We start from the raw sequence: 115,343 nt of genomic DNA on the forward strand, positions 1-115,343 counted from the left end.
TAATTTCAGTATCCTAAGAAAGTCGAGCAACGACATATTACTAACTAGTAGTAAGTTCAAGACACATCAATACGCTTCTGTATGTAGAAATGTAATTCGTCACTGAACCCACTTCGGCGCTGGCGGATGGCTCCCGCAATAAGCCAGAAAGGAAAGTGCACCTTTCTGTCTCATCGCTCCGCCTACCGCTTTTAAGGCGCCTTCGTTTTTTGTGTAGTTATTAGTTAGCCTTGTACATTGAAGGCGAAAAGTGAAATTCGCTAAGTTCCCAAGACTACAAAATTACACTGTACTCAAAAGCGAAGGCACAACTGCGGGGTCGGCCGAAGCAAAGAGACGACTAGTGTGAACTTTCGCTAGCCGGCTCTTTGTGGGAGGCAATTCCCCACGTGCCGAAGCGTTGATAGAATGCTACCTTTACGAACTTCAGTACTGAAAAAAGGTCGCGCAACGATCCAACACAAACTGTTTTTCCCCTGTACCAGAGCCTACTATAACTATCTTGTACCCAAAAAGCGTAGGCACAACTGCGGGGTCGGCCTCTCACGTGCCGAAGCGGCGACAGAAAGCTGATCTTTACGAACTTCAGTAACGTAAAAAGGTCGAGCAACGACTCTACACACTCTAGTTTCAGTATTGTACCAATGCACAAAAAGGCTGTCACGGAAAGTCGTAAGTTACGACTTTCTGGACAAGCCTAGATTTAAAGAATTATTTTTCGTCAGGAATTAATAGCAATTCTTCTAACTCATCTTCGTCATCATGGGCACCAATCACGTAGTTCGTATTATCATCCATACCATATGATTCACGAATCTTAGCCGCTATTTCATTACGCATATTTTTGTTTTCCTTAAGGAACTGCTTTGCGTTTTCACGACCTTGTCCTAAACGCTCACCTTCGTAAGAGTACCAAGCACCACTCTTTTGCACAACTTCTAATTCTGAACCTAGATCAAGAATTTCTCCTTCTTTTGAAATTCCTTCTCCGTACATAATATCGACTTCAGCTGTTCTGAAAGGTGGAGCTACTTTGTTTTTCACTACACGAATTCTAGTTTTATTCCCCATAATGTCGTTTCCTTGCTTTATTGCTTCTCCACGACGCACTTCAAGGCGGACAGAAGAATAAAACTTCAATGCTCTTCCCCCCGGTGTAACTTCAGGATTACCGAACATCACTCCAACTTTTTCACGAATTTGGTTGATGAAGACTGCAATGGTATTAGACTTATTAATCGCACCCGAAAGTTTTCGTAGCGCTTGGGACATTAAACGTGCTTGTAAACCAACATGTGCGTCTCCCATTTCCCCTTCAATCTCTGCTTTTGGTACTAATGCAGCTACTGAGTCGACTACAATGATGTCTACTGCGCCACTTCGTACGAGTGCTTCCGCAATTTCTAAGGCTTGCTCTCCCGTGTCAGGCTGTGATAGCAATAGCTCATCGATATTTACGCCAAGCTTTTGTGCATAGACAGGATCAAGCGCGTGCTCCGCATCGATAAATGCTGCCGTTCCACCATTTGCTTGAACTTCAGCAATTGCATGTAAAGCTACTGTCGTTTTACCAGAACTCTCAGGACCGTATACTTCGATTACTCGGCCGCGCGGATAGCCACCGATACCAAGCGCTGAATCCAATGCTAGAGAACCTGATGAAGATGTAGCGATTTGTAGATCTGTTTTCTCCCCAAGTTTCATAACAGATCCTTTACCAAATTGCTTTTCTATTTGTTTTAATGCCATATCTAGTGCCGCTTTTCGGTTGCTCAATTAAAATTCCTCCTCAACTCTTTTTCTATTTCTATTGTACCTTTTCTTATTGTATTACACAAGAAATAAACGAACGGGTATTCGTTTTTAAATAGATAGAAAATGAAAAAGTGTCCGATAATCGAAGAAGAATTCATTTTCATAGTCGATTTCGAGGGTAAAATTCAATACTTCACTTCTTTTTTCTCTTTCATTTTCTGAATCAAGTAATGCAATGCGAATTGTACAGAGCGCTTACGATTAGAATTGCGGGTACCAGATAGTTGAAGTTTATAAGAAACTGTTTCTAACCCCTCAGCTGCTATACCAATCCATACTGTTCCAGGTGGCTGTCCATCGTGCGGCTCAGGTCCAGCAGCACCGGTCAAACCGACACCAAATGTTGTATCAAATTTCCGTTGCACATTTTCTGCTAACGCTTCTGCACATTCTGCACTAACAATGCCATGGAAATCGAGTAAGGAAGGGGAAATATTCAGTTGCTCAACCTTCGCTTGTGCATTGTAAACTACGACCCCACCTTTAAGCGCATTACCGATACCAGATTCCGATCCAAGTTCAGCCATGAACATTCCAGAAGTTAAGCTTTCTGCTGCAGAAATTGACCAATCATTTTGCAGTAATAATTCCGTTGCTTTGGATGATAATGTATCATCATCCACTCCGTAAATAAAATCACCTACAATAGCACGAATTTGTTGCTCCACGGGAAGAATGAGTTTTTCCGCTTCTTCTTCAGACTTTGCCTTCGCAGTAATCCGTAGCTTCACCATGCCCGGAGAAGCTAGAGGCGCAATTGTCGGGTTTGTTTGGTTTTCCAATATAGACTGAATTCTAACTTCTAACTCCGATTCCCCGATGCCTTGAAGCTTTAATACTTTAGATACAATGATATCTTGTCTACCATAGACACTTAATAAGTAAGGAATCGCTTCATTTTCAAACATTGGCTCAAGTTCGCTAGGCGGTCCTGGGAGTAGAATATACTGTTTATCCTCTTTGCCAATCGCTATACCAGGCGCCATACCGTGTCTGTTAGGCAATACAGTTGCACCTTCTAGCACAAGTGCTTGTTGTTTATTATTTTCAGTCATAACTTTTCCTACATGTTTAAAATACTGTTGAATGGTTTCCATCGCTTCGGGATCTGATACTAACTCTCGTCCTAGTTCTTTTGCGATTGTTTGTTTCGTCAGATCATCTTTTGTCGGCCCAAGTCCACCGCTAAATATGAGAATATCTGCGCGTTGCTGTGCTAGCTGAATCGTTTGTGCCAGTCGTTCGGGATTGTCACCCACTACAGTATGGTAGTACACGTCAATTCCAACATCCGCTAATCTACCGGAGATGAATTTCGCATTCGTATTTGTAATTTGACCTAATAATAATTCTGACCCTACCGCAATGACTTCTGCTCTCATGAATGCAAACACTCCTCACATGGACTCTATTAACACTTTTCGATTCTTCATGAAATAGTCGACACCTGACCAAATAGTAAATACTAACGCGATATAGAGCATAATTGTGCCGAACGGAATTCCAATTGCTTCAAAGAAAATATTGTGTAACAAAAGGAATGAAATAGCTAATAATTGTGCGACGGTTTTTATTTTACCGAGTTGATTGGCAGCAACTACTTCACCACCACCCGCTAAGATTAAACGAAGTCCAGTTACAGCAAACTCTCTGCTAATAATAATGATCACTACCCAGGCAGGTGCGTTTCCCATCTCTACTAATAAAATGAACGCAGCAGAGACTAATAACTTATCAGCTAACGGGTCTAAAAACTTCCCCATATTCGTCACTAAATTATTCTTTCTTGCTAAATATCCATCAAGCCAATCTGTCGTTGATGCGATGATAAATATAATGGCACCTACTAAATGTTCAACCGGCATCTCTACTCCGCCGATCGCTATCATGCCCCAGCCAAAATCCACTGCCAAGAATACGATGAAAAATGGTATCATCATTACTCTTGAAAGCGTAATTTTATTAGGTAAATTCATAAAATTTCCACCTTCCTAGCTTTTCAATAGTCTATCCTTCTTCATAACAAAATAGTCATCCCTAGAGATGACTATTATTCTACGGTTTCTGTGCAATAATAATATTTTGCGGAACGAGGTCCGTCGGATAATCAATACGCTTTCCATTTATCGTAAGTTCCGTTACATTTGGTCGACCGACACGAATTCGAACTCTCTCTGCATCCGATGTGTCAATTTCAACGATTTCTCCAGCTTTCAACACCCTACCTCCTGGTGCAGGCATTCTTTCTACTCCTTGCTAATCGGTTACCGAAATCCATGAATCACCTGAAGTTTTAATAACTAAATTCACTTTTTCAGCATGTTTAAGTGTATAAGTAGTAGTCTCTCCAGACGTAGATGCATGTTCCAATTTTTGAACTACTTCTTTATTTGAATCCGTTGTTGGTTGTTCTGCCGGTTGTTCAATCACTGTATCGCCAGAATTTAGCGGATCACTTTCCAATCCTGTCTCCGTAGCTTTATCTCGTAATAAAATGTAAATAATCGCCAAAATGATTACTATAAATAAGGCAACAATAACTTTGGGCAACATTTCTTGTAATCTCGCATTGCGTTGTAGTCCTGCAGTGCTACGTTGAAGAACAGGAGGAACTGCTTTCTGCCGTTCTTCTTGGATGATATCTCCATGCTCCTCTTGATATAAAGCGAGCATTTCTTCCGAATCTAAACCAACCGCTTCTGAATATTGTTTGATAAATACACGGACATAAAACGCTCCAGGCATCATCGAAAAATTCTCATCTTCAATGCCTGCTAAAAAACGCTTCTGAATCTTCGTTTCATATTGCAAATCATCTAACGTTAAACCTTTTGCGATTCTCGCTTCTTTTAAACGCATACCTAAACTAGTCAATTTTTTCACCTACCTCATTCAGCAATTGCTACTTGTCCATCAATTAAACATGCCAAATCCGCCCATTTGATTGCGAGTAGACATTTGATCATTTTTCTCCAAAATATCATATGTGATTTCCTGATCTATCTCTGTTCGTAATTCAACAATAATATCGAAGTCGTCTATCGTATACTCCGAATGTTTGACGAACATATCGGGATGCTCCACGACTTTAATCGTTGGCATACTCATTATTTCACGAACTAATTGCATATGTCGCTCATCAGAAGATTTACGTGTGACAATGCCATCTAAGATAAAGATATTATCATTAGAGAACTCATCCCCCATCATACTCGTTCTGACTGTCTGTTTAATCATTGTTGAAGATAAGAATACCCACTTTTTATTAGCGCAAACACTAGCTGCGACGACTGATTCTGTTTTCCCTACACGTGGCATACCGCGTACACCAATTAGTTTATGGCCATCTTGTTTGAATACTTCTGCTAAAAAGTCTACTAAAATACCAAGTTCGCTTCGAATAAATTGAAACGTTCTTCGATCATCCGTCCCTCGTTGGATATAATGTCCATGACGAACCGCCAAAACGTCACGCAATTTTGGTTCTCTAATTTTATGAATGACAATCGTATCCATAGTAGATGCAATAAGTTCAAAACGCTTTATTTGTTGATCATGATCTGTTTGGACAAGCATACCACGATATCTGCCGTCTACCCCATTAATGGTCACAATATCCACTCGTAACATACCGAGTAAGGAAGCAATATCTCCCAGCAATCCAGGACGATTTACTTCTATCTCATATTCGACATACCATTCTCCCATTCGACACACTCTCCTACGTAATTTTTTACAGGATATCCGTCTGCATGTAGTTCTATAATAGCGGATAGCTAGAGTGAATAAAAGAAAAAAAGAAAAGGACTTAACGAACTGTCCTTTTCCTGAGGCTTCACATATACCAGCCACCATTAATCTGAATGATTTCACCAGTCATATAATCCGCTTTACCACTAAGCATAAATTCGGCCATATTCGCTATTTCTTGCGGTGTACCGACAGATAGAAGAGGGATTTGATCCATGACCATCTGTCGTTCCTCTAAAGAAAATTCCTGATTCATTCGAGTGTCAATCCAGCCGGGCGCAATCGCATTGACTCGAACGCCCGAGTAAGCAGCCTCTTTAGCATACGCTTTAACGAACGCATGCTGCGCTCCCTTTACTGCAGAATACATAACTTCCCCAGCCGCACCAGCACTTCCCCAAATTGAACCAATAAATAATACATACGATACGTTATTCTTACGCAGTTTAGCTGATAGTAACGCAATGAGTCGCGCAGGATTTTGCACATGAACTTTCCATAACTCCGCCATTTCTACAGCAGTCGTTTCAGACAATAACTTCACAACGGCTTGACCATTCGCTACAACAATCGCTTGTACTCCCTGTACCTTTGAAGCTAAATCATCCGCGGCATGCTCCGCTCTAAAGTCTGCCTGTACACTGCGAAATTCCTGATTTGGATACTGTGTTGCAAGCTCACTCTGCAATAAAGCTAGCTGATGACTATTTGAATTATAATGCAAATACAGTGACCATCCAGCTTCTGCGAGTTGTTTAGAAATGACTTCACCTATTCCACCAGATGCACCTAAAACAAGAGCAAAACGTGAATTGATCATGCTACTGGTGGTAGTACTTTAAAGATCGTGTAGCTACTATCATCGGAAAACGTTGCAAATGCCGCTCGTAATTTATCCATTGATAATTTTTCTAACGTCGGTACAACGTCAAACAAATTCATTTCATTAAATTCGTAACGTGTATATTGATTGGCGATAAATTCGATGGAGTTTAATGAACGCATAAATTGTCCGATTTTCTTTTTACGCATTCTTTCTAAATCTTCATCTTTCACAGGCCAGTTTTCTTTTGCTTCTTTGATCGTTTGACGAATCAACGCTTCTAATTTATCTGGTTCATCGGTATCTGATCCGACCATCGCAAAGCCATAGCCGTCTTCCATTGAAAATTCATAGGAAAACGATTCATCTACTAAACCTTCTCTATTGGCTTTTTCATAAAAGGAAGAAGTACGGCCAAATAAATGATCGAGCACTAAATTAGCGGAAAGTTCAGTCTCAAGCATTTCTTGCCCTTGCTGATTTGCTGCAGTGCACTTCATACCAATATTTAATTTTGGTTTCGAAACATCCATAGTTAAGACACGCTCTGGTATGTCAGCAGCTTTTATTTCTGAAGGAAATTGACGTTTAATCGGTTCTGGCTGATCAAATGACTTCTGTGCTTGATCTTCTTTAATAAACGCCATCATTTCTTCAGGATTCACAGCACCGACTACGAACAATAGCATATTGGATGGGTGATAGAACGTTTCATAGCAAGTATACAAATGCTCAGCTGTAATGTCTTGAATCGACTCAACCGTACCTGCGATGTCAATTTTTACTGGATGCTCTTTGTATAAATTTTCTATCGTACCAAAATATAACCGCCAATCCGGCTGGTCATCATACATCGTAATTTCCTGGGCAATAATCCCTTTTTCTTTATCCACAGTTTGCTCTGTAAAATACGGTTGCTGAACAAAATCGAGCAATACTTTTGTATTTTCCATCACTTTATTAGTAGCAGAGAAGAGATAAGCTGTTCTACCGAATGTCGTGTAGGCGTTCGCAGAAGCACCGTTAAGGCTAAACTTCTGAAACACATCACCATCTTCTTTTTCAAACATCTTATGTTCTAAGAAATGCGCTATACCATCAGGGACTGTAATGAATTCGTCTTTACCATGCGGTTTGAACGTCCTATCGATTGAGCCATATTTCGTAGTGAATGTAACAAATGTTTTAGAATAGCCACGTTTTGGCAAAATGACGACTTTCAGACCATTATCTAATGTTTCTGTATAAATTTTTTCTTGAAGTTGATCGAAAATTACTTCTTTCATTTGGAAGTCCCCTCCTTGCCAGATAATAGATAAACGACTTCTAGCTGTATTGTATTAGCCATTTCCTTCACATCTTCTAGTGTAACGGATTGCCATTTCTCGATTAACTTTTCTGCAGTAAAGTGTTCATCTAATTCTTTGTATTGATCATAAATTTCGATTTGACTGCGCGCGGAATCATTGGCGCTACGGATACTATTTTCTAGCAACGCCACTGTTTGATTCAACTCTATTTCTGTAATGTCACCTTGTTGCAAAGCAGTTAGTTGTTCACCGATTAATTGAACAGCTTTTTCTTCTAAATCTGCATCAATTCCTGCTGTAACATAAACAATGCCATAATGAGAAGCAAATGCACTATTTGCATAATAGGCCATACTTTCTTTTTCACGCACGTTCATAAACAATTTACTATGCGCAAAGCCACCGAAAATCCCGTTCGTGATTTGCATTTTATTGTAATCGGGATGATTGAACGTTACAGGTGTTGTAAATCCTAAATGCAATTTTCCTTGCTTCATATCCTGCTGTTCCCTAACTGTTTTTACTGATTCGACAGAATATGTATCTGTTTTTGCTGATAACTTTTGAACATCACGAGCTGCAAATGGTAAGTACTTTTTAATTTGTTCGATGATTTCTGATTCATCTATGTCGCCTACAACGTAAATATCGATTAAATCATTGGTAATCATCTGTTCATATGTTTGATATAAGCTTTCTTTCGTAATAGACGATACAGCTTCCTCTGTACCATAAGCAGAAACGGATGCAGGTTGATCAGGTCTCATAATTTCTAGCATACGTTTTTGGGCAAACCTTGTCTTATCATCATAAATTGAACGAATCCGATCACGCACATTTCGTTTTTCTCTGTCCGTAACGGCCTGATCAAACGCACCGTCTTTCACGTTCGGTTCGAAGACAACTGCTTGAATCAATTGCCACAGCTGTTTAAAAATATCTTCTCCTTCAAAGTACTCATCATTGACACATTCCGCAAATAACGAAACTGTATGCTCTGCGCTACGTTTGGAGACGTCTGTATACAAAACCGTGCCGTATAACTCATCTAACGCTTTACGCATTTCACTTTGCGTTCGATACTTAGCGTTCGAATCTTCCAGTACATTCGCAAGCACTGTACGCTCTGAAGCAGCCTTCTGCTCAAGTGGCGCTTTCCACTTAATCGTTACATTTACTGTCTTAAATTGTTCAGTCTTGCGTATATACAAATGAACGCCTTTTTGCAATTTTGTTTTGTTGAACATACAAACACCTCTCGTTTACCTTATTATATGTAATCCTACTCTTACTATACATTTTACTCACTGAAATAGAAAATAAATGGCACTAGTGCTAAAGATCGTCGTTATCTGCAACTTGATTAATTTGCTAATAGTATTACGATTGTAGACGATGTAATAAGGATAGTATAAGTATATCGTTTCGCTGCGTTTTGTTTTGGACGGACGCGTGTCTTAAGGGCCTGAGGTAAGCCAACCTTAACACTGTTGCTCCTCATATTATCCATGTACACAGTCTGAAAGCTACCTGAATACAATTCAGATAGCTTTCTAAGTTACTTATCGATTTCCTTTGATGTAAGGCTTTCCGATCGCTTTTGGTGCATTCGCTTTTCCAAGGAATCCAGCCAAAGCTAAAATCGTCAAGACGTACGGGAAGATGTGGAAATAAACTGACGGTATATCTGCTAAGAACTTAATACTTGATGAACTAATAGCTAAGGCTTGTGCGAATCCGAAGAATAACGCAGCGCCCATTGCACCTATAGGATGCCATTTACCGAAAATCATCGCAGCAAGAGCCATAAACCCTTGACCATTAATCGTCGCATGTCCGAAGTCATTCGTGATTGTCTGCGAATAGACTGCACCACCGATTCCAGCAAGTCCACCAGAAATAATAACAGCGATATAACGAATTTTCGTAACTTTAATTCCCATTGTATCTGCAGCCATTGGATGTTCACCAACTGAACGTAAACGCAAGCCGAATGGCGTCTTATAAATAACGAACCACGCAATAAACGCTACTGCAATAGCGATAATCGAAGAGCCGTACACTAGTTTAAAAAACATTGGCCCTATAATTGGAATGTCCTCCAAATATGGAATATTGAAACGTGGAATCTTCTGCTGAATGAAATCTGTCTGTCCTTTACCAAAAATCATCTTTACAGAGAATAATGCAATCGCTAAACCTAACATGTTGATTGCAACACCAGAAACTACTTGGTCCGCTCGGAATGAAATCGACGCGACCGCATGTAATGTAGCGAACAACGCGGATACAAGCATCGCCACTAGTAACGAAACCCAAGGCGTCCATGCACCTAATACATCTGCAAAAAACAGATTGAAAAGAATACCGATGAACGCTCCCATAATCATAAGACCTTCCAAACCAATGTTAATAACACCGGATCGTTCAGAAAACACACCACCAATTGCTGTAAAAATAAGAGGGGCAGCGGAAGCAATCGTTATAGGAATGATGAAATATAAAATATCTAACAACTTACTTCGCCTCCTTCTTATTCTTACGTAAACGTACAAGTCCTATACGGATGATGTATCCGCAAGCTACGAAGAAAATCACTAATGCGATGATGATTGATACAATTTCTATTGGAATTCCTGCAGCGTTTGGCATATTGTTTGCTCCGTATTTTAAAGAACCAAATAATGTAGCACCGAAAACAACGCCGAGTGGTGTATTGGCACCTAATAACGCTACAGCGATTCCATCAAAACCAATACCCGTAAAGCCACCCATTAAAGAAATAGTACCAAATGTACCTAATGCCTCCATTGCACCGCCAAGACCAGCAAACGCACCAGAAATAACCATTGCCATCACAATATTTTTATTTACACTCATTCCAGCGTATTGCGAAGCATTTTGGTTAAAACCAACAGACTTTAATTCAAATCCAGACTTTGTTTTCTCTAAAATAAACCACATGACGACTACCATCGCTAACGCAACGAATATTCCATAATGCAATGTGGAGAAGTCAGTCAAATTGGATAAAAAGTCAGATCTCAAAGATGCTGTTGGCTGGATACGGTCCAACTTGAATCCGCCACCCGAGATCGTCTTAATCAGTGCGTTGACCACATGAAAAGCAATATAGTTCATCATGATTGTCACAATAACTTCATGCACATGTAATTTTGCTTTTAAAATACCCGGAATAAGTCCCCACAAAGCACCTGCTACCGCAGCTGCTATTAATGCAAGTGGTAAGTGAATGATTTTAGGAAGTTCAAACGCCATACCTACATAAGCAGCTGCAAACCAACCAACGATCAATTGTCCTTCTACCCCAATATTAAAGAGTCCTGTGCGAAATGCGAACGCAACCGCTAGACCGGCTAAAATATATGGACTGATTTGACGAATCGTTTCTCCTATTACATACGAATCACCGAATATACCATTCCAAAGCGCGGTATATCCTGCCACCGGATCATAGCCACTAATCAGCATGACAACCGCGCCTACAAGCAGCCCTAAAATAATAGAAATAACGGGCACGAGGATGTTTATCATTTTATTCGACATGATGTTCATCACCATCTTTCCCCGTATCTACCATCTCTTTATCAACTTCACGCTTTGAATGACCGGCCATCATTAAACCGAGTGCCTGCTCCGTTGTTTCTTGTGGTACAACTGTCCCGACAATCGCTCCATCATAAATAACAGCTATACGATCCGATACGTTCATTACTTCGTCGAGCTCAAAGGTAATAAGTAGAACTGCTTTTCCACTGTCACGCTGTTCGATTAAGCGTTTATGAATAAATTCAATCGCACCAACATCCAATCCTCGAGTTGGCAAAGCGGCAATCAGTAAATCAGGATTCCGCAGAACTTCACGTCCGATAATCAATTTCTGCTGATTACCTCCAGATAAAGCTCTAGCCAATTCATGTACTCCTTGCGTACGTACGTCGAATTCTTTAATTAACTCAGTAGCTTTGTCATTCACTACTTTATAATTCATGATTCCACCTTTAGAATATGGCTCATGATAATACGATTGTAGCGCCGCATTGTATCCAACAGTGAAGTCTAATACGATTCCATGTTTATGACGGTCTTGTGGTATATGCCCAAGGCCAGCTTCGGTAATTTTTCTAGGCTTTTTATTCGTAACGTCTACTGAGTTAATATAGATTTTTCCACTTTTCACTTTTGTTAGTCCCGTGATTGCTTCGATTAACTCAGATTGCCCGTTACCATCAATTCCTGCAATCCCAACGATTTCTCCACGACGCACAGAAAGGTTTAACTCTTTTAACTTAGCTACCCCACGATAATCATTGACAACAAGATTTTCAATTTTCAACACTTCTTCTGTTGGATGGGAAGGACCTTTTTCAGTTTTAAATGTTACTTGACGTCCAACCATTAGTGTCGCAAGTTCTTCGGGATTGGTTTCTTTTGTAATGACGGTTCCAATTCCCTTCCCTTTACGAATAACTGTAACTTTGTCAGACACACTCATAATCTCCTGTAGTTTATGAGTGATTAAAATGATAGACTTTCCTTCCGCAACTAGCTTACGCATTATATTCATCAACTCTTCAATTTCCTGTGGAGTTAGTGAAGCTGTCGGCTCATCAAATATTAAAATGTCTGCACCACGATAGAGTGTTTTAAGTATTTCAACACGTTGTTGCATACCGACCGAAATATCTTCAACTTTTGCATAAGGATCGACATCCAAACCATACATTTTTGAAATCTCCGCTACTTTCTTAGCAGAGTCCTTAATATTAATCATGCCCGATTTCGTGGGCTCACTACCTAAGATAATGTTTTCTGTCACGGTTAAGTTTTCGACTAACATAAAATGTTGGTGAACCATCCCGATCCCTAAATCATTTGCTATGTTCGGATTCGTAATCGCCACTTTTTCTCCATTAACACGAATTTCACCACCGTCTGGCTGGTACAAGCCGAATAACACGTTCATCAATGTCGACTTCCCAGCACCATTTTCACCTAACAATGCATGAATTTCCCCTTTTTCAAGTTGCAATGTAATATGATCATTCGCATAGAAGGTTCCGAATTTTTTCGAGACATCCAACATTTCAATTACATATTCCAATTCAATCACTTCCTTGCCAGTAATAGATTTCAAAAGAATCTAGCGAGAATATTTTGTAAGCTTCGCCACTTTCTACGAACGCTCACATGGTATGACCCCATTTATCATTAAGTACTAAAATTAATAAAATAAAAGTTCCAGAACATGCGTCAGGGAACCTTTAGTTTACAAATTTTAATGAAATAAAGACCGGTTTATACGCCGGCCTTTATCTTATTTCATCATTACTTTTTCTTTTCAACGAACTCTGGCACTTCAATTTCGCCATTCGCAATTTTTTGTGCGAAGTCGTCAATTTGATCTAGCACATCTTGCGGAATTGCACCACGTGAATCAGCAAGAGATATACCTTCATCTTTCAGACCATATACTTTTGTCTCGCCACCAACTAATTCGCCATCCATAGCTAATGCAGAGACATCCTTAACTGCAACATCTACACGCTTCAACATAGAAGTAAGTGTAACGTTTGCATCGCCAACTTTACCTTCTTCATACTGGTCGGAGTCAACTCCAATTACCCATACGTATGCATCTTTATCTGCTTGTTTACGTTCTTTTGCTTCAGAGAATACACCGTTACCTGTACCACCAGCTGCGTGGAAAATGATATCTACGCCTGAAGAATACATACGGCCTGCTTCAGCTTTTCCAAGTTCGGCTTTGTCAAATGCACCTACATATTTACTATCTACTTTGACTTCTGGATTAACCGCTTTAATACCTTCAATGAATCCAGCTTCAAAACGCTCGATTACGGGATTATCCATACCACCGATAAATCCAATTTTGTTTGATTTCGTCATCAACCCAGCTGCAACACCTGCAAGGTATCCACCTTCTTGCTCCTTGAACAAGATGCTAGTTACATTTGGCGCATCTACTACACCATCAATAATTGCGAATCCTGTATCTTTCTGCTGTGCTGCGATATCACTAATTGCATCTTCCATTAAGAAACCTACACCATAGATCAGTTTAAAATCACGACGAGCTAAGTTATTCAAGTTCGTAGTGTAATCAGCTGGGCCAGTTGACTGTAGGTATTCATAACCGCCAGTTCCTTTTTCCCATCCTTGTTCTTCACCGAATTCTTTAACGCCTTTCCATGCTGATTGGTTGAAAGATTTATCGTCTATTCCACCAACGTCAGTTACCATGGCAATTGAGAATTCACTTTTTTCTCCGTCTTTTCCCGCTGCCGGCTTGTCTGCAGCATTATCCTTGCCCTTATCAGTAGAACCACATGCTGCCAACATTGTACCTGCAGCAAGCACTATAGACATTGCTAAACCAAATTTTCTTTTCGTCATTTAAATGACCTCCTTTATGTTAGTCTTGGTATGAAATCATGACGCTATACGTCTTATACCCGTTTCCTTACAACTTGGAACCTAAACTTATCAGCACGAAAGAAATTTTCTGAATACAAGATCATTTTCCCTTCTTCGCTAAAATGCTCTTGAAAGAGCGCTAACAATGCTTGCGTTGAATCACACGATAATGCTTTAAACGCTTCAGGATGATGACTAATAGGCTCTATTTCAGCCACTGCTTGTCCAATTTGTATCAATCCAGATTTCTCGATTAGGTCAAATAATGAAGTGTGTAACTCACTTTCCAATCCTTCTGGTAAGTATTTTTGAAGCAAATGGTCTATACAATAGACAACTGGTTCACCATTTGCTGTTCGAATTCGCTTGATTTGGATAATCATCTTTTCTTCTGTTTTAAAGCGCGCGGCTAACTCTTTGGGAATTGGAATGAGAGATATTCCTTGAACGATTGTGCCAGGCTCCATATTTGCTTGGCGGATCATTGTAGTAATACTTGAAAGCTGCTCAATTCCCGAACGAACGATAGGCTGCGAACTGACAAATGTACCGACTCCATGTTTTCTGAAGATTACTTTCTCCTCTTCCAATACACGTAGCGCTTCGCGCAATGTCGCTCGGCTTACTCCTAGCATCTGTGATAGCTTTGCCTCAGATGGAAGACGTTCATGTTGTTGAAATTGTCCAGATTCTATATCTTGCTTTAGCCGTTCAATCACTTGAACATACAAAAGCCGTGGATCTTTCTTCACAAACATTTTACCATCCCTCCAAGACGTCAGACCTCTGATCACTTATAGCTTCACTATATCACCTTCTTTTGAAGAAATAAATATCAAGTTGACGTACAAATAAAATTGTAAAGTTCGGTCGATTTTAATTACTATTAATTAAGAATCGAGATCGGACTTACCGATCATCACTTGTCTTGGCTTACTTCCTTCAGGAGGGCCGACAACACCACGTGCTTCTAGTTGATCGACAATACGTGCAGCTCTTGCGTAACCCACTCGGAAACGTCGTTGAATCATCGATACTGAAGCTGTCTGCATTTCAACTACCATTTGCACTACTTCGTCATATAGATCATCTGTTTCTTCGTGTAAAGGCACATTTTCTACTTCTGTTGGAATCATTTCTTCTTGATACTGCGCTTTTTGTTGTTCAATAATGAAATCAACAACTGCTTCTACTTCTTCATCCGAAACGAAGGCACCTTGAACGCGTGTTGGCTTCGATGCGCCTGCAGGAAGGAATAGCATATCCCCGCGTCCTAGTAACTTCTCCGCTCCGCCACTATCCAAAATCGTGCGTGAATCAATAGCAGATGATACAGCGAACGCAATTCTTGAAGGTATATTTGCTTTAATAATCCCTGTGATGACATCTACACTTGGTCGCTGCGTAGCAATAATCAAGTGAATCCCTGCGGCTCTCGCCATTTGTGCCAAACGTGTTATGGAATCTTCCACATCACTAGAAGCAACCATCATTAAGTCTGCTAACTCATCTACAATGACTACGATATATGGCATTCGTGGATGCTTTTCATCATTGTCTTCATTCCACTGTTCAATGTGGTTATTATAGCCTTCAATATTCCGAGTACCTGTATGAGAAAATAATTCATATCGACGTTCCATCTCAGAAACTACTCGTTGCAATGCTTGTGCCGCTTTTCTAGGATCCGTAACAACTGGTGCCAATAAGTGCGGTATACCATTGAATACATTTAATTCAACCATTTTCGGATCAATCATCATCATTTTCACTTCATGCGGTTTCGCACGCATAATGATACTCATGATAATGCCGTTTACACAGACACTTTTACCACTACCCGTAGCTCCTGCTATTAAAACGTGTGGCATTTTATTGAGTTCTGTTAACATCGCTTGTCCCGTCACATCACGCCCTAGACAGACGAGCAACTTAGACTGCGCGCGATTATTTTCTTTGGATTCTAGAACTTCACGTAAACTAACCATCGCAACTGCATTATTTGGCACTTCGATTCCGACAGCGGACTTGCCAGGGATCGGTGCTTCAATCCGAATACCACTCGCGGCTAAAGCGAGCGCAATATCATCTGACAAGCTGACGATTCGGCTCACCTTTACACCTGTATCTGGAAGAATTTCATACTTCGTAACAGCAGGTCCTAAGTGGACTTGTGTTACGCGTGCTTTCACACCGAAGCTTAGAAAAGTTTGTTCCAATTTCTTAGCATTCGCTTGAATCAAGTCATACTCACCTGATTGATCACTGGCAACAGGGGGTTCTAGTAAACTAGTTGGCGGAAGGATATAGGCTTCGTTTTCTTGCTCCCCAGCCATGACTGGATAATCAGATGCACCATCTACATCTGCTTCTTCATTTGCTTTTGTTTTCGGTTGGACTTTCGAATTCACTTCATCTGGAAAAATGCTTAGTTGTTCTGCATCTGTCCAAGTTTCCGGAGAGGACTGTTCAATTTTCGATGTGAAACTTGAAATGATAGGTTCACTCATTGACTCCTGCGTCTCGACTACAGGTTCTACAAGTACCTTCTCTTCCTTAGGCTTCTGCTTACGAGCAGTGCGTGATAACGCTTTGCGTCGTTCTTCTGGCGACTTCACCGGCTTCTTTTCTCGTGCCGACCACTTTTTCTTCATACTCTCTATCACTACTGGCGTTTGCTCCGCTAAATATGGAATCAACGCTTTGCCAGTCAATAAAATAATACCAATCAGCAATAACAAAATACCCGCCACTGTCGCACCTGACGAATCGACCAACGAATAAAACATCGCGAACAATACCGCTCCGATCATACCGCCGCCAAGCGTTCCCGTTTGTTCAAACATACCTCCACTCGTCACAAGAACTTTCCAAGTCTCTTTTAATGCTGAGTTTGACATTAGGACTTTGCTTTCATAAAGCGTCTGAAATAGATGCACATGACTGAATAACAACAAACTACTCAAAACGAATAAGCAACCGAGTACGATACGATGCTTATAACCGCCTACTTGTCGTTTAATCATGAACACTAAAGCTTGTACGATAATGATAAACGGTAATGCAACATGCCAGTTGCCTAGGAGAAATCGGGAAATAGAAGCTAATCCTCTACCTATGACACCATATTCAAATATCATGATGATGGCTAAACCTATTAATACGACACCAATAATTTCAAACCAGAGCGGTTGTAATGGACTTTGTTTTTTCTGCTGTTGTTTTTTTTTCGCTGGTGCTTTCTTCTTCGCTCTTTTTTTCGCTGCCATCTGCTTACACCCTTTCTTAAAAAAAGATTTCCAGCCAATGAAGGCGTGGAAATCCCTTTTTTATTGCAAGCGTCTAATCAGTACTCCATGATGATTGGAATAATCATCGGGCGTCTTTTCGTTTGCTGATATAAATAAGAACTTAACGTCTCACGGATCTCTTGTTTAATGTTTGTCCATTCAAACGTCTCTTTATTCACATACTTTTCTACGATCTTACGGATTAGCTTTGTCGCTTCTTCGAAAAGCTCTTCCGATTCACGAACATAGACGAAACCTCTTGACACGACTTCTGGTCCCGCTGCAATTCTCTTTTGCTTTCTGTTCAATGTCACAACGACTGTGAAAATTCCATCTTGAGACAATAATTTACGATCGCGTAGCACGATATTACCTACATCGCCTACACCAATTCCGTCAATTAAGACGTTACCAGCTTGCACTCTACCACTCATGCGCAGCTTATCATTCTTATACTCAACGATATCGCCTTTATCCGCGATGAAAATACGGTTTTTAGGTATGCCAACCTCTTGCGCAACTTTCGAATGAGCAATCAGCATACGATATTCGCCTTGAATCGGAATGAAATATTTTGGTTGCATTAAATTCAACATCATTTTCAAATCTTCTTGTGAACCGTGACTAGAGACGTGAACATTTCTTGAAGACGTTAGCACCTTTGCTCCTGCCTTCGCTAATTCATTCATCATCTGAAACATAGAAATTTCCATTACAGGTGACGGAGTGAATGTAATCAATACGGTATCTGTATCTTTAATATTAATCTCTCTATGATGCTTGCGTACGATTTTTTCTAATGCTTCAAGTGGTTCCCCTTGGTTACCCGTGATGATGATTACAATATCTTGATCATCATACTTATCCATATCTTTCACTGAAATGACGATATCTTCTTCTACCTGCAAATAGCCTAGACGTAGACCTACTTCAAAATAACTTTCCAAACTCTTACCGATAACAGCTATTTTCTTCTGTTTTGCTGCCGCTTGATCAAGCACTTGCTGAATCCGAATAAAGTTAGATGCATATAGCGCAACTAAAATTCTTCCCTGTGCTTCGTGGAATGTCTTAGACAAACGCTTCTCAATCACCGATTCAGACGTTGTGTGACCTGGGCGCTCTGCTTCAGTAGAATCAGACATCAAAATAAAGACGCCTTCTTCACCTAATGCAGCCATTTTACCTATGTCTGGACGGTATTTCCCTTTTGCAGCTTGGTCAAATTTGAACTCGCCCGTATTAACAATCGCACCTTCACTCGTGTGGAAAACGATTCCTAATGAATCAGGAATACTATGCGTTGTATTAAAGAATGTCACATGCGTTCGCTTAAAGTTCATGCGGCTACGGTTTGTTACTTCAAAGAAGCGGACATTCGATGGAGCAGGCATCTTTTTCAAATGTTCCTTTGCAAGTGCAAGTGTCAATTTCGTACCGTAAACTGGTGCTTGTACTTTTTGTAGTAAATAAGCAATTGAACCGATTGCATCTTCGTGTCCATGTGTCAAGAAGATTCCTTTGATACGATCTTTGTTCTCTTCTAAATAAGTCATATCTGGAATAACGAAATCTATTCCTAGCATTTCAGTTTCTGGGAACATTAATCCCGAGTCCATGACGAACATTTCATCATCAATTTCTACGATGTACATCGCCTTACCAACTTCTCCAACTCCACCTAGTGGAATTACTCTTATTAGTTCATTTTGTATTTTAGTCAATTTGTTTCCTCCTATATTCTATTCCCGTTCACAACGACTAAAACCCATTATACGAGATAGTAGGTGCTCTGTACAAACAAAAAAAGCCGGATTGTTCATCCGGCTTCACTTTCTTACACAATAAACGTTGAATTTTTGAATTTTTCTAGTGCAACATCAACCATTGCTGCTTCACTTGCATCCATTGCAACTAACGGCAAACGTACGCCACCTGTTGGTACGCCTGCCTTTTCCAGTGCATATTTCACGGGCACTGGATTCGGTGTGGAGAACAGCGCCTTAAATACAGGCAATAGCGCCCGGTGTAGCTGAGCTGCTTTTTTTGTTTGTCCGTTTTGAAACGCTTTGACCATTTGTTGCATTTCATTTCCTACTACGTGAGCTGAAACAGAAATAATTCCTCTGCCGCCAATCGAAAGTAGTGGCAATGTTAAACCATCATCACCACTGTACACTTCAAAATCGTCCGCGGTATTTTCGATGATTTTAGCCATTTGTTCAAGACTTCCACTTGCTTCTTTAACAGCCTTTATATTCGGAATTTTAGATAACGCAATGATTGTTTCTGGAAGTAAATTCACTACAGATCTACTAGGAATATTGTAAAGCAATACAGGTAATGACGTTTCTTTGGCAATTGTCGAGAAGTGTGCGTACAACCCTTGTTGATTGGGTTTATTGTAATAAGGGGTGACGAGCATAATCCCATCTGCTCCGGATAGCTCAGCCGCCTTAGTCAACTCAATCGATTCGGCTGTATCGTTTGTACCTGTTCCCGCAATGACTGGGATACGCTTATTTACAACCTTAATAACAAAATCCAATAGCTCTTTTTTCTCCGACATGGTAAGCGTAGGTGATTCGCCTGTTGTACCACTGACGATAACAGAATCTGTCCCATTTGCGATTAAGTGTTCAAGCAAGCCCGAGGTTTTTTCATAATCAATCGCACCATCTGGAGAAAAAGGAGTGACCATTGCTGTCCCTATATTTCCAAGCTTCACGTTGATCATCCCTTTTCTTAGTCATACTTTCTTTTTGTAATCAGTCGACAAGCGCTTCAGCGATCTGCACTGAATTCAGGGCAGCGCCTTTTAACAAGTTGTCTGACACAATCCATAGATGAAAACCGTTTGGATGATTTAGATCTTTACGAATTCGACCAACAAATACTTCATCTTTGCCTTCAGCGTAAAGCGGCATTGGATACACTTGCGCTGTTGGATCATCTTGTAAAACAACCCCAGGAGCATTTTGTAACAATGCCTGAATATCTTTTGTCGAAACGTTTTCTTGATCAATTTCAATATAAACAGATTCAGAGTGACCAGACACAACAGGTAGTCTGACACAAGTAGCTGCTACTGACATGTCGTAGTCATTAAAGATTTTCTTCGTTTCGTTGATCATTTTCAACTCTTCTAACGTGTAACCTGATTCATCAAATGAATCGATTTGTGGAATTGCATTGAACGCGATAGGATAATGACGTTTTGCAGCTGCTGATGGTAATACTTCCGCTTCGATTTCACTGCGGTCAGCAAATTGCTTACTTTGATTTTCTAATTCATCAATAGCTTCTACACCTGCACCTGAAACGGCTTGGTAAGTAGAAACGATTAATCTGCTTAGGCCATACTTATCTTTAATAGGTTTCAGTGCCGCCACCATTTGAATTGTTGAGCAATTCGGGTTCGCAATAATTCCAGAATGGTTTTTTAAGTCCCCTGGATTTACTTCAGGAACGACAAGTGGTGTGTTCGGATCCATACGGAATGCACTTGTATTATCAATAACAACTGCTCCACGTTTCACTGCTTCATGTGCAAACATTTCTGAAATACTCCCGCCCGCACTAAAGAATGCAATGTCGATTCCTTCAAAAGCTTCAGGTGTTGTTTCTTGTACGATGTATGTTTCTCCACCCGCTTTGATCTCATTGCCAGCAGAGCGTTTGGACGCCAGTAACTTGATAGATTGAGCAGGAAATTTACGCTCCACCAATTTTTCAAGTATTTTAGTTCCTACCGCTCCAGTAGCTCCGACAATTGCAACATTTACATTCTTCATCTCGATCTTCCTTTCAATTATTAACAAGGTAATTTAGGGTTTAAACGAACAACCACAGCTCGTTAATTGTTATTGAACGAATTATAACATATTTTGTGTAATTTAAAAATCTATTTTTATGCATCTTTATGCATTATCAATAATGGTTGTAGTTGTTTACCGTTTATGGCGGACACTGTAGTAGCTGTTAGTAGCGAAAAATCTGAAATTAATGAGTTCGGTTTTTTTATGCAGTCGTCCTGTCCGAACGGTATAAAATAAACATCCTTCATATTCAATAATTTCACGAGATTCATTGCGTTCAGCCCTAATGCATCGTTTGTCGATACACCTAGTACAACTGGTTTGCCGTTACGCAATGTCGCTTTGGCTGCCATTAAGACCGGTGAATCAGTAGCCGCATTTGCGAGTCTACTCATGGAATTACCCGTAAGCGGTGAAATGATCATACAATCTAGCGGGTTCGTCGGCCCAAATGGCTCAGCTTCTACAATTCTCGATACGACCTTTTCTCCTGTCGCTTTTTCAATACGTTTAATCCACTCTTCTCCTGTGCCAAAACGCGTGGCTGCGTGAAGTACAGAATGCGTGATGATTGGAACGACTGACGCCCCCGCTTTTCGTAGCGAATCAATCATCGGAAGCAATTGATCATATGTGCAATGCGAAGCTGTAATTCCTAATCCGATTCGTTTTCCTTCAAGCATTTAGCTCCCCTTTCTTCTGAATCCATTCTCAAAACAGCGTCAACTACTACAGTCGCCGCGTCCACAGGAAAATGTATCCCCGGCAATTTGAGGTGTATCGTATAGTATTCAGAAGTTGTAGAAGGCTTTAGGCAACCGGGCGCTGAAGCTACATCGAAAATACGTCCTGCATGTTTCGGATCTAGCCATTGAGAAGGTATAGTATTTACTAAATAACCATCTGTAAATACTGTATCTTCCGTTAAGCGTATAGAACCATAACCTACTATACCTGCTTCAGCCAGCTGTTCATCAGACCTTGCCACGACGGTTATAGAAGCTTGTAAGCTATGCAATGTTTGCGCGATAAACCAGCAACATAAAAATGTTTACCGGCAATCGTTCGCTTCGTTTGCGCATAAAACACATGTACAAACGCTTCTGCTGTCAACTGCGCATTTTGCCAAATAAATTGTTCGTTTAGTAAATAACTTCTATGATGTATACCAATTTCATCTAGCTGATCTACCCATTGCTGAGCTATCTGCCCCGTATAAAGCACAGAAGAGCGTTGGAGGAGGGTAGGAGGAATAGGTTGTGCCATGGATAGAAGTGGAAGGATAATACGATCCGGCTGCCACGCAAGCAACGTTTGTTGAAGTTCTTCAGCAAATGAATCAATCGCAACATAACGACAACTATGTCCTGCTTGATTTAGTAGGTCTGCGGCTAAAAGTAATCGCTGATCGGTTCCAACAACAAGCCATTTATTCATACTCGGTCACATCCTTACGATCCAGTTCATGCGTTTTTCCAAATAGAATTCGATCTTCTCCTACTAAGACAATTTCATGCCAAGGAATGTATTCAATGACATCTGAATCTTTTTGACGAAAAAGATTTTTTCCAAGTTTTTTTCTAATTTCAAAACCTATAATCTCACCTGTTTTGTGATTAAAAAGGAGATCGGTATCTGCCAAAAACCCATACCGCATTCCCTCTTCGACTTGGATCAACTCTTTTTGTGCTAACTCAGATAACAGCATAAATAGTCCTCCCTTTCTTATGATCTCTTTCATCATATGTATAGAAAGGGAGAACTCGACTAGTTCTGCATTTTTTTATATTGTTGAATATTCTCTTTGGGGGCGATGATTGATGTCGCTCGATCACTCGTTAGAATTTGTTGGGCCAACCGATAAACACTACGTTTTTCAACTTTTTCAATTTGCTCTACTACATGTTCAATCGTTAAGTGTTTCCCTAGCACTAATTCATTGCGTCCATTGCGATACATTCGTGATTCAGTACTTTCTAATCCAAGAACAAAGCTTCCTTTTAGCTGTTCTTTTGCATTTCGCAATTCCTTATCCATTATCCCGTCGTGCAATAGCTCTGCGATGACTTGTTCGATCGTTTCATATGTCTCTTTAAAGTTTTCGGGCGATGTTCCACAATAAATTACGAAGCCTCCAGCGTTCTCATACGCCGCATAATACGTATAGACAGAATATGCTAACCCTTTATTCTCCCGCACTTCCTGAAATAGTCTTGAAGACATCGTGCCGCCAAGAATACTGTCGAATAAACTTAATTCGTAAATTTTATCATGCGTGGATGGTAACGATGGATAACCGAAGCATATGTGTGCTTGTTCTATATCTTTCGTTTTTATAATTTGTTTCGCCGCAAAGTCCGGTAGCACGATTTCATCTTTTAAGGCTGTCGTTAATTTACTTTGATAATATCCGAAATGTGCTTCGATTAACTTAATGAGCCGATCATCATAATTTCCAGCAATCGAGATTACTAGGTTTTCGGGACCATAGTGATGTAACATGAATTCGTCTACCATTTCTTTTGTAAAACGTTTAATTGTTTCCACACGTCCACCGACTGGCTTTCCAATTGGATCATTTGGGAACATAGCTGTCCAAAGCTTTTCATCTACATCTTCATCAGGCATATCTTCCACTGAAGATATTTCATCTAAAATTACGGACTTCTCTTTCTCCATTTCTTCATCCTTAAATTGTGAATGGAAGAACATATCAGATAAAATTGTCAGCGCGTACGATGCATGATTACTCAACACCGTTGTATAGTAACAAGTCATTTCTTTTGATGTGAAGGCATTTAAATCGCCGCCGATTTGATCGAACTGCTCAGCGATCATTCTAGCCGTTCTCGTAGCTGTCCCTTTAAATAGCATATGTTCGATGAAGTGAGCAATCCCTTCTTGCTCCGCTGTTTCGTCAGAAGAACCTGCATGCACCCATAAACCAACAGCTACAGACTTTACGTGTGGCATTTTCTCATGAATGATACGTACCCCATTCGGGCAAATATGTGTTTCAATCATCGACTTCTCTCCCTTTTTAAAAAGTACAAAAAGCCTTCTTCGCCGCAACTTGTGCAGGAAGAGGCTTTTTAACCTGTTGATTATTCTTTATTTGCTTTTTCTTTTGCTTCTTTTTCTTCTAAGATCACGACTTTTCTAGAAAGATTTACTCGTCCTTGTCTATCAATTTCGATAACCTTTACCAATAATTCGTCTCCAATTTTCAGCACGTCTTCAACTTCTTTTGTACGCGCTTCTTGAATTTCAGAAATATGAAGCAAACCATCTTTACCTGGGAAGATTTCTAAGAACGCACCGAACTTCTCAATACGCTTTACTTTCGCAAGGTAGTATTCGCCAGCTTTCGCTTCACGAACGATGTTTTCAATCATTTGCTTCGCTTTCTCATTCATCTCAGAATTTGGAGAAGCAATATAGATTGTACCATCTTGTTCTGTATCAATCTTCACTTGAGTTTCTTCAATAATTTTATTGATCACTTTTCCACCAGGTCCGATTACATCGCGGATTTTATCTGGATTAATATGAATGACAATAATTTTCGGTGCGTATTCAGACAACTCTTCACGTGTTTCAGAAATCGTAGTCAACATATGATTAAGAATTTTAATACGACCGACTTTCGCTTGTGCAAGTGATTCTTCTAAAATTTGACGAGAAAGTCCATCAATTTTGATATCCATTTGAAGTGCTGTAATACCTTTATCAGTTCCTGCTACTTTAAAGTCCATATCACCTAAATAATCTTCCATTCCTTGGATATCTGAAAGGATAGAGTAATCTTCGTCTTTTTTGATCAAGCCCATTGCGATTCCTGCCACTGGAGACTTAAGTGGTACACCTGCGTCCATCATAGCCATTGTTGAAGCACAAATTGATGCTTGTGAGGAAGAACCATTGGACTCTAATACTTCTGCTACAAGACGCATTGTGTATGGAAATTCAACTTCATTTGGAAGTACTGGAAGCAACGCACGCTCTCCTAATGCACCATGACCGATTTCACGACGGCCTGGTCCACGTATAGGTCCAGTTTCACCAACACTGAAGTTCGGGAAGTTATAATGATGCATGAAGCGCTTGGAATCATCTGAGCCTAATCCATCAATCATTTGGCCTTCACCGAGTGCGCCTAACGTACAAACACTCAATACTTGCGTTTGTCCACGTGTAAATAAAGAAGAACCGTGTGCGCGTGGTAAAAGACCTGTTTCAGAAGATAATGGACGAATCTCATCAAGCCCACGGCCGTCTGGACGGACTTTATCTACCGTGATCAAGCGACGCACCTCGTCTTTGACCATTTGTTCTAGGACAGCTTTTACTTGTTTCATGGTCTCTTCATCGGACTCTTTCTCGATATAACGATCAAGGACTGCTGTTTTTACTTCATTTATCGCGTCTTCACGCGCATGTTTTTCTTCTGTCTGAATCGCTGCAATCAAATCACCCTCGCAGAAATCTTTTACTTCTTTGTTGATATCTGCATCTAATTCGAATAGTTCGATCTCGAATTTTTCTTTACCGATTTCTTGAGCGATTTGCTCTTGGAATTCAACCAATTTTTTAATTTCATCATGACCGAACATAATCGCTTCTAGCATGATATCTTCAGAAATTTCTTTCGCCCCTGCTTCTACCATATTAATCGCGTCTTTTGTACCCGCAACGACTAAATCGAGATCAGATACCTCTAGCTGACTTGGGGTTGGATTGACGATAAATTCACCATCAATACGACCGACTTGAACGCCTGCGATTGGTCCATCAAACGGAATATCTGAAATAGACAATGCTAAAGATGAACCGATCATCGCAGCGATTTCAGAAGAACAATCTTGATCTACTGACATCACAAGTGAAATGACTTGAACATCATTACGGAAGCCTTCAGGGAACAAAGGCCTAATTGGTCGGTCAATTAAACGACTAGTCAAAACGGCATTTTCTGAAGGACGACCTTCACGCTTAATGAATCCACCTGGAATTTTACCAGCTGCGTATAATCGTTCTTCATAGTTTACTGTTAACGGGAAAAAATCTAGAGGTTTTGGTTTCTTGGAAGAAGTCACTGTGGAAAGTACTGTTGTTTCGCCATAACGAACGAGCACAGCACCATTTGCTTGCTTTGCAAGTTGTCCAGCTTCGATTGTCAGTGTACGTCCTGCCCAATCGAGTGTATAAACTTTTTTCTGTTCTGACATTGTAGATCCCCTCTCTATTTGTGAAGCTTATTCAATTGACAGTATGTAATTAGTAGTAGTGTATCAAAAATGACATATTTATGCGATGTTTAAATTCTTGATCCCATAGAAAAAAGCGGGCAAAGCCCGCTTTTTAGTCTTATTAACGGCGTAAGCCTAGTGTTGCAATAAGATCACGGTAACGTTGAACGTTAGTTTCACGTAAATATCTTAAAAGACGACGACGTGTACCAACCATTTTGTACAGACCGCGACGTGAGTGGTGGTCTTTCTTGTGTGTACGCAAGTGGCTGTTCAAGTTATTGATCTCTTCAGTAAGGATAGCAATCTGAATATCAGCAGATCCAGTATCATTTTCATGAGTTTTGAATTGATTGATAAGCTCAGTTTTGCGCTCTTGTGTAATAGCCATCCTTTTCACCTCCTAAATAAAAGTATCCCCATCTCCCGAGCAAACGTTGGTGAGTCGTGTTGCCAAGAAGTGGTTCGTGTTTATGACACTGCTTTATCATATCACGGCATTCTTTCAGTTGCAACAACCAACTCTAGTCGTTTAATAAGTCAATCGCTATTTGTTTATCTTTAGCGATTTGCTCCTTTAATGCATCAAATGAATCAAACTTCCGCTCTGACCGTATTCGATGTAGCCAATCAATCGAAACTTTCTGTCCGTATAAATCCAGTGTAGCATCAAGCAAGTGAACTTCTGCAATCGCACGACGATGTTCTGGATCATGAAACGTTGGTTTGACACCCATATTGCAAACGCCTTTGTACCATGTATCGTTAATTAAACATTGTACTGCATAGACGCCGTTAGCCGGGACAATATGTTCTTCTGAAGTTTGAATATTTGCAGTCGGGAAGCCTAACAAGCGACCTCGCTTTTCTCCATGTACCACTTCCCCGAACGTTCGAAATGGACGTCCTAGTAACGTAGCAGCTGCTTCTACATTACCTTGCGAGAGTAATTCGCGAATCTTTGTAGAAGAAGTTTTCCCTGTTTCATCAAATGTAACTTTCGAAACTGTCGTCGTTCCATACAATCCGCTAGCAAGTTTGCTCATGTCTTCCATTGTACCTGAACCTTTTACGCCAAACGTAAAATCAAAGCCTGCCGTAACATGCTTAACACCTAATCCTTTAATAAATACATCAATAAACTGTTCAGGTGACAAGCTAGCTAGATTCCAATCAAAACTAACGATGAACAGTACATCCACTTCTAAATTTTGAAGCAGTCTTACCTTCTCCTCAATAGGAGTGATGTAGCCAACATTTTTATCAGAAAAGAGCTGGGAAGGATGTGGATCAAACGTCATAACAGCTGTCTGTATCGCTAAGTCATCCGCTGTTTTTTTCGCGGAACGAATGACTGCTTGATGTCCTTTATGTACACCATCAAAAAATCCGATCGCTAAAGAATAGGCGTGATTCTGACCGATATCTACTTGATCGGGGTAACGTAATCTGTAGATTTCCATTTCTATCTCTCCTTACTCATTGGGCAATAACATTTTTTCTGGCTTCATCAATCCAGGTTTCGTCGGATGATTTTGATAGATAGCCCATATTTTTTTTTCATACGTCATAATAATAGACGGATAATCATTCAATAACGGATGCGCTGGTAACACTTGTCCATTTTTAATATGCTCTATATCCGAAGTGTCTATTTCCACTTTTGGAAAGTCGGTCAATACGTTTTCAATTGGCAACAAAATAGAGTCTACTATTTCCGCTTCCATGAACTCCGCTACTTCCGCTAACGTTTTACACTCTGCCTGACGAAAATTACCTGAAGCCGTTCGTACTAATTTTTCCATATGTGCTGGATAGCCAAGAAGTTCACCTATTTGCACAGCAAGCGTTCGAATATATGTACCTTTTCCACAGCTCACACGAATGGAAAATGTGACTTGTTCCCCCGCAAAATTTTCTTCTTCATCTAAAAGTTCTATTTGATGGATCTGTACTTTACGTTCAGGTCGTTCTACTTCTATACCTTTTCTTGCATACTCATAGAGTCGCTTGCCCTTTACTTTTACAGCTGAATACATTGGTGGAATCTGTGTAATTTCACCTGTTAACTTATGTAATGCTTCCATAATTTGTGCTCGTGTAAATTCTTTATACGAGTTATCACTAGTAACAGTTTCACCTTGTGCATCTTCCGTTTCCGTAGATCGGCCGATTGAAACTTTCGCAATGTATTCTTTGCCCGCATCTGTCACATACGATGCGACTTTCGTTGCTTTCCCTATACAAATGGGTAGTACACCTTCTACTTCAGGATCCAGTGTTCCTGTATGTCCTACCTTTTTTGTACGTAAAATCTTTCGAAGCTTAAAGACGCAATCATGTGATGTCATCCCTTTTTCTTTCCACAAAGGTAATATTCCGTTCATCTTGCCCCTTCTTTCTGTGGGTTCATTGAAAAACCTCTTAGATAAGAATAGAGGAAGTCATTACGCTTAAGCGATAATGAACTTCCTCCACATTTTTACTGCTTGTCTTCATCATTCACTTGACGAATTAAGCTCTCAATACGATTACCGTACGCAACCGATTCATCTAGCTCAAATTCGATTTCAGGTGTTTTACGCAAACGAATTCTCTGACCAATTTCAGTCCGGATGAATCCTTTGGCTTTAGAGAGACCGATCAACGTGTCTTCGCGCTCTTTATCTGTCCCAAGAACAGAAATAAACACTTTTGCCTGTTGCAAGTCGCCTGTTACGTCTACGCCTGTAATCGTAACGAAACCGATGCGCGGGTCTTTCAACTTTTGGCCGATAATTTCGCCCAATTCTTTTTTCATTTGTTCAGCAACTCGATTTGCACGCACTGACACGAACATTCACCTCGTTCTATACTCATAAGTATTCAACTGCACACGCGGTCATTTCCCACTCTGGATTTGATTCGAATAGGCGAATGGCTCTTCTCACTTCGCGTTCAGCCGCATCTTTAGACGATGCGACAGCAACTATAGCGAAAGTCGTCCTTTGCCAAAGATCTTGATGATCTATTTCTGCGACAGAAACATTATAGGAATTTTTCACTCGATCTCTCATTCGATTTAAGACAGCTCGCTTATCTTTAAGCGATGCCGCAGTCGGAATGAAGAACGAGCATTCCGCGTACACAATCATACTCGTTTAATTTCTTCCATTACGTAAGCTTCGATGATATCGCCTTCCTTGATATCATTAAACTTTTTGATCATGATTCCACATTCATAGCCTTTTGCCACTTCTTTTGCATCGTCTTTGAATCGCTTCAATGTATCAAGTTCTCCTTCAAAGATGACAATGTTATCACGAAGGACACGAACACTAGAGTCACGTGTGATTTTACCATCAATTACATAACTACCTGCAATTGTACCAACTTTTGTAACTTTAAATGTTTCACGAACTTCAGCTTGACCGATTACTTTTTCCTCGTATTCAGGATCTAGTAAACCTTTCATTGCTGATTCGATTTCTTCAATTACTTTATAGATTATGCGATGTAGACGAATATCAACGCCTTCTTCTTCCGCAGCACGTTTCGCATTCGTATCTGGACGTACGTTGAATCCAATAACGATCGCATTCGAAGCAGCCGCTAATGAAATATCAGATTCGTTGATCGCACCTGCACCGGTGTGGATGATCTTGACATTAACACCCTCTACTTCAATTTTCATAAGAGAAGACGCCATTGCTTCAACCGCACCTTGAACATCTGCTTTGACGATCAAGTTCAATTCTTTCATTTCACCTTGTTTCATTTGATCGAATAAGTTGTCTAGCGTTACACGTGTCTTTTCCACACGTTGTTCTTGAAGCGCTTCTCCAGCCCGTGTTTCACCAATTTGGCGTGCAGTTTTTTCATCTTTAAAGACAACAAAACGATCGCCCGCTTGTGGCACGTCACTTAATCCAGTGATTTCTACTGGCGTAGATGGACCTGCTTCTTTTACCCGACGGCCTAAGTCACTGACCATCGCACGAACCCGTCCGTACGTATTACCGACAACGATCGGATCTCCTACATGCAATGTACCGTTTTGTACTAGCAATGTAGCAACAGAACCTTTTCCTTTGTCAAGTTGCGCTTCAATTACAGTACCACGTGCTCTAATCGATTGATCCGCAGTAAATTCGCCTACTTCTGCAACCAATAGAACCATTTCAAGAAGTTGCTCGATTCCTTCACCCTTTAGTGCGGAAATGGGTACGAAGATCGTATCTCCACCCCAGTCTTCTGAAACTAAGCCGTGTTCAGTCAATTCTTGCATAACACGATCTGGGTTAGCAGACGGTTTATCCATCTTATTTACTGCAACAATGATTGGAACTTCTGCTGCTTTTGCATGATTGATCGCTTCAATTGTTTGCGGCATAACGCCATCATCTGCAGCCACGACTAAAATCGTCAAGTCAGTTACTTTCGCTCCACGCGCTCTCATCGTTGTGAAAGCTTCGTGACCCGGTGTATCTAAGAATGTGATTTTCTTATCGTTTACTTTGATTTGGTACGCTCCGATATGCTGCGTAATTCCGCCAGCCTCTCCTTGCGTTACTTTCGTATTACGAATCGAATCGAGTAAAGTTGTTTTACCGTGGTCAACATGACCCATGATCGTAACAACGGGTGGTCTTTCTTCCAGAATACCTGGAGTTTCTTCTTCTTCCTCTTCAGGATCTTCAAAGTAAATCTCCAAATCGGTAACATCGATTCTGACTTCTTCCTCAACTTCTACACCATAATCCGCACAGATTAGTTCAATCGCATCTTTATCCAACTCTTGATTAATCGTCGCCATGACACCAAGCATGAATAATTTTTTGATGATTTCAGAAGGTTCCTTACCTAATTTTTGAGCTAATTCGCCCACTGATAATGATTCATAGAACGTAATTTTTTCTGGTAGAGGCTTTTCAATCTTTTGTGCTGGAACTGCTGGACGATATCGACGACGTCCTTGGTTGATTCCACGTGCTGCGGGTCTTCCACCACGACCGCCACCTGGACGACCTCCGCCACCTGCTGGACGTGCACCAGGACCAGCACTTTGACCTTGTCTTGGCTGTTGATTACTGCCTTGTGCTGGTCTAGATTGCTGTGTAGAACCTTGCCCTTGTGGACGATTTGCTGAAGTTGAAGCAGAACGGTTAGCTCCTTGAGTGCTTTGACTACCTTTGTTCGCACTCTGATTAGTACGACTATTGGTGCCTCTTGGAGAAGATGTCCCAGAAGTAGAAGCTGGTTTAGCGTTTCCACCTTGGCGATTGCCAGAAGGACGCTGAGCTGGTCTATCTGTCCTTTGATTATTAGTTGGCTTATTTCCTGATGCTGGTGTTGCACTAGTTGCTGATCTAGGGAATTTCTTATCTAGTTTCGCTATAGTTTCTGGTTCAAGATACGCCATATGTGTAGTTATTTCAATGTTCATCTTTCCTAATTCATCTATAATATCTCTACTCGTCTTATTCACTGTTCTGGCATATTCATGTACTCGTATTTTCGTCATTAGCCCACCCCCGGTTATATTCGTTGAGGAGCTCGGATAATTTTTTAGCGAATCCTTTATCCGTTAGCGCCAAGACCACTCGTGCTTCTTTACCAATCGCATGCCCAAGGTCTTCACGACTCCCAAATACATGCTTCTCAACGTTGTAAGTATTACATTTATTAGTTAACTTTTTCATCGTATTTGCAGATGCGTCAGCTGATAGTATGACTAGCGCTGCATTACCTGAACGCACTTCTGTTACGACTAGATCTTCACCCGTTACAATTTTCCGCGCACGGGCTGCTAGACCAAGCAGTTGATAAATTTTTGTTGGATCTTTCATTTGATCGCCTCTCGACGTATCGCATGCAAAAGATCCTCATACACTTGCTCAGGAATCTTCACACCCAACTGATTTTCAATTGAGCGTTGCTTACGTGCTTTTTCTACAGCACCTTCCGTCTTTGAAACGTATGTACCGCGACCTGATTTTTTGCCTGTCAAGTCTACAGATACTTCTCCTTCTTTCGTACGGACGATTCGAATCATTTCTTTTTTAGGAAGCATATCACCTGTAGCTGCACATTTACGCAAAGGGATTTTCCGATTGTTCGACATCAGCATGCAATCCTTTCCAAATCAATATTCTTCGTCTAGATCTGCGTATAAATCAATATCTTCCACCTGTTCAACTGGCGCTTCTTCTTCATACTCGTAAGCTTCCAAGTAGTCTTCTTCAGCGCGAGGATAGATCCCTAACTCTCTAGCATCGGTTTCACTCTTGATATCGATTTTCCAACCAGTCAATTTAGCAGCCAATCGTGCATTTTGACCTCTTTTACCGATAGCTAGTGATAATTGATAATCTGGTACGACAACTGTTGTAGAGCGTTCCTCTTCATCCACTTGGACATCAATAACTTTTGATGGACTCAATGCATTTGCCACAAATACGACTGGATCTTCAGACCATTCTACAATATCGACTTTCTCACCGTTTAATTCATTGGAGATGGATTGAACGCGAGCACCTCGTGAACCTACGCATGAACCGACTGGATCGACTTCTTCGTTCGTTGTATGAACAGAGATTTTCGAGCGATCTCCAGCTTCTCTAGCAATCGATTTAATCTCAACTGTTCCATCATAAATTTCAGGAACCTCTAATTCGAATAAGCGACGCAGCAAACCTGGGTGTGTTCTAGAAACAAACACTTGCGGTCCTCTTGCTGTTCTTTCCACTTTTGTAATATATACTTTAATACGATCATGTGGTGCATACGTTTCCGTTTGAATCTGTTCGCTAGAAGGCAAAACTGCTTCTACCTTGCCTAATCCAACAAATAAATTTTTAGCATCCATACGCTCGACGATTCCGTTGACGATGTCTTCTTCACGATCGATATATTCTTCGTAAATTAGACCACGTTCAGCTTCACGTACCCGTTGTGTAACGACTTGTTTCGCTGTTTGTGCAGCAATTCGTCCAAAGTCGCGTGGTGTGACTTCTTCTTCGACAATATCAGCAAGTTCGTATACAGGGTTAATGACTTGTGCATCTTCGAGTGAGATTTGTAAGCGCTCATCTTCTACTTCTTCTACAACATCTTTTCGTGAATAAACTTTCATCGTGCCTTTATCTAAATTCAAATCAACTCGAACGTTTTGTGCTTGGTTAAAGTTTCTTTTATATGCAGTTACTAGCGCTGCTTCAATCGCGTCCACTAACACTTCTCTTGAAATACCTTTTTGTTGTTCAAGAGCTGTCAGTGCTTCGAGTAGATCACTACTCATGTTCATCACTCCCACATTCTATTATCATTGCGCTTACCTACTTTGCTAATTACAGTCAATTACGACTCGGCATAATTTCGTCTAGTTTTTTCGAGCTACGTGAAAAAACTGTGACATTAGCCGAACACTTAACTCATTCAACAGTACTTTAAGTCTCCCACCAAATGAAGTTAAAAATCTATCGCTAGACGAGCAAACGCAATTTTCGTTTTATCAATTTCTACTAATACTTTTCTAGTCTTCATGCGTATTTCCACTTTTGCGAAGACCGGACCATATCCGAGTAAATATCCCTCAAACTCTTTCAGTCCATCTATCGGTTCATAAGTCTTGATGAACACGTATTGGCCTACTGCTTTTTCAAAATCTTCATCTTTTTTCAATGGTCTTTCCGCTCCGGGAGAAGACACTTCAAGGAAGTAATTTTGTGTGATTGGATCTACTCGATCCAGTTCCTCACTTAGCTTCTCACTAACCGCCGCACATTGATCGATATCAATTGCTCCTTCAGGCGTGTCGATATAAATACGTAAAAACCAATCACGGCCCTCTTTCAAGAACTCCACGTCAACCAGTTCAAGCCCTAATTCTTCAACAATCGGACTCGCTAACTGTTCAACTACCTCTGTAATTTTACTCAATGATATCCCTCCCGAAATTCAAAATAACAACAGAAAAGAGCGGGAAGCCCCACTCTTTTCCGCAAGACGTATAGCAAAAGTTGTTTCAATCGTATCATAAGGGCATTTACAATGCAAATGATGCAGCTGTAAGTCTCAATCAAAACAATGATAATTGATTGGCATCTGGCATTCCCTCTAAACAACCAAAGTTGTCTAAATACTCGACGATTGTTTTCGATACGCGACCTCTCTTTTGGAAGTCCTCTTTTGATAAAAACTCTCCATCTTTACGCGCTTCGACAATCGCTTTCGCAACGTTCGTACCTAAAGAAGGTACCGCATTAAACGGTGGGATCAATTGATTATCTTCAATAATAAAGCGAGTGGCATCGGATTTGTATAGATCTGGTTTCGCAAAAGTAAATCCGCGCTCTACCATTTCAAGTGCAATTTCCAGTACAACAACCAAGTTCTTCTCTTTCGGTGGTGCGTCCAACCCTTTATCATTGATTTCTTTAATCTTCGCACGGATAGATGCCGAACCTTTAGACATCGTCATTAAGTCGAAGTCTGTTGCACGCACGGTGAAGTACGTGGCGTAATACATGATTGGGTGATGTACTTTAAAATACGCAATACGAAGCGCCATTAATACATAAGCAGCCGCGTGCGCTTTCGGAAACATGTATTTGATCTTCTTACACGAAGCAATATACCAACCAGGTACTTTATTCGCCTTCATCTCAGCTTCGAATTCTGGTGTTAATCCCTTTCCTTTACGAACGGATTCCATAATTTTAAAGGCCAATGATGGTTCTAGTCCTTGATAGATCAGGTAAACCATAATATCATCACGACAACCGATTACTTCGGATAGCTGGCAAGTTTTATTTTGGATCAATTCTTGTGCATTGCCAAGCCATACATCCGTTCCATGAGATAAACCAGAGATCTGGATTAATTCAGAGAATGTGGACGGTTTTGTTTCTTCCAACATTTGTCGAACGAAACGAGTACCGAATTCTGGCACACCTAGCGTCCCTGTTTTACAATCGATTTGCTTTTCAGTGACACCTAGTGATTCTGTTCCGCTAAATAACGCCATAACGCCTTCATCATCTGGCGGAATCGTTTTTGCATCAATTCCTGATAAATCCTCTAGCATTTTAATCATCGTTGGATCATCGTGACCTAGAATATCCAATTTCAATAGGTTGTTATCTATCGAGTGGAAGTCAAAGTGTGTTGTACGCCAACTGGATTGTATATCATCTGCTGGAAATTGAATTGGCGTAAAATCGAAAATATCCATCGTGTCTGGTACAACAATTATTCCACCGGGGTGCTGTCCTGTATTTCTTTTCACACCAGAACAACCTTGCACAAGTCGATCGATTTCCGCTCCACGCATTTGTAAGTCATTATCGTTCATATACCCTCGGACGTAACCGTATGCAGTCTTTTCAGCAACAGTTCCAATCGTTCCTGCACGATACACATAGTCTTCCCCGAATAATTCCTTCGTATAATTATGCGCGTGAGCTTGATATTCACCACTGAAATATGACAATAGGTAAACCTTTGATATTATCGCCGGCTTTTCCCCTGTCCCACACCGTACGTGACCCTTTCGGCGTCATACGGCGCTCCATCGTCTTTATATTTACGATAAATTAAACAACTAACGCTTGGAATCCTACAACCTTGCGTAGTTTATTGAGTTTCTTTAATGCTTTTTCATCTAATGAATAGACGAGTTTTACTTTTGCAGGGTCTTTCATCGGAAACTTTGTATGGATAAGGGTATGATAATCCTTTTTAATAATCACAAGATTGTCGTACTCATCAGTTCCACCCATTTTAGTAGGTAGGATATGGTGACAAACACAGTTGATTGGCATTAACCGCTCTCCTGTAATATGGCACTTTCCTTTTTGCGCGACATATTTACTTATCCGATTATTTTCATACAAAGTAGATTTTGATGAGAAGTTCCCTCTTCTTAAATGTTCAATTTCAATGGCTGTTACATGAATTAGTTCTCGATGTATTCTTTGACGGTCTTCTTTGTTGTAAACCGTAAATGTAGGGTCTCTTTGACCTCGTATTTGATGCCGAATGGATTCAAATGGATATACCAGTATGCCATTACTTTTAAATCGTTTGTAATTGAAATCGTCATAGAACTTTTCAATTACAGCATTCTTCTCTGTTGTCGGGTTAAAAATGTTCCGATACATTAAAGTTTTGATTTTAAAGTGTATCGTATGTCTAACATCATTAAAATCAACCGATACCCTGGTGGCAATCTTATAGTAATTATGAATCCCCAACGTAAATGCATTGAGGTCAAGAATCTTTTTCGGCGTTGGGCTTTTCCGTATTTGACTTAGTTTATATAGATAAACCTTCGTCACTTTTTCTTTTGCCTTCGGGGATATTTTTGAATTTACAATATACCCCGTTTTAGCTGTCCCTTTTTGTACCGCTCGAAAGCGTACACCTAGAAAATCCGTTCCATTCTTTCGAAGGTTTGTGATTTTACTTTTATCAGGACTAACATCTAAGCCCAAACGCTCGTTTAACCATTTCGTCACAGCAATGAATAACTTACGGGCATTTTCATAAGAGTTTGTAAAGATTTTGAAGTCATCTGCATAGCGAACAATGTAACAAGGCTTTAACCTTGTCTTCTTCAAGGCATCTGTACGATTCCTTTTCAGTTTATAGTTCACTCTTGTCGGTTTTGTTTCCCATTGATTTGAAATCCACCAGTCTAACTCGTTTAACACGATATTAGATAACAAAGGAGAAAGTATCCCGCCTTGTGGTGTTCCCTTATCAGGTACTCCTTCACCGTCAATTTCTGCTTTTAACATCTTACTGATAATACTCAGCACTTTTTTATCTCTAATACCAATAGCCCAAAGCTGTTTGCTTAACTTTTTATGATTTACATTATCAAAGAAACCTTTAATGTCTACATCGACTACAAAGTGTTGATGACTATGATTGACCATATGGTAGCATCTCGCTAAGGCGTCGTGCGTATTCCGATGTGGTCTAAACCCGAAACTTGATGGATGAAATTTTGCCTCAACGATTGGTTCAAGAACTTGTAGAATCATTTGCTGAATCAGTCTATCTTCAATCGTCGGTATACCAAGAGGACGTTTATCACCATTCGGCTTCGGAATCATCACTCTTCTAACCATTTCCGGTTTGTAGTTTTCTAATTTTCTGCGAGCCATTTTAATGAGCATATCTTTATTCATCTTATTAAGATGTTTAATCGTATGCCCGTTTGAGCCTTTTGTTTTGCTCCCAGTATTGCTTTTCATGTTTCGATAAGCAAGGAGAATATTTTCTTCCGACACGATTAAATCGTATAACTTCTTAAAATACCTTCCATTTTTACTTTCAGCATATAAAGTATCAAACTTTTCTTGAACATTAAAGTATTCATTGTTTCTTAACTTTTGAACCATTAAGTCAGCCAACTAATCACCTCAATCGGTTTTCGTTTCTGTTTGGTCATACAAGAATACTGACTTTTGTAGGATTTGTATCGTAAAAGACGACTTAAGCCCTTCCCTTGGAATTGTTTTACCCTCAAACCTATTCAATCTATTCGGTTATCATCGGCAATTCCTACAAACGGTACTACGGCTTTACTGCCGCTCCGATAAATCTTCATTATACTTTACAGCTTTCTGAAGAACGACTTTCAGGCGATGTGTAATCATCTCAAGTCTTCGGAGCTTCCCACGTTCCATTAACTCTATCTATCGCATAATTCCCTTAGGTTTCCTCTAAACTCCGTCTAGCTTAATGGCTCCTGTAAAGCCATATGGATTTTCATAACCTAACGTTTACTCATCCACACTAGAAAGTCCATTTTGGACCCCTATGCATTTCTACATAGTGACATTCACGAAGAGTCAGTCGAGGATTCGTCCAGATGAATCTATCCATTCTAACCATAGGAATTTTATAGACACCCGACCTATCATTTACAACCAGTAAGGTCTTTCCTCACCATTACGTGCTAGGGTAAACTTCAGCCGACTTTAGCGGGCTTCAAACGACTTCTGCTATTTACATTGCTTCCATCGCTTGCCGCAGATTCAGTGAGTGTGTTTCAGGGCGTTACTCCATCATTCCACACTTCAAGTTAACAGTTCTACTAGCCGAAACTAGTGGCTAATCTTTTCAATTAGCAACGTGGCACACTCAAATCAATATCGGGTACTTTATCTCCTGCGAAACCAAGGAATGTTTCGAAGGGAATATCTTGTCCGTCTTTTTTGAACATCGTTGCACACTTCGGACACGCTTTATTGGGTAAGTCATAACCAGAACCTACCGAACCATCATCAAAGAACTCGTACGTTTTACATGATGGGCAAACATAGTGTGGCGGCATTGGATTTACTTCAGTAATTTCCATCATTGTCGCAACGAATGAAGACCCTACCGAACCACGCGAACCAACTAAATATCCATCATTAAGCGACTTTTTAACGAGTTTATGAGAGATTAAATAAATAACCGCAAAACCATTATCAATAATGGAGGTTAATTCCTTTTCTATGCGCGCTTCAATAATTTCTGGCAGCGTATCACCATAAATGTGCCGAGCCATTGAATACGTCAGTTCACGCACTTCTTCATCTGCGCCTTCTATTTTTGGTGTATATAAGTCATCCTTAATCGGCTGGACATCACCGACACGTTCTACTATTTTCAGTGGGTTGTCAATGACAATTTCTTTCGCTACATCTTCACCCAAAAAAGCAAATTCCTTCAACATTTCATCTGTTGTTCTAAAATGTACGGCTGGTAACGAATGACGATTCATCGGATTGGCCCCACCTTGGGAGCGAACGAGAACTTTCCGATACGTAGCGTCATTTTCATCAAGATAATGGACATTGCCTGTTGCACATACTGGTAAACCTGTCTTCTTACCTAGTTTCAGCATTTTACGCATAATATCTTCTAAGTTCCACTCATCACGAATGAGATCTAATTCAAGTAAGTGTGAATACACAGGCTTTGGATGAATTTCAAGGTAATCATAGAAGCTCGCGATTTCTTCAACTTCTTCCATTGGCTTTTGCATCAACCCTTCAAATACTTCCCCTTTATCACAACCTGACCCAACTAGTATTCCTTTACGGTACTTTACAAGCAACGACCGTGGAATACGTGGTACGCGATAAAAGAAATCCATATGCGAAATCGATACTAGTTTAAATAGATTTTTTAGTCCTTCGTTATCTGTCACAAGTAACGTACAATGCGATGGTCGCGATCGTTTATATGCATCGCCTTCCCCAATATTTTTATTGAGATCATCTAACCACTCAATACCTTTTTCCTGTACATCTGTCAACAAGCGAAGGAATAAATATGCCGTCGCTTCTGTATCGTAAATCGCTCGGTGATGCTGTGTTAGTTCAATATCGAACTTTTTGGCTAACGTATTCAGTCGGTGGTTACGCAGTTCCGGATAAAGGAAACGCGAAAGTTCTAGTGTATCGATTACAGGGTACGCTTTTACTTCTATTTTAGCCCGCTTACATGAGGCATAGAAAAAGCCCATATCAAATGAGGCATTATGTGCAATCAACACTGCGTCCCCGATAAATTCAATAAAGTCTTCCATTACTTCAGATACTTCAGGTGCATCTTTCACCATATCATCCGTAATACCTGTCAGATTGGTCGTAATAGACGAAAGTGGATGATGAGGATTAGCAAATCGTTCAAAACGATCAATAATCTCACCATTACGCACACGAACAGCAGCTAACTCAATGATTGTGTCATAAACCGCTGACAAACCAGTTGTTTCCACGTCAAACACGACATACGTATCCGTGTCTAACAGTCTGTGCTGTTCTTCATAAACAATCGGCACACCATCATCGACAAGGTTGGCTTCTAAGCCAAATAACACTTTAATGCCATGTCTCTTACCTGCATTATAAGCTTCAGGAAACGACTGAACATTGGCGTGATCTGTAATCGCAATCGCAGGATGTCCCCACTTCGCTGCTTGAGCTACTAAAGCTTGCGCTGATACAACTGCATCCATTTGACTCATCGAAGTATGTGCATGTAACTCCACGCGTTTTTGCCCTTCAGGTGCTTTGTCTTTACGTTCTATCGAAGGGATAACAGCTAAATCTTGCGCCATCATGATTAGATCACGAACGAATGTATCATTTTGTATACCACCTCTTGCACGTACCCACATTCCTTTTTTAAAGGACTTCATCATCTCAGCATCTTCGTTATCACGTGAAAACATTTTCACTAAGATCGAATCGGTATAATCCGTAACTTTCAGCGTTAATAACGAACGACCGCTTCGGAGTTCTCTAACTTCTGCATCAAATACAAAACCTTCAATAATTAGTCGACGCTCTTCATCTTGAATTTCGTGTATTGGAACAATAGGTTCTCCTGCTTTAATCAGTGTACCAAGAATTAATGCCTTATCAGAATCCCCTTGTTCACTCTTCATCGACTCTCGTTGCTGTAATTGAATGGCTGCTTGTCTAGACAATAGATCTTCTTCTTGCTTCTTTTGAGAAAGGAAACTTTGTAGTTCCTCTTTGGCATGTTTATTTTCTATAATAGATACATCTAGAATTAATTGCGGAAAACCAAATTGCTGATACGCTACTGCCAATGGTTCGATATATTTATTTTTTAATGTTTGGCATTCTAAATCATTCGAACATGTTATGAGTAATTTCTCCCCATGTAACTTAGGTTGTTGTGAAACTAAACAATGACGTAGAGGTGGAGATATATCAGCTAGTTCTTCTATTACATGCGGCCAATACGCAATCATTAACTGCTCGTCAGTTGATTTATTGCGACTTTCTATTTGTAGATGTACATTCGCTATAGCTGCGAATGATTCATGGACGCGTTGTTGTACGAATCGGAATACATCAATAGGCAATACATCATCCAGTGTAATATTAAATTTCCATACCCTAGACTTTTTCTGTACGGTCACCCGATTCAATTCTCCATTGCGAAAATATGGCATCAACTGATCATCAGTTAAGCCTGTTTGTTGCAATAACGTTAAAAACTTTTGTGCGGCATCCACTATTAATTCCTCCGTTCTATCGCGAAAAGAAGGGAAGTTCCGCTAACACCGGACTCCCCTTCTTTTTTATTCTGCACTAAAGAAAGACTGTAACTTTTCTAGCACTTCTTCTTTTTGCCAATCCATTGATTCACCATTGTGGCGGAATGTCACTTCGACGATTCCTTCTTCTGCTCTTTTACCGACCGTAATTCGTACCGGCAAGCCAATTAAATCTGAGTCTACGAATTTCACGCCCGCTCTTTCCGCGCGATCATCGTATAGTACATCATATCGATAGGACTCCAACACAGCATATAACTCATCCGCTAATTGTTGTTGTACTTCATCTTTCAGGTTGACGAGAACTAAATGAATATCATATGGGGCTAAGTGCTTCGGCCATTTCAATCCATTTTCATCATTGTTTTGTTCTGCAATTGACGCTAATAAACGCGTAATACCTAGTTGGTAACGTCCCATAATGAATGGCTTTGTCCTACCTCGGTCGTTTAGGAACAGACCTTTCATACGCTCGCTATACTGCGTCCCTTGTTTAGAAATTTTGCCAATTCCAATACCTCGTGTAAATTGAATCGTCCCAATCCCATCCGGAGAAGTATCCCCCTCTTGCACGAAACGTATATCCAAATAATCATCAATTGCGAAATCGCGTTCTGGATTTACATTCACTAAATGGAAATCATCTTCATTGGCACCTGTCACACCATTAACAACAGCTATTATCGCATGATCTGCATAGACTTTTACACCTATCGGTAGTTTTACTGGACCTACCGAACCTACCGAACATCCAAGTAATTCTTCTACCTGTTGTTCCGTTGCCAGATCCACTTGATCTGCATTTAATGCCCGCTGTAATTTTTTATTATTGATGTGATGATTACCACGACAGATAATCATGACACTTTCACCATCTATTGTGTACAGTAATGATTTAATGATATTCTCCGGCTCAACTGATAAAAATGAAGCCACTTCTTCAACTGTTCGCTTATTTGGCGTGGCAATTTTAGTCGTTTGCTGAAGTTTCTCATCCGGCATATCATACGTCATCTTGACTTCTGCTAAATCAATCGTCGCAGCGTATGAAGAACTGTCGCTGTAGGCAATTTTTTCTTCACCGACAGTTGATAAGGCAATGAATTCATGAGTTTCAGTCTTACGATCGGCCATGACCATTCGAAATTTCATGCCAAGACGCGTTAGAATATTCGTAAAAGCTTGCATAATTTCTTCATATTTTTCATCAAGACTTTCATCTGTAGCGTGAAAGGAGTAGGCATCGTTCATCATGTATTCACGATTATGAAGTAATCCATTACGTGGTTGATCTTCATCATAGAACTTTGTTTTCATTTGAAACAATGTCAAAGGGAGTCTTTTGTACGAACTCGCTTCATCTCGCAATAGAGTTATTAAAAGTTCCTCGTCGCTAGGACTAAGAGCAAAATCTTTCTTATGGCGATCTTGTAGACGAAATAGTTCCTTGCCGTAGGAACCCCAACGGCCCGTTTCTTTCCATACAGCAGAACTTTGAAGCGTTGGCATAGAAATTTCAATACCTTCAATGGCTTCCATTTCTTGACGTACAATGTCTTCTATTTTACGAAGTACTCTTTGTGCAAGTGTTAAATACGTGAAGACCCCACAGTCCGTCTGTCTAATACATCCCGCCCGCAATAATAATTCGTGGGATCGGAGTTCTACATCTGCCGGGGTCTGACGCATCGTAGGGATAAACGTTTTCGATTGTTTCATGATATGCTTACACCTTTTTTAGAAGAAAAACCGTTGAATGTCATTCCACGTCACAACAAGCATTAAAACCATCAGCAACATGATACCGACAAAGTGCACCATGCCTTCTTTTTGTTTATCAATCGGTTTGCCGCGTACGCCTTCGAATAAGAAGAACAATAATCTACCACCGTCAAGTGCTGGTAATGGTAGTAAATTCATAATTCCTAAATTGATACTTAAGACAGCAGCCCAATTCATTAAATTAAAAACACCATGTTGTGCAACTGCTTCAGTCGCTTTATATATGCCAACTGGTCCAGACAATGCATCAATTGAAAATTGACCTGTAATGAGCATGCCTAGTAATTCAATAATCTTTATAGTCATTGTGTAGGTTTGTTCGGCACCGAACACTACTGATTTGACGATTCCTTTTTCTAGTGGACTAGAGTAAATGACCCCAATTTGACCGTATTCATGCCCCGCGTCTTCAATCGTGTCTGGTGTAACGTTTAGTACAAGCTTTTCACCAGCTCTTTCTATTTCCAACTCCATCGGTATCCCTGGGCTATCTTGGATTGCTTCGGAGAATTCTGTCCAGGAATCGATAGACTTACCATCCACGCCAGTGATCAGATCATCCTTCTTCATTCCCGCCATTTCAGCTGGCATATTTTCCTTTACTTCAGAAATAATCGGTTCATTGGTCGGTACACCATTTAATAAACCAAGCGCCAAAAATATGAAGAACGCTAAAATGAAGTTGAATAGTGGTCCTGCGAAAATAGCCATCGCCCGGCTACGCAATGATTTAGATTCAAATTGACGATCATAAGGAGCAATTAACGTTTCTTGTCCTTTTTCGATTATTATTGCGGTTCTGGCAATCTTTAGATGAACAAACTGCCCATCTTCATCATATCCTTCAATATATAACTCTTTATCCAAGTCGGATTTTTCCACTTCCAAATTCAATACGTTTGGATTAGATACATTACGGTTTAGATAAATTTTTTCTATTTCGTCTTGTGCATTTAGCAATAAGCCTACACGATAACCTGGTTGCAATTCGACAGTATCAAAATCTTCTCCTGCCATGCGCACATAACCACCAAGCGGTAACAAGCGAATAGTATATAGAGTTTCACCTTTTCGAATTGCCAATATTTTAGGTCCCATACCAATTGCGAATTCACGTACCATAATTCCTGCTTTCTTCGCAAACAAGAAATGACCGAATTCATGAAATGCTACAAGTGTCCCGAATATCACTATAAACGCAATAACGGTTTCCATTCAGTAACCACCTTCATAGGCTACAATAGCCAGAATTAATCTTGATACTTTACTATACCATAGACTTTTTCTCGCGTAATGCGATCAGTCTCCAATATCTCTTCCAAATTAGGAGCTTTAATAGTCTGATGCTGATCCATCATTTGCTCAATGATTTCTTCAATTTGCATGAAAGAAATACGACCTTCCATAAATAATTGAACGGCCACTTCATTTGCCGCATTCATGGCTGTGGGCAGAGTGCCTCCTTCCCTACCTGCATCATATGCAAAAGCTAAGGCTTTAAAACGCTCGTAATCCATTTTTTCAAAATGAAGTTTACCGATTTCGTCCAAACGAAGACGTTTCGCATTGGCCATTGGTATACGGTCCGGATACGTTAGTGCGTATTGAATCGGCACACGCATATCTGGTGAACCAAGTTGAGCCATAACGCTTGTATCTTCGAACTCCACCATAGAATGGATGATACTTTCTTTATGCAACAGACATTCAATTTGATCATATGGCATAGCAAATAGATGATGAGCTTCGATAACTTCCAACCCTTTATTCATCATCGTCGCAGAATCAATCGTCAATTTATTGCCCATTGACCAGTTAGGATGTGCAAGCGCCTGTTCAACTGTCACATGTTGTAACTGCTCACGTGAATAATCTCTGAAACTACCACCTGAAGCCGTCAAAATCAATTGTGTGATTCGTTTTGGATTTTCACCATTTAATGATTGGAATAACGCGGAATGTTCGCTATCCACAGGCACTAACGGCACTTGATGGCGTTTAGCAGCTTTTACAACCAATTCGCCGGCTGCCACTAACGTTTCTTTATTGGCAATAGCGATTGTCATTCCGGCCTCTATGGCTGCGAGAGTAGGCTTTAAACCGACACTACCGATCACAGAATTAAGAAGTACGTCTGCTTCAATGCCAACTGCCGCTTCAATCAACCCTTCATCCCCATGAACGATTTTGACGTTTGAGAACTCTTTCTGTAAACGTACAGCGTCAGCTTCTTCCAAGACCGATACTAATTCCGGTTGAAACTGCGCAATGATTGCACTCGCTTTTTGAATATTTTTCCCAATCGACATAGCAGTTAACGAAAAACGATCAGGATGCGCTGCAATAATATCCAATGTTTGCGTACCAATCGAACCCGTCGCACCCAGTAAATTAATTTTCTTCATACATGCAACTTCCTTTCCGTTATCCTACGAATTGAACAAAATGAAGTAGTGGTAAAACGAAAAGTAAGCTATCAAAACGATCCATGATACCACCATGTCCAGGCAACAAAGTACCTGAATCTTTCACATTATAATATCGCTTCAACGCTGATTCCACCAAGTCGCCCATTTGACCGACAATAGATGCAATGACCGTAATGACGATAAATGTTACATACGAATCTGCAATTGGATAAAATATATTATAAACGAGAGTAATAACTATTGCAGAAATAATCCCACCAATAAATCCTTCAATCGTTTTATTCGGTGAGATTTCTGGCCATAATTTTCGCTTACCTAATTTACGCCCTATGAAGTACGCACCTGAATCTGTAGACCAAATAATTAGCAATGCGTAGCCTATATATTCTAAGCCAAAAAAGCGTGTTTCGATTAAATAATAAAAACCAATTCCGACATACAGTGCACTCATTACAGAAAAAGCAATATCTTCAAATGTCGAACGATTTTTCACAACTACCGTATAGACTAGAAGCAATAACACTGCTATATAAATTAGTTCCAACTTTCCTAAGCGAAGTGAACTCTCCACTCGTTCAGTCCATTGAGCAGGTAATAAAATCACCAGTAAAATACACCATGATAAGAACCCGCCTACAGTAAAAATAGATATATTTCTCATGCGTAGTAATTCATACAAACCAATAGTGGCAATTGCAAAGATCGCAATGATGAAAGGCAAGCCACCAGTCACGATAAGCGGAACGAATAATGCAAGTGCTATGATGGCTGTAATAATTCTTTGCTTCATCCTTTCTGATCTCCTTCCAAACTTCCAAAACGGCGGTCTCGATTTTGAAACTCTTCAATCGCTTGCAGCAAACAATCCTCGTTGTAATCTGGCCACAACACTTCTGTAAAGATAAACTCTGCATAAGCAAGTTGCCACAGCATGAAATTGGACAAACGTACTTCTCCACTTGTACGAATCAATACATCCGGCTCTGGTAAGTGTGCGGTCATCAGTTTAGAATTAATCACACTTTCATTGATTGAATTGGCTTCAATTCTTCCTTCGGCCACTTCATGCGCAAGTTCCTTCATGACATGAACCAATTCTATTCTACTGCCATAATTCATAGCGAAATTTAAAATAAGACCTTGATTGTCTTTCGTTATTTCCATCGCCTTTTCAATCGCATTTCTTGTGTGAGCTGGAAGTGCGTCCATATTACCAATCATTTCTACTTTAATGTCTTTTTCCATTAGCTCTGGTATATATGTATTGAGGAACTCGCCAGGGAGATTCATCAAAAAATCAACCTCAATTTTAGGACGTTTCCAATTTTCCGTAGAAAATGCATAAAGGGTGAGAACTTTCACTTCCAAATCATTTGCGAAATTCGTTACTTGACGGACTTTTTTCATACCTTCATGATGACCAGCAATTCGTGGCATTTTTCGTTGTTTCGCCCATCTTCCATTTCCATCCATGATAATCGCAATATGGTTAGGAATCTGTCTTTTTTTGACGATTTCTATTCGCTCATTTAGCGACTGAATATCGGTTGTCTTTTTTCGCATTAGTTTTTTAAGCATAGCGTTCCCCCACTTGACTCTATTCGGACACTCCTACACACTATCCTACCAAATTGCATGGTAAATAGCATGCAAAAGACAGAAAAGAGCGTCCTAAAAGTAGGACGCTCCTCCTTATAGAAAGTTCTGTACTCAGATTTCCAAAATTTCGTTCTCTTTTTCTTTTGCCGTTTGATCGATTTTTTCAATGAATTCATCCGTTAGTTTTTGCACCTGGTCATTGTATCGGTGCAATTCATCTTCCGTGATTTCACCATTTTTTTCGATTTTCTTTAAATCTTCATTGCAATCACGACGGACGTTACGAATCGCTACTTTCGCATCTTCTGCTTCACGCTTCACGTCTTTAACTAAATCTTTACGGCGTTCTTCTGTTAAAGCAGGAACAGCTAAACGAATAACAGATCCATCATTAGAAGGTGTGATACCGATATCAGATTTCATAATTGCTTTCTCAATTTCAGTGATCGTTGTTTTATCATATGGTTGAACTACAAGCAAACGTGGTTCTGGTACGGAAATACCAGCCATTTGATTCAATGGTGTGGGTGCACCATAATAGATAACAGAAATGCGATCCAATAGACTTGCATTGGCTCTTCCAGCACGGATAGATGCCAACTGTCTTGAAAAGGCACTATGCGCTTTTTCCATACGTTCAGTTGCTTGACTCATAATTTCTTTTGTCATTGCTTATTCCTCCTGACGACTGTACCGATATCTTCTCCCTGTACAGCTTTTTTAATATTACCGTTTTCCATAATAGAGAATACTACGAGCGGTATGTCATTGTCCATACATAATGTAGATGCTGTAGAATCCATGACTTCTAAACCTTGGCTAATAACTTCTAAATAAGACAACTCTAAATACTTTGTAGCAGTTGAATCTTTTAACGGATCGGCTGAGTAGACGCCATCCACGTTATTTTTTGCCATTAAAATGACGTCTGCTTCAATCTCAGCAGCACGTAATGCAGCTGTCGTATCTGTTGAGAAATATGGGTTCCCTGTTCCGGCAGCAAAAATAACGACACGACGTTTCTCCAAATGACGGATTGCTTTTCGGCGTATGTATGGTTCTGCCACTTGTCTCATATCAATAGAAGACATGACACGAGTTTCAGCTCCTAACTTTTCAAGAGCGTCTTGTAGTGCAAGAGAGTTCATCACTGTCGCAAGCATACCCATGTAGTCGGCCGTTGTACGATCCATACCCATTTCACTTCCGACCTTACCTCGCCAAATGTTTCCTCCACCTACAACTACGGCTACTTCTACGCCTAGTTCTACGACGTCTTTCACTTGGTTAGCAACCGACTTGACAACTTCTGGTGAAAGACCGAAACCTTGATTTCCTGCCAACGCTTCCCCACTTAATTTTAACACGATCCGCTTATATTTTGGAATACTCATGTAGACCCTCCTGCAATTTCTTATTCTCAAAAAAGAGGAACACATAATAGATGTGCTCCTCTGTAAGTTTGGATGTTAACTTAATTACCTTTAACTTGGCTCATTACTTCTTCAGCAAAGTTGTCTTCACGCTTTTCAATTCCTTCGCCCACTTCGTAGCGAATGAATTCTACCAATGTTCCGCCAGTTGCCTTCACAAAATCACGAACTTTTTGATCAGAGTTTTTCACGAACGCTTGGTCTAACACACAAATTTCTTCGAAGTATTTCCCAAGACGGCCTTCTACCATTTTAGCTACAATGTTTTCTGGCTTGCCTTCGTTTAACGCTTGCTCAGTCAAAATTTTACGCTCATGTTCTACTTCTTCAGCAGATACTTGGTCGCGTGAGATATATTTCGGGTTCATCGCTGCAATGTGCATTGCGACACCTTTAGCTGCTTCTTCATCAGTTGAGCCTTCAAGAACTGTTAACACCGCAATACGGCCACCCATGTGTAAGTATGGTCCGAAAGCGTCTGCATCAGTTTTTTGACGGATTTCAAAACGGCGAAGAGAAATCTTTTCACCAATTTTAGCTACTGCATTAGAGATATGTTCAGCTACAGTCAATCCGCTATCCAATTTTGCATCGTTAGCTTCTTCTACTGTCGCTGGCTTTGTTGCAAGGATGAATTCAGACAACTCTTTAACAAGTGTTTGGAACCCTTCGTTTTTAGCAACGAAGTCTGTCTCAGCATTCACTTCAAGGATAACTGCATCGTTTCCTTGAATTAAAATGTTTGCTACACCTTCAGCTGCAATACGATCCGCTTTTTTTGCTGCGCTAGAAAGACCTTTTTCACGCATAAAATCCATCGCCGCGTCCATATCACCGTTTACTTCAGTAAGTGCTTTTTTGCAGTCCATCATACCTGCGCCTGTTTTTTCACGAAGTTCTTTAACCATTTGGGCTGTAATTGTTGCCATTAGAAAATTCCTCCTCATATAATATCAACTATTTATAGCATGTACTTTAAAAAAGACGATAAGGGGTACGCCACTTATCGTCTCGACTTTCACTCAATTCAGTCTGCAGTTACAGTTGCTGTTTCTGCTACGACTTCTTCGTCTTCACCTTGACGAGATTCAATCAAAGCATCCGCCATTTTGCTTGTAAGTAAACGTACTGCACGAATTGCATCATCGTTCGCTGGGATGACATAGTCGATTTCGTCTGGATCACAGTTAGTATCTACGATTCCAACGATTGGAATATGCAATTTGATTGCTTCAGCAACCGCGATACGCTCTTTGCGTGGATCCACGATGAACATTACATCTGGCAATCCTTTCATATCACGAATACCGCCTAGGAATTTAACAAGACGCTCATGCTCTTTATTTAATTGAGAAACTTCTTTCTTAGGAAGTACGTCAAACGTGCCATCCTCTTCCATTTTCTCAATAGCTTTCATACGCGCTACACGCTTTTGAATAGTACCGAAGTTAGTTAATGTTCCACCTAACCAACGTTGGTTGATGTAGTACATTCCTGCACGTTCTGCTTCTTCTTTGATCGCTTCTTGTGCTTGTTTCTTCGTACCTACGAAAAGGACTTTTCCACCATCAGCACCGACTTGGCGCATGAAGTTGTAAGCTTCCTCTAATTTTTTAACTGTTTTTTGAAGATCGATAATGTAGATACCGTTACGCTCCACAAAAATAAACTTCTTCATTTTCGGGTTCCAACGGCGTGTTTGGTGTCCGAAATGTACACCTGCTTCTAGTAATTGCTTCATTGAGATTACTGACATGATATAATTCCTCCTATTGGTTTTTGTCCTCCGCGTACTTCATGCAAACGAGTGACCATAATGGCACCCACTCATTCATCCGCACACGTGTGTAGTAATACCATCTACTAAATTAACATACAACAATGTTTTTTGCAACAGTTGAAACAAACTTTAGTCGAATTTTAATATCAATTCAACTTCAGTCTGACCTTTTCCGAGTTTTTTCGCAATTTCCTGTACATTTTCCCCTTCTTCATGAAGTTGTTTTACGAGTTGACGATCATTTAGCGGTTCAACTTCTTGTTTGGGAACGGCTGTTTTTTGATACGAACGTAAGGCGAAATGCATAGGGACCGGTTGCGCTTTTTGTTGGAACTTTTCTGTTTCAGGGGGTTTCTCTTTTTTTTCTACAGCAGGTTCGGCTGCCTCTTTTGGAGCTGTAGAATTATTTAACCGTTTGATCAGACGATCATTTTCTTCTTTAACTTCAGTCAAATAGGCCAGCACTGATTGATCCATTTCCCACATAAGTTGTTGCTGCTTTTTCTCCAAGTTATTGAACTTAGAAACTTTCATGAACAGCAACGCAATGATCATGAAACTAATAATTTGTAAGACGAATAAAAATGCCAGTATGATTCCCATGATTTTTTACCCGCTGTAGTCGACAAACGAGCCTTTGAAAGGATGATTGACTCGCTGTTGCTCTTTCTCCTGTTTTTCATTCTGTTGCTGTTCAGATTGATCGTTAGGTCGTTTAGCGTTAGCATCCAACTTTGCGTATGGAGCTAACTCCAGCACCGACTCTTTATTTTTCCGTACTTGTTTTTCTGTTAACGTGTTCGCATGTTGCTGATCTATTTGGGATTGTTGTTGCTTTTGTTCTGCAATTTTACCCGCTTCAAATGTTTTAGGTATGGCGATTTGTAGTTCAATACTTTTTAAACTCATAAAATCCCTCCGTCCGTAATTTCATCCGCAAGCAACGATCGTAGTTTAAATAATGCTTTTGAATGTATTTGTGAAATCCTCGAAGTAGAGAGACTTAAAATCTCACCAATTTCTGTAAGCGTCATATCTTCTTGATAAAATAAGCTCAGAACGAGTTGTTCATTTTCATTTAAATCTTTAATTTTCATTACTAGATCACTAATTAACTCGTCTTTTACAACTAGCTGTTCCGGTGTTTTTATTTGTTCATCACGCAAAACAAATGAATGATCGTTCTGTTCATCATCATCATTCATTTTTTCATCAATAGATAAGATATTAGCAAAATATTGTTCGTGTACAGTTTGATACACTTCGTCTGTTGTAATTCCTAAGTGACTTGCTACTTCTTCCGGTGTAACCGTTCGTAAATAGACTTGTTCGAGCTTGCTAATTTCTTCATCCATTTTTTTTGTTTTTTCTCTTGAGGAACGTGATAACCAATCTTCTTTTCGCAATCCATCTATAATCGTTCCACGGATCCGGAAAGATGCATATGTATCAAATTTCAAATCTCTCGTTGGATCAAATTTGGTCAGCGCATCGAAAAGCCCTTGATAGCCAAGTGATTTTATCTCATCACGTGAGACATTTTTCGGTAATCCGGCACTGATTCTTTGGACATGATAATTCACTAGAGGTATATACATTCGGACTAGTGCGTCACCCGCATCAGGATCACGGTCTTCGAGCCATAACTTCCAATGATGCCGTTCAGCTATCTCCTGTTTTGTCATCGAATTCACGCCTTTCCTGTAGCTTCATAATATCTGCTGTACATCCTTTATCTACTAGTATAACAAAACTCCATAAAGAAAGGCGACTAGTGAATTAGCCGCCTTTTTTTATATTTCACGCGTACCTGCATTGACCGTGCGCACATGGAGAATGCTAGTTTCCGGATCGAATTCGATTGTTCTACCGCTCGAGCCCCCAGTGTCTTCTGCAGTAATTTGTATCGAATATCTCTTCAACTCTTGTTTAACAGCTTCTATATTTCGCGGGCCGATACGAATCGTGTCATTTGAACCAAATTGAAACATTTGAGCACCACCAGCGATTTTTGCCTTAATACTGAACGGACGAACACCTTGCGCTTTCAACATTTCAATCATGGCATGAATGCCAGTATCCGCAAATTTTGCAACGTTTAATTGGGCAGTCTTTCCTAACTGGCTATCCGGCAACATTACATGGACCATGCCTGCAATTTTTTTTGTAGAATCATACAATACTACACCCACACACGAACCTAATCCTGACGTTCGAATGGTTTGCGGTGCTTTAGCAATATTCATATCAGCAATCCCCACACGTATTACAGTTTTTGTAGTATACATTTACAATACACCTAATGAACTGAAGATTGTACGGTACGATGGCGGGTCGGGTAATAAGAAGAAATGTCCCGCTACACTCGATATCCCTTGTTCCCCTTCTTGCAGAATTTCTGTTTCAATCACGATAACTTCATCACTATACTGCGATATCTCGATCAAACCGAAACTAACGATTGCTCCTACCATATCGACGCATAAAGATGGTACTGTTGGATAAATCTTTAGTGAAGTAAAATCAGATAGTGCCGATAAATACGATCCTGAAAGAATATTTCCTAATTCTTGCAACGCAGAGGCACCTAATCCCAATTCTTCGACAGCAGTAAATTCGAATTCAGTGTCCCCTGTCAATTTACGAATAAACTGTGTAGCGGATTCAATTGTCTGCACGAAAAACATACTGCCCGTTAAATCTCCCTCAATCCGCAAAAAGATTCCGGCAACAATTTCCTCATTACCACCCGCCAGTTCAAACATCTCGTCAAAAGTAACTAATGCAACATTCGGCACGCGCATATCGATTTTATGTCCAAGAAGTTGTGATAAAGAAGTAGCTGCATGAGCAGCCCCTATGTTACCTATTTCCTTTAATACATCCAAATGCATTTCAGTAATGTCGTAGTTAGTATTCATCTGCGTTTACTTTCTTAATTGGTTGCAGAACTTTTTCTAAATTCAACATAACGAGCAAGCGTTTCCCGACTTTTGCTACGCCCGAAATAAATTCCGACTCCACAGAACCGACGACTTCTGGCTGAGGTCCAATTGCACTTGTAGGGACATCCATTACATCATTGGCATCATCCACAATCAAGCCCACTTCTGAATCCGCATAGGAAACAATAATGATACAACTGGATTCGTCAAATTGTTTCTGTTCCATATCAAATCTCTCACGCAGATCTACAACCGGCGTCACAACACCACGTAAATTTAGTACACCTTTTACATATGACGGCATTCTCGGAACGCGAGTAATGGATAAAGATTTTTCGATAGATTCTACCACATCTAGTCCAATCGCATATTCTTTATTCATCAGTTGGAAGACGATAACTTTCATGTCAGTTGTTTCAATAGCTTTTGTCATACTCTTCGTCACCTCAATTATTTAATCAGTGCATTGCAGTCGACAATTAATGCCACTTGACCATTTCCAAGGATTGTAGCACCTGATATTGCAAAGACACTCTGTAAGTAATTGCCGAGTGACTTTAATACAATTTCTTGTTGTCCAATAAATGAATCTACGACAAGTCCTGCTAAACTTTCGCCTTTACGTACAATGACAATCGATTGAAAATCATCATTTTCGGACGTGCTATTATCCATTTCAAATATTTCTTTTAAATCTACTAACGGTACAATCGTTCCTCTGAAGTCGACAACTGGTTGATTATGTGCATTTAAAATATCAGACTTCTGAATAATCGCTGTTTCTATAATAGAGGAAAGAGGAATTGCATAGATTTCCTGATCTAACTCTACTAACATGACAGAAATAATAGAAAGAGTAAGTGGCAATTGCACTTGGAATAGAGAGCCCTTTCCTTCTGTTGAATCAATAGAAATATGCCCACCTAGAGATTCAATCGTGTTCTTTACGACATCTAATCCAACTCCACGACCCGAAACATCCGTGATTGAAGCGGCAGTCGAAAAGCCTGATGCTAAAATCAACTCTGCCACTTGTTTATTTGATAACGTTGCAGCTGCTTCTTCGGTCACAATACCTTTTTCAATAGCTTTACCTACAACACGTTCGCGATTAACTCCTGCACCATCATCTTCTAACTCAATGAATACGTGATTACCTGAGTGGTAGGCACGTAATGTCACAGTTCCTTCTTCTGGTTTACCTTTTGCGATGCGATCTTCTGGACTTTCAATTCCATGATCCAGAGCATTTCGAATTAAATGGACTAGCGGATCACCTATTTCATCGATAACCGTTCGGTCAAGTTCTGTTTCTGCACCGATGATTTCTAAGTTTATTTTCTTATCTAGATCACGCGCTAACTGACGAACCATTTTAGGGAAACGATTGAAGACTGTCTCCACAGGGACCATCCGCATATTCAAAATAATATTTTGAAGATCACCTGACACTCTTGTCATTCGTTCTACAGATTCATTAAGCTCTGGGTTATGTAACTCGCTTGCGATGGATTGGAGCCGTCCACGATCGATGACTAATTCTTCAAACAAATTCATTAAGATATCTAAACGATCAATATTTACTCGAATTGTTTTATTAGAAGTTGAAGGGGAAGATTTCTTCGCTTTACCAGCTTCTTTTGGTGTTACTTTACCTTTTTCCGCTTTCGGTGGGAGTATATTTTGAGCTTGTGGGTTTGCTTGTTGATCCACAGAGTCTTCATGTTCTGTACGTTGATATCGCTGTACATACTCATCTGTAATATACGTAATATGTACATCTTCTATCTCAGATACTTTCATAACTTTCGCTTTCAATTCTTCTGCATCTTCATGCGTTAATAAGACAATCGTGAAATTTTGATCAAACTCTTCATTCTCAAGCTTTTCCACAGTCGGGACTGTTTTAATGACTTCACCTGACTTTTCCAGAATTTCGAATGCCATGAAAACCCGTGCGACTTTCAACAAACAGTCATCGCGTAATTGAACCGTTACCTCTAACGCATTAAAGCCTTGTTCAGATGACTGCGAAATTACAGTTAATTCAAATTCATCGTAATGAAGACCACCAGAAGTAATCACTTCTTTCGCCGATTCTTCAGTTGTTGCAGCAGGTTTCTCTACTAAGTCTAGGGGCTGTCCTGCCTCAATACGGTTTAGTGTGTCGACTAATTTGCTAACATCTTTTTTTCCATCTCCTCCTGCTTCAATATCAAGAACCATTAATTCCAGATCATCCACAGCTTCAAAAACGACGTCCAAGATTTCTGTTGTCACACCAATTTTAGAGTTTCGGATTGCATCCAGAACGTTCTCCATTTTATGTGTCAAATCCGCAATATCTTCGTAACCCATCGTAGCTGACATACCTTTTAACGTGTGGGCCGCTCGGAATATCTCATTGACAATCGCTAAATCATCCGGATTGCTCTCTAACGCCAGCAACTGTTCATTACAAGCTTGCAAATGTTCTTTACTTTCTTCGATGAACATATCCAAATACTGATTTATATCCATTGTAAAGTCCCCCTAGTTACTTCAAATTTCCCAATATAGCATCTGCAATTTGCTGCACATCTTTTATCTGATCACTAAGACCTGCATCTATGATAGCTTTAGGCATTCCATAAACAACAGACGTATTTTTAGATTCCGCTATAGTGACTGTCTTACATGAAGATCTTAATAATTCCATTCCTTCTTTCCCATCGTAGCCCATGCCAGTCATGATGACCGTGACATAGTCTAACTCTTTATGGGTTGCTGCAGATTCTAATAACACATTGACCGCGGGACGATGTCCAGAACGAAGTGCTTCTTTACCGTCCAGCACAATTTGATAACCTGCTACCGTTTTTTCAAACTTCAAATGCAGACCGCCTGGAGCAATATACGCTGTACCGTTCTCTATCAATTCCCCGTGTTCCGCTTCTTTAACTGTGATCTCACTTAATCCATTTAATCGCTCAGCTAGCGATTTCGTAAATCCCGCTGGCATGTGTTGGACAATTAAAATAGGGGAAGGAAAATCTTCCGGAAGACGAGTAATCACTTCCTGTAAGGCACGAGGACCCCCTGTCGATGTACCTATTATAACAAATGTTTTAGAACATTGTACTTTGTTTTTAGAAAAACTTGCTAATTTGGGTGTTGGCACTGTTACCGAGCTGTTCTTATCAGGTATTTCATTTTTTTTCACTGGTAATATAGTACGTGGTTTAGCGGGTATGATTTTCCTGGTCAGGTTTTGAATTCCAACGTTAGATGCAGCGAATACTTTTTCAACGATTTCTTTCTCGATTTCATGAAGATTCAAAGAAATCGCACCACCAGGTTTTGCGATTACGTCGACTGCACCGTATTCAATGGCTAATACAGCATTTTCCGTATTATGTTTCGTTGTACTTGACAAAATGACTACAGGGACAGGATTATTTGTCATGATTTCTTTCAAAGCTTCTAAACCATCCATTATAGGCATTTCTATATCCATCGTTACTACATCTGGTTGAAGATCTCGAATTTTCTTCACTGAATCCTTACCATTTCTAGCCATTCCGATAACTTCCATCATAGGATGTTTGTTCAGCATGTCAGAAATTAATTTCCGCATAAATGCTGAATCGTCCACGACAAGCACTCTCTTTTTCCTGCCAGCTATCAAATCAGCCACGTCCCTTCTGAAAAATACTTTTTATTTTTTCTAAGAATCCAGAAGTTTCTATTGAAGTGCCTGGCTGTTCGCCAAGTAAATATGTTTCTGCGATTTCTTTCATCCGCTTACTAATTTGGGAATTGGGATACATTTTCACAAATGGTATTTGTGCGATTACAGCATTTCTAACATTTATATCATCAGGCAAAAAACCTAAGATATTCGATTCAGCAGAAAGAAATTTTCGCATCGCTAATTGCAAGCGCGCTACTGAATCTCTTCCTTCTTCTTCTTTCATCACGCGATTGTTAACAATATGAAACGTTTTATCAGCGTCTTGCATACAGATAAATTTCATCATGGAGTAAGCATCTGTAATGGATGTGGGCTCCGGAGTAGATATCAAAATAATTTCATCCACTGCTAGTATTAAATCAATAGAACTTTTAGTTGCACCGGCACCCATATCGAATAAAATCACATCATATTCGGTCTGTAATATGGAGAAACCATCAATCAATCGATCGAACATTGGTTTAGACCACTCTAGCACGGTTTCTAGACCAGAACCACCCGCAATAAATGCTAACCCTTCTTCAACCGGTGTAATGACTTCATATAACCCTTGTAACCCATTCAAGTAATCTTTTAAATTATAGTTCGGTGTAGCGCCGAATAAAATGTGAATATTACCCATACCAATATCCATGTCCACAATTAAAACTTTCTTACCTTTTGCAAGTAATGAATAGGAGAAATTGGCGGTAAAGTTAGACTTGCCGACCCCTCCCTTCCCACTAATAATGGCCGTTGAACGTGCCATTTTACCTTGACTTTTCAACATTCTCAAACGCAATGCTTCAGCTTGATCATACATGAGGATCACCTACTAATAAAAGAGAAAACACTTTTTCAAAATCTGCTTCCGTAATGTCTTCAGGTACTTCCTGGCCATCTGTATAATAAGCCATCCCGATTTTGTGTTTCAGCATAAGGTTGATCATTGCACCAATAGAACTAGTTTCATCTGTTTTAGTAAAGATAAACTTTTCAATAGGAAATTTTTCAAAACGCTCTACGATAATATCCATATCCTGCTCTTTAGATGTAGTGGACAACACAAGAAATGTTTCCATTTCCAGTGAAAAATCTACTAGATTTTTTAAATCTTCAACAAATTTAGTTTCTTTGTAATTACGTCCTGCTGTATCGATGAATACAAGATCTCGATCCTTCAATTTCTCAATTGCCGTTCGAAAGTCTGTTTCATTGTAGACAACCTCAACTGGAGCCTGCAGCAAATTTGCATAGGTACGCAATTGTTCGATTGCTGCTATACGATAAGTATCTGTCGTAATAAAGCCTATTTTCTTCTTTTCTTCAAGCAACGCACGAGCCGCAATTTTTGCAATCGTAGTCGTCTTTCCTACACCGGTAGGCCCTAATACATTGATGAACTTTTTTTGATAAGAAATTCCGCCTAATGCTACATTTTGTAGCTTGTCCGAAAACCATTCTCTCATAATCTCAATTTGTTCACTCTCAACGAAATCTATCTTATCTCTTTTCATTCTTTCAAAGATTGCATCGCCGATTTGAACAATATATTCTTGTGCAAGCCCTTGGTTACGAAGTGTAGAGAGCAGAGGTAATAATTCTTTAGGATATTTTTCAAACGTATGATCATTTTTCTGCATCTCTTTAATCAATTTCTTGATTTCTTGAATCTCTTTTTGTAGTTGTTCTGTAGTTTCCGTTATAGCTGTAGAGTGAGCGGAAGAGTGCGCGAAAGGCCCATAAGACTTTTTTTCGCTCTGCTTGTCAAAGCCTGCCACTACTTCTACAGATCGTTTTTGAAATAAACCAAAAACACCTTTGCTCTTCATAACGTGAGAGCTTAGTATGACGGCATCATCACCAAAGTCTTCTCGTACTTTTTTCATTGCCTCTACCATAGTAGCAGCTGTATATTTTTTCATCTTCATTTAAATATCCACCACCCCTACACTTTGTACTTCTACAGATGCTTCGAGCTCATTGTAAGACAGTATAGGTATCTGTGGAAAATACCGCTCTGTGATTTGTCTTAAGTACATCCGAATAGCCGGCGAACACAAGATGATTGGTGCTTGATCTAGTAGAGCTACACGCTCGACCTCTTGCGCAATAACTTCTAGGAGCGATTGTGACTGTGCTGGATCAATCGATAAGAAGTTACCTTGTTCTGTTTGTTGAATATTATCTGCAATTAATTTTTCGACTTTTCCTGAGACCGTTAGCACTTTTAGCGCATCATTACCATTTACATATTGTCCTGTAATTTGTCTAGCTAAAGATTGTCTAACGTATTCCGTCAACACGTCTACATCAGAAGTGTATTTGGAGTAATCTGCAAGTGTTTCAAAGATGATTGATAAATTCCGAACGGAAACTTGTTCCCTTAACAACTTAGAAAGCACCTTTTGAATTTCACCAATAGATAATGGTGTTGGCGTTAATTCATCCACTAAAATTGGGTATGTTTCATGAACGTGATCGACTAGTTGTTTCGTTTCTTGACGTCCTAGTAAATCTGCAGCATGCGTACGAATAACTTCTGTCAAGTGTGTGGATACAACACTTGGCGGATCGACAACTGTATAGCCCATAATTTCAGCGTCTTCTTTTGCTTCTTCTGTAATCCATTTCGCCGGAAGTCCAAATGAAGGTTCAATCGTATCGATACCTTCGACTAGATCTTCTCCACCTGGGCTCATTGCTAAATAGTGATCCAACAATAATTCGCCTCGTGCCATTTCATTACCTTTTATTTTAATTCTGTATTCGTTTGGTTGTAGCTGAATATTATCTCTGATTCGAACAACAGGAATAACTAAGCCGAGTTCGATTGCTAGTTGACGCCTAATCATGACTACGCGATCTAACAAATCTCCACCTTGTGTTGCATCTACAAGAGGAATTAGGCCATAGCCAAACTCAAATTCAATCGGATCGACATTTAATAAATCCACAACATTTTCAGGTCGTTTCAAGCCTTCCGTCTCAACATCCTGTTCCATCTCGAGTAACTCGTCTAGATCCTCTTCAGGCTTGCGTGACATCATAAAAGCACCTACAGCAAGAGCGGCAGCAATAGGAATCGTCAAAATATCATTAATAGGCGTAGCTAGACCGAGCAATAAAATGGTAATAGAAGCCACGTAAAGTAACTTAGGCTGTCCAAGTAACTGGTTCGTAATATCTGTCCCTAAATTCCCTTCAGAAGCCGCACGTGTAACAACAATACCCGTAGCTGTTGAGATAAGAAGCGCTGGAATTTGCGAAACAATACCATCACCTACCGTTAGCGTGGAAAACTGGGTCGCTGCTTCAGCGAACGGTAAGCCCATTTGAACTACACCAATAATCATCCCCACAAGTAAGTTAATCATGACGATGATGATCCCAGCAATCGCATCTCCTTTAACGAACTTTGTCGCACCATCCATAGCACCGTAGAAGTCTGCCTCATTACTAACTTTCTCACGTCTTGCCCGTGCTTCTATATCCGATATCATACCTGCGTTCAAATCAGCATCGATGCTCATTTGCTTTCCTGGCATCGCATCTAATGTAAACCGAGCTGCTACTTCAGATACCCGTTCTGAACCTTTCGTAATTACAATGAATTGAATAATGATTAAAATAACAAAGACAACTAATCCAACAATAATATTCCCACCGGTTACGAACGTACCAAATGTATCTACTACTCCACCTGCATCACCTTCAGATAGGATTGCACGTGTAGTGGATACATTAAGACCTAGACGGAATAATGTAAGCAATAGCAATAACGATGGAAAGATTGAGAACTGCAAAGCTTCCTGCATATTCATCGCTGTCAATAAAACCATTAAACCAAGTGTAATATTGATAATGATTAAGAAACTCAACAACCAAGGGGGTAAAGGGATTACGAGCATTGCAATGATCATAATAACCGCTGCAAGTACTCCAATATCTTTAAACTGCATCCTACCCCTACTTTCTTATTTCACTTATATTTTTCGCTGAATTCGATAGACGTATGCCAAGATTTCTGCAACCGCCTTGAAAAAATCTTCAGGAATACGGTCTCCTACTTCGACTTGGTCATACAATGAACGAGCAAGTTGTCGGTTTTCCACCATTACAATGTCATGCTCTTTCGCAATTAACTTAATCTTTTGTGCAACGAAATCAGCACCTTTTGCTACAACAATGGGTGAATCCATTTGTTCTTCATCGTACTTTAAAGCAATTGCAAAGTGTGTTGGATTCGTAATGACTACATCTGCATGCGGAACTTCTGACATCATTCGACGCATTGCCATTTCTCGCTGACGTTGTTTAATTTTTGATTTGATCAATGGATCTCCATCCATATTTTTATATTCATCCTTAATATCCTGTTTAGACATTTTAAGATTTTTTTCATAGTCAAACTTTTGATATAAAAAATCTAATATCGAAATAAATAGCAAAACAAGTGATGCGATGATTCCCATCATTCCTACTAATTTGGCAATCGTAAGTAAAGTCATTTGTGGCGTACTAAAAGCTAAATCAAGCACTTCCCCAAAATTCATCCAAATGACCAACGTCGTCACGGTACCGATAAATGAAATCTTTAATACAGATTTTAATAATTCTACAATGGCTTTAATAGAAAAAATACGCTTTAATCCTTTAATCGGATCAATCTTTTTAAGATCAAACTTCAATGGTTCGCCAGTAAATAGTAATCCAAATTGTAGAAGATTAGCAGCCACACTGGCAATGACCGCTATAAGCATAATCGGCAATAAAATAATAGCCATTTGTTTGATGATATCCATATAAACGAGCATCACTTGATCTTCGTTTATCTTATGTATAGTAATAAAATGCGTAAAGGATTCACGGAAAAACACGAAGAAATTATCTCGCATAAATCCAGCAGCAAAAAACATAAAAAGAAATACCGAGAGCAACACAAGTGCGCTCGTCACGTCCTGACTTTTTAGAACTTGACCTTTTTTACGAGAATCCTGTCTTTTTTTCGGGGTGGCTTTCTCTGTTTTCTCGCCTGCGAAAAATTGTAAATCGAGCGTCAGCAACAACTTAGCCACCTCCTAACAGTACCATCAAATCTCTCATCGTCATAATCATGATTTCAAACACCTTTTTCATGAGTACAATAAACACACTAGATATTGTTAGTAGGACGATAAAACTTACGCCAATTTTTATTGGAAAGCCCACTACAAAGATGTTCAGCTGTGGAACTGCCCTGGCAGTAATACCTAGTGCTAAATCTACGAGAAATAACGTAGCTACAACAGGAATTGCCATTTGAAAAGCAAGCGCAAAGGCTCTAGCGAACGTCAGAACGATAAATTCAGCCATACTTGCATCGCCAAATGGCGGCCAAAGTTCAGTAACTGGTACAAATTCATAGCTATAAAATATGCCGTCAAGCAACAGATGGTGGCCGTTTAGCGCAAGCAATAATAACATGGCTAAAGAGTTTAGAAATTGACCAAGCAATGGCGATTGCGCACCCGTTTGTGGATCAATAACGTTTGCTATAGCGAAACCCATTTGAAAGTCGATAAATCCACCGGCTACTTGAATAGCTGACATGATAATGAAGGCGGCAATGCCTATCAATAGGCCAATTACTGCTTCTTTTATCACAAGTAAAATATATAGACCATCAATTTCCAATGTCGGTATGTCAACTGAATAGGACATCATCCAAGCAAGAACAGCGGCGAAAATCATGCGCTGAGTCGCTGGGATGGAGCGATAGGAAAATAATGGGAGCGTTACAAAGAATGAAGTGATACGCGTCAAAATCAGTAAAAATGCAGGTAATGATGGAATGATTTCATTCATTCCATCACCCGATATACCTAGAAAGATTAGAGAATATATCGCTTGCATAATTTGTCACATGTGATAACATCCAAGGTCCAAAGAATACAATGGCAACCATGACTGCTATGATTTTTGGTACAAATGCTAATGTCTGTTCCTGAATTTGCGTAGTAGCCTGAAATATGCTAACACCTAGACCTGTTAACAACGCTACAATCAGAAGAGGTCCTGAAGAGAGTAGAATTACCCAAATCGACCGTTCAGCAATGGAAATTACAAATTCACTCGTCACTCAAATTCCTCCCTAAAAGCTTTGTAACAATGATTGAATGATCAAATACCATCCATCGACTAGAACAAACAATAAAATCTTAAACGGCAATGAAATCATAACGGGTGGAAGCATCATCATCCCCATTGACATGAGTACACTGGCAACGATCATATCAATAACCAAGAAGGGAATAAAAATCATAAAACCCATTTGGAATGCGGTTTTGATTTCACTTAACGCGAATGCAGGAACCATCATTGTCAACGGAATATCTTCAATCGTTTCGGGTCTTTCCATTTGATTGTAACGTAGAAATAATTCTAAATCTTTTTGTCTCGTATGTTCACTCATAAATTCTTTAAATGGCCCACTCGCACGTTCATACGCTTCGTCCAAACTGATTTTTTCATCAAATAACGGTGTCAACGCTTCATCATTTACCTGACTTAGAACAGGCGACATAATGAAGAAAGTTAAAAACAATGCTAGTCCAACAAGCACCTGATTCGGTGGCATTTGTTGTGTTGCAAGAGCTGTTCTGACGAAAGATAATACGATAATAATACGTGCAAATGATGTCATTAATATCAAAATTGCCGGTGCAAGCGATAAGACCGTCAATAGCAGAAGCATTTTTATAGAAGTAGAAACGTTGGTCGGGTCACTGTTTGAAAATGAATTCAGAAAATCAGTCATCCCGGTCGCTCCCTTTCTCTTTCAAACGATCCAACTGCTGTTTACGGTCCGCTTTTATCTCTTCCATTTTTGATGTGAATATTGAGTTGAAATCAGAAGTTTCTTTTGATAAACTACCCAAATTATTCTTTGATAAAAAGCGTTCATATAACTGGGGGATAATTCCCTTTCGAACTTCACTACCTTCTTGATCATAACGCGCTAACAAGTCAGCAATTTCATCCGGATCATCTATTTCGCGTAGAAGTTGGACATTTTCACCCACACCTACTACAAAATAGCGATTCCCCATTTTTACTAATTGAATTGATTTATGTTGACCAAGAGGAACACCGCCTAAATTAGTCATCAAGCGATTCTGATCAAATTTGCGATTTCGGTTATTCATAAATCGCAGTAACCAAAGAAGTAAACCTATAACAAAGATGAAAGCTAAAAGTGTTCGAATATAATCCCCTGTAGTTAAACCAGTCGGTTCAATTTCTGCAGGATTTGTAGTCGTATCTGTAAGGTTTTCCGCCTTGTCTATGCTTGCATTTTTTGAACTGCAATCCATACCTTTACCTATACAGTCTGATACACTGATATTCGGATTTGTTTCTGCATATACAGATGGTGCGAAGACAAAACAAGTGAGAAGTATACATAACCAGTTAGTGAATAGTTTTCCATTCATAATTTGATTTAGCTCAACGCTTTGTCGATAAAGGTTTAACGATAAAGTCTTTCGCGCCTGCTTGTATAGCGTCAATTACCATTGCCTGTTGCCCCATAGCTGAACACATAATAATCGTGGCTGTTGGATGTGCACTTTTAATTGCTTTCAATGCTGCAATTCCATCCATTTCTGGCATTGTAATATCCATTGTAACTAGGTCTGGTTTCAACTCATTGTATTTCTCAATTGCTTGTGCGCCATCTGCGGCTTCACCAACAACTTCATAATTATTTTTTGTCAAAATATCTTTGATCATCATTCGCATAAATGCTGCATCGTCCACTACTAAAATTCGTTTTCCCATGTATATTCCCTCCAAGTATCGTCTATCGTAAATTATTAATTCGATCCATCTGACTAAGGATATCCGTAATACGGACCCCGAAGTTTTCATCAATTACTACTACTTCTCCTTTTGCAATATAGCGATTATTGACAAGGATATCGACCGGTTCACCTGCTAACTTATCCAACTCAATAATTGACCCTCCAGACATTTCTAGGATTTCTTTGACTGAACGCTTCGTACGTCCTAATTCTACGGTTACTTGAAGTGGTATATCAAGTAGCATATTCAAATTATTTGATTCTTCTTTGCTCAAGCTTGGCGATTGGAAGCTAGCAAACTCTGCTTGTTGCACTTGCACTTGTGGCTGAGTTGGTCTTGAAGTTGGTGACCCCTGTTGTGGCGCGTGATAAACAGGATCTGGTTGTGATGCTGGTTGTTGGTATTCCCGCTCTGGTTGCTGTGGAATAGAAACCGGTTCGGGTGTTGATGGGATTTCCTCTATTTCCGTAGCAGTTGCCGCTTCTTCTTCACCCATCAAAGATGAAACAAGTTTCTTCCCAAACTCGATTGGGTATAGTTGCATAATATTAGAATCAATCAACTCGCCTACTTTTATATTGAACGATACACGTATTAATAAATTTTGCGCTGGTATATGTTCAATCCCTTGATCGAGCTGAACATTCATCAAATCGATTGTCGGCGGTGAGATATCTACTTTTTTATTGAATATGGTGGACATGGATGTAGCAGAAGAGCCCATCATTTGATTCATCGCTTCCTGCACTGCGCTTAAATGAATATCACCCAACTCGTCATTAGGAGAAGTACCATCCCCACCCAACATAAGATCCGCAATAATCGCTGCATCACTCTGCTTAATGACAAGTACATTGGATCCACTTATCCCTTCCGTAAATTCTACTTTTATAGCCACATACGGATGCGTAAACTCTTTATCTAGTTCATCGCGTTTTATCAGTGATATAGTCGGTGTGGTGATATCTACCTTTTGTCCAAGCAATGCAGAAAGTGCAGTTGCCGAACTCCCAAATGAAATATTCCCAATCTCTCCGAGAGCATCCTGCTCCATATCCGTTAAGTACTCATCTATATTTATCTTTGCTGGCTCTGATGGTTCAGCGGGTTCAAGTGTTTCACCACGCAATAATGCTTCAATTTCTTCTTGTGAGAGAATATTATCACTCATCATCCTCATCCCCTCCCGACATCAATGTTTCTAGTACTTGAACAGCCATTCGATTACGCAGCTTACCTGGCTGAGCCGTGAATTTTGGTGTTTCTCCTACACGAATTGTCAGAGGTTCTTCAATTTGTGTATCCAATGAAATGACATCTCCTATTTGCAAGTAAAGTAAATCTTCTACTGTAATTTCTCCTTTACCTAATTCCACTACGATCGGCAACGACGCTTGTTTCAAACGTTTTTCCAATAAAAGACTCTGTTCGGGTGTTGGCTCTTTTTTATTAGTCTGCATCCAGTAGCGGACTGATAAGTTTGGAATAATAGGTTCAAGTACAACGTGTGGTATACATATATTGATCATTCCACTTGATTCACCAATAACGATATTAAAAGAGATGACAACGACCGTTTCATTAGGTGAAATCATTTGTAGGAACTGTGGATTCACTTCCATTTCCGTAAGATACGGATCAATATCAATTAAACCTGCCCAAGCCTCACGTAAATTATCGAAAGAACGTTCAAATAAATTCGTTAATATCTTTGTCTCAATTTCCGTCATATTATCTACTTTACCTGAACTGGATCCAAATCCACCCAATAATCTTTCAAGCATAGAATAGGCAACATTCGGATTCACTTCCATCAAAATATTTCCTTCGAGTGGGGATACATCGAATATATTTATCAATGTCATATTAGGAATCGAACTGATAAATTCCTCAAATGGTATCTGATCCACAGATACGACATTAATTTGAATATATGTACGCAATTGTGCTGAAAAGTAGGTTGTCAACAATCTAGCGAAATTTTCATGAATTCTCGTTAAGCTCCGAATCTGGTCTTTTGAAAAACGTAATGCTCGTTTAAAGTCATATACACGAACTTTCCTAACCTCTTCTTCTTTCTTCATTTCCTCCGCTGACATTTCCCCCGTAGACAATGCAGACAACAACGCATCTATTTCATTTTGTGACAGTACATCACCCGACATTGGCCCACCTCCACTTACATAAACATCTCTTATAAACCATCATTGGATAATGTAAGAGACAATATATACTTTCTGTATTTCGCCATTTTGCATCAGTTCGTTGAGTTGGGCTTTAATAGTATCTTCAAACTGTTGTTTTCCGGCTTTACCCTCAAAGTCTTTTGCCGTCATTTCAGAAACCTCTTGAATGACCATATTTTTCACCTGGAAGTCCCGTTTCATCAATTCTTCCGCAGCTTTTTTTCCGTCTGTCTGAATCTTTAATGATAGGCGTACAAAATTACGACCAGATAAGTTAGTTGTTATTTCTTCCACATCGACTGACGACTCGATAATCTCATCAATACTCGGTCCTTTTTCAGAAGCGTCACTATCTTTATTGAAATTTAGAATAAGGACAACCGCCACTACACCAATTAACGTAATACTTACTAAAATAATTAAGGAAATTGTTAATAATTTATTCTTCATCCTCTTCCCCCTTGATATGCGGATTCGACAGCAACTGGACCGCTTGATAAAATTTAATGATCCGGCTGTTTACTTCCTCAACCGTATCAAGGACGATATACTTTGAACCTGTGGTCAACGTAATCGTCGTGTCTGGAAATGACTCGACTTTTTCTATGTATAGCGCATTTAATGTAAATGTCGTGCGATTTAATCGAGTGACTTTAATCATATGTAAGGGGCCAGGCCAAGGCCGGCCCGACCCTCCTTTTTCAATCTATGTTTTTATCGCTTCAAGTTTACCAACTCTTGCAAAATTTCGTCGGACGTTGTGATGATTCTTGTGTTTGCCTGGAATCCACGTTGTGCAACAATCATTTCTGTGAATTCTTCGGAAAGGTCGACGTTGGACATTTCTAGGGAACCTGATTTGATTGCACCACGGCCCTCTGCTAAAGGTAAACCTTCTGACGCTGCTCCAGAGTTGGCACTTTCTTGATACAAATTGCCCCCAACTTTAGTTAAACCACCTGGATTATTGAATTTAGCTAAACCTACATTACCAATTGGTGTCAATACTCCATTAAGTACAATATTCACCGCTCCATCTTGTCCTATAGAAAGAGATGTGGCTTCCAAATCAACATTAATTTTAGCTCCGCCTTCATCTAACAGATATCTACCGTCACCATCTACAATGTCTCCGGCTTCATCCAAATAGAAGTTTCCTGCCCTAGTATAAAAATTTTCAGTTCCACCATTCTCACCGACTATAAAGAACCCGTCACCTTCAATTGCCAAGTCTAGTGTGTTTCCTGTAGTTTGCATTGATCCACCCGAGTGTATGGTATCAATCGCCGCCAATTGTGAACCTAATCCAACTTGCTTAGGATTCACACCGCCTCGAACAGCACCAGGAGCTGAAGCACCCGCCACAGTCTGTGAATACAAATCTTTAAACACCGTACGCCCCTTTTTAAAGCCGTACGTATTAACGTTAGCGATATTGTTACCAATTACATCTAATTTCGTTTGAAAGTTTTTTAAACCGGATATTCCTGAGTACATTGAGCGAATCATATGTTTGTTTCCCCTCTCGATTTTAAAGTGCACCACATCAGTCAGTCAGCGGTGTGTTGGCATCCTATTCTAGGTCCTGCCTGGTTTAGCTGAATACTATCGTTCCATCGATATTGGTGAAAAGCTGATCTTTCGCTTCCATTCGGTTCATCGCGGTGATGACAGTTGAGTTCTTGGCACTGACGATGAGTACTGCTTGATCAGTCAACACGAGTGATTCGCGGATTCCCTTCCTTTTCGCCTCGTCTACTTTTTCTGAGATGCGTGCCCATTCTGCGTCAGTCATTTGAATGCCTCGTTCTTGCAAACGGTCGTTAGCATGTTTACTGATTTTCAGTTTTTCAGGTTGCGTCGTATGATGCAGATGTTCGAGAAATGACTGGTTAGGTGGCTGTGCTTGTATCTGACTTTGGCATAAAATTGGTGATGGCATGCGATGGACATTAATCTTGTTCAAGACATCGCTCCATTCGTTTATTCGCTAATAGATATAAATTGGCTAGCTTCGATTTTCTTACCGTCTTGCAATATATAATTCAGCTTTCCAGCTTTATTTGTCACAGAACTGACTTTTCCTGTTCGTTCTTCTTCGCCATCCATATATCCGATTGTTTTACCAATGAGCATGCTTGCTTGTACTAGATTATTCGGTTGACCACCTGAAGCACCATTCGCAATTACTTCAGAAATATTGCCCGGCGATAATTCCTTGCCATCTGCTAATGTAAAGATAACTGACCCATCCATATATTTAATGGACTGAATCGTTCCGCTACCTTCATTGATAATTGGCTTGCCCTCTTCATCTTTTTTATCTGACATTTCATGCCAACGAATATCTTTACCTATGAAGCTATTATACTGGATCAACTGACTTTGGTTTTGCGCATCCGCGAACCGTTCAAACGCTTTTGCTAAGTTCATCGTCTGCTCAAGTGAAGAAAACTGTGCCATTTGTGCAATAAACTCATTGTCTTTCATCGGATTCGTTGGATCCTGATTGGCCATTTGTGCAATCAAGATTTGCATAAAGGCATCTTTATCCATCGTACCTGGTCCGGTCTTGCGTTCATCACGTTGCTTATTAATCAAGTACATAGAATCTGTAATAGGTTTTTGTGCTGGTGCTGAGTTAATATCTCCCGCCACTAATTACACCTCCAGTTCAATCATGAATTCTTCAAACGTCATCTCATGTTCATCCTGTTGCTGATCTCGCTCTGTCGGTTGCTCTTTTTGTTGACTGTTTTGTTTGTTAAATGCTTGTTCGCGATCATTTTTAGAGGGATCCTGAACCGTCTGTGATAAATCAATTCGATCTACTTGTAAGTTTTGCTGGTTGAATGCGTGACGTAACTGATGCATTTGACTATCTAGCATTTCACGCGCCATGGCAGTCGATGCTAGGATTCTAGCTGTCATAACCCCATTCACTTCTAACAATTCGATACGGACATGTCCTAGATGTTCTGGATACAATTTAATCGATAGTCGATTCATACCATTTGTTTGTCCAAAATTTGCTCGGTTCAGTATCGCTTGGAATTCACGCATCAAAACTTCACTGCGACTTTCCGGCGCTTTTTCGACTTGCGTCATCTGAAAGACCGGTCTACTTTCAGTCTGTGGTAAAACAGATTGTATAGATGGTGTTTCACTCGGTTTCGCCTGTTGATCTTGTTGCTTTGCGTCTGCTGCTGATTGCTCTGTCGTTAAGCGAATCATATGTTGCATAGCTGAAGGTAACTGGATCGTTTGTTTTACTTCTGGTTTCACTGCTTTATCTTCAAGCATCGTAGCAAATTGAGCCAATATAGGTCGAATCGTCTTAACTAACTGCACCTGTCCAACATCTAGATCCATTTTAGGAGCAGCTAGTTCGACTGCTTTGAATAAAACTGTCATTTCAACTATTACTTTTTCAGGGTATTGCTGAAACGCCAATTGAATTTTCTCTGGTGGTATTGTTTGCAGCGTATCCAATACAAACCAAATATCTTCAGTAGCCTGTATTTTCTCTAACTGTTCTTTAGTTACACCTACAACTTCTAGTACATTTGTAATCACTTCTATTGTATCCGCTACCGTCTGATCTACTTGTTCCTTTTGAATTTGTGGAATCACAACAGCCTCTTCGACAGGAGTTTTTGTAGGCAAACTTTGTCGATAACCTAATTCTTTCAGCAAATGCGAGACTACAGGTGTGTTTTGCTCGCTTTGTTTTAACTCATCCAGTAAGTGCGCGACTACAGGTGTGTTTTGCTCGCTTTGTTTTAATTCATCCAGTAAGTGCGAGTCTACAGGTGATTTTTGTTCGCTTTGTTTTAGCCCATCCAGTAAGTACGCGACTACAGGTAATTTTTGCTCACTTTGTTTTAGCCCATCCAGTAAGTACGCGACTACAGGAGATTTTTGCTCGCTTTGTTTTAACCCATCCAGTAAACTAGCTAATTCCTCTACTGTCTTGGCATTCATGATATCGTCCATCAATTTTGCTAGTTTCCCATCTGAACCAAGTGATTGCCCACCATTGGTAAATTCAGAAGATGCTATCATATTTTGAAAAACACTTCCAAATCCAGACGCGCCTGTGCCACTAATTGTAGAAACGGGTGAAGCTGTTGACATGCCTGGTGAACCAATACTCATCAATAGTCCTAAATTCAAATTAACACCTCCTTCAAATACTGACATACTACTTTGTTAACATCGAAGTGTATTTAGCCGCTTCTTCTGGCGTCATTTTCTCTAGTATAGAAGCCAAAGTCGCAGGTTTTAAGCTAGATAAAATTTGCACGGCTTCTGCATCCCCCATTTCAGTAATAACGGGCGCTGCTGATTTAGCAGACATTTGTTCATACGTGCTGACAATTTCTTTGAAATCTCGCTTTGACTCACTCTGTTCTATTTTAAGTTGTTCAATTTCTTCATTCAGCTTCTCTTTTTCAATTACTAATGTTTCATTTGAATCTTTCACTTGCGAAAGTTCATTTTGGACTTCAAATAATTGTGCTTCTTTCTCTTGAATTTCGGCTTGCAAAGAAATAACACGTTCTTCTAAAATCAAATCCCCCTCCACTTTTTCATCAGGTTTTTTTTCTTCTAGAAATGGTATTTTGGAAGTCCATTCTTTGGCTTGATCAAACACATTAACATCCGCAACTTTTGCAATGATTAATACAACTGCTGTTGTAAACATTAAAGGTATGATAATCCATGCTAGTAAAATCTGAAAAAAGCCGAATGACTTTCTTTCAACAACTTCTACTTCTTTGGCTTTTCTCTTCTTTTTAGATTTAGCCACTCTACCACCTATCTTCTTTTGAGCGAAATTTTATCGTCGACAGTTCATCAATTCGATTGGCTTCCACAAGTTCCATTTCGGCATCATATTGTTGTTTACCAATCTCTTTCATTTTCTCGAATTTTTTCACTTCAATATTTTTTTCTAGAAGTTGTGATTCATACCAACTCATTTTCGAACGAGATTTTATGACTTCTTTCTGCGTTTGATCTATTTGGACTTCTAGCCTATCTATATATCGTGAGTAGTGATGTAAGTCATCGATGGAAAAGCCTGTAGCCATTCGTACTTGCTGTTGTTCCAAAGTCTCTTCCTTTTTTTTTATTTGATTGTAAAGCTCGGTTGCTACTTCTTCAAATTGCCGAATGGCTTCTTTATATGCTATCTCAGTTTCATCACGTTCTTGCTCACGTAGTGTCAAAACTTTTTCAAAACGATAATTATAAGTGGTCATGTGCCACCACCTCCAGAAGCTAATGCAATCATTTCATTGACCGTATCCTCTAGACTGACATTCTCATCGTAAGCCTGCTTCAAAAACTTTGTAATAAGTGGTTCATATTTAATTGCTTCATCAATTTCATGTGAAGTACCTTTTTTGTACGCACCTATATTAATCAAATCTTCGGCTTTATCATAAGCGTAATATAGCTCGCGTAACTTTTCTGCGGCTTTTTTATGCTCTGGTTCTGCAATATGATTCATTAAACGGCTTACGCTTTTCAAGACATTAATAGCTGGATATTGCCCTTTATTTGCGAGCGTTCTGTCGAGTACGATGTGACCATCCAGAATTCCTCGTACGGCATCTGCGATTGGTTCATTCATATCATCGCCGTCAACAAGTACCGTATAAAAAGCAGTAATGGCTCCCATTTCATTCGTACCACTTCGTTCGAGTAATTTCGGTAGAATAGCAAAAACAGATGGGGTATAGCCGCGTGTTGCTGGTGGTTCTCCGACTGCAAGTCCAATTTCTCGTTGTGCCATCGCAACACGAGTGACAGAATCCATCATGAGCATTACATTCAGACCTTTATCTCTAAAGTACTCAGCAATGGCTGTTGCAGTAAAAGCACCTTTAATCCGCATTAGAGCAGGCTGATCAGATGTCGCTGCGATAACGATTGTTCTCTTCAAACCCTCTGGTCCTAAATCTCTGTCGATAAACTCTCGAACTTCACGGCCACGTTCACCAATTAACGCGATAATATTAATATCAGCTTCAGTATTTCGTGCAATCATGCCAAGTAACGTACTTTTCCCTACACCTGAACCGGCAAAAATCCCAACTCGCTGGCCACTTCCTACTGTCAGCATGCCGTCAATCGCTTTTACCCCAACAGCTAACTTATCATTGATTGTTGGACGTGTTAGTACATTCGGAGGACTATTTTCTGTACGAACAGTAGCTAGTCCCTTCGGTAGCGCGCTATAGTCGATTGGTTGTCCCAATGAATCTAACACGTGTCCCAATAAATTCATACCAACCTTTACTTCAAGGGGTTTGCCTAATGATTCTACAAGACATCCACTAGAGATATTTCGAATATCAGTGTAGGGCATGAGCATAACAATTTCTTCACGAAAACCAACTACTTCAGCCTGGATCACTGATCGGCCTTCTTCTGGCACATTCAAGTGAATAAAGCATACATCGCCAATGGAAGATGCCGGCCCTTGTGATTCAATCATTAGACCGACTACTCGAATCACTCGACCATATTTCTTTAATGTATTGATATTTGGAATAATTCGAATGAGATCTTCTGCTTTTTTCAAAATTACACACCGCTTTCCATAATTTTGACAAGCTGTTCTTTCAATTCGTTTAATTGATCATCCACACTGACGACAATTCGACCATGGTTCGTTTCTATAAAACAGTCTGTTGCGGAAAAATCTTCATTTACAAAAATTAAGAATGGTGTCTCTGGCGGAAAGATCGATGCTAACTCAGATCGGTTATGCGTTACCATTTTAAAATGTTCAGTAGGGACAAATAACTTAATCTCTTTCATTTCCTGCGCTTCTTTTATTCCTTTTCGAATAATCGATAGATATGTTTCATCGTCATCTTCAAGCGCTTTATGAATGATTTGTTCAGCAGAACGAATAGCAATATCCAATATCACTCGTTCTTGGTTCATCAAATATTGCGTAGCATTCTGATAAGATAACATCGTTGTCTCATTTGCCGCTTCTATCATTTCTCGCATATCAGCAATCGCTTTATTCCGTCCGTCTTCAAATCCTGTTTGAAATCCTTCATCGTACGCGGATTGTTGCAACTTTTCTTTTTCGCTCGCCCAAGACGCATGCATCGCTTCAATATCAGCTGCTGCTCTTGTCATTCGTCGTTCAATTTCAGCATCCGCTATATCACTGCGTTGTTGTATCTCTTGCATCATTCGATTTCGTTCGGCAAACATCATTCCATACGTAAGAGGTTTTTCAATGGGTTCAACTGGCTCTTCTAACATATTTCGGATCGAAATTTCTTTGACCTGTTTTTCATTTACTATAGTACGCTCAGAACGAAACAGATTAGACAATGATGTCATCTCCTCCGCCACGGGCAATAATAATCTCCCCTGCGTCCTCGAGTCTACGGATAATACCGACAATTCTTGATTGTGCCTCTTCAACATCACGTAAACGCACAGGACCCATGACTTCCATTTCTTCTTGGAAAGACTCTGCCATGCGTTGAGACATATTCTTAAATAAAATCTCTTTTACTTCTTCACTTGATACTTTCATAGCTAATATTAAGTCTTCATTTTCACAATCACGTATGACACGCTGTATCGAACGATTATCCAATGTAATAATATCTTCGAAGACAAACATCCTTTTACGAATCTCTTCAGCCAACTCAGGATCTTGAATTTCAAGCGCATCGAGAATAGTTTTCTCGGTCGAACGATCGACACCGTTCAAAACTTCGACCACTGCATCGACGCCACCAGTTTCTGTAAAATCCTGTGTGACTGTAGAAGACAATTTACGTTCCAACACCGCTTCAATTTCACTAATCACTTCTGGAGATGTTGATTCCATTGTTGCAATCCGCTTTGCAATATCGGCCTGCATTTCTTGCGGAAGAGATGACAGGATTAATCCTGCCTGCTCCGCTTCTAGATAAGACAAAATAAGCGCAATCGTTTGTGGATGTTCATTTTGTATAAAGTTCAAAATTTGTGTAGGTTCCGCACGTCTAGCAAAATCAAAAGGCTTAACTTGAAGTGATGAAGTCAGGCGGTTAATAATCGCTTGCGCATGATCTTTACCCAACGCTTTTTCAAGTACTGTTTTCGCGTAACCAATACCACCTTGTGAAATGTAATCTTGCGCTAACGCAATATTATGGAATTCTTCAATAATCTCTTCTTTCACAGATGACTCAACTTTTTTTACTCCTGAAATTTCTAGTGTTAACCGTTCAATTTCCTCCTCATTTAGATGCTTATAAACCGCTGCTGAGACTTCAGGCCCCAGAGAGATAAGCAATAAGGCGGCCTTTTGTTTACCCGACATACTCTTGTCTTTCTTAACCAACTTGCATCCCCCCGTTACTCTTCAGCAATCCACGTTCGTAATAACTTCGCGAACTCTTCTGGCTTATCTTTCGCCATCTTCTCGAGTTGTTTTCTACGCTCAGTGGCTTCAGTCTCTTGTTCGATATTAATGTCATCTACTTGAATAGTTTCTAGTTGCTGTTCAGCTTGTCGCCCTTCTTCCAATTCAGCATCTTTACGTCTTTTACGTTGGAATAAAACGATGAGTACGATAATCGCTAGAACTAGTACACCGCCGATAACGTAAACCCACCAAGGGATAACCGTCTTCGTTTCTTCAAATGCTACGTTTTTACCTCTCAACGGCTGGACTGAAACAGCAATTTTCTCAGCCAACAATTCATCTGTAAGCTCTCCCGCCGCCTCTTTATCCAAAGTTGTGCGCACAATCGTTTCTAAAATGCGTTCAATATCTTGTTGCACTTCAGGCGCTAAAGAGGTCGGATCATCCGCAATTGGTGGTTCAATCATAACTTGTATACCTAGATTACGAATTTTATAAGGACTCTCCACAATATCTTTGCGAATTCGATTGACTTCATTGTTTATAGTCTCTTCTATGCGTTCGTAGTCTCCGTTACCCGATTCACCTTCTACATAGGTTGTTCTGTTATCTGTTGGATCTTCCGCTTCTGGAGTTCCACCTATCGCAGGATTAGTTCCTGAAAAAGATTCTGTAATTCGCTGTACACTTAATGCAATACCTTGCATGTTTTCTTCATCTACAGGTGTCACAAGATTTTCTACACGTTGCTCCTTCTTAAAATCGATGTCTGTTGTAACTGAAACCACGACTTTATCTTGCCCCATCATCGTACTTAACATCATTTGTACTTGTCTTTGGATATCACGTTCGATGGTCTTTTTTACACTCATTTGATCGGTTACACTTTGTCCAACCGAGTTTTCTGAATCTTTCAGATCAAAATACTCAAAGTATTGGTTCTGTATGACGATATTATCATTAGACAAGTTCGGTAAGCTTTTTGACACTAGGTTATATAGTGACGCGATTTGCTGTTCAGTGAAATTTTGTCCTGCATTAGTTTTCAACATAATCGCCGCACTAGCTTCCGTCGCTGAATCATTAACGAAAATCCCCTCAGTCGGTAATGTAAGCATTACTTTTGCATCTTTAATACCTTCTATACCCTTTATTAAGTTCGCCAATTCCGTCTGCATCGCAGCAAGCTTAATCATATTAAATTCGTTGTCTGTAGTTCCGAAGCCTGCATTATCCGAAAAGAAAGAGTAATCTATGAGGCCTGAATTCGGGAAACCTTCTGCCGCTAAAGATACCCGCAGATTATCTAATTGTTTCTCGGGTACCGATATAGCTGTGCCACCAGGCTCAACTATATACATAACACCCTTTCCGTCCAATACTTCTTTAATGCGACCTATTTCAGATGGGGATACATCGGAATAGAGTGTTACATATGTAGTTTTAGATAGGGATATTGTTAAAAAAATTGCCAGCGCAATCACACTGGCTGCTGTTGCAATATATGTGATTTTTTGTTTTTTAGAGCGACTATCCCAGAACAACTTTATATCCGTCCTAATTTTTGTGAATCTTTCCTTCATTCTAATCCCCCGGTCAGCCTAACTGGGTAAATTTCCAAGTTTGCTTAGTGTTTTCATTCAGTTAAACAGGCATTCTAATAATCTCTTGATACGCTTCTACTACTTTATTACGCATTTCAACAGTCGCATTCAGTGCGATACTCGCTTTTTGAGCAGCAATCATAACAGTATGTAGGTCAACATCATCGCCTCTAATAAGTTTAGTTGTTAATTGGTCAGATATTTTCTGCGTATGATCCACTTGGTGAATCGCATCATTTAGCATCGCTGAAAAGCTTTGCTGTGCTTCAAAAGGCGTTTTCTGCGGTTGTTGATCGGGTACGGCAAGTGCACCAGTGATGGATTGAATCGGCATTTCAACTACTCCCTTAGCTTATTATTTTCCTATTTCCAATGCTTTCATAAGCATCGACTTGTTTGCATTTAGCACTGTAACATTTGCTTCATATGATCTAGTCGCTGACATTAAGTCAATCATTTCTCGCAATGGATCCACGTTAGGCATTTGCACATATCCTTCTTCGTTTGCATCTGGATGTGTTGGATCAAAAACTAATTTGAATGGCGTTTCACGATCTTCCTTAACTCGTGTCACAGTCACTCCGTTAGCAGAACCATGTGTATGGTTACCTTTTGCAACTTGTAAAAAAGAAGAAAACTGCCCTTCTCTAGGTTGTAATGTAACGGTTTTTCTTCTGTATGGCTGCCATTCGCCATCAACTAGCTTTGCACGAGTTGTGTCTACATTGGCCATATTCGAAGAGATTACGTCCATCCGTAACCTTTGCGCAGTTAGTGCTGATGAAGATGCATTTAAACTATGAAATATGCTCATGATCAGCGGCCTCCTTTAATGACACTTTGAAGAGAATTGAATTTTCCGTTCAATCGTTCAATAAGTGCAGAATTATAGATTTGATTCGCGGCAAGATCTGCTTGTTGTTTATCCATATCTACTCCATTGCGATCTTGACGGTAGCGTACATTAAAACTATTGAATGTTTTACTTCCTGTAGAATGTATGAAGTCCATATGTTTAGCATCTGTTTTGTAAGCTACTAACCCTTTGCTTGTTTCATTTGATAATACTTGTTTAAAATCTACATTCTTCGCTTTATAATTCGGTGTGTCAACATTAGCTATATTCTGTGATATAGCTTTCCCTTTGGCTGATGAGTAATCTAAACCTTTTTCAAGTAGATTGATGGTACTACCGTAAATATCTATCTTCTCTCTATCCTTTCTCAAACGAGTTCACTATATTTTTTATTCGACAAACTATTACAGTAAAATACAGCATTCGAACAATTCGCCAGCATTCTCTTAATCTATTGTAGCTGAATTTAATGATTTTTGTCCATCTATTTCTAAATATCTTCATAGGGCTAAGTAACTCTTTTGATATTTCGACAAACTTCATAGGAATTCGACTACTCTAAAGTATTTCTTATGTATAACGCTAAGTTACTATGCAACGGCTTTTATTCACCAAGCAATTTTTCAGTTACTTTATTCCATTAATAACTTACTATACGAATAAAAGCCTACTCAAATATACCGTTACTTATTAGTGGTTATATTTCACTATAATATATGAACTCTATTTATATTATTTTATGACAAAGTAATACATAAAAGAGTTTGGATAAACTTCAAAAAAAAAAAAAAAAAAAAAAAAAAAAAAAAAAAAAAAAAAAAAAAAAAAAAAAAAAATAAAAAAAAAAACACGATTTTACTTTTGTGTTTTCGGTAGTTACATAAGCCTTTTCACTTGCGTCTCAGTTCTTTCATTTTACGACTGGTGCTTTTCAAGTTCCGCTAAAAATTTATCATTCAATACTTTAATGTACGTACCTTTCATCCCTAAAGAACGTGATTCGATAACTCCAGCACTCTCTAATTTACGTAAAGCGTTAACAATTACAGAGCGTGTAATCCCTACACGATCCGCAATTTTAGAAGCAACAAGTAATCCTTCATTGCCATCCAACTCTTTAAAAATATGCTCAATTGCTTCATGCTCACTGTAAGATAAAGAATTGATAGCCATTTGAACAACTGCTTTACTCCGTGCTTCTTGTTCAATTTCCTCGGATTTCTCACGTAAAATCTCCATACCAACTACAGTCGCGCCGTATTCAGCCAAAATCAAGTCATCTTCTTCAAAGCCATCTTTCAATCTAGCCAAGATCAGTGTACCTAAACGCTCACCGCCACCGATAATCGGGACAATCGTCGTCAAACCATCTTTGAACAAGTCTTTGTTTTCTACAGGAAATACTGTATACGAACTTTCGATATCTAGATTTGATGATGTTTCCTGAATTTCAAACAAGCGACTTGTATACTCTTGAGGGAATTTACGTTCTTCAAACATTTGTTTCATACGGTCGTTATCTATCTGATGATGTATTTCTAGACCTAGCAATTTACCTTTTCGACTTACGATGAACGCGTTACAATTAATGACGTCGCTTAGTTCCTCAGCCATCTCTTTAAAGTTGACTGGACCACCAGCACTCTTTTGTAGCATCGCATTAATTTTTCTTGTTTTTACTAATAAACTCATTTCAATAGTTCCTCCTTTTAATCCTTCTGTTAACTTTATTGAATATTCTAAAGGTTTTTAATCATTAAATAAACAAATACGACTTGCTTATAGAATAAAATGTGACAAATCTTTGTTTTTTACAATTCCATCTAATTTTTCATCCACATATGCAGGTGTGATTTTGATAGAAGCCGGCCCAATCTCCGCAGCCTCAAAAGAAAGATCCTCTAACAACTTCTCAAGAATCGTATGCAATCTTCTTGCGCCAATATTCTCTGTCTCATTATTTACTTCAAATGCAATTTGCGCAAGTTTACTAATCGCTTCACCGGTAAATTCAATTTCCACTTCTTCCGTAGCAAGCAAACGCTCATATTGTTTTAGTAATGAAAAATCTGGCTCTAGCAGTATGCGCTCAAAATCAGCTTTTGTCAATTTGTCTAATTCTACACGAATCGGAAATCTCCCTTGAAGCTCTGGAATGATGTCTGATGGTTTGGACATATGAAACGCACCAGCAGCAATGAATAAAATATAATCCGTCTTCACTGCGCCATACTTCGTCGTAACAGTTGACCCTTCTACAATCGGTAGAATATCACGTTGAACACCTTCACGAGATACTTCTCCAGATGTTTTATGGTTACTGCTCGCAATTTTATCCATCTCATCTAAGAAAATAATACCGGCTTGTTCAGTCATTTCAATTCCTTTACGTGCTACTTCGTCTTGATCTATCAGCTTATCGGCTTCTTCTGCTTCAAGCACTGTTCGTGCATCTTTTACTTTCATACGACGCTGCACAGTTTTTTTCGGCATAAGTGAAGAAAGCGCGTCTTGCATACCAGACAATTGCTCCATACCAGACCCTTGAAACGCATCGAACAAAGAGGGTTGTTGCGCTGTTACGTCTATCGTGACCATCCGCTCTTCTATTTGCCCAGCTTTAAGCTGCACAGCAATTTCTGATCGTTTGCGTCTGATTTCCGTTTGATCTACTGTTTTTTCTTCTTGCGGCTGAGCCTTCTGTCCAAAAAACATTTCAAATGGATTCTGTCCATTGCTTTGTTTTTTAGCTTCAGGTACAAGCAACTTCACTAGACGTTCTTCCGCTAATATGCGCGCTTGTTCTTTAACAGATTCGCGCATATCTTCTTTTACCATACGTACGCCGACTTCCGTTAAATCTCGGATCATCGATTCAACGTCACGTCCTACATAACCTACTTCTGTGAATTTTGTTGCCTCCACTTTAATAAATGGTGCATGGATTAGTTTAGCAATTCGTCTTGCAATTTCAGTTTTCCCTACTCCTGTAGGTCCAATCATTAAAATATTTTTCGGAATCACTTCTTCTTGTTCTTCTTCAGTTAACAGCATTCGCCTATAGCGATTTCGCATCGCTACAGCAACTGCTCTTTTTGCCTTCTCTTGTCCTACAATATAACGATCTAAATGAGCAGTAAGCGCTTTCGGAGTCAATTCTTGTTTCATCATCACTCACAGCACCTCCACAATGATTTCATGATTCGTGTATACACAAATATCCGCTGCCGTTTCTAGTGATGCCCTCGCAATTTCTTCGGCAGTTAAGCCACTGCTATATTTTTTCAGCGCTCTACCCGCAGCTAATGCATAATTCCCACCAGAACCAATAGCCAAAATTCCGTCATCAGGTTCAATAACTTCACCTGTACCCGATACCAATAATAACGTCTTTTGGTCCATTACGAGCAGCATGGCTTCTAATTTACGTAAAATACGATCTCCGCGCCATTCTTTCGCAAGTTCAACAGAAGCTCGTTGAAGATTGCCGTCATACTCCATCAATTTCGCTTCAAATAAATCAAATAACGTAAAGGCGTCTGCTACAGAACCCGCGAATCCAGCTAGCACTTCTCCATTAAACAATCTACGGACTTTCTTCGCTGTATGTTTCATAACGACGGCATTGCCCATCGTCACTTGTCCGTCACCTGACATAGCACACTGCCCTTCATGATGAACGGCAAAAATCGTAGTAGCATGAAATTCCATGATCTTTCCTCCTATGCACGAGGGTGCGTTTGTAAATATGTTTGACGTAAATGTTCGTTCGTGACGTGCGTGTATACTTGCGTTGATGATAAATGACTATGACCAAGCAACTCCTGTACCGAACGAAGATCAGCACCCGCGCCAAGCAAATGTGTGGCAAACGTATGCCTAATCATATGGGGTGTAATTTTCGTATGTAGCGCAGCTCGCTCCATCAATTCATTCAAAATATAACGCACTCCACGATCCGTTAAAGGATCACCACGTAAATTCACAAATAACATCGAATGCTTTTTTTGTTTCATTAATCGCGGTCGGCTAGTAGCCATATATTCATGCAACGCCTCTTCCGCAAAGCTTCCAAATGGCACAAAACGTTCTTTTTTACCTTTACCCATCACTTTAACGATCCCTAAATAATGATCTACATCTTGCACTTCAATAGCAACTAGTTCCCCTACACGAATTCCCGTCGCATAAAGCAACTCTAATAACGCGCGGTCTCGCACTGAACGGTTATCTTCTCCCATAGTCACGTCAAACAACTTCTCTAGTTCTTGTTCATAAAAAAAAGCAGGTAAACGTTGCTCTTTTTTCGGATGATACAACAAACGAAAAGCCTGATCTTCGATACCATAACGCGCATTAATAAATTTGAAAAACGAACGAATGGCTGATATCTTTCTAGAAATACTCGTTCTGGCAAATTTCCGATCATATAAACGTGTGACGTACAGTCTCGCCACAGCATACTCCACATTTTGCAGATCATTAATACGTTCCTCTTGTAAAAAAAACAAAAATTCCTGTAGATCTTTTTCATACTCTTTAACAGTGTACGATGAATAGTTTTTCTCTAGGCGAATATAAGATACATATTCATCTACCAATTCTTTTATTTCAGGAACCATTCGATCACCTCGCAGTGAATTGTAAGTAATTGAAGTTGATATCGAAAATTCTCAGGATTCCGAAATATATATAATTTGGAATGTAATATATAATCCAAATGTTCTCCATCAAACACTATACAATAGCAGAGATTTTTGGGCAACTTTGAAAATTGATTCATGGTCAGTTATTCCCCTAATCATCCAGATTGACACATGTCGTTCAAAACTATTTGTATTTTTCTCCCTAAAACTTTTTTCCTTATGTAAACTGACGTCTAGTTAACTCTTTAGTTTCATCGCACATAAAAACCTTACCTAGTAAAGGTAAGGTTTTTGGTTAAATAATAGTTGTTTCTTTAAATTTCTTTAATGCTTCTAATGCACGATTGGCATGTTTCTCTGCACGTTCCGCTTTCGATCTACTACGCTTTCCTAAATCCGGGAACAATCCAAAATTAATATTCATCGGTTGGAAGTTTTTTGGATCCGCCTCAGTAATATAGCGCGACATACTACCAAGTGCAGTTTCTCTTGGAAAACGAATCGGTTTACCACCTTTCGCCAAATGTGCGGCATTGATACCGGCGATTAGTCCAGAGCCTGCGGATTCAACATAGCCTTCTACCCCCGTCATTTGACCAGCAAACAAAATGGTTGGTTGAGACTTTAACTGGTACGTGCAGTTCAATACTCTCGGTGAATTAATGAACGTGTTTCGATGCATTACACCGTAGCGAACGATTTCCACATTTTCTAAACCTGGGATCAACTTCAGTACGTCTTTTTGTGCTCCCCATTTCAAATGCGTTTGGAAACCGACTAGATTGTATAATGAACCAGCTGCATTATCCCGTCTTAATTGAATAACAGCGGTCGGCTCTTTGCCTGTCCTCGGATCTTCTAAGCCAACTGGTTTCAATGGACCGAACAGCATGGTTTTCACTCCACGCTTCGCCATCACTTCAATCGGCATACAACCTTCAAAATACATTTCCTCTTCAAAGTCTTTTAATGGAGCTACTTCTGCTGAAATGAGTGCTTGGTAGAAACGATCAAACTCTTCTGCATTCATCGGGCAATTCAGATAGGCAGCTTCACCTTTATCATAACGAGATTTCAAATAAACCTTTTCCATATCGATAGAATCGCTTTCTACGATAGGAGCCGCCGCATCATAAAAATATAAATAATCTTCTCCAGTTAACTCGCGTATTTCTTCAGCAAGCGCTGGTGATGTTAACGGACCGGAAGCAATAACCGTAATTCCCTCAGGCAGTTTCGTCACTTCTTCGTTAATCACTTCAATATTCGGATGATTTCGAATTTGTTCTGTTACGTTGGCCGCAAACTCATGACGGTCTACAGCTAACGCTCCCCCTGCAGGTACTGCACATCGATCTGCCGATTGGATAATTAATGAATCCAACTGACGCATTTCTTCTTTGATCACTCCGACTGCATTAGTTAAGTTGTTAGCTCGTAAAGAGTTACTACACACTAACTCTGCAAATTTATCTGTATGGTGGGCCGGGGTTTGTTTAACCGGGCGCATCTCGAACAATTTCACTTGAATTCCTCGATTTGCGAGTTGCCATGCCGCCTCACTTCCAGCTAATCCCGCACCAATTACATTTACAGTTTGCGTCATTTCAAATACCTCTTTCTCGTTATGTTCAGTCGCCTAGTTACCCCTGTGGTTCTTCTTTATAATCACATTCCGTACATTGAATTTGGACACCTTTTTTCAGACGTTTTTCCACTAATGTCTGCTGACACTTTGGACACGGTCTAGAAATCGGCTTATCCCATGAAACATAATCACACTCAGGATATTGGTCACAGCCGAAGAATACTCTCTTCGTTTTACTCTTACGCTCGACCACTTCGCCTTCTTTACATTTCGGACACGTTACGCCAATCGGTTTGATGATTGCTTTCGTATTTCTGCAATCCGGGAAGTTAGAGCAAGCCATGAACTTTCCGTAACGGCCCATCTTATAGACCATTGGTGATCCACATTTTTCGCAGTCTTCACCAGCAGGCTCATCTTTTATTTCAATCTTTTCCATTTCCGCATCTGCAACTTCTACGTGCTTCTCAAAATCTCGATAGAATTCATCGATTACTTTACGCCATTCAACACTGCCTTCCTCTACATTATCGAGACTCCGCTCCATTTGTGCGGTAAATTCGATATCAATAACATCCGGGAAATATTGATTGACTGCCTGATGAACAATCCCCCCCAGCTCGGTCGGGATAAATCGCTTAGCATCCAGTGTAACATATCCACGTTTTTGAATTGTATCAAGCGTCGGTGCATACGTAGACGGACGACCTATTCCTAATTCTTCCAACGCTTTCACTAGACGCGCTTCCGAATACCTTGGAGGTGGCTGCGTAAAGTGCTGTTTCGGATCGATTTCTGCATAGGTAATCTTTTCACCTTCTTCAAGCGGTGGGAGGATATTCTCCTTTTCCTCTTGTTGATCATCGTCCCCTTCAATATACACCTTCATAAACCCTGGGAATTTCACTTGAGAACCTGATGCACGGAATCGAATATCGCCATTTAAGAAATCTGCGGTAACCGTATCTAAAATAGCAGGTGCCATCTGACTTGCAACGAACCGCTCCCAAATTAGTTTATACAAGCGGAACTGATCTCTAGATAAGAACGCTTTCATAGCTTCAGGTGGTCGCATCGCTGAAGTTGGGCGAACTGCTTCGTGCGCATCCTGCGTATTAACCTTCGCTTTCGTTTTCGCTGTAACAGTTGAAATGAATTCTTCACCATACATCGTTTGAATGAACGACTTCACTTCGTCTTTTGCCGTATCAGAAATTCTAGTCGAGTCTGTACGCATGTAAGTAATCAAACCGACAGTTCCTTCTTTTCCAATCGCAATTCCTTCATATAATTGTTGGGCGAGCATCATCGTTTTCTTTGCACGGAAGTTCAATTTACGTGCTGCCTCTTGTTGGAGCGATGATGTAGTAAATGGTAATGCTGGATTACGCTTCCGTTCTTTTTTCACTACTTTATTTACTTCAAATTGATCTGGTTCAAGTGCGTTGATGATTTTTTCTACTTGTTCTTGATTGGTTAGCTTTATTCTCTCTTTAGCATCACCATAAAATGTACCTTCAAATGTTTTCTTACCTTTTGTGAACTGTGTCGTAATACTCCAATATTCCTCTGGTACGAATGCATTGATCTCGTTTTCACGATCAATAATCAAGCGCAGAGCTACTGACTGTACACGTCCCGCTGACAATCCTTTTTTGACTTTCTTCCAAAGAATTGGACTGATATTGTATCCTACAAGCCTATCTAAAATACGTCGAGCTTGCTGTGCATCTACTAAATTCATATTGATTGGACGTGGATTTTTGAATGATTCTTTAATCGCATCTTTTGTAATTTCGTTAAACACGACACGACAGTTTGATTCGATATCAACGCCTAGTTGATGCGATAAATGCCACGCAATTGCTTCCCCTTCGCGATCCGGGTCAGCTGCGAGAAAGATTTTCTTCGCTTTTTTTGCTTCTTTTTTTAATTCTTGGAGTATGGGTCCTTTTCCTCGGATCGTAATATACTTCGGTTCATAATTATTTTCGGTATCTACGCCCATTTGACTGCGGGGTAAATCTCGTAAATGGCCAAGTGATGCACTCACTTTATACTTTTTTCCTAAATAACGCTCGATTGTTTTCGCTTTAGCAGGTGATTCCACAATTACTAAGTAATCTGCCATGTAGTTCCCTCCTTAGAGAGATTTCTTTATATTTATTCATCAAAAGAATATCTGTTGCAAAATGTATAACAGTTTTGCGGATAATGCAACCTTTTAAACATTTCACAAATGGAAGGATAGCAAGATTACAGTAAGGAATCGATAATTTGGAAACCACTCCATAACGGCTTGGCTCCTTCATCTAACAGCTTATTTGGACCTGCCGATAAAGACGAATCTATGGCACCTGGAACAGCAAAAATTTCTTTTCCATGATCCAGCGCATGATCCACCGTGCTCATCGTACCGCTTCTTTCGACAGACTCCGTAATAACAATTGCATTCGATAGTCCACTAATGATTCGATTACGCATAGGAAATGTCCATTTAGCTGGTGGGAAATATGGTGGATATTCCGTTACAAGTAAATGATTTCTCGCGATTTCTTGCGCGATTTCTTCATTCCTTTTCGGATACATATGGGAGAACCCGTGACCAAGTACACCAATCGTATCGCCGCCAAAATCTATTGCCGCTCGATGTGCCATCGTGTCCGCGCCTACCGCTAAACCCGAAACAATCGGTATGTTGTGGTCCACTAGTGGAGGAACGATGAAATCCAATACTTTTTTCGAGTAGTTTGTCGCCTTACGCGAGCCTATTATTCCTACACGCATCTTTGTTTTCAAAAGCTTTCGATTCCCCATACTATATAAAACCGCTGGAGGGTCACATAATTGCTTTAATTCTTCAGGATAGTCCGGATGAAAGTAAGGAATGGGGATATAATTCATCTTTTCCAGAAGTTCAATAAGCGGTAGACGAGATAGTTCTTTATACTGCTCTGAAAATCGGCTTGCCTTTTCTTTTGTAAGATCGAATAGCTGTGCCCAATATGTATTGGAATATGATTCTAACCCTTCCAAAGACGGATTTTCTTCCAATAATAAGTGATAGCGATTAAACGGTACTGGATGAATATAATGAAGATTTATTAATTGTTTTTGATGGTAAGTAAATTGCATAGTAATCTCCTTTATTCGACACTACAAGCAACGTACGAAAAAAGGTGTAGCGGATTTTCCCACTACACCCTCTAGTTTACTTCGTTTTACATTTTTCGTATAGTCCTTTTTCTTTCAGGACAGTAATGAGTGTCTCACCAATAACAGATGGCGTCGCTGCCACACGGATATCCGCTGCTTCTAGCGCCTTGATTTTTTCAGCGGCTGTACCTTTACCACCTGAAATAATCGCACCTGCGTGTCCCATACGCTTGCCTTCAGGAGCTGTCTGACCACCGATGAATCCTACGACCGGCTTCGTCATATGTTCCTTGACCCAATCAGCTGCTTCTTCTTCCGCTGTTCCGCCGATTTCACCAATCATCACAACCGCGTATGTGTCCGGATCTTCATTGAATTCCTTTAATACATCGATGAAATTCGTCCCGTTTACCGGGTCTCCTCCGATTCCGACCGCTGTTGTCTGACCAATCCCCTCTTGCGTTAATTGGTGAACCGCTTCGTACGTCAACGTACCTGAACGCGAAACGACCCCAACATGACCTTTTGTGTGGATATAGCCAGGCATGATCCCAATTTTCGTTTCGTCTGCCGTAATGACACCAGGGCAGTTTGGACCGATTAATCGAGTCTTTTTGCCTTCCATATAACGCTTCACTTTGATCATATCGAGCACTGGAATATGCTCAGTGATACAGATTGCCATTGCAAGCTCTGCATCGACTGCTTCCATGATCGCATCTGCCGCATAAGGTGCTGGTACGTAAATGATGGAAACGCTCGCATCAGTAGCCTTGACCGCATCTTCTACTGTATTAAAAACTGGAACGCCTTCTACTGTTTGACCACCTTTTCCAGGTGTTACACCACCAACGATTTTCGTACCATATTCCAACATTTGCTGTGTATGGAACAGGGCAGTGGAACCTGTAATTCCTTGTACAATGACTCTTGTATCTTTATCAACATAAATACTCATGTTTTTGTACCTGCCTTTCTTATCCTATCAACTCAACGATTTTTTTCGCGCCTTCTGCCATGGAATCAGCCGATACAATATTGATACCGGATTGTTCAAGCAGTGCTTTCCCGCGTTCTACATTCGTACCTTCGAGACGTACAACGAGCGGTACTTGAAGTTCAACTTCTTTAGCCGCTTCGATGACTCCTTCAGCAATGACGTCACATTTCATAATGCCGCCGAAAATATTGACGAATATGCCTTTTACTTTCGGATCAGATAAAATAATTTTGAAAGCGCCAGCAACTTTTTCTTTCTTTGCGCCGCCCCCAACGTCAAGGAAGTTAGCGGGTTCTCCGCCATAGTAGTGGATCGTGTCCATTGTCGCCATCGCAAGACCTGCACCATTGACCATACAACCGATATTTCCATCTAAAGAAATATAACTCAAGTCAAAAGTTGATGCTTCAATTTCTTTCGGATCCTCTTCGTCAAAGTCACGTAATTCAACAATATCTTTATGACGGAATGTCGCATTATCGTCAAAATTAAATTTTGCATCCAGCGCAAGCACACGCTGATCTTTCGTTACAACTAGTGGGTTAATCTCCACAATCGATGCGTCTTTTTCACTAAATACTTTATATAAACCTAAAAATAAACTAACCGCTTTATTGACTAATTTACTCGGTATTTCCATATTAAACGCCATGCGTCGCGCTTGGTAAGGAGCCAATCCAACGACTGGATCGATCACTTCATAGAAAATCTTTTCAGGGTTTTTCTCTGCTACTTCTTCGATTTCCACGCCGCCTTCAGCTGATCCCATCAACGTCACGCGATCAGTTGCACGGTCCACGACAAGACCAATATAGAATTCTTTTTCGATATCGATTCCTTCTTCAACAAGAAGTCTTTTTACCTCTTGCCCTTCAGGACCCGTTTGATGTGTTACAAGTTGTTTCCCGATCAATTCAGCTGCCACAGCGCGAACTTCATCAAGTTTTTTGACAATCTTCACTCCGCCAGCTTTTCCTCGACCACCCGCGTGAATTTGCGCCTTTACTACGATGGGCAAAGTCCCAATTTCCTTCGCAACTGCCATGGCATCTTTTGGTGAGAATGCAACACGGCCTTTCGAAACAGCAACACCATACTCTCTCAGAAGCTGCTTCCCTTGATATTCATGGATGTTCATAAGTACTGCCTCCATTCGATTTACAATTGCTTGAAACGTTACTACTTTATTATTGTAATCAAACCGTCACACATTGTCCATGAATCACTATTGCATTATGAAATTCACCACATTTTAACTACTTCCACTCCCTTTTTCTTTGTCTAACCTGTAAATATACGCAAAAACTTCAGAAACCGCCTGGTACAATTCTTCAGGAATCGTTTCATTTACATTCAATTGTCCAAGTAATTCCAATAAACTCGGATCTTCTTGTATAGGAACATTATGTTGCTTTGCGCGCTCAAGTATATTTTCAGCAATTTTTCCTTTCCCTTTTGCAATGACTTTAGGTGCATCAGATACCTCAGGTTCATAAGATAATGCTACGGCTTCTTTTCGTTTATAACGTTCTTCACTCATATCTTGTAATCCACCCCTCTTTCATCAACATGTAAGGAGTTTGTTGTTTTCTCTACCGGTTGTTGCGACTCCGCAAATGGTTTGAAAGTAATACCCGATAACTTATAGCCAACACGTTCTAGTCCCTCTTTCAATAGTGGTTGGAATGACTGTCCTGTTATTCTCAATGAAGGCTGTTCATTAAAAATTGTTAAATTGACTACTTTATTTTGTACTTGCATGTCAACTAAAGTAGTTTCAAGTGCTTCCAAATCCAAATAAAATAAAATTCTTGCAAACGCTGGATCAATTTGACCATTTTCTTTCATTCGTCCATTCCATTGAAGGGTAGCATCAATTTTTCTACCGAATAGTTCGAGTGGAAGTTGCATAATGAGCTGTTGCTGAGCACCTGTATCCCCCGCTTGAATGATTGTTCCATTCATGCGTAAAACCAAGGTTTCTGTCGCTTCACGTAGCGGTGGTGATAAGGATGGATCTTGGAGTAAAGCTAGTAACTGCGGCTTTAATGTATTCGCTAAATTAGCCAAATTCGGTTCTTTGCCGTTCAGTTGCGCTTCATAATTTATACCTAAGTTGCTTAAAATACTTTGAATCGCTTCTTTCATAAGAGGCCCATTCATCGTTTGCGACAGTTGCATTTCAGCCGTTTGAATCATTTGCTTCACTTGTATAGTACTTGACTGCTCAGCCGCTTGAAGAAGCGTTCTTAGAGTATCAACCGCTCGCTCAGGTGGAAGCGACATAAGCGAAGGTAAGGCTTGTTGCACATCCTTAGCAATCGTCTGTTGCGTAGTAGACGTATTATTCAGCGGTATTTCTTGATGACTAGCTTGCCGTACTAACGTTTGACTAAATTGCTCAATAAATGTCACTTTCGCACTTTTAGTTAGCGGTTGTTGTGTAAATTGATTAAGTACCGTTTGCAAAGCATTTTTCATTGATTCAGGTAGTGCTGGAGTACTTAGTTGTCGAGTCAAGTCTTGTACAATTTCTTTGATTATTTGTTGGTTTGTTACTGATGTTTGGCTCAAGTGATTAAGTGAACTTTGGATGTTTTGCAACGTAGTTGTTGGATTTGGTAGTTCAATAGTTTGACTAGTTGGCGTTTGGGCAACAGTTAGATTAAGTATCTGTCTCAATTGCTGAATCAGTGCTGTTTTTGCAGATTCTGTCATCGGTTGCTGGGTATATTGGTTCAGCAATGTCTGCAGGGTGTTTTTCATAGTTTCTGATAGTGTTGAGTTTGTCAGTTGTTGCATTAGGTTCTGAGTGATTGCCTGTACTGCCGTCTGATTCGCGACTGGTGTTTGAACTAATTGCTGAAGCATAGTTTGTATAGCTTTCGGGAATGCCTGATCCACTTGTGCAGGTGCTGATGTAGATGCAATTCGTTGCATACCCACCTTTTCTTCTCCTGATTGTGTCACTAACTGCGCAAGTACTTGTGGTAAGTTTGCTAGTGATGTACGCGCCGGAAGTATATCCGCACTTTTTAATAATTGCAATGCAGTAAATCGATCTGCTTTACTCGCTTGAGGGTCTAGTAATTGAGAGAGACTTTGACTGAGTAGTTCTTTACCGACTGACTGACTAACCGGACTCGCTAACGCCTGTAAGGTATTGAGTAATTGCTCACGAATAGCTGGCGATAAATTTGGCTCCTTTTGAATTGCAGACTGTAATGTTACGAGCTGTTGAGAGAGTGTTCCTGTCTGCGCTTGAAGTAATGATTGGAACACAACTGGCGTGAATGGTAGACGCGCATTGGCTATTTTACTAATTGTCGCTAAAGCTTCTGCTTTCATTCCCTCAGGAGCTGATTTTAAGTGGTTCAGTGCTTCCATTAAACTTTCCCTTGTCATCGGAATTTTTTGTTTGATCACCATTGCGAGTAACTCTTTCATTTCGGCTGTTTTAGGTAAGTTCAGAGATTCCATTAGTTGTGTCAATTGCACAGTTTGACCTTCCGCACTTCGTATAGGTCCAGAAATAACTTGTAACTGTAGTTCAGGCTCTGTACTACTAACTTTAAAGAAATAGTTGTCACCAGATTGCATCGGTACTTCTAGCTTGGCGTAAAGCTGTTGATTACCTACTTGCACTTGCGCCATTTGGCCAGGAAATAGTTGTTGTACTTTTCCGTGAATCATTTGTCCTTCTTTTAGCGTAAGTGGTTGCTGTTCTGCCGAAGTTGCTCTTGTAGATGTAACGGATAAGGAATTCATATTCATCGTTTATCCCTCCACATTGATTTGATTGGTTCGAATGTTTTTCTATGATGTTCACAAAACCCATGAGTCGCAAGGCCCTGTAGATGTTGTGGTGTGCCATACCCCGCATTAACATTAAAGCCATACCACGGGAACTGTTCATGTAAATCATTCATTAACTCATCTCGCGTCGTTTTAGCAAGAATTGAAGCCGCAGCGATTGCTAAACTTTTTTCATCCCCTTTAACTATAGAATGGGTTGGACATTTTACAATCAGGTTCATTGCGTCTGCCAATACGACGTCAGGAGCAATATCTAGCTGCCCTACAGCCTCTTCCATGGACTGTTTCGTCGCCTGATAGATGTTTAGTTCATCAATAGCTGTCGCAGATTGTACGTGAATTGAATAAGCCACAGCTTGTTCTTTAATTAATCGTGCAAAGTGTTGTCTTTGTTCTTTAGAAATTTGTTTCGAGTCATCTACACCGACTAGCTCTGTGCACCCTTCAGGTAAAATGACTGCTGCTGTGACGACTGGACCTGCCAATGGACCTCTCCCCGCTTCATCAATACCTGCGATTAAACAGGATGGCATTCGTTTATATGAATTATCAAAAGATTGCTTCTGGATGAAGTCTTCAATTAGCTTTTGTTTTTTCACGTAGCGTTTTTTCCATTGAGCAATTGCTAGTTGCACGCCTTTTCGTTTATCGGCTTCAAGTTCTTCCAACCATTGATTCGGCTCTTGTAATTGTTGTAATTGATTTTTAATTTCTTGGATTGTTGTCAATTTCTTCACCTGTCCATCCCGCTAAATTGTTGTCTATGTAGTATATCGGTTTATAGTTAACTTTTTCGATAAAAAAGCAACGGTCTAGGAACAAGTATCCCAAACCGTTGCTTTTTTTATTTATGATTCTTCGGGAAAATCAAATGTCAATTTCCCTACTTGCTGTTCGCGTATATCTCGAACGATTAATTCTGCTACTTTATCATAATCTATTTCCGCGCCTGCACTATAGACTTTCCGACGCTCTCCGATCTGATCAAAGAGCGCTAAAGTATCATCGCCAACGGTCTTCATTTGATAACGCTGCTCCAATCGATCTGGATAATGTTGTTCTAAAAAGCGTAGGCCATAGATAGCTAATTCCTCCATATTGAGAATGGAATCTTTAATGGCACCTGTCAATGCTAGCTTAAATCCTACTTCTTGATCTTCAAATTTCGGCCAAAGTACCCCTGGAGTATCTAACAACTCTAATTCCTTGCCGTATTTAATCCATTGCTGAGCTTTCGTCACGCCAGGTTTATTTCCTGTTTGCGCGATGTTTTTCTTAGCGAGTCTATTGATTAATGTGGATTTTCCAACGTTCGGTATTCCCACAATCATGGCACGAATTGCTCCAGGACGGATCCCGCGCTTCTTCATACGATCGTATTTCGGTTGTAGTATTTCTTTTGCAGCTTTCGTGACTGTTTGTAAACCTACACCTTCAAATGAATTGATAGCGACTGTACGGAAGCCTTGTTTCTCAAAATAAGCGATCCAACGCTTCGTTTGCGCCTCATCTGCCAAATCCATTTTATTCAAAATAAGCAATCTCGGTTTTTGCTGAATTACTTCATCAATCATAGGATTTCGTGATGATAGCGGTAATCTAGCGTCTATTAATTCAAATACGATATCAACTAATTTAAGCTTTTCGGATACTTCTCGTCTTGCTTTCGCCATATGGCCCGGAAACCAATGAATTGTCATGCCAATCGTCCCCTTTCGTTACTTCACAAAACCGATGTCTTTGATCGGCCAAAATACGACGCTTGTGCTACCGATAACTTCATCGATTTCAACTGGACCGATATGTCTGGAATCTTTACTTTTCCGACGATTATCACCCATTACGAAAATGTGGTCTTCAGGCACAACATTTGAATCGGTTTGCAAAATATCATGTAGCGTAAAATCTTCAGTCAACGTACCATCTTGAATTTCCGTTTTGTATTGATCCAGATACGGTTCTTCATACGGCTCATCATTTATATAAAGAACATCATCTTTATATTCTACTGTATCTCCTGGTAATCCAATAACACGTTTAATATAATCTTTTTGCTCAGGTGCATGGAATACGACAATATCAAAACGATTTGGTTCTCCAATCGTATAGCCTATCTTATTGACAATCATGCGGTCCCCGTGTTCTAAAGTCGGCATCATGGAAATTCCATCGACGACAATCGGAGTAAATAAAAATACACGTATAATTGCAGCTAACCCAAAGGCGATCAAAAGCGCTTTGATCCATTCAAGACCTTCACTTTTCGTTTTTTTCTCTTCCATTAATCCAACCTCCTGCCTTGTCTCTTATTATTGTACAGCCAAAATGCTTTATGAGCAAAAAGAAAGGAGGCCAAATGTGCGGCCCCCTTTCTTTTCTGCATATCTGATTAGCGTAGTTCTTTAATACGTGCTGCTTTACCACGTAATTTACGTAGGTAGTACAACTTCGCACGACGAACTTTACCGCGACGAGTTACTTCAATTTTAGCAATTTTTGGTGTGTGTACAGGGAATGTACGCTCTACTCCAACACCGTTTGAAATTTTACGGACAGTGAATGTTTCACTGATGCCGCCACCTTGGCGTTTGATAACAACACCTTCAAATAACTGAATACGCTCACGTGTACCCTCGATAATCTTTACGTGCAAACGAAGTGTATCGCCTGGACGGAATGAAGGGTGCTCAGTACGTAACTGATCTTTTGTAATCTCTGCAATAAGTTTTTGCATGGTTTTCTCTCCTTCTTTTCTGATGTTCTTGCACGTGTCGCATTTGCAGCGGAACAGCAGTAAAATAGGCGCTCTTAAAAAGCGCTTAGTAAATCATATCATACACATGAAATCGAATCAAGCAAAGTCAGTCTTTTTTTTGCTTCCATTGTTGATAAAGTATTTGCTGATATTCTGTCATTTTTGCATCTTTTAACAATTCCGGACGACGCTTTGCCGTGCGCTTAAATGCTTGTTCTTGTCTCCACTTATCAATCTCTGCGTGATTTCCGGATAACAGCACTGGCGGCACTTCTAGACCGTTAAATGAAGCTGGTCGTGTATACTGTGGGTGTTCAAGCATCCCCGTTGAAAACGAATCGTGAACAGCTGACTGATCGTTTCCAAGCACGTCTGGCAATAATCGTACGACACTATCGATGATTGCCATCGAAGCAACTTCTCCACCAGTCAAAACGAAATCACCTAGGGAAATTTCATCCGTCACTAAATGCTCGCGGATTCGTTCGTCATATCCTTCGTAATGACCACAGATAAACACGAGATGTTCTTCCTTCGCAAGTTCTTCTGCTTTCTTTTGCGTGAAGCGCTCTCCTTGCGGACACATTAGAATCACACGCGGTTTACTTTCACTCGTGCAAGTCATCGCTTCAACAGCCGCGAAAAGTGGTTCAGGCTTCAATACCATGCCTGCCCCACCTCCATACGGATAGTCATCAACTTTTCTATGCTTGTTCGTAGAATAGTCACGGAAATTGGTCACACGAAAAGATGCGGCTTGCTGCTCTTGTGCTTTTTTCATAATCGAAGAATGAAGTACTCCTTCAAACATTTCAGGAAATAGTGTCAGTACATCAATTTGCATCATGAAAGCAGGCCATCCATTAGTTTGATTTTGATAACTTTCTCCTCAATATCAATCTCTTTTACAACGTCTTCGATATATGGAATATAGTGCGGTTTCCCTTCTGGCGGTGTAACTGTCCAAACATCATTTGCACCTGTTTCAATGATTTCTGAAACCGTTCCGATGTCTTCTCCCATTTCTGTTACGACACGACAGCCGATGATTTCATGGTAGTAATATTCGTGTTCATCAAGCTCCGTCAAATATTTTTCAGATACTTTAACGATGCCGTCACGTAGTTTCTCTACATCATTGATATTCGGGTATCCTTCAAATGTTAAAAGGTTGAAGTTTTTATGTTTACGATGGCTTGCCACGGTAACATAAATAGGCGTTTTGCTTTTCGGCATAAAAATTGCAAGTTCACTTCCTATCGAAAAACGTTCGTCTGGGAAGTCTGTCGTAGCCATGACACGAACTTCTCCTCTGATACCGTGCGTATTGACGATTTTCCCTACGTTATACCATTCCATTACGTCCCCTCCATTAATCTTAATTCTATTGTTTTGAGCTATATGTTTCGCCTATAAGCATTTATACGTGCAAAAAAGGAAGGAACCGGGGCTCCTTCCTTTTGGATCAATCCAAGATATCTAGATACACTTTTTTGCCGTGGTGGCTGCCTGCTGCTGAATAAACAATCGTACGGATCGCTTTTGCCACACGACCTTGCTTTCCGATCACTTTTCCCATATCCTCCGCGTTTACTGATAACTGATAAACCACTCGTTGAGATTGCTCTTCAGCTACCACCTTGACGTCATCTGGGTAATCGACTAACGGCTTTACAATTGTTTCAATCAGCTGCTTCATGTCCACCCCTCCAAATTACTTGCTGTATTTAGCGTTATGGAATTTTTCCATGATACCTTGTTCTGAGAACAAGTTACGCACTGTGTCAGAAGGCTTCGCGCCATCTTGCAACCATTTCAAAGCCAATGCTTCATCAATGTTTACTGTTGCTGGTTTTGTTAGTGGATTATAAGTACCCACTGTTTCGATTTGACGGCCGTCACGTGGTGCACGTGCATCAGCTACTACAATACGATAAAAAGGAGATTTCTTAGCTCCCATACGTTTTAGACGAATTTTAACTGCCATTATTATCTACACCTCCGAATAGTTTCACACAAGATAGTATATTACCAAGGTTTTATTTGTTTGTAAAGTGTTTTTTCTTAACACCTTAAAATTTATTTAAAAAACGAATCAAAACCTGGCATTTTCCCCTTCTTTTTGCCCTTCTGTTGCATGTTAGTCATTTGCTTGACCATTTTCTTCATTTCTTCAAATTGCTTTAGTAGTCGATTGACCTCTTGAATAGACGTACCAGATCCTACCGCAATTCGTTTTTTACGACTCGCATTGATGATATCCGGATTTTCACGTTCAGCACGTGTCATGGAATAAATGACCGCTTCTACACGACCCATTTGACTTTCATCTACTTTCGCACTGTCGAGTCCTTTAATCTTGTTGGCACCAGGCATCATTTTCAAAATCTCATCTAATGGCCCCATTTTCTTCACTTGCTGCATTTGATCAAGGAAATCTTCTAGCGTAAAGCTTTGCGTACGTAGTTTTTTCTCTAGCTCTTTCGCTTTCTCTTCATCAACATTTTCCTGAGCTTTCTCGATTAACGACATGACATCACCCATACCGAGAATTCTTGAAGCCATACGCTCTGGATGGAATGGTTCAAGCGCATCCATTTTTTCACCCATACCGACAAACTTAATAGGCTTTTCGGTAACTGAACGAATCGATAGCGCCGCACCACCACGTGTATCACCATCTAGTTTCGTCAAGATTACACCTGTGATACCGATAGTTTCATTAAAGTTCTTCGCGACGTTCACAGCGTCTTGACCGGTCATCGCATCGACTACGAGGAATACTTCATCCGGCTTCGTCAATTCACGGATATCCTTCAATTCTTGCATCAGCACTTCATCAACATGTAAACGACCCGCGGTATCAATGATTACCACGTCATTATGCTCACGTTCAGCCTCTTCCATCGCGCGACGTGCAATTTCTACTGGTGACTGGTCTGTTCCCATAGAAAATACAGGAATCGTGATTTGCTTCCCTAATGTTTCTAATTGCTGAATGGCTGCCGGACGATAAATATCCGCTGCCACAAGCAAAGGTTTTTTATTGTGTTTTTTACGTAGTACTGTAGCTAATTTTCCGGTAGTTGTCGTTTTACCAGCACCTTGTAAACCTACCATCATAATGACTGTTGGTGATTTTCGGGCAAATTGAATCGGATTTTGTTCACCACCCATTAAGTTGGTCAATTCATCTTTAACGATTTTTACAACTTGCTGACCTGGCGTTAGGCTTTTCATAACATCTTGACCAATCGAGCGTTCGCTGACGGTCTTGATAAACTCTTTTACGACTTTTAAGTTAACATCCGCTTCAATAAGCGCAAAGCGTACTTCACGCATCATTTCTTTTACGTCTGCTTCATTGATTTTCCCTTTGCCTGTAATTTTGTTTAACGTTCCTTGCAGGCGTTCGGCTAAACCTTCAAAGGCCATAGACAATCTCTCCTATTCAAAATCTTTCAAGGTATGCAGAAGTTCCTGAACTTGAGCGAAAGAAGGGTCGTTTGTCGGCAAAATTTGCTGCAATTTTTCCACGACCTCGAGACGGTTCTCATGCTTTTCAAATAGATTGAGTTTTTTCTCATAGTCTTCTAACATCGCTTCTGTTCTTTTCACATTATCATACACTGCCTGTCTCGACACGCTATATTGCTCCGCGATTTCACCGAGAGAAAGGTCATCTAAATAATATAATTGCATATATAATCGCTGTTTATCCGTTAACAATGATTGATAAAAATCAAAGAGGAAGTTTACCCTTGTCGTTTTTTCAAGCATGATTACAACCTCCCCTCCCCATAAATTCATACTACCCTTCGTACTCTTACCTGTCAAGTAGTTTTACTTGTCTTCTTCTGTATCCTCTTCATCCTGATCTTCCATCTCAAGACCGTCAGCAAATAAGCCATAAACATATTTTTCCGGATCAAATGGCTGTAAGTCGTCCACTCCTTCACCTAAACCTACGAACTTCACTGGAATATCTAACTTGCTACGGATTGCTAGGACAATACCGCCCTTCGCAGTTCCATCTAGCTTCGTCAAGACAATCCCCGTAACATTCGTAGCTTCATTGAACGTTTGCGCTTGAATCAACGCATTCTGTCCAGTCGTGGCGTCTAAAGCTAGGAGTACTTCATGAGGTGCGCCTTCAATTTCACGACCAATAATACGATGTACTTTTTCCAGTTCGTTCATCAGGTTGACTTTGTTTTGCAAACGACCTGCAGTATCACAAATCAGCACATCGACGTTACGTTTTTTCGCTGCTTTTACCGCATCGAAAATGACTGCTGCCGGGTCTGATCCTTCTGCTTGTCGTATGACTTCTACTCCTGTGCGCTCCCCCCAAACAACGAGCTGATCGATTGCTCCTGCTCGGAATGTATCGCCCGCAGCTAACATGACAGTTTTCCCTTCTTTTTGTAAGCGTGACGCCATTTTACCAATAGTCGTCGTTTTACCTACACCATTGACTCCCACCATTAAAATGACATTCAAACGGCCTTCTTCGATATTTAATTCATTAGATGCTTGTTCTCCAGAATTATAAATCTCCACCAGTTTTTCAGAGATTAATGTTTGCATACCTGTTGTATCTTTAATGTTTTTACGCTTCACTTCATCTTTCAATAAATCAATCAATTCCATGACTGTGTCGAAACCAACATCAGCTTGTAAAAGAACTTCTTCCAACTCTTCAAAGAACTCTTCGTCAACAACTCGGAATCGGGAAACTAAATCATTTACTTTGGAAGTGAATGATTCACGTGTTTTAGTCAAACCATCTTTAAATTTCTCTGTAACCGCTTCGTTTGTTCCTGTAATTTTTTCTTTCAACTTTTTAAAAAAAGACATCTGTTCCACTCCTTAGCTAGTTGCTTCTTCTGTTACTTCAGAAAGTTTGACCGATAGCAGTTTGGATACACCAGACTCTTGCATCGTGACTCCATACAGTACGTCAGCGCCCTCCATCGTTCCTTTACGATGAGTGATAACGATGAACTGCGTCCGATCAGAAACCTTCTTCAAATAATTACTATATCTCACAACGTTCGCTTCATCCAGCGCTGCTTCTACTTCATCCAAAATACAAAACGGAACCGGACGGACTTCTAATATAGAAAACAGCAACGATATAACAGTTAATGCACGTTCTCCACCAGATAATAAGCGTAAGTTCTGTAATTTCTTACCTGGGGGTCTAGCAACAATATCAATTCCAGTTGTAAGCAAATTAGATGGATCCGTCAAAAGTAAATCCGCTTCCCCTCCACCGCACATATCTCGGAACACTCGATGGAAGTGACTACGAATCGCTTCAAATGTTGTTTCGAATCGACTCTTCATTTCTTGATCCATTTCCGACATAGCTTCTTGTAACGTATTTCTCGCTTCTACGAGATCATTACGCTGTGTACTTAAAAACGTATGTCGTTCAGAAACTTCTTCAAATTCTTGAATTGCATGTGGATTAACAGGTCCTAGTTCTGCTAACTGCCGTTTATATTGCTCGACAGCTTTGCGTAGCTGCGGAACATCAATTTCCTCTGTTAGATAAACGGAGTCCGGGTATAAGCCGTATTCGTCATCTAAACGCTTCGTTACTGCTTCGAATTGTGTTTCAAGTCTCGACAATTGAACGCGTACTGCATTCAATCGTTCTGTGATCGAAAGGACCTCTAGACGAAGTTGCTTCAACTGTTGTTCATGCTGATGAACGATTTCGACATGTTGTAAACGTTTTGTTCTACTTTGTGAAATCGCCTCTTCCAATTGTTGTTTCACCGCTTGCGATTGTTTCATATTGCGATCAATTTCCTCGGGTGAGAGCTCTTTACCGACTACTTGATCCTCGACGTATTGCTGTTCTTCTTGTAAACGCGTGATTGAAAGTACCAACTCGTCTATAGAGTTGGTTGTTTCTTCAATAGCATTCACATGGTAGGTATTTTGTTCCTTTAATACCGCACTATTTTGCTGTAATCCAGATAACTTTTGTTGTAACGTATCTTGTTCTTCACGGCGGTTCTCGACTAAACGTTCCAAACTTTCCAACGTGTCCAGAATTTCGCTTAACTCCCGTTTAGTCGTCACATGACGGCTATATAGAAATTCCTTTTTCTCAGTCAGTTCCTTTTCAGCAGACGCTGTATCTGTGCGACCAATTTCAATAGTCGATATTTCCATTTTAACAGAACGAATTTCCATCTCTGTTTCTTGCAATGATGAGTGGATTATCGATTTCTTTTGTTGTAATTCTTCCATTTTTTGTTGCCATTGATCACGTTGATGTAATCCAATACCCACTTTTTCACGTGTCTTTGCTAGTTGCTCGTTCGCTTGCCGAATGGAGTCTTCCATCTGCCGTAAATGGCCCGTAATCGTTTCTAGTTCCGCTTTACGTGAGAAAAGAGTTGACTGCCCTTTAGCTCCACCACCTGTTAACGAACCACCCGTGTTGATTATGTCTCCATCTAACGTAACAATTCGATAGCGATGACCGATGGTTTTCGCTAGGACAGAAGCTTCCTTTAGATTGCTTGCAACAATCGTTTGCCCTAATAAATTTTTAGCAACCGCTTCATACGTAGCAGATGTTTGGATTAAATCGAATGCTGTGCCAATAAAGCCTGGCTGACGGTCAATCAATTGTCTACTAGTCATTGGCAATTCGCGAGGTTTCAAAATATCTAGCGGCAAGAAGGTTGCGCGTCCGAAATTTTTCGATTTCAAATATCCGATTGCTGTTCTCGCGTCTCGCTCTGTTGCAGTAATGATATGTTGCATCGCGCCACCAAGCGCTGTCTCGATTGCCTTTGTATACTTCGGCTCCGTAGTGATCAACTCTACTACCGCACCTTCAATGCCTTGAAGGCGTTGCCTCGCATGTAACACTTCTTTGACACCCGAATAAAAGCCTGAGAAATCTTTCTCTAAACTTTCAAGCGCACGGATTCTCCCTTGCATCTCCGATTGCTTACGCAAAGCTTGCTGTAGAAATTGCTGTTGCGTGGAAAGTCTTTGTTCCGCATTTTTCAATTCAGAAACACATGTTGCAACTGACTTTTCCACATCATTAATTTGTTGTTGGACAGCCGATTCTTGTTGTTTTTTCTCTCGTTGTTCTTTAATCAGTTGTTCCATGCTTTCTAAAAGTAAAGCTGTTTGAATTGTAATTTTTTCTGTTGAAGACTTTTCTCCTAGCAATCGTTCTTCAACATGCTTTACTTCGCTTCGCAACGTCGCTTCTTCATTCAGTTTTTCAATATATACTGATTTCAAGTGCTCAATTTGCTGTTCCGTTTCTTTCACAGAACTACTGAGCATGCCCGTTACTTGTTTGATTTCACTTGAAGTATGCAATAACTCTTTTTTTACTGTTTGTTGCTTCGCTTGCAACGCTCGTAACTTGTCTTCAGCCGCTTGCTTTAAATTTTCTGCCGACTGTAATTCTTCTTGAATACGTGTTAACTGTTGGGTTGTATTACGGCTCTTTTCAATGGATAACAGTCGTCTACCTTCCCACTTTTCCGCTTCGGATGTACTGTTGACAAGCTCATTTTGCAAATCATCCAGATGCGATTCTATTTGTCTAAGCGCGATTTTATCGTTTTCCAGTGCATTCTCCTGGTCAGTTAGCCGAGCATCCAACTTCAACTTTTTGTCTTCATCGGCAGTGACTACCGTGGTTTTCTCAAGGATCTGTTGTCGGAACATAAACGCATCATGATGAAGTAAACGCACATCTGCTTCTCGCAATTCCGATTGCAATTTAGCAGCTTGACGCGCTGTAGATGCTTCCTTTTCTAACGGTGCCAGACGGTCGTCAATCTCTTTCAAAATATCCAAGACTCGATCTAAATTATCCGTAGTTTCAAAAAGCTTATGTTCAGCTTGTAACTTATGCGTTTTATATTTCAACACACCAGCCGCTTCATCGAATACATTTCTTCGTTCTTCCGCACGGCTATTCAAAATCTCATCCACTCTACCTTGCGAAATAATAGAAAACGCTTCTTTCCCTAAACCCGAATCCATAAACATCGATGTAATATCTTTTAACCGACAAGGCTGACCATTCAATAAATAAGCACTTTCTCCCGATCGAAATACACGTCGACTAACACTAATTTCCGTATAATCTAGAGGAAAAAGACTTTGTGTATTATCTAAAATAAGTGTGACTTCTGCAAAATTAACAGCCTTCCGCGAATCACTACCTGCGAAAATAACATCTTCCATTTTACTACCACGAAGTGATTTTGCGGATTGTTCTCCTAGCACCCAACGAATCGCGTCAATAATATTGCTTTTCCCGCTGCCATTCGGTCCGACAATCGCAGTCACACCTGGCACAAAGTCGATAAGAATTTTCTCAGCGAAAGACTTAAAACCTGTAATCTCTAGCCTTTTCAGAAACACTATTAGCTCTCCCCTTCAGTTGTCTGCGATTGTAACTGTTCGATCGCTCGACGCGCAGCTTCCTGTTCGGCTTCTTTTTTAGACTTTCCAATTCCCTTACCGAGTGGCTGATCATTGAGATTAACTACGGTAACAAACTTTTTCGCATGTGCAGGACCTTTTTCCTCAACCACTACATATTGAAGAGGTCCATTATTTTTTTGTTGCACTAATTCTTGCAAACGACTTTTATAATCTGTCACATGCGAAAAAGCACCGACACTGATTTTCGGAAAAACGATTCGGTTTAGAAACTCTTCGACTACTTCCATCCCTTGATCAAGATAGAGCGCACCTATATAAGCTTCAAACACATCTGCAAGTAGTGCTGGACGCATTCTTCCGCCTGTTAGTTCTTCTCCCTTACCTAATAAAATATAGTTACCAAAGTTCAATTCGTTGGAAAACTTTACTAGAGATGGTTCACAAACAATTGCTGCTCTAAGCTTCGTTAGCTCTCCTTCGCTTTTTGAAGGTTCTGTTCGGAATAGAAATTTGGACACGCCGAGTTCTAATACGGCATCTCCTAAAAATTCTAGTCTTTCATTATCCGAAAACTTCTTCCGTCGATGTTCATTGACATAAGAAGAATGTGTGAACGCATTGAACAATAAATTCTCATCATGAAATTCCACACCTAATTGGTTCTGGAGAACTTTAAACTTCTCACGAACAGGATGGGGCAATGTAGGATGGGATGATTTTTCTTTAATAGGTCTTTTATTTTTCATAAATTATTCTGCCTCTCATCTATAATCTGTCTAACATTGCATAGTAAAGCGAAAAGAGACGCTTTCTTCCTTTCAGATGAAAGGAGAAAGTGTCTCACCGAAAAGGTTATTCGCCAACTTTTTCTGTAATGTATGTTACTGCATCTCCGACAGTTGCAATTTTCTCTGCATCGTCATCAGAAATTTCTGTTTCGAACTCATCTTCAAATTCCATAACAAGCTCTACTACATCTAGTGAATCAGCTCCCAAATCCTCACGGAAAGAAGCTTCAGGTTTTACTTCGCTCTCATCGACACCAAGACGGTCGACAACTACTTTAGTTACACGCTCAAGTACTGTTGACAACATAGTCACCTCCTCTCAAGGCTACAAGCCATTTCGGCTTCTACTGAATTATAGATGTTTCACTCCTCATTGTGCAACCTTAGATTGACACTTGTTCAGAAGAAATTTGTTTACATCACCATGCCGCCATCTACATTAATCGTTTGACCAGTAATATATTTCGCTTCATCAGATAGAAGAAACGCTACAGTACCTGCGATATCTTCCGCACTCCCCAGAGTACCTAAAGGAATAGTAGCCAGTAATTGTTCTTTCATCTCTGCACCGAGTTCATCCGTCATATCCGTCGTGATAAAACCTGGAGCGACAGCATTCACTAAAATATTACGTGCAGCTAATTCTTTCGCAGTTGTTTTCGTCAAGCCGATCACGCCCGCTTTTGCCGCTACATAGTTCGCTTGTCCAGGGTTTCCAACTACACCAACTACTGAAGCTAAGTTGACAATTCTACCTGAACGTTGACGCATCATTTGACGAGTGACCGCTTTCGTACAAAGGAAAACACCTTTTAGATTAATGGACAATACATCATCCCATTCATCTTCTTTCATACGCATCAATAGGTTATCACGAGTGATCCCCGCGTTATTGATAAGAAAATCGATTGCGCCAAATTGTTTGATTGTTTCATCCATCATAGCTTTTACTTGATCGGCATCGGAGACATTGGCTTGAAATACAAATGCTTCGCCGCCAGCTGCCTGGATTTCTTCAACAACTTCTTCTGCTTTCGCTTGGCTACCGCTGTAATTGACAACGACCTTAGCGCCTTCCGATGCCAGTCGTAGCGCTACAGAGCGTCCAATCCCTCTAGAAGCGCCCGTTACTACCGCTGTTTTCCCATCAAATCTTCCCATCATGACCACTCCTTCGCTTCTTCTAGAAACTTCTGCAACGACTCTTCATCATACACTGGATAAACGGTAGCTGTGCGATCAATTTTACGAATAAGTCCACTCAATACTTTTCCAGGACCACATTCAACAAAACGTGTCACGCCAAGTTCCAGAAGCTTTTCTACAGACTCTTCCCAACGTACTGGTGAGTAAAGCTGTTCGACAAGCAATTTTTTAATTTCTTGCTGTTCTGTCACAACGTCTGCTGTGACGTTCGCAATTACTGGGATTTCTGCGTCTTTCATCTCAATACCCGCTAACGTCTTTTCGAGTTCAGCTGCAGCTGGTTGCATTAAGACGGAGTGGAATGGACCGCTAACATTTAAAGGAAGAGCGCGTTTTGCACCAGCCTCTTTTAGCGCAATACACGCTTTATCGACTCCTGCTTTTGCTCCAGAGATAACAATTTGTCCCGGGCAATTTAAGTTAGCTGGTTGAACTGGATCACCAGACTCGGTAATGTTTTGTGTAATCGACTCGAGTACATCCCGATCCATACCTAAAATAGCAGCCATCGCACCTTTTCCAGCAGGTACAGCTTCATTCATGTAGAGACCTCTTTTATGAACCGCTACGACCGCATCTTCGAATGTAAGTACTTTCGATTCTACTAACGCCGTATATTCTCCAAGACTATGTCCTGCTGAATAATCAGGTGTGATGCCTTCTCGCTCTAATCTCGCAGCAATCATAGCTCCAACCGTCAACAACGCTGGCTGTGCATTGTATGTCAATGTTAGCTCGTCTTGAGGACCTTCCAGCATTAACTTACTAAGCTCAAAACCGAGCGCTTCATCCGCCTGTTGCATAAACTGTTTAGACGCCTCGTCCTTTTCTGTGAATTCCTTACCCATCCCTACTGCTTGTGAGCCTTGTCCCGGGAAAACAAATGCTAGTTTACTCAAGATTCCTCTTCCTCTCTAATGGTTTCTTTGATCGTTTCACATACACGATATTGTACCATGGTTCTCGCTTGACGAACGGCATTGAAAAGAGCATTGGCGTTTGAAGAACCATGCGCTTTGATGACTGGATGATTCAATCCAAATAAACCAGCGCCACCATACTCCGAGTAATCCATTTTTTTCTTTAAGCCTTTTAAATCTTCTTTCAATAGACCTGCAGCAATTTTTGTTTTCAAGGAGGACATAAATACGTCCTTGATCATTGTGAATACGTTAAGTGCAGTACCTTCAATCGTTTTTAAAACCATGTTTCCAGTAAAACCATCCGTTACTACTACATCCGCGACTCCGTTTAACAAATCACGAGATTCAACATTACCGATAAAGTGAACAGGAGCCGCTTGTAACTCTTCATAAGCAGCCTTAGTCAATTCATTTCCTTTACCTTCTTCGGTGCCGATATTCAACAAACCCACGCGCGGCTTCTCGATTCCGCGTACTTTTTCAGCATAAACACTACCCATGACAGCAAACTGTGCCAATTGGGCAGGCTTGCTGTCTGAATTTGCGCCAACATCTAAGAGTACAAATCCACTTCCATCAATTGTTGGTAAAGTGGGCGCTAGTGCTGGTCTCTGAATACCTTCCAAGCGACCGACGATAAACAGACCTGCAGACATCAAGGCTCCAGTGTTTCCAGCTGATACGCAAGCGTGCGCCTCCCCATCTTTCACTGCTTGTGCCATGCGAACCATTGAAGCATCTTTCTTCTTGCGGATTGCTCGTACTGGTTCGTCGTCTGGTTCAATAACTTCTGAACAATGAATGACTTGCAAGCGGGGGTGCGACTCCAAATAGGGAGCCATTTTCTCTTCATCACCGAATATATGTATTGTGACGTCATCAAATGCATGCAGACTTTGTAATGCGCCTTTTATAATCTCTCCAGGTGCATTGTCTCCACCCATTGCGTCTACTGCAATAATCATACATACTACCTACCTTTTTTTGTAGTGCGGTACATCAAAAACTCTCCAGAAAAAACGGTTACATTTTCCACTTTAGAGATGACATCAACTACCGTACTTTTATTTTTTAACGTCTCTTGTCGAACGACTGCACGTGCGACCACACGATCACCTGCTCGAACCGGCTTCTCAAAATGAAGTGTAGAACGAACAGTCAAAGCCAAATCATCGTCCAAAACTGCTACAGCAAGCGAATTGGCTTGGGCGAATAAATGATGCCCTCGTGCAATTCCATTACGCATAAATACATGATCACTCGTTACATCAAATATTGATAACGCTTTATCGTCAAGTTCTACTTCAATGATTTCACCAAAAATTTCTTCAGTCTGTAGCGATTTTACTGTTTTCTGCATATGCTGTGAAGCCACTGATTTAAGCCGCTCTCTTAGTTCAGGAATGCGACACTCCAGCCGGTCAAGTCTGACTGTTTGAACGCTCACTGAAAAATGAGCAGCAATGTCTTCATCCGTTAAAAAAGGATCCTCTTCAAGTAAGTTAATCAGTAATCGCTGCCTCTCCTTCTTAGGAGTTTTCATTTGCTACACCCCTTCAGATTAGCACTTGGTCATAACACTTAGTATATAAAGAGCTAAAACAGATTGCAAGAGGTTCACTAAATTCCTAGCAGAGCAACTAGAAATCTATTTAATCAATTCTTTTTTCAGTTAACGCTCCAGACTGTTCAAGACGTTGGCGAAGAGCCGCATACTCGTCATCTTGCCAAAATTGCTTGGAATTCAATAAACGTTCTGCGTCATCACGTGCAGTCGTCAATGCTTTAATATCATGCACTAAGTCCGCTACTTTAAATTCTGGCATCCCACTTTGTCGCTTGCCAAAAATATCTCCCGCTCCACGAAGTTCTAAATCTTTTTCAGCTAGAATAAACCCATCATTCGTTTCAGTCATAGACTGCATACGCATTTTTCCTTCCTCAGACTTCGGATCAGCAAGCAATACACAGTAGGATTGTTCAGATCCACGACCGACTCGTCCGCGCAATTGATGCAATTGTGCTAATCCGAATCTTGTCGCATCATAAATTAACATGAATGTTGCGTTTGGTACATTCACCCCAACTTCAACAACAGTTGTAGAGACTAAAATATGTAATTCTCCTTCACTGAATGCACGCATCACTTGGTCTTTTTCGGCGGAATGTAAGCGACCATGCATCAATCCTACTGAATAACGACCGGCAAAATAATTGCTAAGTTCCGCGTGAACTTCCACTGCATTTTGTACATCAAGCGTATCCGACTCTTCGATTAACGGACAAATAACATATGCCTGCCGACCCGCGCGTAATTCTTTCTCCATTTTCTGTAATACCGGAAAAACAGATTCTTCTTTTAGCCAATGTGTTTCGATCTCTTTTCGTCCTGCTGGTAATTCATCAAGTATCGAAACATCCATTTCACCAAAAACGGTAATCGCGAGCGTACGTGGAATAGGGGTCGCTGTCATGAATAGAACGTCAGGGCTCAGTCCTTTATCACGTAACACGCGGCGCTGCTCCACGCCAAACCTATGCTGTTCATCTGTTACGACGAAACCAAGCTTGTGAAATTGTACCTCAGGTTGAATGAGCGCATGTGTACCAATCAGTATGTCAATATCGCCTTGCTCCAACTTTTCAAGCAGCTCTCTACGCGCTTTCGCTTTTGTCGATCCAGCCAAAAATGCGACTGTTACACCAAAAGGCTCAAACCAGTCTGCCAGAAGTTCCGCATGTTGCTCAGCTAAAATCTCCGTAGGTGCCATCAATGCTCCTTGGAAACCTGCCGTCACCGCTGCATACAATGCTGTTGCCGCCACTGCAGTCTTACCAGAACCGACGTCACCTTGCAATAGGCGGTTCATTCGAAGGGGGGCTTTTAATTCGGCGCAAAGTTCATTTACGACTCTTTTTTGTGCATTAGTCAATTCAAACGGCAAAGAAGCAATAAACTTTTTCAGTAATTCTAAATCATATTGAATAATCACACCATGCTCTTGCTCTTTACGAATTTTCTTCATCCCTTGAATCTTTAGTTGGAAGAGTAATAATTCTTCATACACGAAGCGTCGTCTAGCTTGTTTGACGTCCTCTAGTTTCGTTGGAAAATGAATCATTTCCAGCGCAGCCCCCACAGTCGGAAGTCTATACTCATCCAACATAGCAATAGGGAGTGTCTCAAGGATTGTTCCCAATGTTACATCGAGCGCATTGCGCATATAACGTCTGAACGTTTTTTGATGCATGATGCCTTTTAAGCTATAAACAGGCTCAAAGTCTACCTGCTCTCCTGTATGTAAACGATTGACAGTAATCGCTTGTCGCCCCCTATCCCATGTTCCAGAAACATTGATCTGCATGCCTGGTACTAAGCGATCCTTTAAATAATGTTGATTAAAAAATACCGCTTTCACTAAATGATGACCGACTAATAAACGCACTTGTAGGCGCGAACGATTTTTCCCCGAATAAAACACAGCTGGTTCCGATTCCACACGTCCTTCGACAGTGACGCGTTCATTATGGGGTGTTTCCGTCAAATCTCTCATTCTGAAGTCTTCGTGTCGATAAGGGAATGTATAAAGCAAGTCTTCAATCGTTAAAATGCCTAATTTCTCAAACTGTTCGGTAGTCGCTTTACCAATACCTTTCACTGTTCCAACGCTATTTCGCAGAATATTTCCCAACTAAAACTCCTCCTTCCTTATCTACTATAGAAAACGAATGTTCTTCTTTTTAGTTTACCACGAAAAAGTTGGAAAATAAAAACGTTGCCCCTTTTTAAAAAGGACAACGAAGATTATTCGGGGAGTGGTTCGGGATTGAAGCTGTTGTAGTGGACGTTTTCTACCCTCTAGTCAAGCATTTTTTAAATGGATTGTAGAAATAGTAGTTGTTGGACGAGAAAACCCCCTCACAAGTTTAATTCGTGAGGGGGAAAGTTTTATGTTATTCGACAGAAAGAATATACGGATACAGAGGCTGTTTGCCAGCGTATAGTTCTACATCGACATGATCAAACTGCTGTTCAATATAGGCACTAATTTCTTGCGCGTCGTCTTCTGTCACATCTTCTCCGTAAATGATTGTCACGATTTCATCATCTTCGCCAATCATTGACGAAACTAAGCGCTTCGTCACTGCTTCTAATGAAGGCTCAGAACTAGTAATTTTCCCTTCAGCGATCCCCATGAAATCATCTTTACGAATCGATACACCGTCTATCGACGTATCTCGCACCGCATTGGTAACTTGTCCTGTTTTAATAGAAGAAGCAGCTTCCTGCATAACTTGAGCATTTTTTTCCACTGTCGCTTCAGGATTGAATGCAAGTATGGCCGCTAATCCTTCAGGCACAGATTTAGTTGGTACGACCATCGCTTCAATGTCTAGGACTTCAGCTGCTTGCTCAGCTGCCATAATAATATTTTTATTATTCGGCAAGATCAACACTTTCTCCGCACCGATTTCTTGAATCGCTTTGACGATATCTTCAGTAGATGGATTCATCGTCTGACCGCCCTCAATGACCGCTGAAGCGCCGATACTCTTTAAAAGTTCAGCAATACCCGAACCCATTGAAACAGTCACAATCGCATACTTGTGTTGCTCAGGCGCGGCATTAGTTAACTCGCGATCCATGATCTCACTATGTTGCTCACGCATATTTTCTATCTTCATTTTAGTCAGAGCACCATACTTCTGTCCGTACGATAATGCATCTCCTGGCTCTTCTGTGTGGATATGTACTTTTACCACTTCTTCATCTGAAATAACAAGCAATGAATCCCCCAACTCGCTCAACTCTTGACGAAACTTCTCTTCGTCGAACGGCATGTCTAAAAGCTTGTCCGAATCCAATTTCACCATGAATTCCGTACAGTAGCCAAATATGATATCTTCCGTATTCATAAAGCCCTGCACGCTACGGTGATGTTCTGTATTGACAAGATCATCCATAGAATGCATGACCGTTTTCTCTGGCAAATCTTCACCTTTTAAGCAAGCTAAAAACCCTTCATAGACATACACGAGACCTTGACCACCACTGTCTACTACGCCAACTTCTTTTAACACAGGCAATAAATCCGGTGTTCTCTTTAAAGAAGCTCGTGCTTCCTCTACAATGACTTCCATTAAATCGGTCAGATCTTCCGCTTTGTCAATATGCGAAACTGCTGCGGTGGCCGCATCCTTCGCCACCGTTAAAATCGTTCCTTCTACTGGTTTCATCACCGCTTTATAAGCGGTTTCCACGCCATATTGAAGAGCTTCTGCAAATTGCTGAACAGAAACTTGGGCTTTACTCTCGATCCGCTTGCTAAATCCACGAAATAGTTGAGATAAAATTACACCTGAATTACCACGCGCACCCATTAACAAACCTTTAGAGAAAGCTTGTGCAGTCAACCCGATATGGTTTTGTGCGTGGAGCGTTGTTTCTTTGGCTCCAGATGTCATAGATAAATTCATATTCGTTCCTGTATCCCCGTCTGGTACTGGGAAAACATTCAAAGAATCCACATAATCCGCATTTTGATGAAGATGATGCGACCCCATTTCTACCATCTTCGCAAATTGCAATCCATTTATTGAACTCATTAATCAAAAGGCCTCCTTCTAAACGTTCGTAACCCGAACTCCCTGTACAAAAATATTTACCGAACTCACCGTGAGACCTAACATCTTCTTCACTGTATATTGTACTTTGGATTGTACTTGATAAGCTACTTCAGTGATTTTCGTACCATAACTGACAACTACATACATATCAATATGGAACGCATCACCTTCTTTGCGTACAATCACTCCACGTGCAAAATTTTCTTTTCGTAGAATTTCCGTTAGTCCGTCACGAATTTGGTGTTGTGAAGCCATACCTACAATTCCATAACATTCAATAGCAGCTTCTCCTACTACTTGAGCTATTACGTCATTCGTCATATCGATAGTTCCATGCTCGTTTTTTAGTTCAATCGACATTCTAAAATCCCTCCAACACTCTATTGACACTACATACCTACATTATACGGAAAATCATCAAGAAAGGAAGTATTGTTGTTGTTGAAAAGAGTGTAAAGGAAAAAACCTTGAAGGACTAATAAAAAAATGTTGCATCGAATCTTTCCTTATGATAAAGTACTATGGTATGCGAATTGTAACGTGAATCGCTAAATAATTCACGAGGAGGAACTAAAATGGCTAAACAATGTGTTATTACTGGACGTAAAGCTCGTTCTGGAAACACTCGTTCACACGCTTTGAACTCAAGCAAACGTACTTGGGGAGCAAACCTTCAAAAAGTTAGAATCTTAATTGATGGAAAACCTAAGCGCGTTTGGGTATCCGCAAGAGCTCTAAAATCAGGCAAAGTACAACGAGTATAATATCTAAAGCTGAAAGCGCCCGGTAGCCTCGACAGACGTTGGAGGAATGACCGTAAAGGCGCTTTTTGCCTTTTCGGATATTCCGAAACGCTCCGAGAGGCTGGCGCTTGAAGCTGGATGAATCTAAAGCTGAAAGCGCCCGGTAGCCTCGACAGACGTTGGAGGAATAGCCGTAAAGGCGCTTTTTGCTTATAACAAAAGAAAAACACAAAGCGCTAATTAGGCGCCTTGTGTTTTTTCTTTTTTGCGTTTCTTCGACTTACTGGCTTTGGCATTGGCTACAACTGGCGCTTTCGTACGGCCGTCCTTTTGGAACACGACAGCGCACTTTCTTACAATATTGCTGACGAACTTCGGCAGCGTGAATGTATATACTCGCAAATCCCCACTCCTTTCAGGAATCTGAACTCCTTACCATTAAGCATATGCCCGTACGGAAAGAGATAGTACAAACATCCGCCACCGTTTCGTTGCTCGTAAATTTAGTCATGCCAATTTCCAATCGTTCATTGACCGTCTCATATTTAAAACCAGTCAACGTCAATCCAGTCACTTCAGGACCGAAAGAGAAAAACGAAGTATATGGATAGCGTTCATCCTTTTTTACACGTCTTACACCAGGTAACATAACGCGAATGTCATTCGTTGTATTATGAATCTTAAACTTCACTTTTCGATTGTCCGATTGAATTCTGTACAATAAATGAAGCGCTGATTGCAGGTGATCCAATCGTCCACCTGTTACGCCTGTTAAAACAATATAATCAGGCTCATACGTTAAAGCACGCTTGACAGCTAGCTCCGTGTCCGTTTCATCTTTTTCTTCATTCACACGTTGTACATTCTTCACAGATGTTTTAATTTGTTTAAATTGCTCTTCTGTTACCGAATCAAAGTCACCTACTGCTTCGTGGGGTTCGATACCTTTTTCTAATAAATATAAAGCTCCACGATCGACGCCGATATAAATTGTATCTTCTTGATCATATTCCGATAAATCCACTACTTCTTCAATAGGCCCTGCTGCGCAAACGATAGCGTATTTCATTTCTTCATCACGCTCTCACCAGCTGATTTAATCGCTTGTAACGCTTGCGCGCGATCCTTTTTACTATAGATAGCAGATCCGGCAACCAATATAGTCGCTCCTGCTTCCACGCAAGGCTTAATCGTTTCTTCGTTAATTCCACCATCAATTTCAATTTCGATCGACAATCCACGGTCTGCTATTATATCAGACAGTTGCTTTACTTTTGGAACAACTGATTCAATGAATGACTGACCGCCAAATCCTGGATTGACAGTCATGAATAGCACCATGTCTACCTCTTCAAGAACATGCATAATTTGTTCAACAGGTGTATGTGGGTTCAGAACGACTCCTGGCTTTGCTCCTGTTGACTTAATCAATTGTAACGTTCTGTGTAAATGACGGCATGCTTCCACGTGGACAGTTATATAATCTGCACCTGCTTTAGCGAAGCTTTCGATATACGCGTCTGGATTGTCAATCATCAAATGAACATCGAGCGGTAATGTAGTTAACGGACGCAACGCTTCTACCACGATCGGACCCATCGTAATATTCGGAACAAAATGGCCATCCATTACATCAATATGAATGAGCTCTGCTCCTGCTCTTTCTACTTCTTTTACTTCTTCACCCAACTTTGAAAAGTCTGCTGCTAAAATAGACGGTGCAATTTTTATCATAATTAATACCTCGGCTTTCGATCCATAATTTCTTGCAAAAATAGCAAGTAGTTCTTATAACGCCCTTCAGAGATTGACCCCTCATCCACTTGCGCTTTAACAGCACAGCCGGGCTCTTTCACATGCAAACAGCCTCTAAATTTACAGCCTACACTAGCTTCTGAAATCTCTCTAAAATAGTCTCGCAACTCTTCTTTTTCAATATGATCAAAATCTAATGAACTAAAACCCGGCGTATCCGCTACTAATCCACCTGCCACTTCAAGCAATTCTACATGACGCGTAGTATGCTTCCCACGTCCAAGCGCATCAGAGATCACACCTGTTTTCAGTTGTAATTCCGGGAGAATCGTATTTAGCAACGTCGATTTCCCAACTCCGGATTGACCGGCTAATACCGTTGTCTTATCTTTAAAATACGGACGTAAAACTTCCAATAAAGGCTCTTCATTGCCAACATTACGCAAAATGGTATACCCAATTTTTTGATAATACGCGAGGTTTATTTCGTTAGCATCTAGTGTCTGCTGATTTGCTAAATCCTCTTTAGAGACATAAATAATTGGTTCTAGTCCGTGTGATTCAATGACCGTTAAGAAGCGATCAAGCAAACGCAAACTCATGTCCGGTTCAACGACAGAAAATACTAGCAGTACTTGATCTACGTTTGCGATTGGCGGTCTAACCAATTCACTTTTCCGCGGATGAACATCTGTAATGATTGCATCATTTTCACCGTCAGGTACA

General features: G+C 40.2%; 115 protein-coding genes and 2 pseudogenes (1 of these 117 running past the window's edge). 1 reads left to right on the plus strand and 116 read right to left on the minus strand.

The annotated features are described in order from the left end of the window. Positions 1-711 precede the first annotated feature (711 nt). The 112 genes and pseudogenes from recA to ORD22_RS00560 form a co-directional block, all read right to left on the minus strand. Complete coding sequence (gene recA, locus ORD22_RS00005) at positions 712-1,776, minus strand: recombinase RecA (RefSeq protein ID WP_317643792.1); 1,065 nt, start codon at positions 1,774-1,776, stop codon at positions 712-714. A gap of 164 nt (positions 1,777-1,940) precedes the next feature. Then, positions 1,941-3,197 (minus strand): competence/damage-inducible protein A, encoded by a 1,257-nt coding sequence (locus ORD22_RS00010; RefSeq protein WP_317643793.1) that lies wholly within the window; start codon positions 3,195-3,197, stop codon positions 1,941-1,943. Between the two features lie 15 nt (positions 3,198-3,212). Further along, positions 3,213-3,791, minus strand: a complete 579-nt coding sequence (pgsA, locus tag ORD22_RS00015; protein ID WP_317643794.1) for a CDP-diacylglycerol--glycerol-3-phosphate 3-phosphatidyltransferase — start codon at positions 3,789-3,791, stop codon at positions 3,213-3,215. A 79-nt stretch (positions 3,792-3,870) separates the two neighbouring features. Further along, positions 3,871-4,056 carry a RodZ domain-containing protein gene (locus ORD22_RS00020; RefSeq protein WP_317643795.1) on the minus strand — a complete coding sequence of 62 codons (186 nt, stop codon included), beginning with the start codon at positions 4,054-4,056 and terminating at the stop codon, positions 3,871-3,873. Positions 4,057-4,071: 15 nt separating this feature from the next. Continuing rightward, positions 4,072-4,689 (minus strand): helix-turn-helix domain-containing protein, encoded by a 618-nt coding sequence (locus tag ORD22_RS00025; protein ID WP_317643796.1) that lies wholly within the window; start codon positions 4,687-4,689, stop codon positions 4,072-4,074. A gap of 39 nt (positions 4,690-4,728) precedes the next feature. After that, the gene (locus ORD22_RS00030) at positions 4,729-5,523 is read right to left on the minus strand and encodes a DUF3388 domain-containing protein (protein WP_317643797.1); all 795 of its coding nucleotides are present in this window, start codon (positions 5,521-5,523) and stop codon (positions 4,729-4,731) included. A 127-nt stretch (positions 5,524-5,650) separates the two neighbouring features. Beyond that, positions 5,651-6,385: an elongation factor P 5-aminopentanone reductase gene (gene ymfI, locus ORD22_RS00035; RefSeq protein ID WP_317643798.1), complete on the minus strand. Its 735-nt coding sequence runs from the start codon at positions 6,383-6,385 to the stop codon at positions 5,651-5,653. Beyond that, positions 6,382-7,674 carry an EF-P 5-aminopentanol modification-associated protein YfmH gene (gene yfmH / locus ORD22_RS00040; RefSeq protein WP_317643799.1) on the minus strand — a complete coding sequence of 431 codons (1,293 nt, stop codon included), beginning with the start codon at positions 7,672-7,674 and terminating at the stop codon, positions 6,382-6,384. Before yfmH ends, ymfI begins: the two co-directional genes overlap by 4 nt. Beyond that, positions 7,671-8,945, minus strand: a complete 1,275-nt coding sequence (gene yfmF / locus ORD22_RS00045; RefSeq protein WP_317643800.1) for an EF-P 5-aminopentanol modification-associated protein YfmF — start codon at positions 8,943-8,945, stop codon at positions 7,671-7,673. Before yfmF ends, yfmH begins: the two co-directional genes overlap by 4 nt. Before the next feature lie 315 nt (positions 8,946-9,260). Next, positions 9,261-10,214, minus strand: a complete 954-nt coding sequence (locus tag ORD22_RS00050) for an ABC transporter permease (RefSeq protein ID WP_317643801.1) — start codon at positions 10,212-10,214, stop codon at positions 9,261-9,263. A gap of 1 nt (position 10,215) precedes the next feature. Beyond that, the gene (locus ORD22_RS00055; RefSeq protein ID WP_317643802.1) at positions 10,216-11,265 is read right to left on the minus strand and encodes an ABC transporter permease; all 1,050 of its coding nucleotides are present in this window, start codon (positions 11,263-11,265) and stop codon (positions 10,216-10,218) included. Next, the gene (locus tag ORD22_RS00060; protein ID WP_317644177.1) at positions 11,255-12,823 is read right to left on the minus strand and encodes an ABC transporter ATP-binding protein; all 1,569 of its coding nucleotides are present in this window, start codon (positions 12,821-12,823) and stop codon (positions 11,255-11,257) included. The genes ORD22_RS00055 and ORD22_RS00060 overlap by 11 nt, the downstream gene beginning before the upstream one ends. Before the next feature lie 224 nt (positions 12,824-13,047). Beyond that, a complete protein-coding gene (locus ORD22_RS00065; protein WP_317643803.1) occupies positions 13,048-14,136 on the minus strand; it encodes a BMP family lipoprotein in 1,089 nt (362 codons plus the stop codon). Between the two features lie 53 nt (positions 14,137-14,189). Beyond that, the gene (locus tag ORD22_RS00070) at positions 14,190-14,915 is read right to left on the minus strand and encodes a GntR family transcriptional regulator (RefSeq protein WP_317643804.1); all 726 of its coding nucleotides are present in this window, start codon (positions 14,913-14,915) and stop codon (positions 14,190-14,192) included. 132 nt (positions 14,916-15,047) lie between these two features. Next, the gene (locus ORD22_RS00075; protein WP_317643805.1) at positions 15,048-17,426 is read right to left on the minus strand and encodes a DNA translocase FtsK; all 2,379 of its coding nucleotides are present in this window, start codon (positions 17,424-17,426) and stop codon (positions 15,048-15,050) included. Positions 17,427-17,503: 77 nt separating this feature from the next. Beyond that, positions 17,504-19,171 carry a ribonuclease J gene (locus ORD22_RS00080; RefSeq protein WP_317643806.1) on the minus strand — a complete coding sequence of 556 codons (1,668 nt, stop codon included), beginning with the start codon at positions 19,169-19,171 and terminating at the stop codon, positions 17,504-17,506. 113 nt (positions 19,172-19,284) lie between these two features. After that, on the minus strand, positions 19,285-20,184 hold the full coding sequence (gene dapA / locus ORD22_RS00085; protein ID WP_317643807.1) for a 4-hydroxy-tetrahydrodipicolinate synthase: 900 nt from the start codon (positions 20,182-20,184) through the stop codon (positions 19,285-19,287). 31 nt (positions 20,185-20,215) lie between these two features. After that, positions 20,216-21,241 carry an aspartate-semialdehyde dehydrogenase gene (asd, locus tag ORD22_RS00090; RefSeq protein ID WP_317643808.1) on the minus strand — a complete coding sequence of 342 codons (1,026 nt, stop codon included), beginning with the start codon at positions 21,239-21,241 and terminating at the stop codon, positions 20,216-20,218. Positions 21,242-21,357: 116 nt separating this feature from the next. Further along, on the minus strand, positions 21,358-21,948 hold the full coding sequence (locus tag ORD22_RS00095) for a dipicolinate synthase subunit B (RefSeq protein WP_317643809.1): 591 nt from the start codon (positions 21,946-21,948) through the stop codon (positions 21,358-21,360). Beyond that, positions 21,921-22,253 (minus strand): hypothetical protein, encoded by a 333-nt coding sequence (locus tag ORD22_RS00100; protein ID WP_317643810.1) that lies wholly within the window; start codon positions 22,251-22,253, stop codon positions 21,921-21,923. The genes ORD22_RS00095 and ORD22_RS00100 overlap by 28 nt, the downstream gene beginning before the upstream one ends. Before the next feature lie 5 nt (positions 22,254-22,258). Beyond that, positions 22,259-22,702, minus strand: a complete 444-nt coding sequence (locus ORD22_RS00105) for a hypothetical protein (protein WP_317643811.1) — start codon at positions 22,700-22,702, stop codon at positions 22,259-22,261. Beyond that, positions 22,695-22,973: a YlmC/YmxH family sporulation protein gene (locus ORD22_RS00110; protein ID WP_317643812.1), complete on the minus strand. Its 279-nt coding sequence runs from the start codon at positions 22,971-22,973 to the stop codon at positions 22,695-22,697. The genes ORD22_RS00105 and ORD22_RS00110 overlap by 8 nt, the downstream gene beginning before the upstream one ends. Positions 22,974-23,032: 59 nt before the next feature. Next, complete coding sequence (locus ORD22_RS00115; RefSeq protein WP_317643813.1) at positions 23,033-24,289, minus strand: M16 family metallopeptidase; 1,257 nt, start codon at positions 24,287-24,289, stop codon at positions 23,033-23,035. Between the two features lie 80 nt (positions 24,290-24,369). Next, positions 24,370-26,493, minus strand: a complete 2,124-nt coding sequence (pnp, locus tag ORD22_RS00120; protein ID WP_317643814.1) for a polyribonucleotide nucleotidyltransferase — start codon at positions 26,491-26,493, stop codon at positions 24,370-24,372. A gap of 142 nt (positions 26,494-26,635) precedes the next feature. Then, on the minus strand, positions 26,636-26,905 hold the full coding sequence (rpsO, locus tag ORD22_RS00125; RefSeq protein ID WP_317643815.1) for a 30S ribosomal protein S15: 270 nt from the start codon (positions 26,903-26,905) through the stop codon (positions 26,636-26,638). 133 nt (positions 26,906-27,038) lie between these two features. Next, entirely contained in the window at positions 27,039-27,977 is a 939-nt protein-coding gene (gene ribF / locus ORD22_RS00130; protein ID WP_317643816.1) for a riboflavin biosynthesis protein RibF, read from the minus strand. A 12-nt stretch (positions 27,978-27,989) separates the two neighbouring features. Next, positions 27,990-28,901 carry a tRNA pseudouridine(55) synthase TruB gene (truB, locus tag ORD22_RS00135; protein ID WP_317643817.1) on the minus strand — a complete coding sequence of 304 codons (912 nt, stop codon included), beginning with the start codon at positions 28,899-28,901 and terminating at the stop codon, positions 27,990-27,992. 95 nt (positions 28,902-28,996) lie between these two features. Beyond that, a complete protein-coding gene (rbfA, locus tag ORD22_RS00140; RefSeq protein ID WP_317644179.1) occupies positions 28,997-29,347 on the minus strand; it encodes a 30S ribosome-binding factor RbfA in 351 nt (116 codons plus the stop codon). A gap of 22 nt (positions 29,348-29,369) precedes the next feature. Continuing rightward, the gene (locus ORD22_RS00145; RefSeq protein ID WP_317643818.1) at positions 29,370-29,648 is read right to left on the minus strand and encodes a DUF503 domain-containing protein; all 279 of its coding nucleotides are present in this window, start codon (positions 29,646-29,648) and stop codon (positions 29,370-29,372) included. Continuing rightward, positions 29,645-32,017, minus strand: a complete 2,373-nt coding sequence (infB, locus tag ORD22_RS00150) for a translation initiation factor IF-2 (protein ID WP_317643819.1) — start codon at positions 32,015-32,017, stop codon at positions 29,645-29,647. Before infB ends, ORD22_RS00145 begins: the two co-directional genes overlap by 4 nt. Further along, on the minus strand, positions 31,995-32,342 hold the full coding sequence (locus tag ORD22_RS00155; protein WP_317643820.1) for a YlxQ family RNA-binding protein: 348 nt from the start codon (positions 32,340-32,342) through the stop codon (positions 31,995-31,997). The genes infB and ORD22_RS00155 overlap by 23 nt, the downstream gene beginning before the upstream one ends. Further along, a complete protein-coding gene (gene rnpM, locus ORD22_RS00160; protein ID WP_317643821.1) occupies positions 32,339-32,617 on the minus strand; it encodes an RNase P modulator RnpM in 279 nt (92 codons plus the stop codon). The genes ORD22_RS00155 and rnpM overlap by 4 nt, the downstream gene beginning before the upstream one ends. Positions 32,618-32,638: 21 nt before the next feature. Then, positions 32,639-33,793: a transcription termination factor NusA gene (nusA, locus tag ORD22_RS00165; RefSeq protein WP_317643822.1), complete on the minus strand. Its 1,155-nt coding sequence runs from the start codon at positions 33,791-33,793 to the stop codon at positions 32,639-32,641. Positions 33,794-33,963: 170 nt separating this feature from the next. Next, the gene (gene rimP, locus ORD22_RS00170; RefSeq protein ID WP_317643823.1) at positions 33,964-34,434 is read right to left on the minus strand and encodes a ribosome maturation factor RimP; all 471 of its coding nucleotides are present in this window, start codon (positions 34,432-34,434) and stop codon (positions 33,964-33,966) included. 139 nt (positions 34,435-34,573) lie between these two features. Then, positions 34,574-35,977, minus strand: a pseudogene (locus tag ORD22_RS00175) (PolC-type DNA polymerase III); the annotation flags it as partial. A 112-nt stretch (positions 35,978-36,089) separates the two neighbouring features. Then, on the minus strand, positions 36,090-37,916 hold the full coding sequence (gene ltrA, locus ORD22_RS00180; RefSeq protein ID WP_317643824.1) for a group II intron reverse transcriptase/maturase: 1,827 nt from the start codon (positions 37,914-37,916) through the stop codon (positions 36,090-36,092). A 731-nt stretch (positions 37,917-38,647) separates the two neighbouring features. Then, positions 38,648-41,554: pseudogene (locus ORD22_RS00185) on the minus strand (PolC-type DNA polymerase III); the annotation flags it as partial. Between the two features lie 63 nt (positions 41,555-41,617). Further along, positions 41,618-43,312 (minus strand): proline--tRNA ligase, encoded by a 1,695-nt coding sequence (locus ORD22_RS00190; RefSeq protein ID WP_317643825.1) that lies wholly within the window; start codon positions 43,310-43,312, stop codon positions 41,618-41,620. A gap of 18 nt (positions 43,313-43,330) precedes the next feature. Continuing rightward, complete coding sequence (gene rseP / locus ORD22_RS00195; RefSeq protein WP_317643826.1) at positions 43,331-44,590, minus strand: RIP metalloprotease RseP; 1,260 nt, start codon at positions 44,588-44,590, stop codon at positions 43,331-43,333. Between the two features lie 35 nt (positions 44,591-44,625). After that, the gene (gene dxr, locus ORD22_RS00200; protein ID WP_317643827.1) at positions 44,626-45,780 is read right to left on the minus strand and encodes a 1-deoxy-D-xylulose-5-phosphate reductoisomerase; all 1,155 of its coding nucleotides are present in this window, start codon (positions 45,778-45,780) and stop codon (positions 44,626-44,628) included. Positions 45,781-45,799: 19 nt separating this feature from the next. Further along, entirely contained in the window at positions 45,800-46,594 is a 795-nt protein-coding gene (locus ORD22_RS00205; protein WP_317643828.1) for a phosphatidate cytidylyltransferase, read from the minus strand. Next, positions 46,591-47,382: an undecaprenyl pyrophosphate synthase gene (gene uppS, locus ORD22_RS00210; RefSeq protein WP_317643829.1), complete on the minus strand. Its 792-nt coding sequence runs from the start codon at positions 47,380-47,382 to the stop codon at positions 46,591-46,593. Before uppS ends, ORD22_RS00205 begins: the two co-directional genes overlap by 4 nt. Positions 47,383-47,514: 132 nt before the next feature. Further along, positions 47,515-48,072 carry a ribosome recycling factor gene (gene frr, locus ORD22_RS00215; protein WP_317643830.1) on the minus strand — a complete coding sequence of 186 codons (558 nt, stop codon included), beginning with the start codon at positions 48,070-48,072 and terminating at the stop codon, positions 47,515-47,517. After that, entirely contained in the window at positions 48,069-48,797 is a 729-nt protein-coding gene (gene pyrH / locus ORD22_RS00220) for a UMP kinase (protein ID WP_317643831.1), read from the minus strand. Before pyrH ends, frr begins: the two co-directional genes overlap by 4 nt. 80 nt (positions 48,798-48,877) lie before the next feature. Continuing rightward, positions 48,878-49,765 carry a translation elongation factor Ts gene (tsf, locus tag ORD22_RS00225; protein WP_317643832.1) on the minus strand — a complete coding sequence of 296 codons (888 nt, stop codon included), beginning with the start codon at positions 49,763-49,765 and terminating at the stop codon, positions 48,878-48,880. Positions 49,766-49,863: 98 nt separating this feature from the next. Next, positions 49,864-50,592 carry a 30S ribosomal protein S2 gene (gene rpsB / locus ORD22_RS00230; protein WP_317643833.1) on the minus strand — a complete coding sequence of 243 codons (729 nt, stop codon included), beginning with the start codon at positions 50,590-50,592 and terminating at the stop codon, positions 49,864-49,866. A gap of 153 nt (positions 50,593-50,745) precedes the next feature. Further along, on the minus strand, positions 50,746-51,219 hold the full coding sequence (locus tag ORD22_RS00235) for a helix-turn-helix domain-containing protein (protein ID WP_317643834.1): 474 nt from the start codon (positions 51,217-51,219) through the stop codon (positions 50,746-50,748). A gap of 6 nt (positions 51,220-51,225) precedes the next feature. Then, a complete protein-coding gene (locus ORD22_RS00240) occupies positions 51,226-51,525 on the minus strand; it encodes an RNA polymerase subunit sigma (RefSeq protein WP_317643835.1) in 300 nt (99 codons plus the stop codon). Continuing rightward, positions 51,522-52,301, minus strand: a complete 780-nt coding sequence (locus ORD22_RS00245; protein ID WP_317643836.1) for a FliA/WhiG family RNA polymerase sigma factor — start codon at positions 52,299-52,301, stop codon at positions 51,522-51,524. Before ORD22_RS00245 ends, ORD22_RS00240 begins: the two co-directional genes overlap by 4 nt. Before the next feature lie 108 nt (positions 52,302-52,409). Then, a complete protein-coding gene (locus ORD22_RS00250) occupies positions 52,410-52,904 on the minus strand; it encodes a chemotaxis protein CheD (protein WP_317643837.1) in 495 nt (164 codons plus the stop codon). Beyond that, positions 52,905-53,537 (minus strand): chemotaxis protein CheC, encoded by a 633-nt coding sequence (locus ORD22_RS00255; RefSeq protein WP_317643838.1) that lies wholly within the window; start codon positions 53,535-53,537, stop codon positions 52,905-52,907. Next, entirely contained in the window at positions 53,527-53,994 is a 468-nt protein-coding gene (locus ORD22_RS00260) for a chemotaxis protein CheW (RefSeq protein WP_317643839.1), read from the minus strand. Before ORD22_RS00260 ends, ORD22_RS00255 begins: the two co-directional genes overlap by 11 nt. A gap of 17 nt (positions 53,995-54,011) precedes the next feature. Beyond that, positions 54,012-56,081, minus strand: a complete 2,070-nt coding sequence (locus tag ORD22_RS00265) for a chemotaxis protein CheW (protein WP_317643840.1) — start codon at positions 56,079-56,081, stop codon at positions 54,012-54,014. Between the two features lie 16 nt (positions 56,082-56,097). Continuing rightward, complete coding sequence (locus ORD22_RS00270) at positions 56,098-57,228, minus strand: protein-glutamate methylesterase/protein-glutamine glutaminase (RefSeq protein WP_411567604.1); 1,131 nt, start codon at positions 57,226-57,228, stop codon at positions 56,098-56,100. Between the two features lies 1 nt (position 57,229). Beyond that, a complete protein-coding gene (locus ORD22_RS00275; RefSeq protein WP_317643842.1) occupies positions 57,230-58,096 on the minus strand; it encodes a MinD/ParA family protein in 867 nt (288 codons plus the stop codon). Beyond that, positions 58,089-59,204 carry a flagellar biosynthesis GTPase FlhF gene (flhF, locus tag ORD22_RS00280; protein ID WP_317643843.1) on the minus strand — a complete coding sequence of 372 codons (1,116 nt, stop codon included), beginning with the start codon at positions 59,202-59,204 and terminating at the stop codon, positions 58,089-58,091. The genes ORD22_RS00275 and flhF overlap by 8 nt, the downstream gene beginning before the upstream one ends. Beyond that, positions 59,205-61,235, minus strand: a complete 2,031-nt coding sequence (gene flhA, locus ORD22_RS00285) for a flagellar biosynthesis protein FlhA (protein ID WP_317643844.1) — start codon at positions 61,233-61,235, stop codon at positions 59,205-59,207. A gap of 24 nt (positions 61,236-61,259) precedes the next feature. Continuing rightward, positions 61,260-62,351 (minus strand): flagellar biosynthesis protein FlhB, encoded by a 1,092-nt coding sequence (flhB, locus tag ORD22_RS00290; RefSeq protein ID WP_317643845.1) that lies wholly within the window; start codon positions 62,349-62,351, stop codon positions 61,260-61,262. After that, positions 62,344-63,120 (minus strand): flagellar biosynthetic protein FliR, encoded by a 777-nt coding sequence (gene fliR, locus ORD22_RS00295; RefSeq protein ID WP_317643846.1) that lies wholly within the window; start codon positions 63,118-63,120, stop codon positions 62,344-62,346. The genes flhB and fliR overlap by 8 nt, the downstream gene beginning before the upstream one ends. Positions 63,121-63,124: 4 nt before the next feature. Beyond that, complete coding sequence (gene fliQ, locus ORD22_RS00300; RefSeq protein WP_317643848.1) at positions 63,125-63,394, minus strand: flagellar biosynthesis protein FliQ; 270 nt, start codon at positions 63,392-63,394, stop codon at positions 63,125-63,127. Between the two features lie 12 nt (positions 63,395-63,406). After that, positions 63,407-64,072, minus strand: coding sequence for a flagellar type III secretion system pore protein FliP (gene fliP, locus ORD22_RS00305; RefSeq protein WP_317643849.1), 666 nt, complete (start codon positions 64,070-64,072; stop codon positions 63,407-63,409). After that, entirely contained in the window at positions 64,065-64,748 is a 684-nt protein-coding gene (locus ORD22_RS00310) for a flagellar biosynthetic protein FliO (protein ID WP_317643850.1), read from the minus strand. The genes fliP and ORD22_RS00310 overlap by 8 nt, the downstream gene beginning before the upstream one ends. Positions 64,749-64,761: 13 nt before the next feature. Beyond that, on the minus strand, positions 64,762-65,094 hold the full coding sequence (locus ORD22_RS00315) for a response regulator (protein WP_317643851.1): 333 nt from the start codon (positions 65,092-65,094) through the stop codon (positions 64,762-64,764). A 22-nt stretch (positions 65,095-65,116) separates the two neighbouring features. Then, on the minus strand, positions 65,117-66,289 hold the full coding sequence (gene fliY, locus ORD22_RS00320) for a flagellar motor switch phosphatase FliY (protein WP_317644181.1): 1,173 nt from the start codon (positions 66,287-66,289) through the stop codon (positions 65,117-65,119). Beyond that, complete coding sequence (gene fliM / locus ORD22_RS00325; RefSeq protein ID WP_317643852.1) at positions 66,282-67,283, minus strand: flagellar motor switch protein FliM; 1,002 nt, start codon at positions 67,281-67,283, stop codon at positions 66,282-66,284. Before fliM ends, fliY begins: the two co-directional genes overlap by 8 nt. A 39-nt stretch (positions 67,284-67,322) precedes the next feature. After that, positions 67,323-67,754: a flagellar basal body-associated protein FliL gene (gene fliL, locus ORD22_RS00330; RefSeq protein ID WP_317643853.1), complete on the minus strand. Its 432-nt coding sequence runs from the start codon at positions 67,752-67,754 to the stop codon at positions 67,323-67,325. Beyond that, positions 67,744-67,965: a flagellar FlbD family protein gene (locus ORD22_RS00335; RefSeq protein ID WP_317643854.1), complete on the minus strand. Its 222-nt coding sequence runs from the start codon at positions 67,963-67,965 to the stop codon at positions 67,744-67,746. Before ORD22_RS00335 ends, fliL begins: the two co-directional genes overlap by 11 nt. 53 nt (positions 67,966-68,018) lie before the next feature. Continuing rightward, entirely contained in the window at positions 68,019-68,813 is a 795-nt protein-coding gene (gene flgG / locus ORD22_RS00340) for a flagellar basal body rod protein FlgG (protein ID WP_317643855.1), read from the minus strand. Between the two features lie 85 nt (positions 68,814-68,898). Then, positions 68,899-69,270 carry a TIGR02530 family flagellar biosynthesis protein gene (locus ORD22_RS00345; protein WP_317643856.1) on the minus strand — a complete coding sequence of 124 codons (372 nt, stop codon included), beginning with the start codon at positions 69,268-69,270 and terminating at the stop codon, positions 68,899-68,901. A 17-nt stretch (positions 69,271-69,287) separates the two neighbouring features. Beyond that, positions 69,288-69,962 (minus strand): flagellar hook capping FlgD N-terminal domain-containing protein, encoded by a 675-nt coding sequence (locus tag ORD22_RS00350; protein ID WP_317643857.1) that lies wholly within the window; start codon positions 69,960-69,962, stop codon positions 69,288-69,290. A gap of 3 nt (positions 69,963-69,965) precedes the next feature. Then, positions 69,966-71,480, minus strand: a complete 1,515-nt coding sequence (locus tag ORD22_RS00355; protein ID WP_317643858.1) for a flagellar hook-length control protein FliK — start codon at positions 71,478-71,480, stop codon at positions 69,966-69,968. Between the two features lie 28 nt (positions 71,481-71,508). Further along, a complete protein-coding gene (locus ORD22_RS00360; RefSeq protein ID WP_317643859.1) occupies positions 71,509-72,117 on the minus strand; it encodes a MotE family protein in 609 nt (202 codons plus the stop codon). Position 72,118: 1 nt separating this feature from the next. Further along, positions 72,119-72,571 carry a flagellar export protein FliJ gene (gene fliJ, locus ORD22_RS00365; protein ID WP_317643860.1) on the minus strand — a complete coding sequence of 151 codons (453 nt, stop codon included), beginning with the start codon at positions 72,569-72,571 and terminating at the stop codon, positions 72,119-72,121. Then, entirely contained in the window at positions 72,568-73,899 is a 1,332-nt protein-coding gene (gene fliI, locus ORD22_RS00370; RefSeq protein ID WP_317643861.1) for a flagellar protein export ATPase FliI, read from the minus strand. The genes fliJ and fliI overlap by 4 nt, the downstream gene beginning before the upstream one ends. 2 nt (positions 73,900-73,901) lie before the next feature. After that, a complete protein-coding gene (gene fliH, locus ORD22_RS00375; protein ID WP_317643862.1) occupies positions 73,902-74,672 on the minus strand; it encodes a flagellar assembly protein FliH in 771 nt (256 codons plus the stop codon). Next, positions 74,665-75,678, minus strand: coding sequence for a flagellar motor switch protein FliG (fliG, locus tag ORD22_RS00380; RefSeq protein WP_317643863.1), 1,014 nt, complete (start codon positions 75,676-75,678; stop codon positions 74,665-74,667). Before fliG ends, fliH begins: the two co-directional genes overlap by 8 nt. 14 nt (positions 75,679-75,692) lie before the next feature. Beyond that, the gene (gene fliF / locus ORD22_RS00385; RefSeq protein ID WP_317643864.1) at positions 75,693-77,285 is read right to left on the minus strand and encodes a flagellar basal-body MS-ring/collar protein FliF; all 1,593 of its coding nucleotides are present in this window, start codon (positions 77,283-77,285) and stop codon (positions 75,693-75,695) included. A 61-nt stretch (positions 77,286-77,346) separates the two neighbouring features. Next, positions 77,347-77,640 (minus strand): flagellar hook-basal body complex protein FliE, encoded by a 294-nt coding sequence (fliE, locus tag ORD22_RS00390; RefSeq protein ID WP_317643865.1) that lies wholly within the window; start codon positions 77,638-77,640, stop codon positions 77,347-77,349. A 21-nt stretch (positions 77,641-77,661) separates the two neighbouring features. Next, a complete protein-coding gene (gene flgC / locus ORD22_RS00395; protein WP_317643866.1) occupies positions 77,662-78,120 on the minus strand; it encodes a flagellar basal body rod protein FlgC in 459 nt (152 codons plus the stop codon). Between the two features lie 2 nt (positions 78,121-78,122). After that, complete coding sequence (flgB, locus tag ORD22_RS00400) at positions 78,123-78,512, minus strand: flagellar basal body rod protein FlgB (RefSeq protein ID WP_317644182.1); 390 nt, start codon at positions 78,510-78,512, stop codon at positions 78,123-78,125. Positions 78,513-79,077: 565 nt separating this feature from the next. Beyond that, a complete protein-coding gene (codY, locus tag ORD22_RS00405; protein WP_317643867.1) occupies positions 79,078-79,854 on the minus strand; it encodes a GTP-sensing pleiotropic transcriptional regulator CodY in 777 nt (258 codons plus the stop codon). 87 nt (positions 79,855-79,941) lie between these two features. Continuing rightward, entirely contained in the window at positions 79,942-81,333 is a 1,392-nt protein-coding gene (gene hslU, locus ORD22_RS00410; RefSeq protein ID WP_317644183.1) for an ATP-dependent protease ATPase subunit HslU, read from the minus strand. 3 nt (positions 81,334-81,336) lie between these two features. Further along, positions 81,337-81,876 carry an ATP-dependent protease subunit HslV gene (hslV, locus tag ORD22_RS00415; RefSeq protein WP_317644184.1) on the minus strand — a complete coding sequence of 180 codons (540 nt, stop codon included), beginning with the start codon at positions 81,874-81,876 and terminating at the stop codon, positions 81,337-81,339. 8 nt (positions 81,877-81,884) lie between these two features. Beyond that, entirely contained in the window at positions 81,885-82,784 is a 900-nt protein-coding gene (gene xerC / locus ORD22_RS00420) for a tyrosine recombinase XerC (RefSeq protein WP_317643868.1), read from the minus strand. 319 nt (positions 82,785-83,103) lie between these two features. Beyond that, on the minus strand, positions 83,104-84,414 hold the full coding sequence (gene trmFO / locus ORD22_RS00425; protein WP_317643869.1) for an FADH(2)-oxidizing methylenetetrahydrofolate--tRNA-(uracil(54)-C(5))-methyltransferase TrmFO: 1,311 nt from the start codon (positions 84,412-84,414) through the stop codon (positions 83,104-83,106). A gap of 37 nt (positions 84,415-84,451) precedes the next feature. Next, positions 84,452-86,527, minus strand: a complete 2,076-nt coding sequence (topA, locus tag ORD22_RS00430; RefSeq protein WP_317643870.1) for a type I DNA topoisomerase — start codon at positions 86,525-86,527, stop codon at positions 84,452-84,454. 125 nt (positions 86,528-86,652) lie between these two features. Then, entirely contained in the window at positions 86,653-87,531 is an 879-nt protein-coding gene (dprA, locus tag ORD22_RS00435; RefSeq protein ID WP_317643871.1) for a DNA-processing protein DprA, read from the minus strand. A 76-nt stretch (positions 87,532-87,607) separates the two neighbouring features. Continuing rightward, a complete protein-coding gene (sucD, locus tag ORD22_RS00440; protein ID WP_317643872.1) occupies positions 87,608-88,510 on the minus strand; it encodes a succinate--CoA ligase subunit alpha in 903 nt (300 codons plus the stop codon). A 19-nt stretch (positions 88,511-88,529) separates the two neighbouring features. Further along, positions 88,530-89,690, minus strand: coding sequence for an ADP-forming succinate--CoA ligase subunit beta (gene sucC, locus ORD22_RS00445; RefSeq protein WP_317643873.1), 1,161 nt, complete (start codon positions 89,688-89,690; stop codon positions 88,530-88,532). Between the two features lie 114 nt (positions 89,691-89,804). Then, on the minus strand, positions 89,805-90,092 hold the full coding sequence (locus tag ORD22_RS00450) for an EscU/YscU/HrcU family type III secretion system export apparatus switch protein (RefSeq protein WP_317643874.1): 288 nt from the start codon (positions 90,090-90,092) through the stop codon (positions 89,805-89,807). Further along, a complete protein-coding gene (locus ORD22_RS00455) occupies positions 90,089-92,326 on the minus strand; it encodes a hypothetical protein (RefSeq protein WP_317643875.1) in 2,238 nt (745 codons plus the stop codon). Before ORD22_RS00455 ends, ORD22_RS00450 begins: the two co-directional genes overlap by 4 nt. Next, the gene (locus ORD22_RS00460) at positions 92,323-93,096 is read right to left on the minus strand and encodes a ribonuclease HII (protein ID WP_317644185.1); all 774 of its coding nucleotides are present in this window, start codon (positions 93,094-93,096) and stop codon (positions 92,323-92,325) included. Before ORD22_RS00460 ends, ORD22_RS00455 begins: the two co-directional genes overlap by 4 nt. Before the next feature lie 120 nt (positions 93,097-93,216). After that, positions 93,217-94,068: a ribosome biogenesis GTPase YlqF gene (gene ylqF / locus ORD22_RS00465; RefSeq protein WP_317643876.1), complete on the minus strand. Its 852-nt coding sequence runs from the start codon at positions 94,066-94,068 to the stop codon at positions 93,217-93,219. 18 nt (positions 94,069-94,086) lie between these two features. Continuing rightward, positions 94,087-94,650: a signal peptidase I gene (gene lepB / locus ORD22_RS00470; RefSeq protein WP_317643877.1), complete on the minus strand. Its 564-nt coding sequence runs from the start codon at positions 94,648-94,650 to the stop codon at positions 94,087-94,089. Between the two features lie 107 nt (positions 94,651-94,757). Further along, positions 94,758-95,102, minus strand: a complete 345-nt coding sequence (gene rplS / locus ORD22_RS00475; protein WP_317643878.1) for a 50S ribosomal protein L19 — start codon at positions 95,100-95,102, stop codon at positions 94,758-94,760. Between the two features lie 127 nt (positions 95,103-95,229). Then, entirely contained in the window at positions 95,230-95,967 is a 738-nt protein-coding gene (gene trmD, locus ORD22_RS00480; protein WP_317644186.1) for a tRNA (guanosine(37)-N1)-methyltransferase TrmD, read from the minus strand. Beyond that, entirely contained in the window at positions 95,967-96,482 is a 516-nt protein-coding gene (gene rimM, locus ORD22_RS00485) for a ribosome maturation factor RimM (RefSeq protein ID WP_317643879.1), read from the minus strand. Before rimM ends, trmD begins: the two co-directional genes overlap by 1 nt. A gap of 106 nt (positions 96,483-96,588) precedes the next feature. Beyond that, positions 96,589-96,822, minus strand: coding sequence for a KH domain-containing protein (locus tag ORD22_RS00490; RefSeq protein WP_099638043.1), 234 nt, complete (start codon positions 96,820-96,822; stop codon positions 96,589-96,591). 15 nt (positions 96,823-96,837) lie between these two features. Further along, the gene (gene rpsP, locus ORD22_RS00495; protein WP_099687138.1) at positions 96,838-97,110 is read right to left on the minus strand and encodes a 30S ribosomal protein S16; all 273 of its coding nucleotides are present in this window, start codon (positions 97,108-97,110) and stop codon (positions 96,838-96,840) included. 92 nt (positions 97,111-97,202) lie between these two features. Next, the gene (gene ffh, locus ORD22_RS00500) at positions 97,203-98,558 is read right to left on the minus strand and encodes a signal recognition particle protein (RefSeq protein WP_317643880.1); all 1,356 of its coding nucleotides are present in this window, start codon (positions 98,556-98,558) and stop codon (positions 97,203-97,205) included. Between the two features lie 12 nt (positions 98,559-98,570). Next, positions 98,571-98,903, minus strand: a complete 333-nt coding sequence (locus ORD22_RS00505) for a putative DNA-binding protein (RefSeq protein WP_317643881.1) — start codon at positions 98,901-98,903, stop codon at positions 98,571-98,573. Between the two features lie 63 nt (positions 98,904-98,966). After that, positions 98,967-99,983: a signal recognition particle-docking protein FtsY gene (gene ftsY / locus ORD22_RS00510; protein ID WP_317643882.1), complete on the minus strand. Its 1,017-nt coding sequence runs from the start codon at positions 99,981-99,983 to the stop codon at positions 98,967-98,969. Between the two features lie 12 nt (positions 99,984-99,995). Continuing rightward, complete coding sequence (gene smc, locus ORD22_RS00515) at positions 99,996-103,550, minus strand: chromosome segregation protein SMC (RefSeq protein WP_317643883.1); 3,555 nt, start codon at positions 103,548-103,550, stop codon at positions 99,996-99,998. A 2-nt stretch (positions 103,551-103,552) separates the two neighbouring features. Further along, a complete protein-coding gene (gene rnc / locus ORD22_RS00520) occupies positions 103,553-104,320 on the minus strand; it encodes a ribonuclease III (protein WP_317643884.1) in 768 nt (255 codons plus the stop codon). Positions 104,321-104,426: 106 nt separating this feature from the next. Further along, positions 104,427-104,666, minus strand: a complete 240-nt coding sequence (locus ORD22_RS00525; protein WP_029052326.1) for an acyl carrier protein — start codon at positions 104,664-104,666, stop codon at positions 104,427-104,429. A gap of 110 nt (positions 104,667-104,776) precedes the next feature. Next, on the minus strand, positions 104,777-105,523 hold the full coding sequence (fabG, locus tag ORD22_RS00530; RefSeq protein ID WP_317643885.1) for a 3-oxoacyl-[acyl-carrier-protein] reductase: 747 nt from the start codon (positions 105,521-105,523) through the stop codon (positions 104,777-104,779). Next, positions 105,523-106,467 (minus strand): ACP S-malonyltransferase, encoded by a 945-nt coding sequence (gene fabD / locus ORD22_RS00535; RefSeq protein ID WP_317643886.1) that lies wholly within the window; start codon positions 106,465-106,467, stop codon positions 105,523-105,525. The genes fabG and fabD overlap by 1 nt, the downstream gene beginning before the upstream one ends. Continuing rightward, the gene (plsX, locus tag ORD22_RS00540; protein WP_317643887.1) at positions 106,464-107,456 is read right to left on the minus strand and encodes a phosphate acyltransferase PlsX; all 993 of its coding nucleotides are present in this window, start codon (positions 107,454-107,456) and stop codon (positions 106,464-106,466) included. Before plsX ends, fabD begins: the two co-directional genes overlap by 4 nt. 5 nt (positions 107,457-107,461) lie before the next feature. Beyond that, positions 107,462-108,034 carry a transcription factor FapR gene (gene fapR / locus ORD22_RS00545; RefSeq protein ID WP_317643888.1) on the minus strand — a complete coding sequence of 191 codons (573 nt, stop codon included), beginning with the start codon at positions 108,032-108,034 and terminating at the stop codon, positions 107,462-107,464. A 109-nt stretch (positions 108,035-108,143) separates the two neighbouring features. Beyond that, positions 108,144-110,183, minus strand: a complete 2,040-nt coding sequence (gene recG, locus ORD22_RS00550; RefSeq protein WP_317643889.1) for an ATP-dependent DNA helicase RecG — start codon at positions 110,181-110,183, stop codon at positions 108,144-108,146. 262 nt (positions 110,184-110,445) lie between these two features. Next, entirely contained in the window at positions 110,446-112,098 is a 1,653-nt protein-coding gene (locus tag ORD22_RS00555) for a DAK2 domain-containing protein (RefSeq protein WP_317643890.1), read from the minus strand. A gap of 18 nt (positions 112,099-112,116) precedes the next feature. Beyond that, positions 112,117-112,479 (minus strand): Asp23/Gls24 family envelope stress response protein, encoded by a 363-nt coding sequence (locus tag ORD22_RS00560; RefSeq protein ID WP_317643891.1) that lies wholly within the window; start codon positions 112,477-112,479, stop codon positions 112,117-112,119. A 215-nt stretch (positions 112,480-112,694) separates the two neighbouring features. Here ORD22_RS00560 and rpmB point away from each other — a divergent pair, with 215 nt between their 5' ends. Next, a complete protein-coding gene (rpmB, locus tag ORD22_RS00565; RefSeq protein WP_029052334.1) occupies positions 112,695-112,883 on the plus strand; it encodes a 50S ribosomal protein L28 in 189 nt (62 codons plus the stop codon). 219 nt (positions 112,884-113,102) lie between these two features. Here the strand turns inward: rpmB and spoVM are convergent, their stop codons facing one another. The 4 genes in view from spoVM to rsgA are tightly spaced (at most 13 nt apart) and all read right to left on the minus strand, a layout consistent with a single transcriptional unit that may run on beyond the window. Then, positions 113,103-113,264, minus strand: coding sequence for a stage V sporulation protein SpoVM (gene spoVM / locus ORD22_RS00570; RefSeq protein ID WP_317643893.1), 162 nt, complete (start codon positions 113,262-113,264; stop codon positions 113,103-113,105). Positions 113,265-113,277: 13 nt separating this feature from the next. Next, entirely contained in the window at positions 113,278-113,931 is a 654-nt protein-coding gene (locus ORD22_RS00575; protein WP_317643894.1) for a thiamine diphosphokinase, read from the minus strand. Then, positions 113,928-114,596, minus strand: a complete 669-nt coding sequence (gene rpe / locus ORD22_RS00580) for a ribulose-phosphate 3-epimerase (RefSeq protein WP_317643895.1) — start codon at positions 114,594-114,596, stop codon at positions 113,928-113,930. Before rpe ends, ORD22_RS00575 begins: the two co-directional genes overlap by 4 nt. A gap of 2 nt (positions 114,597-114,598) precedes the next feature. Next, a protein-coding gene (gene rsgA, locus ORD22_RS00585; protein WP_317643896.1) for a ribosome small subunit-dependent GTPase A crosses the window boundary here: on the minus strand, positions 114,599-115,343 show its 3' portion. The gene runs 137 nt beyond the window's last position; the window shows 745 of its 882 coding nt (coding positions 138-882); the start codon falls outside the window, past its right edge — the gene reads right to left on this strand; the stop codon is at positions 114,599-114,601.

The sequence above is a fragment of the Sporosarcina sp. GW1-11 genome, assembly GCF_033088395.1.
Lineage (GTDB): Bacteria > Bacillota > Bacilli > Bacillales_A > Planococcaceae > Sporosarcina.

Coding starts and splice junctions, on each gene's coding strand:
- ORD22_RS00205 (WP_317643828.1), bottom strand. CDS start 46,594: ATGAAGCAAAGAATTATTACAGCCATCATAGCACTTGCATTATTCGTT.
- ORD22_RS00575 (WP_317643894.1), bottom strand. CDS start 113,931: ATGAAATACGCTATCGTTTGCGCAGCAGGGCCTATTGAAGAAGTAGTG.
- sucC (WP_317643873.1), bottom strand. CDS start 89,690: ATGAACATCCATGAATATCAAGGGAAGCAGCTTCTGAGAGAGTATGGT.
- rpmB (WP_029052334.1), top strand. CDS start 112,695: ATGGCTAAACAATGTGTTATTACTGGACGTAAAGCTCGTTCTGGAAAC.
- lepB (WP_317643877.1), bottom strand. CDS start 94,650: ATGGAAGAGAAAAAAACGAAAAGTGAAGGTCTTGAATGGATCAAAGCG.
- yfmH (WP_317643799.1), bottom strand. CDS start 7,674: ATGAAAGAAGTAATTTTCGATCAACTTCAAGAAAAAATTTATACAGAA.
- plsX (WP_317643887.1), bottom strand. CDS start 107,456: ATGATTATTGCAGTAGACGCAATGGGTGGAGACAATGCACCTGGAGAG.
- fapR (WP_317643888.1), bottom strand. CDS start 108,034: ATGAAAACTCCTAAGAAGGAGAGGCAGCGATTACTGATTAACTTACTT.
- topA (WP_317643870.1), bottom strand. CDS start 86,527: ATGGCAGATTACTTAGTAATTGTGGAATCACCTGCTAAAGCGAAAACA.
- rpsP (WP_099687138.1), bottom strand. CDS start 97,110: ATGGCAGTTAAAATTCGTCTAAAACGTATGGGAGCTAAGAAATCTCCT.
- ORD22_RS00450 (WP_317643874.1), bottom strand. CDS start 90,092: ATGAGTGAAGAACGTTATAAACGAAAAGAAGCCGTAGCATTATCTTAT.
- ORD22_RS00155 (WP_317643820.1), bottom strand. CDS start 32,342: ATGAAAGATCCAACAAAAATTTATCAACTGCTTGGTCTAGCAGCCCGT.
- ORD22_RS00245 (WP_317643836.1), bottom strand. CDS start 52,301: ATGACAAAACAGGAGATAGCTGAACGGCATCATTGGAAGTTATGGCTC.
- ORD22_RS00110 (WP_317643812.1), bottom strand. CDS start 22,973: ATGCTGTTATCTGAGTTAGCACAAAAAGAGTTGATCCAAGTCGAAGAG.
- flgC (WP_317643866.1), bottom strand. CDS start 78,120: ATGAGCATATTTCATAGTTTAAATGCATCTTCATCAGCACTAACTGCG.
- nusA (WP_317643822.1), bottom strand. CDS start 33,793: ATGAGTAGTGATCTACTCGAAGCACTGACAGCTCTTGAACAACAAAAA.
- hslU (WP_317644183.1), bottom strand. CDS start 81,333: ATGATGAAACAAGAATTGACTCCGAAAGCGCTTACTGCTCATTTAGAT.
- fliP (WP_317643849.1), bottom strand. CDS start 64,072: ATGACTGATTTTCTGAATTCATTTTCAAACAGTGACCCGACCAACGTT.
- tsf (WP_317643832.1), bottom strand. CDS start 49,765: ATGGCAACAATTACAGCCCAAATGGTTAAAGAACTTCGTGAAAAAACA.
- yfmF (WP_317643800.1), bottom strand. CDS start 8,945: ATGTTCAACAAAACAAAATTGCAAAAAGGCGTTCATTTGTATATACGC.
- ORD22_RS00250 (WP_317643837.1), bottom strand. CDS start 52,904: ATGTATACTACAAAAACTGTAATACGTGTGGGGATTGCTGATATGAAT.
- rpsO (WP_317643815.1), bottom strand. CDS start 26,905: ATGGCTATTACACAAGAGCGCAAAACTGAGCTTATCAATCAATTCAAA.
- rpe (WP_317643895.1), bottom strand. CDS start 114,596: ATGATAAAAATTGCACCGTCTATTTTAGCAGCAGACTTTTCAAAGTTG.
- ORD22_RS00190 (WP_317643825.1), bottom strand. CDS start 43,312: ATGAAACAATCGAAAACGTTTATCCCTACGATGCGTCAGACCCCGGCA.
- ORD22_RS00145 (WP_317643818.1), bottom strand. CDS start 29,648: ATGATTGTGTACGCGGAATGCTCGTTCTTCATTCCGACTGCGGCATCG.
- uppS (WP_317643829.1), bottom strand. CDS start 47,382: ATGCTTAAAAAACTAATGCGAAAAAAGACAACCGATATTCAGTCGCTA.
- ORD22_RS00275 (WP_317643842.1), bottom strand. CDS start 58,096: ATGTATGATCAAGCTGAAGCATTGCGTTTGAGAATGTTGAAAAGTCAA.
- fliJ (WP_317643860.1), bottom strand. CDS start 72,571: ATGACCACTTATAATTATCGTTTTGAAAAAGTTTTGACACTACGTGAG.
- trmD (WP_317644186.1), bottom strand. CDS start 95,967: ATGCAAATTGATGTACTGACACTATTTCCTGAAATGTTTGAAGGAGTA.
- asd (WP_317643808.1), bottom strand. CDS start 21,241: ATGAAGAATGTAAATGTTGCAATTGTCGGAGCTACTGGAGCGGTAGGA.
- fliR (WP_317643846.1), bottom strand. CDS start 63,120: ATGAATGAAATCATTCCATCATTACCTGCATTTTTACTGATTTTGACG.
- ORD22_RS00075 (WP_317643805.1), bottom strand. CDS start 17,426: ATGGCAGCGAAAAAAAGAGCGAAGAAGAAAGCACCAGCGAAAAAAAAA.
- ylqF (WP_317643876.1), bottom strand. CDS start 94,068: ATGACAATTCATTGGTTTCCGGGCCATATGGCGAAAGCAAGACGAGAA.
- ORD22_RS00265 (WP_317643840.1), bottom strand. CDS start 56,081: ATGGATATAAATCAGTATTTGGATATGTTCATCGAAGAAAGTAAAGAA.
- flhA (WP_317643844.1), bottom strand. CDS start 61,235: ATGCAGTTTAAAGATATTGGAGTACTTGCAGCGGTTATTATGATCATT.
- ORD22_RS00105 (WP_317643811.1), bottom strand. CDS start 22,702: ATGAATAAATGGCTTGTTGTTGGAACCGATCAGCGATTACTTTTAGCC.
- dprA (WP_317643871.1), bottom strand. CDS start 87,531: ATGCAATTTACTTACCATCAAAAACAATTAATAAATCTTCATTATATT.
- fliF (WP_317643864.1), bottom strand. CDS start 77,285: ATGAAGGAAAGATTCACAAAAATTAGGACGGATATAAAGTTGTTCTGG.
- ORD22_RS00560 (WP_317643891.1), bottom strand. CDS start 112,479: ATGTCGATTGAACTAAAAAACGAGCATGGAACTATCGATATGACGAAT.
- ORD22_RS00310 (WP_317643850.1), bottom strand. CDS start 64,748: ATGAATGGAAAACTATTCACTAACTGGTTATGTATACTTCTCACTTGT.
- rnc (WP_317643884.1), bottom strand. CDS start 104,320: ATGAAAAATAAAAGACCTATTAAAGAAAAATCATCCCATCCTACATTG.
- fliL (WP_317643853.1), bottom strand. CDS start 67,754: ATGAAGAATAAATTATTAACAATTTCCTTAATTATTTTAGTAAGTATT.
- ftsY (WP_317643882.1), bottom strand. CDS start 99,983: ATGTCTTTTTTTAAAAAGTTGAAAGAAAAAATTACAGGAACAAACGAA.
- ORD22_RS00255 (WP_317643838.1), bottom strand. CDS start 53,537: ATGAATACTAACTACGACATTACTGAAATGCATTTGGATGTATTAAAG.
- dxr (WP_317643827.1), bottom strand. CDS start 45,780: ATGAAGAAAATTAATTTACTGGGTGCGACGGGTTCGATTGGTACGCAA.
- dapA (WP_317643807.1), bottom strand. CDS start 20,184: ATGATCAACGTGAAGCTTGGAAATATAGGGACAGCAATGGTCACTCCT.
- ORD22_RS00455 (WP_317643875.1), bottom strand. CDS start 92,326: ATGAATATGAATTCCTTATCCGTTACATCTACAAGAGCAACTTCGGCA.
- frr (WP_317643830.1), bottom strand. CDS start 48,072: ATGACAAAAGAAATTATGAGTCAAGCAACTGAACGTATGGAAAAAGCG.
- fliM (WP_317643852.1), bottom strand. CDS start 67,283: ATGTCGGGTGATGTACTGTCACAAAATGAAATAGATGCGTTGTTGTCT.
- infB (WP_317643819.1), bottom strand. CDS start 32,017: ATGACGAAAATACGAGTACATGAATATGCCAGAACAGTGAATAAGACG.
- flgG (WP_317643855.1), bottom strand. CDS start 68,813: ATGATTCGCTCAATGTACTCAGGAATATCCGGTTTAAAAAACTTTCAA.
- ORD22_RS00115 (WP_317643813.1), bottom strand. CDS start 24,289: ATGATTGAAACACATATTTGCCCGAATGGGGTACGTATCATTCATGAG.
- ORD22_RS00490 (WP_099638043.1), bottom strand. CDS start 96,822: ATGAAGCAGCTGATTGAAACAATTGTAAAGCCGTTAGTCGATTACCCA.
- ORD22_RS00240 (WP_317643835.1), bottom strand. CDS start 51,525: ATGAGTTTAAAAAGTATTGAACTACAAATCGCCATACCTAAAACATTT.
- pgsA (WP_317643794.1), bottom strand. CDS start 3,791: ATGAATTTACCTAATAAAATTACGCTTTCAAGAGTAATGATGATACCA.
- rseP (WP_317643826.1), bottom strand. CDS start 44,590: ATGGAAACCGTTATTGCGTTTATAGTGATATTCGGGACACTTGTAGCA.
- codY (WP_317643867.1), bottom strand. CDS start 79,854: ATGAGTTTATTAGTAAAAACAAGAAAAATTAATGCGATGCTACAAAAG.
- fliY (WP_317644181.1), bottom strand. CDS start 66,289: ATGAGTGATAATATTCTCTCACAAGAAGAAATTGAAGCATTATTGCGT.
- ORD22_RS00030 (WP_317643797.1), bottom strand. CDS start 5,523: ATGGGAGAATGGTATGTCGAATATGAGATAGAAGTAAATCGTCCTGGA.
- flhF (WP_317643843.1), bottom strand. CDS start 59,204: ATGAAGATGAAAAAATATACAGCTGCTACTATGGTAGAGGCAATGAAA.
- ribF (WP_317643816.1), bottom strand. CDS start 27,977: ATGGAAATCTACAGATTACGTTACCCCGATCAAGTAGATATCGGTCAG.
- trmFO (WP_317643869.1), bottom strand. CDS start 84,414: ATGACGCAAACTGTAAATGTAATTGGTGCGGGATTAGCTGGAAGTGAG.
- fabG (WP_317643885.1), bottom strand. CDS start 105,523: ATGGGAAGATTTGATGGGAAAACAGCGGTAGTAACGGGCGCTTCTAGA.
- ORD22_RS00260 (WP_317643839.1), bottom strand. CDS start 53,994: ATGACAAAAGCTATTGAAACAACTGACATGAAAGTTATCGTCTTCCAA.
- ORD22_RS00095 (WP_317643809.1), bottom strand. CDS start 21,948: ATGCTTGAAGGAAAACGAATCGGATTAGGAATTACAGCTTCGCATTGC.
- ORD22_RS00070 (WP_317643804.1), bottom strand. CDS start 14,915: ATGTTTGTGAAGAAAGATCCACGGCTTTTGTATGTTCAAGTGATTGAA.
- ORD22_RS00555 (WP_317643890.1), bottom strand. CDS start 112,098: ATGAGTTCAATAAATGGATTGCAATTTGCGAAGATGGTAGAAATGGGG.
- ymfI (WP_317643798.1), bottom strand. CDS start 6,385: ATGATCAATTCACGTTTTGCTCTTGTTTTAGGTGCATCTGGTGGAATA.
- ORD22_RS00010 (WP_317643793.1), bottom strand. CDS start 3,197: ATGAGAGCAGAAGTCATTGCGGTAGGGTCAGAATTATTATTAGGTCAA.
- rnpM (WP_317643821.1), bottom strand. CDS start 32,617: ATGTCGAACAATCGGAAAATCCCTTTGCGTAAATGTGCAGCTACAGGT.
- ORD22_RS00335 (WP_317643854.1), bottom strand. CDS start 67,965: ATGATTAAAGTCACTCGATTAAATCGCACGACATTTACATTAAATGCG.
- ORD22_RS00020 (WP_317643795.1), bottom strand. CDS start 4,056: ATGCCTGCACCAGGAGGTAGGGTGTTGAAAGCTGGAGAAATCGTTGAA.
- pnp (WP_317643814.1), bottom strand. CDS start 26,493: ATGTCAGAACAGAAAAAAGTTTATACACTCGATTGGGCAGGACGTACA.
- rimM (WP_317643879.1), bottom strand. CDS start 96,482: ATGGAATGGTATAACGTAGGGAAAATCGTCAATACGCACGGTATCAGA.
- pyrH (WP_317643831.1), bottom strand. CDS start 48,797: ATGAGTATTCCAAAATATAAGCGGATCGTGTTAAAATTAAGTGGGGAA.
- rpsB (WP_317643833.1), bottom strand. CDS start 50,592: ATGTCAGTAATCTCAATGAAGCAATTACTAGAAGCAGGTGTACATTTC.
- xerC (WP_317643868.1), bottom strand. CDS start 82,784: ATGGTTCCTGAAATAAAAGAATTGGTAGATGAATATGTATCTTATATT.
- sucD (WP_317643872.1), bottom strand. CDS start 88,510: ATGAGTATTTATGTTGATAAAGATACAAGAGTCATTGTACAAGGAATT.
- ORD22_RS00055 (WP_317643802.1), bottom strand. CDS start 11,265: ATGTCGAATAAAATGATAAACATCCTCGTGCCCGTTATTTCTATTATT.
- fliE (WP_317643865.1), bottom strand. CDS start 77,640: ATGCCGATTCAATCCATCACTGGTGCACTTGCCGTACCCGATCAACAA.
- ORD22_RS00235 (WP_317643834.1), bottom strand. CDS start 51,219: ATGGGAATCATACTGGCATTTTTATTCGTCTTACAAATTATTAGTTTC.
- rplS (WP_317643878.1), bottom strand. CDS start 95,102: ATGCAAAAACTTATTGCAGAGATTACAAAAGATCAGTTACGTACTGAG.
- ORD22_RS00505 (WP_317643881.1), bottom strand. CDS start 98,903: ATGCTTGAAAAAACGACAAGGGTAAACTTCCTCTTTGATTTTTATCAA.
- truB (WP_317643817.1), bottom strand. CDS start 28,901: ATGAACGGAATATTACCTTTGTGGAAAGAAAAAGGGATGACATCACAT.
- ORD22_RS00065 (WP_317643803.1), bottom strand. CDS start 14,136: ATGACGAAAAGAAAATTTGGTTTAGCAATGTCTATAGTGCTTGCTGCA.
- ffh (WP_317643880.1), bottom strand. CDS start 98,558: ATGGCCTTTGAAGGTTTAGCCGAACGCCTGCAAGGAACGTTAAACAAA.
- ORD22_RS00315 (WP_317643851.1), bottom strand. CDS start 65,094: ATGGGAAAACGAATTTTAGTAGTGGACGATGCAGCATTTATGCGAATG.